General features: G+C 60.9%; 75 protein-coding genes. 40 read left to right on the top strand and 35 right to left on the bottom strand.

Features of this window, described 5'->3' with window-relative positions:
* The 5 genes from AOA60_RS13795 to AOA60_RS33910 all read left to right on the top strand — a co-directional run.
* Positions 1-869 (top strand): RHS repeat domain-containing protein (locus tag AOA60_RS13795; protein WP_143522431.1); only part of this gene is annotated, 869 nt, incomplete at its 5' end.
* Positions 866-1228, top strand: a complete 363-nt coding sequence (locus AOA60_RS13790; RefSeq protein WP_099584896.1) for a hypothetical protein — start codon at positions 866-868, stop codon at positions 1226-1228. The genes AOA60_RS13795 and AOA60_RS13790, both read left to right, overlap by 4 nt.
* A gap of 42 nt (positions 1229-1270) precedes the next feature.
* Positions 1271-1555, top strand: coding sequence for a hypothetical protein (locus AOA60_RS13785; protein ID WP_099584895.1), 285 nt, complete (start codon positions 1271-1273; stop codon positions 1553-1555).
* 688 nt (positions 1556-2243) lie between these two features.
* Positions 2244-2630, top strand: a complete 387-nt coding sequence (locus AOA60_RS13775; RefSeq protein WP_099584894.1) for a hypothetical protein — start codon at positions 2244-2246, stop codon at positions 2628-2630.
* A gap of 528 nt (positions 2631-3158) precedes the next feature.
* Positions 3159-3338, top strand: a complete 180-nt coding sequence (locus tag AOA60_RS33910; RefSeq protein ID WP_256592831.1) for a hypothetical protein — start codon at positions 3159-3161, stop codon at positions 3336-3338.
* A gap of 194 nt (positions 3339-3532) precedes the next feature.
* On the opposite strand, the gene hemB is transcribed toward AOA60_RS33910, so the two are convergent.
* The 3 genes from hemB to AOA60_RS13755 all read right to left on the bottom strand — a co-directional run bounded on the left by hemB (position 3533) and on the right by AOA60_RS13755 (position 6168).
* Positions 3533-4507 carry a porphobilinogen synthase gene (gene hemB / locus AOA60_RS13765; RefSeq protein WP_099584893.1) on the bottom strand — a complete coding sequence of 325 codons (975 nt, stop codon included), beginning with the start codon at positions 4505-4507 and terminating at the stop codon, positions 3533-3535.
* A gap of 116 nt (positions 4508-4623) precedes the next feature.
* Complete coding sequence (locus tag AOA60_RS13760) at positions 4624-5466, bottom strand: PhzF family phenazine biosynthesis protein (RefSeq protein WP_099584892.1); 843 nt, start codon at positions 5464-5466, stop codon at positions 4624-4626.
* Positions 5467-5469: 3 nt separating this feature from the next.
* Positions 5470-6168 carry a glutathione S-transferase N-terminal domain-containing protein gene (locus AOA60_RS13755; RefSeq protein ID WP_099584891.1) on the bottom strand — a complete coding sequence of 233 codons (699 nt, stop codon included), beginning with the start codon at positions 6166-6168 and terminating at the stop codon, positions 5470-5472.
* A 255-nt stretch (positions 6169-6423) separates the two neighbouring features.
* Here AOA60_RS13755 and AOA60_RS13750 point away from each other — a divergent pair, with 255 nt between their 5' ends.
* Both AOA60_RS13750 and AOA60_RS13745 read left to right on the top strand, forming a co-directional pair.
* Positions 6424-7125, top strand: coding sequence for a histidine phosphatase family protein (locus AOA60_RS13750; RefSeq protein WP_099584890.1), 702 nt, complete (start codon positions 6424-6426; stop codon positions 7123-7125).
* A gap of 44 nt (positions 7126-7169) precedes the next feature.
* The gene (locus AOA60_RS13745) at positions 7170-8225 is read left to right on the top strand and encodes a permease (RefSeq protein WP_099584889.1); all 1056 of its coding nucleotides are present in this window, start codon (positions 7170-7172) and stop codon (positions 8223-8225) included.
* Here the strand turns inward: AOA60_RS13745 and mnmH are convergent.
* The 4 genes from mnmH to AOA60_RS13725 form a co-directional block, all read right to left on the bottom strand.
* Positions 8215-9315, bottom strand: coding sequence for a tRNA 2-selenouridine(34) synthase MnmH (gene mnmH, locus AOA60_RS13740; protein WP_099584888.1), 1101 nt, complete (start codon positions 9313-9315; stop codon positions 8215-8217). The two genes, AOA60_RS13745 and mnmH, sit on opposite strands and share 11 nt — an antisense overlap.
* Positions 9315-10349, bottom strand: a complete 1035-nt coding sequence (gene selD / locus AOA60_RS13735; protein WP_099584887.1) for a selenide, water dikinase SelD — start codon at positions 10347-10349, stop codon at positions 9315-9317. The genes mnmH and selD overlap by 1 nt, the downstream gene beginning before the upstream one ends.
* A 94-nt stretch (positions 10350-10443) precedes the next feature.
* Positions 10444-11193, bottom strand: a complete 750-nt coding sequence (locus AOA60_RS13730; RefSeq protein ID WP_032886672.1) for a TerC family protein — start codon at positions 11191-11193, stop codon at positions 10444-10446.
* A 28-nt stretch (positions 11194-11221) separates the two neighbouring features.
* Positions 11222-11473, bottom strand: a complete 252-nt coding sequence (locus AOA60_RS13725) for a hypothetical protein (RefSeq protein WP_099584886.1) — start codon at positions 11471-11473, stop codon at positions 11222-11224.
* 134 nt (positions 11474-11607) lie between these two features.
* On the opposite strand from AOA60_RS13725, the gene nhaR reads away from it, so the two are divergent.
* Positions 11608-12510 carry a transcriptional activator NhaR gene (nhaR, locus tag AOA60_RS13720; protein ID WP_099584885.1) on the top strand — a complete coding sequence of 301 codons (903 nt, stop codon included), beginning with the start codon at positions 11608-11610 and terminating at the stop codon, positions 12508-12510.
* A 4-nt stretch (positions 12511-12514) separates the two neighbouring features.
* On the opposite strand, the gene AOA60_RS13715 is transcribed toward nhaR, so the two are convergent.
* On the bottom strand, positions 12515-13672 hold the full coding sequence (locus tag AOA60_RS13715; RefSeq protein WP_099584884.1) for an MFS transporter: 1158 nt from the start codon (positions 13670-13672) through the stop codon (positions 12515-12517).
* Between the two features lie 249 nt (positions 13673-13921).
* Here AOA60_RS13715 and sstT point away from each other — a divergent pair, with 249 nt between their 5' ends.
* On the top strand, positions 13922-15142 hold the full coding sequence (sstT, locus tag AOA60_RS13710; RefSeq protein ID WP_099584883.1) for a serine/threonine transporter SstT: 1221 nt from the start codon (positions 13922-13924) through the stop codon (positions 15140-15142).
* Between the two features lie 69 nt (positions 15143-15211).
* Here sstT and AOA60_RS13705 read toward each other — a convergent pair whose 3' ends face one another.
* Positions 15212-15721 carry a DUF1993 family protein gene (locus tag AOA60_RS13705; protein ID WP_032886679.1) on the bottom strand — a complete coding sequence of 170 codons (510 nt, stop codon included), beginning with the start codon at positions 15719-15721 and terminating at the stop codon, positions 15212-15214.
* Positions 15722-15838: 117 nt separating this feature from the next.
* Here AOA60_RS13705 and AOA60_RS13700 point away from each other — a divergent pair, with 117 nt between their 5' ends.
* On the top strand, positions 15839-16486 hold the full coding sequence (locus tag AOA60_RS13700; RefSeq protein ID WP_099584882.1) for a YceH family protein: 648 nt from the start codon (positions 15839-15841) through the stop codon (positions 16484-16486).
* 119 nt (positions 16487-16605) lie between these two features.
* Here the strand turns inward: AOA60_RS13700 and AOA60_RS13695 are convergent, their stop codons facing one another.
* Complete coding sequence (locus AOA60_RS13695; protein WP_099584881.1) at positions 16606-17424, bottom strand: shikimate 5-dehydrogenase; 819 nt, start codon at positions 17422-17424, stop codon at positions 16606-16608.
* Positions 17425-17580: 156 nt separating this feature from the next.
* Here AOA60_RS13695 and AOA60_RS13690 point away from each other — a divergent pair, with 156 nt between their 5' ends.
* The 3 genes from AOA60_RS13690 to AOA60_RS13680 all read left to right on the top strand — a co-directional run bounded on the left by AOA60_RS13690 (position 17581) and on the right by AOA60_RS13680 (position 18648).
* Entirely contained in the window at positions 17581-17934 is a 354-nt protein-coding gene (locus AOA60_RS13690; protein ID WP_099584880.1) for a hypothetical protein, read from the top strand.
* Between the two features lie 245 nt (positions 17935-18179).
* Positions 18180-18374 (top strand): hypothetical protein, encoded by a 195-nt coding sequence (locus AOA60_RS13685; protein ID WP_032886687.1) that lies wholly within the window; start codon positions 18180-18182, stop codon positions 18372-18374.
* Between the two features lie 91 nt (positions 18375-18465).
* Complete coding sequence (locus tag AOA60_RS13680; RefSeq protein WP_099584879.1) at positions 18466-18648, top strand: hypothetical protein; 183 nt, start codon at positions 18466-18468, stop codon at positions 18646-18648.
* 3 nt (positions 18649-18651) lie between these two features.
* Here AOA60_RS13680 and AOA60_RS13675 read toward each other — a convergent pair whose 3' ends face one another.
* Positions 18652-19719, bottom strand: coding sequence for an AI-2E family transporter (locus AOA60_RS13675; RefSeq protein ID WP_099584878.1), 1068 nt, complete (start codon positions 19717-19719; stop codon positions 18652-18654).
* A gap of 160 nt (positions 19720-19879) precedes the next feature.
* On the opposite strand from AOA60_RS13675, the gene yegQ reads away from it, so the two are divergent.
* Positions 19880-21193 carry a tRNA 5-hydroxyuridine modification protein YegQ gene (gene yegQ / locus AOA60_RS13670; RefSeq protein WP_099584877.1) on the top strand — a complete coding sequence of 438 codons (1314 nt, stop codon included), beginning with the start codon at positions 19880-19882 and terminating at the stop codon, positions 21191-21193.
* On the opposite strand, the gene AOA60_RS13665 is transcribed toward yegQ, so the two are convergent.
* Both AOA60_RS13665 and AOA60_RS13660 read right to left on the bottom strand, forming a co-directional pair.
* Positions 21190-22869, bottom strand: a complete 1680-nt coding sequence (locus AOA60_RS13665) for a methyl-accepting chemotaxis protein (protein ID WP_099584876.1) — start codon at positions 22867-22869, stop codon at positions 21190-21192. The two genes, yegQ and AOA60_RS13665, sit on opposite strands and share 4 nt — an antisense overlap.
* 61 nt (positions 22870-22930) lie before the next feature.
* Positions 22931-24250: a Na+/H+ antiporter family protein gene (locus AOA60_RS13660; RefSeq protein ID WP_162633411.1), complete on the bottom strand. Its 1320-nt coding sequence runs from the start codon at positions 24248-24250 to the stop codon at positions 22931-22933.
* Between the two features lie 346 nt (positions 24251-24596).
* Between AOA60_RS13660 and AOA60_RS13655 the strand changes: the two genes are divergently transcribed.
* Positions 24597-26744, top strand: coding sequence for a methyl-accepting chemotaxis protein (locus AOA60_RS13655; RefSeq protein ID WP_099584874.1), 2148 nt, complete (start codon positions 24597-24599; stop codon positions 26742-26744).
* Between the two features lie 26 nt (positions 26745-26770).
* Here AOA60_RS13655 and AOA60_RS13650 read toward each other — a convergent pair whose 3' ends face one another.
* From AOA60_RS13650 to AOA60_RS13635, 4 genes are read right to left on the bottom strand one after another with little or no spacing between them, the layout of a single operon-like run.
* Positions 26771-28090, bottom strand: a complete 1320-nt coding sequence (locus AOA60_RS13650; RefSeq protein ID WP_099584873.1) for a sensor histidine kinase — start codon at positions 28088-28090, stop codon at positions 26771-26773.
* Positions 28087-28755: a response regulator transcription factor gene (locus tag AOA60_RS13645; RefSeq protein ID WP_099584872.1), complete on the bottom strand. Its 669-nt coding sequence runs from the start codon at positions 28753-28755 to the stop codon at positions 28087-28089. Before AOA60_RS13645 ends, AOA60_RS13650 begins: the two co-directional genes overlap by 4 nt.
* Positions 28755-29066: a PepSY domain-containing protein gene (locus tag AOA60_RS13640; RefSeq protein ID WP_099584871.1), complete on the bottom strand. Its 312-nt coding sequence runs from the start codon at positions 29064-29066 to the stop codon at positions 28755-28757. Before AOA60_RS13640 ends, AOA60_RS13645 begins: the two co-directional genes overlap by 1 nt.
* Positions 29066-29368: a PepSY domain-containing protein gene (locus tag AOA60_RS13635; RefSeq protein WP_099584870.1), complete on the bottom strand. Its 303-nt coding sequence runs from the start codon at positions 29366-29368 to the stop codon at positions 29066-29068. The genes AOA60_RS13640 and AOA60_RS13635 overlap by 1 nt, the downstream gene beginning before the upstream one ends.
* Before the next feature lie 158 nt (positions 29369-29526).
* On the opposite strand from AOA60_RS13635, the gene AOA60_RS13630 reads away from it, so the two are divergent.
* From AOA60_RS13630 to codA, 4 genes are all read left to right on the top strand, one after another.
* Positions 29527-30606, top strand: a complete 1080-nt coding sequence (locus tag AOA60_RS13630; protein ID WP_099584869.1) for a hypothetical protein — start codon at positions 29527-29529, stop codon at positions 30604-30606.
* 76 nt (positions 30607-30682) lie between these two features.
* Entirely contained in the window at positions 30683-31039 is a 357-nt protein-coding gene (queD, locus tag AOA60_RS13625) for a 6-carboxytetrahydropterin synthase QueD (protein ID WP_017736453.1), read from the top strand.
* A gap of 256 nt (positions 31040-31295) precedes the next feature.
* On the top strand, positions 31296-32588 hold the full coding sequence (gene codB, locus AOA60_RS13620) for a cytosine permease (RefSeq protein WP_099584868.1): 1293 nt from the start codon (positions 31296-31298) through the stop codon (positions 32586-32588).
* 84 nt (positions 32589-32672) lie between these two features.
* Positions 32673-33908, top strand: a complete 1236-nt coding sequence (gene codA, locus AOA60_RS13615; RefSeq protein WP_099584867.1) for a cytosine deaminase — start codon at positions 32673-32675, stop codon at positions 33906-33908.
* A 9-nt stretch (positions 33909-33917) separates the two neighbouring features.
* On the opposite strand, the gene AOA60_RS13610 is transcribed toward codA, so the two are convergent.
* The 5 genes from AOA60_RS13610 to AOA60_RS13590 form a co-directional block, all read right to left on the bottom strand.
* Positions 33918-36068 carry a lipase family protein gene (locus tag AOA60_RS13610; protein WP_099584866.1) on the bottom strand — a complete coding sequence of 717 codons (2151 nt, stop codon included), beginning with the start codon at positions 36066-36068 and terminating at the stop codon, positions 33918-33920.
* 12 nt (positions 36069-36080) lie between these two features.
* Positions 36081-36863, bottom strand: a complete 783-nt coding sequence (locus AOA60_RS13605; protein WP_178075356.1) for a hypothetical protein — start codon at positions 36861-36863, stop codon at positions 36081-36083.
* Positions 36856-37692, bottom strand: coding sequence for a DUF4123 domain-containing protein (locus tag AOA60_RS13600; protein WP_099584865.1), 837 nt, complete (start codon positions 37690-37692; stop codon positions 36856-36858). The genes AOA60_RS13605 and AOA60_RS13600 overlap by 8 nt, the downstream gene beginning before the upstream one ends.
* On the bottom strand, positions 37692-39710 hold the full coding sequence (locus tag AOA60_RS13595) for a type VI secretion system tip protein VgrG (protein WP_099584864.1): 2019 nt from the start codon (positions 39708-39710) through the stop codon (positions 37692-37694). The genes AOA60_RS13600 and AOA60_RS13595 overlap by 1 nt, the downstream gene beginning before the upstream one ends.
* Positions 39711-40011: 301 nt before the next feature.
* Positions 40012-40998 (bottom strand): diaminopimelate epimerase, encoded by a 987-nt coding sequence (locus AOA60_RS13590; RefSeq protein WP_099584863.1) that lies wholly within the window; start codon positions 40996-40998, stop codon positions 40012-40014.
* A 174-nt stretch (positions 40999-41172) separates the two neighbouring features.
* Here AOA60_RS13590 and AOA60_RS13585 point away from each other — a divergent pair, with 174 nt between their 5' ends.
* The gene (locus tag AOA60_RS13585) at positions 41173-42324 is read left to right on the top strand and encodes an MFS transporter (protein WP_099584862.1); all 1152 of its coding nucleotides are present in this window, start codon (positions 41173-41175) and stop codon (positions 42322-42324) included.
* A gap of 56 nt (positions 42325-42380) precedes the next feature.
* On the opposite strand, the gene AOA60_RS13580 is transcribed toward AOA60_RS13585, so the two are convergent.
* From AOA60_RS13580 to AOA60_RS13555, 6 genes are all read right to left on the bottom strand, one after another.
* Positions 42381-43292, bottom strand: a complete 912-nt coding sequence (locus AOA60_RS13580) for a hypothetical protein (protein ID WP_256592830.1) — start codon at positions 43290-43292, stop codon at positions 42381-42383.
* 155 nt (positions 43293-43447) lie between these two features.
* A complete protein-coding gene (locus AOA60_RS13575; protein WP_099584861.1) occupies positions 43448-43675 on the bottom strand; it encodes a hypothetical protein in 228 nt (75 codons plus the stop codon).
* A 172-nt stretch (positions 43676-43847) separates the two neighbouring features.
* A complete protein-coding gene (locus AOA60_RS13570; protein ID WP_256592829.1) occupies positions 43848-44306 on the bottom strand; it encodes a hypothetical protein in 459 nt (152 codons plus the stop codon).
* Positions 44307-45003: 697 nt separating this feature from the next.
* Positions 45004-47409 carry a TonB-dependent receptor gene (locus tag AOA60_RS13565; protein WP_099584860.1) on the bottom strand — a complete coding sequence of 802 codons (2406 nt, stop codon included), beginning with the start codon at positions 47407-47409 and terminating at the stop codon, positions 45004-45006.
* Between the two features lie 97 nt (positions 47410-47506).
* The gene (locus tag AOA60_RS13560) at positions 47507-48451 is read right to left on the bottom strand and encodes a FecR family protein (RefSeq protein WP_099584859.1); all 945 of its coding nucleotides are present in this window, start codon (positions 48449-48451) and stop codon (positions 47507-47509) included.
* Between the two features lie 29 nt (positions 48452-48480).
* Positions 48481-48981, bottom strand: coding sequence for a sigma-70 family RNA polymerase sigma factor (locus AOA60_RS13555; RefSeq protein ID WP_099584858.1), 501 nt, complete (start codon positions 48979-48981; stop codon positions 48481-48483).
* A gap of 155 nt (positions 48982-49136) precedes the next feature.
* On the opposite strand from AOA60_RS13555, the gene AOA60_RS13550 reads away from it, so the two are divergent.
* The 3 genes from AOA60_RS13550 (at position 49137) to AOA60_RS13540 (ending at position 52885) form a co-directional block, all read left to right on the top strand.
* Complete coding sequence (locus tag AOA60_RS13550; RefSeq protein ID WP_099584857.1) at positions 49137-49937, top strand: glucose 1-dehydrogenase; 801 nt, start codon at positions 49137-49139, stop codon at positions 49935-49937.
* Entirely contained in the window at positions 49930-51771 is a 1842-nt protein-coding gene (locus tag AOA60_RS13545; protein WP_099584856.1) for a glycoside hydrolase family 15 protein, read from the top strand. Before AOA60_RS13550 ends, AOA60_RS13545 begins: the two co-directional genes overlap by 8 nt.
* Positions 51772-51958: 187 nt before the next feature.
* Complete coding sequence (locus AOA60_RS13540; protein ID WP_099584855.1) at positions 51959-52885, top strand: alpha/beta fold hydrolase; 927 nt, start codon at positions 51959-51961, stop codon at positions 52883-52885.
* On the opposite strand, the gene AOA60_RS13535 is transcribed toward AOA60_RS13540, so the two are convergent.
* A complete protein-coding gene (locus tag AOA60_RS13535; RefSeq protein ID WP_099584854.1) occupies positions 52855-53823 on the bottom strand; it encodes a GlxA family transcriptional regulator in 969 nt (322 codons plus the stop codon). The two genes, AOA60_RS13540 and AOA60_RS13535, sit on opposite strands and share 31 nt — an antisense overlap.
* A gap of 89 nt (positions 53824-53912) precedes the next feature.
* Here AOA60_RS13535 and AOA60_RS13530 point away from each other — a divergent pair, with 89 nt between their 5' ends.
* A complete protein-coding gene (locus AOA60_RS13530; protein WP_099584853.1) occupies positions 53913-54593 on the top strand; it encodes a DJ-1/PfpI family protein in 681 nt (226 codons plus the stop codon).
* A gap of 33 nt (positions 54594-54626) precedes the next feature.
* On the opposite strand, the gene AOA60_RS13525 is transcribed toward AOA60_RS13530, so the two are convergent.
* Positions 54627-55256, bottom strand: a complete 630-nt coding sequence (locus AOA60_RS13525; protein ID WP_099584852.1) for a LysE family translocator — start codon at positions 55254-55256, stop codon at positions 54627-54629.
* A 158-nt stretch (positions 55257-55414) separates the two neighbouring features.
* Here AOA60_RS13525 and AOA60_RS13520 point away from each other — a divergent pair, with 158 nt between their 5' ends.
* From AOA60_RS13520 to AOA60_RS13450, 15 genes are all read left to right on the top strand, one after another.
* Positions 55415-55930 carry a sigma-70 family RNA polymerase sigma factor gene (locus AOA60_RS13520; protein WP_099584851.1) on the top strand — a complete coding sequence of 172 codons (516 nt, stop codon included), beginning with the start codon at positions 55415-55417 and terminating at the stop codon, positions 55928-55930.
* Positions 55917-56867 carry a FecR domain-containing protein gene (locus AOA60_RS13515; protein ID WP_099584850.1) on the top strand — a complete coding sequence of 317 codons (951 nt, stop codon included), beginning with the start codon at positions 55917-55919 and terminating at the stop codon, positions 56865-56867. The genes AOA60_RS13520 and AOA60_RS13515 overlap by 14 nt, the downstream gene beginning before the upstream one ends.
* A 105-nt stretch (positions 56868-56972) precedes the next feature.
* Positions 56973-59459 (top strand): TonB-dependent siderophore receptor, encoded by a 2487-nt coding sequence (locus tag AOA60_RS13510; protein WP_099584849.1) that lies wholly within the window; start codon positions 56973-56975, stop codon positions 59457-59459.
* 434 nt (positions 59460-59893) lie between these two features.
* Positions 59894-61333: an undecaprenyl-phosphate glucose phosphotransferase gene (locus AOA60_RS13505; protein ID WP_099584848.1), complete on the top strand. Its 1440-nt coding sequence runs from the start codon at positions 59894-59896 to the stop codon at positions 61331-61333.
* Positions 61333-62793 (top strand): mannose-1-phosphate guanylyltransferase/mannose-6-phosphate isomerase, encoded by a 1461-nt coding sequence (locus tag AOA60_RS13500; RefSeq protein ID WP_099584847.1) that lies wholly within the window; start codon positions 61333-61335, stop codon positions 62791-62793. The genes AOA60_RS13505 and AOA60_RS13500 overlap by 1 nt, the downstream gene beginning before the upstream one ends.
* Position 62794: 1 nt before the next feature.
* Complete coding sequence (locus AOA60_RS13495) at positions 62795-63706, top strand: glycosyltransferase family 2 protein (protein ID WP_099584846.1); 912 nt, start codon at positions 62795-62797, stop codon at positions 63704-63706.
* Between the two features lie 29 nt (positions 63707-63735).
* Complete coding sequence (locus AOA60_RS13490) at positions 63736-64512, top strand: polysaccharide biosynthesis/export family protein (RefSeq protein ID WP_099584845.1); 777 nt, start codon at positions 63736-63738, stop codon at positions 64510-64512.
* A 14-nt stretch (positions 64513-64526) separates the two neighbouring features.
* Positions 64527-66518: an exopolysaccharide transport family protein gene (locus AOA60_RS13485; protein WP_099584844.1), complete on the top strand. Its 1992-nt coding sequence runs from the start codon at positions 64527-64529 to the stop codon at positions 66516-66518.
* On the top strand, positions 66518-67708 hold the full coding sequence (locus AOA60_RS13480) for a glycosyltransferase (protein WP_099584843.1): 1191 nt from the start codon (positions 66518-66520) through the stop codon (positions 67706-67708). Before AOA60_RS13485 ends, AOA60_RS13480 begins: the two co-directional genes overlap by 1 nt.
* Positions 67698-69026, top strand: coding sequence for a cellulase family glycosylhydrolase (locus AOA60_RS13475; RefSeq protein WP_099584842.1), 1329 nt, complete (start codon positions 67698-67700; stop codon positions 69024-69026). Before AOA60_RS13480 ends, AOA60_RS13475 begins: the two co-directional genes overlap by 11 nt.
* 8 nt (positions 69027-69034) lie before the next feature.
* Positions 69035-70252, top strand: coding sequence for a glycosyltransferase family 4 protein (locus tag AOA60_RS13470; RefSeq protein WP_099584841.1), 1218 nt, complete (start codon positions 69035-69037; stop codon positions 70250-70252).
* A complete protein-coding gene (locus tag AOA60_RS13465) occupies positions 70243-71346 on the top strand; it encodes a glycosyltransferase family 1 protein (protein WP_099584840.1) in 1104 nt (367 codons plus the stop codon). The genes AOA60_RS13470 and AOA60_RS13465 overlap by 10 nt, the downstream gene beginning before the upstream one ends.
* Complete coding sequence (locus tag AOA60_RS13460; protein WP_099584839.1) at positions 71343-72779, top strand: O-antigen ligase; 1437 nt, start codon at positions 71343-71345, stop codon at positions 72777-72779. Before AOA60_RS13465 ends, AOA60_RS13460 begins: the two co-directional genes overlap by 4 nt.
* Positions 72779-74188: a lipid II flippase MurJ gene (locus tag AOA60_RS13455; protein ID WP_099584838.1), complete on the top strand. Its 1410-nt coding sequence runs from the start codon at positions 72779-72781 to the stop codon at positions 74186-74188. Before AOA60_RS13460 ends, AOA60_RS13455 begins: the two co-directional genes overlap by 1 nt.
* A gap of 22 nt (positions 74189-74210) precedes the next feature.
* Positions 74211-75254 (top strand): acyltransferase family protein, encoded by a 1044-nt coding sequence (locus tag AOA60_RS13450; RefSeq protein ID WP_099584837.1) that lies wholly within the window; start codon positions 74211-74213, stop codon positions 75252-75254.
* Between the two features lie 40 nt (positions 75255-75294).
* Here AOA60_RS13450 and AOA60_RS13445 read toward each other — a convergent pair whose 3' ends face one another.
* From AOA60_RS13445 to AOA60_RS13430, 4 genes are all read right to left on the bottom strand, one after another.
* Positions 75295-75870 carry a DUF4174 domain-containing protein gene (locus AOA60_RS13445; RefSeq protein ID WP_099584836.1) on the bottom strand — a complete coding sequence of 192 codons (576 nt, stop codon included), beginning with the start codon at positions 75868-75870 and terminating at the stop codon, positions 75295-75297.
* A 164-nt stretch (positions 75871-76034) separates the two neighbouring features.
* On the bottom strand, positions 76035-76667 hold the full coding sequence (locus tag AOA60_RS13440; RefSeq protein WP_099584835.1) for a glutathione S-transferase N-terminal domain-containing protein: 633 nt from the start codon (positions 76665-76667) through the stop codon (positions 76035-76037).
* A 42-nt stretch (positions 76668-76709) separates the two neighbouring features.
* Complete coding sequence (locus AOA60_RS13435; protein ID WP_099584834.1) at positions 76710-79067, bottom strand: DNA polymerase II; 2358 nt, start codon at positions 79065-79067, stop codon at positions 76710-76712.
* 115 nt (positions 79068-79182) lie between these two features.
* Entirely contained in the window at positions 79183-79650 is a 468-nt protein-coding gene (locus AOA60_RS13430) for an SRPBCC family protein (RefSeq protein ID WP_099584833.1), read from the bottom strand.
* Positions 79651-79749: 99 nt separating this feature from the next.
* Between AOA60_RS13430 and AOA60_RS13425 the strand changes: the two genes are divergently transcribed.
* Positions 79750-80151 (top strand): GFA family protein, encoded by a 402-nt coding sequence (locus AOA60_RS13425; protein WP_099584832.1) that lies wholly within the window; start codon positions 79750-79752, stop codon positions 80149-80151.
* A 1-nt stretch (position 80152) separates the two neighbouring features.
* On the opposite strand, the gene mrdA is transcribed toward AOA60_RS13425, so the two are convergent.
* Positions 80153-82045 carry a penicillin-binding protein 2 gene (gene mrdA, locus AOA60_RS13420; RefSeq protein ID WP_099584831.1) on the bottom strand — a complete coding sequence of 631 codons (1893 nt, stop codon included), beginning with the start codon at positions 82043-82045 and terminating at the stop codon, positions 80153-80155.
* Positions 82046-82343: the final 298 nt, after the last annotated feature.

Raw genomic sequence — 82343 nt, 5'->3', positions numbered from 1 at the left:
CCTACCACTACCAACTCGACCACCTCGGCACACCACAGGAACTCACCGACCCAGACGGCGAAATCGTCTGGTCCGCGAATTACCGCGCCTACGGTCAGATCAGTCGCCTCGACAAAGATAAAATCGACAACCCGCTGCGCTTTCAGGGTCAGTACTTCGACCCGGAAAGCGGGCTGCACTACAACCGTCATCGCTACTACAATCCGGATGTTGGTCGTTACCTGACGCCGGACCCGGTGAAGCTGGCGGGGGGGATTAACAGCTACCAGTACGTGCCGAATCCGACCGGGTGGGTGGATCCGCTGGGGTTGAGCTCGTGTCCAGGTGGGGATGGATGCAAATCAGGAACAACCGCGCCCACCAAAACGCAAAGCGTTGATCACGGAGAACCGGCTTCACCGCAACTGACACGTGCGGAGCGACAGGAAAGGATTGATGAGCTTGCAGAGTCAAATATTCACCGACATCTATCAGAGTTGGAAAAATCAATTCCGGACGCACACTTCTTGGAAAAGCACGGAGCTCAAACGTCATTAGAATCTCAACTTGAACGAGTAGAAACAGCTAAGAACCCTACCACCGGTGAAATCGAAACCTACGATAGAGGAAGAAGAGCGGGACAACCTAGGCCACCAAGTGCGGCCACACACTTTCTTAGTCATAGAGATCAATTCAATGCAATTGAGCGCGCAGCTTTAATATTTAAACTTAATGGCAGAGCGCAAACCGCTACACCGATGGACATGGGAAAAATCATCGGCGAGGGTTACAAAAGGGATGGGCTAGAATATGGACGACAGTCAAAAGCAGTCGTTCATCTAAACAGAGACGGAAAACCAATCACTGCGTACACGGAGTTTGAACAATGAGAAAAAAACCAAGCCTATCGATATTGCGAGGCCTGTTATTTACTTACTGCGTAGAAAACACTAAAAACTTAGAGACAGAGGAAATAATTGCCTCAAAAAATATTAATAATGAAAACGAGCTCTCCGAGCTTTTTCATACTCTAACCAAACCGGAGTTTCTTTCATATCGAGAAGATGAACAGAATTGGTTTATAGAATCAATTGAACACTACCTATCAACTGACGAAAATTTTGAATCTGTTTTTTACCTTTTCGACACTTATTTTGAAGATGAAATCGTTGACAAAAGACGCTTTATGAAAGTGCTTTTAGATTGCCTTAAGCTCTATAGACTTGGGTTGAGCGACGCTAACACCTAAGACCTTAAGTCTTACTCAGCCTTTATTGAAAATGGAAGAATCATGCAGCTCAGCACAAAGTTCAAAAACTATAAAATGCAATTGGCCACATTAAACGAGGCTACAACTAGAACCTCCCGTAATTTACCCGAATTCACAGGAGAGGATTACTACGGCAATCCCATCGTCATAATGGAACTGCAAGACTGCGGTTTGGGATACATCCCAAGCCCGGAGGAGCGGATCAACCTCATATTCGATGAGAACATGGACGCAGCGATCGCAAAATTTGATCTTGAGACTAAAAAACTCTATACGGTTTTTCCTGTGAGCAACGTCCAATGCTAAAGCACCCTTTCTTGAATGAACCTTATGAACCTAAGCTCCGATATTTTCTTGGTCCGTTCGATATATATGACCGTGAGGAAACGCTGGGTAAAGAGTTCGCAGACTACGACATCAACAATGATGCAGACCGAGAGCAATTGATTAAAAAATATATAATTGATAAAGCGCTGACTTGAATTATCGACACCGCAAATCTTTATTCAATATTTTTGGCGCCGCGTTTAATGATAAGAACTATGACTTTTCACAAATACTGAGCCAAGCTCCCGGCTATTACTGCACTCTGCCTTGGGGGTGGAGTGATATGAATACCCCGAGAAGTTTTTTCGAAGAAATTTATAGGCTGACCAATCAATGGTGGAAAGACGACCTCCAAAAAGCCAGCCTCGAAGACCCATCAACCTGGTAACAACACCATTCCTCCTGATACACCACACTCCCTGTGGTGAGCAGGCTTGCCCTGCGCGGGCTGGGAAGCGGCCCCCGCTCAGGCGGATACGGCGTATCAGTTAGATTGGCGGTGTCAGGTTTGGGGCTGCTTCGCAACCCAACGCAGGACAAGCCTGCTCACCACAAAGGCCCACTTCGACGGACGTATAGACTCCACAGATATTTTAGGTGCCTCACCCGCCACCGAAGACGGCACCTTAATTGGCTACACAATATTGGTTCCCAATAGGTAACACCCATGACATCACGTGAAATAACCATGCTTAACAACGGTATACGTGACAGCGCAGTAGTCGAATACGAAGCGGGAAAGCCAACACTTAGTCTGCTTTTGAATAATGGCGAACGAAAAACCTATACAGCACTAGACCTGTTCGAAAGCTTTGGCTTATTGAGAGCCGACTTGAAAGATATTAGATTTTTGTGCAAAGGATCAAAAATCAATGTTCACACATCTGGAATGTCCTCACATATGTCGAATGGCCTTATTGCCTACGAACTGACTATGGGCAACCCAGACGGCGAGTTCGTACATATTTTTGCTTACGAGGAACGCGACCTCACCAACGACATTCAGCAACAACGTGATTTCTGTAGATGCTGGTCCGAATCAATTCAAGATTAATAACCTCAGCTCAACCTGCGCTGGGCTCCGAAGCAGCTCCCTCAAGCGGATGCGGTGTATCAGGTAAATCGGCGACGTCAAGTTTGAGGCGACTCAAGGGAAGAACACTTACATGTTCTAAAAAGCATAGCAGGACATGATGCAAACTTAGAAACTGGGAAGACGACGCCTTTTTCAAATAAAAAAATTCGCTACCCACCATAAAATAAACCCCAAGAATGTTTTAGGTGTGACACCTTAAAACGTGACGGAAACTATGCAGGGTATTCAGCGCCCAATCCAAGCAGGAAATAAAATGTACGATCAAATAATAAAGGTAGTCATAGGCGAGCGGAAGACCGACGTTACGGTAAAGTACGACCCCGGCAAACGTGTAATGACGTTTTCCGAGGCTGATGACTTTAAAAAATCTATCATGGAAAAGATATCTACGCTTGCCTCGCAAACGTCAGATCGGACTTCCCTCATATCGTGTTTCTCTGTAAGGGTGCAAAGATAAATGTTATGCCATCAAGGATGGCATCTCAAATGAGTGCCGGGCTAGCCGCCTATGAAATGACAATGGGTAAGCAAGCATTTCATGAAGATATCGTTCATATATTTGACTATGAAGAAAACAATCTTACGAGCGATCTACAAGAGCAAATTGACTTTTTTAAGATGTGGTTGGCGTCCCTGGGTGTACAAGACTATGAAAAATTCAATTGAGTCTTTTCCTCCTGGCTACCCAGGCCCCCTGTGGCGAGCGAGCTTGCTCGCGCTGGGCAGCGAAGCGGCCCCTCTAAGAGCGATGCGGTGTATCAGCCAGATCGACGTCGCCCGGTTTGGGGCTGCTACGCAGCCCAGCGCGAGCAAGCTCGCTCACCACAAAAGCTCGCTCGCCACGGTGTTAAGCGCTGCCCTCAGATCCCCGCCAACGCCAAATCCATCGCAAAATACGTAAATATCAAATCCGCCCCCGCCCGCTTGATCGACCCCAACGTCTCGCGCACCACTCGATCCTCATCAATCGCCCCCGCCTGGGCGCCAAACTTGATCATCGCGTATTCACCGCTCACCTGGTACGCCGCCACCGGCAGGCGTGAAGCTTCGCGGATGTCGCGGATGATGTCGAGGTAGGCACCGGCCGGTTTGACCATGAGTGCATCCGCGCCTTCCTGTTCGTCGAGCAGCGATTCACGCACGGCTTCGCGGCGGTTCATGGGGTTCATCTGGTAGCTTTTGCGGTCGCCTTTGAGGGCGCTGCCGCCGGCCTCGCGGAAGGGGCCGTAGAGGGCCGAGGCGAATTTGGTGGAGTAGGCCATGATCGGGATATGGGTGAAACCGGCGTCATCCAGGGCGCGGCGGATGGCTTGGACCTGGCCATCCATGGCGGCCGAGGGGGCGATCACGTCGGCGCCGGCGCGGGCAGCGGCCACGGCTTGTTTGCCGAGGTTGACCAGGGTCGCGTCGTTGTCGACGTGGGCGCCGTGCATCACGCCGCAGTGGCCGTGGTCGGTGTATTCGCAGAAGCAAGTGTCGGACATCACGATCATTTCCGGCACGGCGTCCTTGATGATCGAGGACATGCGCGAGACCAGGCCGCGTTCTTTCCAGGTGTCGCTACCGTTGGCATCCAAGTGATGAGACACACCGAAGGTCATCACCGACTTGATACCGGCACGGGCATAACGCTCGATCTCGGCGGCGAGCTTCTTCTCGGGGATGCGCTGCACACCCGGCATGCTGGTGATCGGCACGAAGTCGTCGATTTCTTCTTCGATGAAGATCGGCAGCACCAGATCGTTGAGGGTGAACTCGGTTTCCTGGAACAAACCACGCAGCTCCGGAGAGCGGCGCAGGCGGCGTGGGCGGGCTTGGGGGAACTGGCTGGTCATGGTTTTCCTGACATAAAGACTCAAACTTTGGGGCGAAAGCTTATGCCCACAGGCCCCGGCAGCACAAATACCAAGGGGCCAACAGTGTATTGCGGCGCTCGCAATAATGTATTGATCTAGAGCTGTAGACGCCCGTCGATGCACACCGCAACGGCGCCGCCGATCCAGATTTCCTCGCCCTGGCGCTCGACGCTGATACGCCCCGCGCGCCCCATGGCCGTGCCTTGGCTGACCACATAGCGCTCAGGCGCCAGGCCCTCACTCAACAGCCATTGGGCGACGCCGGCATTGAGGCTGCCCGTGGCCGGATCTTCCGGCGCGCCGTCGCCTGCGACAAAACCACGCACTTCAAACTGCGTATCCACATCGTCCTGCGCAGGGTCACAGGGTGCAATCACGCCCACGGCCAGCCCCATAAGCTGTGAATAATCAGGCTGTAACGCCAGGACCTGATCACGGTCCGCCAACATCACCACAAGCCACCCTGCGCCATTGTCGACCCATTGACTGCGTACGATACGGTCCGGCTCCAGGCCCAGTCCCAGGCGCACACGCTCCAACACATCGTCCTCCACCGCGCCGGAACGCAACAACGGCGGTGCTATAAACGCCAGTTCATCGCCTTGACGACGGATACGCACCAGGCCGATTTCGCACTCCTGGACGATCTCCTCGCCTTTAGGCACCCCGCCCGCTGCCAGCCACGCATGGCAACTGCCCAGTGTCGGGTGCCCGGCGAATGGCAGCTCCTGCAAGGTGGTGAAAATTCTCACCCGGTAGTCAGCCCGAGGGTCGCGCGGCGTCAGTAAAAACGTGGTTTCACTGAGATTGGTCCACTTGGCGAAGTCCGCCATTTGCTGGTCGCTAAGGCTGTCGGCACCCAGGACCACCGCCAGCGGGTTGCCCTTGAGGGACACGCGGCTAAAGACATCCAGTTGTTTGAAATCGAAAGTCGGCATGCTTCAGCTCGGACTATTCAGTCCACGGATCACTGCCGGCCGGGCCACAAAGCTGTCCAGCACGCGCAGTACGTTAGGGAAATCGGCAATGCCGACGATATCGCCCGACTCATAAAAGCCAATCAGGTTGCGAATCCACGGGAAGGTAGCAATGTCGGCGATGCTGTAGTCATCACCCATGATCCAGGTGCGACCGAGCAGGCGTTTTTCCAGCACTTCGAGCAAGCGACGGGATTCGGCAGCGTAGCGGTCGCGAGGGCGCTTGTCTTCGTAGGCCTTGCCGGCGAATTTGTTGAAAAAACCCAACTGGCCAAACATCGGGCCGATGCCGCCCATCTGGAACATCAGCCATTGAATCGTTTCATAACGTGTCGCCGGATCTTCGGAGAGCAACTGGCTGGTTTTTTCCGCCAGGTAGATCAGGATCGCGCCGGACTCAAACAGCGCCAGAGGCTGGCCGGCTGGGCCCTCGGGGTCGATGATCGCGGGGATTTTGTTGTTCGGATTGAGGGACAGGAACTCAGGGGACAACTGGTCCTGGGTCTCGAAACTGACCTTGTGTGCCTCATACGGCAGGCCCAGCTCTTCAAGCATGATCGAGACTTTTACCCCGTTGGGTGTAGGCAACGAGTACAGTTGCAGGCGCTCGGGGTGCTGGGCAGGCCATTTGCTATTAATCGGGAACGCGGCGAGTGGGTTCATCGGTAAGTCCCTGGCTAGGCAGAAAGTCCCCATGATAGCCATCTACCCGGTGTCCTGCATGGGTCATCAATGCGCAACATCGGCGGGCTATTATCCCGCGTGGGCGAACCAATACGCCCGCGTGCACTCTTAAGTGCGCTAAAACGGTGAATGGAGGCACCTCGCTATACCGACAGGGAACACCGCAGGACGCCCCGGCGTCATTGGGGCCAGGCTTGTCCGCCTTAACGTGACGCACGAAGACTCGAACCTATAATGACGATCAAGCCTCTGCGCCTTGTGCAACGACTCAAACACTATTCATACATCATGCTGCCGCTGCTGCTGGTCAGCGGTGCCATGGTTGCTGCCCTCGACGCCCGTGAAAGCCGCGCCCAGCCTGTGGACGGTGTGCAAACCCTGGTGTTCCTGCGCCACGGCGAAAAACCCGCCGGCGGCCTCGGCCAGCTCAATTGCCAGGGCTTGAACCGCGCAATGAACCTGGCGACCCTGCTGCCGGAAAAGTTCGGCAAGGCCAACTTTGTATTTGCCGCCAACCCGACACGCAATGTCGAGGAAGGTGAGCTGGACAATTCCTACAGCTACATTCGCCCACTGATGACCATCAGCCCCAGCGCTATCAAATTGGGCCTGCCGGTAAACATTAAATTCTCCGCGAATGACACCAGCGACCTCGCCGATGAGCTGGTCGAGGACAAATACCACAACGCCACCATCTACACCGCCTGGTCCCACGGCTACCTGCCGGAGCTGATCAACAAGGTGGCGAGTGAAGCGTCCGGCGAAAAACACACGATTACCGACGACTGGTCCGGCAGTGACTACGACACGCTCTATGTGCTGACGCTGACCTGGCACAACGGCAAGGCCTCGCTGCTGAGCCGCAACTACAAGCAGGGCTTGAACGACGGCGATGAAACCTGCCCGGAACCGACACAGGTGAGTGCTGACAGCTGACAGCGTATGATGCGTCGCTATTGACTCATCGGCGGATCATCAGCATGTCCAACCTCTCCTCCACCCAGCCCGTCCGGGGCTGGTCGTTCTGGTGGAAACCAGCGCTATTCCTCTTGGTGGCCTGCGTAGGCCTCTATTACGTTAAGTGGTCGCCCTACTACTTCAAGGCGTTTGTGGCGGCCGACAATCACAGCATCGGCGCCTCGATTCTCAACGATCAACAAAGCTCGCCACTGGCGGCAGCACTGGCCTATGCCCAGGTGTATTTCCTGGCGATCTGGAAAGCCGCGGTGCTGGCGGTGATCCTTGGCTCCCTGCTGCAAGTGCTGATCCCCCGTGACTGGTTGCTACGCCTGTTCGGCCGCGCCGGCCTGGGCTCGACTGTGCGCGGCGGGCTGTTCGCCTTGCCAGGCATGATGTGCAGTTGCTGCGCCGCGCCGGTGGCGGCGGGCATGCGCCGCCAGCAGGTGTCGGTGGGCGCGGCGCTGGCCTTCTGGATCGCCAACCCGGTGCTGAATCCGGCCACCCTGGTGTTTATGGGCTTTGTGCTGGGCTGGGGTTTTACCGCGTTGCGGCTGGTGGCGGGCATTGTGTTGGTGGTGGGTGTGTCGCTGGTGGCGCAGCGTATTGCCCGGCCGGATCAGGTGCCGGAAGCGGCATTGGAGGCTGTAGCCGAAGTCAGCAGCACGGAGTCGCAACCATTCCTGAGCCGTTGGCTGCGCACGTTGTGGCAGTTGTTCTGGAACACGATCCCCATCTACATCCTGGCGGTGCTGGTCCTGGGCGCGGCGCGGGTATGGCTGTTCCCCCATGTCGACGGCGCCATGGCCAATAGCCTGGTGTGGTTGGTACCGCTGGCGATTGTCGGCACGCTGTTTGTAATTCCTACAGCGGCTGAAATCCCCATCGTACAAACCATGATGGCGCTAGGCATGGGCACCGGCCCGGCCGTGGCCTTGCTGATGACCCTGCCGAGCGTGAGCCTGCCGTCGCTGTTGATGCTGCGCAAGGATTTCGATGCGCGGGTGCTGGTGACGGTAGCCGGGTTGACCATGCTGGTGGGCGTGGTGTGTGGGTTGATCGGGGCGTTTATCCTCTGAGGGCTCGCTCGCGCAGATAGGCCGTGACGGCGCCCTGCTCTCCCGCGAACTCGATCCGTGCGCCTTTGCTTTCACGCTGGAAGGCGTACATCGGGTCGTAATATTCGCGCAACAGCCCTTCTATCCAAGCGCGATGCAGGTCCACGGCGCCGCTGCACGCCTGCTCCGCCAGGGCGTCCTGCATGATCGCGTGCAAGCGCTGGAAGCGCTCACCCCCCAGCCGCTTGTGTATATTCGCCAGACTTTGGGTAAGACGTTCGGCGAACAATGCGTAGCCTTCTTCGCCAAACACCGTATCAAACTCAACACACAGGTCGACTACATAGTCGCGCAGGATGCGTTCGACACGCCCTTCGACGCTGTCTTCCAGCCACACCATCGAGTAGCCCTGCATGCCTTTGTGCAGTGGCAGCGGCAGCGCGCAGCTGCCGATCATGCGGCTTTCGTCCTCGACCACAAACTGCTCAATGCCGCCCGCGCGCTTTTTCAGCAGGTCCACCGCCAGACGGTTCTCGAAGTCGATGTTAGTCGGCTGCGTGGTGGCGCGCTTGCCGAAGCTGGAGCCACGATGGTTGGCGTGGCCTTCAAGGTCCAGGGCATTGGGCAACTGGCCGAGCACTTCGGTCTTGCCGGTGCCGGTCATGCCGCCGAGCAACACGAAATCACACTGAACGGTGGCCTGTTCAATAGTGTTCACGAGGAACGTTCGCATGGCCTTGTAGCCACCGCCGACCCGTGGGTACTCGATGCCGGCGTCGGTTTTCAACCATTGCTGCACAATCTGCGAACGCAACCCGCCGCGAAAACAGTACAGGTAACCGTCGGGATGGGCTTGGGCGAATTGTGCCCACTGTGCAATGCGCTCGGCCTTGATGGCGCCGGACACCAACTCATGCCCCAACACAATCGCCGCCTGCTGCCCTTGCTGCTTGTAGCAGGTGCCGATGCGCTGGCGCTCGTCATCGTTCATCAACGGCAGGTTGACCACGCCGGGGAACGCGCCCTTGATGAATTCCACCGGCGCGCGGGTATCCATCATCGGCCGGTCGCTGAGGAAAATGTCGCGGTAATCGGTGATGTCAGTTGCCATCAAAACACCTCTACCGCGTTGGTCTGTCGCTCAACCAGAACGCCGATCGGCGCCAGGCTCAGGCCCAGTTCCGCCGCCACGGCGTGGAACTCGGCGTCACCTTCAGGTGTGACGGCGATCAGCAGCCCGCCGCTGGTCTGCGGGTCGCACAGCACGCGCTTGTGCAGCTCTTGCACGCGCCCGAGCTTGCTGGCGTAGCTATCGAAGTTGCGTAATGTGCCACCGGGCACACAACCCTGATCCAGGTAGTACTCGACCCCAGGCAGCCGTGGGACTTTTTCATATTCGATGCGTGCGGTCAGGCCGCTGCCGTCAGCCATTTCCACCAGATGACCCAACAGGCCGAATCCGGTGACATCGGTCATGGCCGTTACCCCGACCAGCTTGCCGAAGCGGCTGCCGGGCTTGTTGAGGGTGCACATCCAGTCGCGGGCCAGGCCGATGTCGGCCTCGCGCAGCTTGCCCTTCTTTTCGGCAGTGGTGAGGATGCCGATGCCCAGCGGCTTGGTCAGGTACAACTGGCAGCCGGCGGTAGCCGTGTCGTTGCGCTTCATATGGCGCTTTTGCACGATGCCGGTCACGGCCAGGCCGAAGATCGGCTCCGGCGCGTCGATGGAGTGGCCGCCTGCCAGGGGGATACCGGCGGCGTCGCACACCGAGCGGCCACCACGGATCACTTCCCGGGCAATCTCGGGCGCCAGCACGTTCACCGGCCAGCCGAGAATGGCGATGGCCATCAACGGGTCGCCGCCCATGGCGTAGATGTCGCTGATGGCATTGGTGGCGGCGATGCGGCCGAAATCGAAGGGGTCATCGACAATCGGCATGAAAAAGTCAGTGGTGGAGACCACGCCGCGCTCGTCGTCGATGGCGTACACCGCCGCATCATCCCGCGAGGCATTGCCAACCCACAGGTTGGGGTCGAGGTTCTGGGCGCCGCTGCCGGCGAGAATCACTTCCAACACTTGGGGCGATATCTTGCAACCACACCCCGCGCCATGGCTGTATTGGGTAAGACGAATCGGCTCGTTCATGTAGGACCTCACGCTATCAAGTGTCGGGATTCTAACAGACAGCAAAAAGCCGGCTGGGCTCTTGTGAGCACAGCCGGCTTTCAGGTTTCGGCGGTTACTGGCGGGCAGCGAGCAAACGCTTGTGGCGGTTACGTCGTGCGATGTTCAAGCACTCGATGGCCGCCGAGAAGGCCATGGCCGCGTACACGTAGCCTTTAGGCACATGGGCGCCGAAGCCTTCGGCGATCAGCGTCATGCCGATCATAATCAGGAAGCCCAGGGCCAGCATCACCACGGTCGGGTTGTCGTTGATGAACTTGGCCAGCGGTTCAGCCGCCACCAGCATCACGATCACCGATGTCACCACGGCAATGATCATGATCGGCAAGTGCTCGGTCATGCCCACGGCGGTAATGATGCTGTCGATGGAGAACACCAGGTCGAGCAACAGGATCTGCCCGATCGCTGCGGCGAAGCCGATGGCCACGGTGTTGCCAACCGATGCTTTCTCTTCCGGCTCCGGGTCCATGCTGTGATGGATCTCGGTGGTGGCCTTCCACACCAGGAACAAGCCGCCGGCGATCAGGATCATGTCCTTCCACGAAAACGCCTGGCCGAGCACTTCGAACACCGGCGCCGTCAACTGCACGATGAACGCGATGGTGCTCAACAGGCCCAGGCGCAATATCAGCGCCATGCTGATACCGATGCGCCGTGCCTTGGCCCGGTGCTGCTCAGGTAGTTTGTTGGTGAGGATGGAGATAAAGATCAGGTTATCGATGCCCAGCACGATTTCCATGACGATCAAGGTGGCCAGTGCAACCCAGGCGGTGGGGCTGGCGGCCAGTTGTAAAAGGTAATCCATAGGTCAGTCCTGAGGTTGTGCTGGGAAATTAAGCTTCTTTACTGTTCGAGTCAGACTCTTTTTCTTCCTGATCGTCCTTTTTCTGCGGGCTGATCAGGCCTTGTGTCGCTTCACTCAATGCCTGCTCGGCGGCCTTGTGGGTGTCATCGATGGCTTGCTTGGCCGACTCGGTGGCTTTGCCCAACACCTGCTGCGCGCTTTTCTCGACCTGATCGCAACCGCTGATCATTACCAATGAAAGCGCAAGCAGCGATGCCGCGCCCAGGGAATTGAGTTTCATGATGTATTCCTCGTTAGAACCATTGGGTCCAAATAGTGGCCCCGCGATAGCGAGGCATTCTATGCAGGCGAACACTTCAGGAAAATTCGTATTTTTCTCGCGTATACTTCGGTTTTTACGAAGTGACGGCCGCGATGCTCAATTACCGACAATTGCACTACTTCTGGGTTGTGGCCAAGACCGGCAGCATTGTGCGCGCCTGCGAGCAACTCAACCTTACCCCCCAGACCATCAGCGGGCAGATCAGCCTGCTGGAGCAAACCTTCGGTATCGCGCTGTTCCAACGGGTCGGCCGCCAGCTGGAGCTGACCGAAGCCGGGCGCCAGGCCCTGCCCTATGCCGAGCAAATGTTCCAGACCGGTAATGAATTGGAAGCGATGCTGCGCGCACAACCCAATGAACAGCAGATTGTGTTCCGGGTCGGGGTGGCGGATGTGGTGCCCAAGTCCATCGTTTATCGCCTGATCGCGCCGACCATGGAGCTGAGCGAGCCGCTGCGCATCACCTGCCGCGAAGACAAACTCGAACGCCTATTGGCCGACCTGGCGATCCAGCGCCTGGACCTGGTGATTTCCGACAGCCCCATGCCGTCGCACCTGGACATTAAGGGCTACAGCCAGAAACTGGGGGAATGTGGCATCAGCTTCTTTGCTACTCAGGCCTTGGCTGACCAACATCGCGGCGATTTCCCACAGTGCCTGCATGGCGCGCCGCTGTTGATTCCGGGCGCGGAGACGGTGGTGCGCAGCCGCCTGCAACGCTGGTTTGCCGAGCAGCAGATCCAGCCGAAGATCATCGGCGAGTTCGACGACAGCGCCCTGATGCAGGCATTTGGCCAATCCGGCAGCGGGATTTTTATCGCCCCCAGCGTGATCGCCGAAGAAGTCGTGCGCCAATACGGCGTGGCGCTGATTGGCCAGACTGACGCGGTCACCGAGTCGTTCTACGCGATCTCGGTGGAACGCAAGGTCAAGCACCCCGGCATCGTGGCGATTACCGAAGGGGCAAGGCGCGAGTTGTTTACCGCCCTGCCTTGACGGCTCAGGCCCTGGAGGCGACCGGTTGTTTGGCGGTCATCAGCCACAGCGCCAGCAGGATTGACACCAGAATAAACCCGGACGCTGCAAACCCCAGGCTGCCCAGGCCCAAGGTGTCGATCACCTGCCCACCGACCAACGCGCCCAAGCCAATCCCCAGGTTGGCCCCGGCAATGTTCAGCGACGCGGCAAACGCTGGCGCATGGGGCGCGGCCTTCATCAGCCGCACATGGCTGACCAGGAACATCGCTGCCTGGGTCACGCCCCACACCGCCATCGCCGCAGCCAGGCCGACGGTGGAATGAATCGCCGGGACCAATGCCACCATGCCGGCGATCATAAAGCCGCAGAACACCATCGACGCGATCAACGGGTGGCGATCCACCGCACGGCCGCCCAACGAGTTGCCGATCAATCCGACCGCGCCAAAGCCCATCAGGCACCAGCCCACCAACGTGCCATCAAACCCAGCCAGGCGTTCAAGGATGTCGGCCAAATAGGTGTAGGCCGTGAACATACCGCTGAACACCAGGATCGACAGCAGGATATGGCCCTGCATCAAGGGGTTGCGCAGGATCTTGAACTGCGAGCGCAGTGTCACCTCATCGTTCTTCGGCTTCGTCACCGGCAGGTAGATAAACAGCAGCAAAGCCTTGGCCAACGCCACCACCGCCAGGATAGCGAACGCGGTGCGCCAGCCGAACATATCGGAAATCAGCGTGCCCACCGGGATGCCGAACACGGTGGCGCAGACAATGCCGAAGCCGATTTTTTCGATGGCACGCCCGGCATATTCCGGGCCGACGATGTCGACCGCCGTTTCACTGGCCAAAGCCCAGAATACCGGCAGGCCGAGGGCCGGGATCAGCCGCGCCACGGCCATTACCCAGATATTCGGCGCCAACGCGGCCACGGTATTGGCCACCGCGAACATGATCAGGATGCTGATAAATAGGCGCTTGCGTGGGAAACGAGCGCAATACGCCGTCAGAAACGGCCCAAACGCTGCCACGGTGAACGCGAACAGCGTCACCAGCAGCCCCGCCTGGGACACGCTGACGTTCAGGTCCCGGGCAATCGACGGCAACAGCCCGACGATGATGAATTCTGTGGTCAGCACGGTAAAGCCGGCGGCCGACAGCAGCAGGATGGGAAACAGCATGAAAACTCCAGAAACAACGACATCAACGACATCAACGACAGCCCGAAGGGCCCGCTGACGGAATAGGAAAAGTGAGAGGGATGAATCTTAACAGAGTGTGTCCGGGTTTGACCAAGACCCTACGGCGCGGGTGACGGAATGCCGCATCGAGCGGGACGTGTCCTACAGCATGGTAGACTTGGCGCCTGTTCCTACAGCGCTTTCGCCTGCAATGCTGCGTCCTACTAAAAAAACTAGAGACAACTGTTTATGACTGCTGCCCCCTCCCTGTTGCAACGACTTATGCGCGTCAGCCTGGTTACCCAAATCGTTATCGGCCTGATCGCCGGTATCCTGCTGGCCCTGCTGATGCCCGAGGCCGCCCAGGCCACCGGATTTATTGGCAAGGTGTTCGTCACCGCGCTCAAGGCCGTGGCGCCGATCCTGGTGTTCGTGTTGGTAATGTCGTCGATCGCCAACCATAAACACGGCCAGGAAACGCACATCAAGCCGATCCTGTTCCTCTACCTGCTCGGCACCTTTGCCGCCGCAGTGGTGGCGGTGGTTGCAAGCATGTGGTTTCCGTCGCCCCTGGTGCTCGCCACCCACGAGGTGACCGTTACCGCCCCCGGCGGCATCGCCGAAGTGCTGCAAAGCCTGCTGCTCAGCGTGGTGGACAACCCGGTCAGCGCTCTGATGAACGCCAACTTCATTGGCATCCTGGCCTGGGCCATCGGCATGGGCATCGCCATTCGCCATGCGGGCGAAACCACCCGTACCGTGCTGGATGATTTGTCCAACGGCGTGACCCTGATCGTGCGCGTGGTGATCCGCTTCGCCCCGCTGGGCATTTTCGGTCTGGTCGCCTCGACCCTGGCCACTTCCGGTTTCGGCGCCCTGCTCGGCTATGCACATCTGCTGATGGTGTTGATCGGCTGCATGTTGTTCGTGGCCCTGGTGGTCAACCCGGCCATCGTGTTCTGGAAACTGCGCCGCAACCCGTACCCCCTGGTGCTGATGTGCCTGCGCGAGAGCGGCATCACCGCGTTCTTCACCCGCAGTTCGGCGGCGAACATCCCGGTCAACCTGGCGTTGAGCAAGCGCCTGGGCCTGCATGAAGACACCTACTCGGTGTCGATCCCGCTGGGCGCCACCATCAACATGGCCGGTGCTGCGATTACCATCACCGTGCTGACCCTGGCGGCGGTGCATACCTTGGGCATCAACGTCGACCTGCCAACCGCCGTGCTGCTCAGCGTGGTCGCGGCCGTGTGTGCCTGTGGCGCTTCGGGTGTGGCCGGTGGCTCGCTGTTGCTGATTCCGCTGGCGTGCAGCCTGTTTGGCATCCCGAGTGAAATCGCCATGCAGGTGGTGGCTGTCGGCTTCATCATCGGCGTGCTGCAGGATTCGGCGGAAACCGCGCTCAACTCGTCCACCGACGTGCTGTTCACCGCCGCCGCATGCCTGGGCAAGGAAGAACAGCCGGCTTAAACGCCGCGCACAAAAAAGCCCGGTGTGGTTCCTGAGTGAACCACACCGGGCTTTTTTATGGCTGGAGGCTTAGAAAGCGCCCATGTAGTCACGCTTGCCCACTTCCACACCGTTGTGGCGCAGCAAGGCGTAAGCAGTGGTGACGTGGAAGAAGAATTGCGGCAGGCCGTAGGTCAACAGGTAGGACTGGCCGCTGAAGCGCTTCTCTTTCGGGGTGCCCGGGCGGGTGATGATCTCGATACCTTCCTTGCCGTCGACTTGCTCAGGCTTGATGGTGTCGACAAACGCCAGGACCTTGGCGATCAGCGCTTGCAGGTCGGCGAAGGTCACTTCGCTGTCTTCGTATTTAGGCACTTCGATCTCGGCCAGGCGCGCAGAAACACCCTTGGCGAAGTCGACGGCGATTTGCACCTGGCGCACCAGCGCGAACATGTCCGGGAACAGACGCGCTTGCAGCAGGGCGTTAGGTTCGATGTTCTTGGCGGTGGCGTGGGCTTCAGCCTTGTTCAGCACATCGCTCAAGGCGTTGAGCATTTGCTTGAAGACTGGGATGGAGGCGGCGTACAGGGAAATAGTCATGACAGTCTCATCGGTAATGGCAGGGTTGGAACCAGCGGCGATTATAGCCATGCCTGCGGCTTGTCTTTTATTTTTTCAGGATTAGGCTAGTGGCCTTCACTGCATAGGGAAAGCGCGATGACCGCCGAGCACGACACCGACACCCCTGAGCCGCGCCTGAACAGCACGGAAATCCGCATTCTGGGCTGCCTGATCGAAAAACAGGCGACCAACCCGGAAACCTACCCCCTGACCCTCAACGCCCTGGTGCTGGCCTGCAACCAGAAAACCAGCCGTGAGCCGGTGACAAACCTCAGCCAGGGCCAGGTCGGGCAAAGCCTTCGCGCTCTGGAAGGCCAAGGCTTTGCCCGACTGGTGATGGGCAGCCGCGCCGACCGCTGGGAACATCGCGTAGACAAGGCGCTGGAGCTTGTGCCGGCCCAGGTGATCCTGATCGGCCTGCTGTTTCTACGTGGACCGCAGACCGTCAATGAGCTGCTGACCCGTAGCGGGCGCATGCATGACTTCGAAGATGCCGAGCAAGTGGTGCACCAGCTGGAACGCCTGATTGCTCGCGGATTGGCGCTGCTGGTGCCGCGTCAGGCGGGGCAGCGTGAAGATCGCTATACCCATGCGCTGGGGGATCCGGCGGACATCGAGGTGATCATCGCGGCGCGGGGGAATCCGGTGGAGCGTGGGGCTGGCGTGTCTGCGGAGCGCATAGAAGAGTTGGAAGCGCGGATTGCAGCGCTTGAAGAGCGCCTGGCACACCTGGAACAGGCGTAACGCAGCAAACAATGTGGGAGGGGGCTTGCCCCCGATGGCGGTGGTTCAGTTGGAACAGCTTTGACTGAGAGACTGCTATCGGGGGCAAGCCCCCTCCCACATTTGATCACCAGCAATCTTCAGCTTCTGGCGAAGGCCACGGCTTTTTCGAATTGATCCTGGGTTGGCCGCACCCCGGTATAAAGCACAAACTGCTCCAGCGCCTGGATTGCAATCACTTCCAGCCCGGTAATCACCCGCTTGCCTTGAGCCCGCCCACGCACGATCAACGGCGTTTCGGCGGGGATCGCCACCACATCGAACACAGTCTCGGCGTTATCAACCGCATCCGCTTCAAACGCCAGCGCATCGGCCTCGGCGCCGCCGGTCATGCCGATCGGTGTCACGTTGACCAGCATCTGCGGCCGCATGTCGCCCAGTTCTGCACGCCACTCATACCCCAGGCTCTGCGCCAGCGCCCTGCCCGCGGCTTCATTGCGCGCCACGATCACGCCCTTGGCATACCCCCCGTCACGCAAGGCGCTGCCCACGGCCTTGGCCATGCCGCCGCTGCCACGCAAGGCGAAGGTGGAATCTTTCGGCACAGCGTGCTTTTTCAGCAGTTGCTCAACGGCGATGTAATCGGTGTTGTAGGCCTTCAGGCGCCCACCGGTATTGACGATGGTGTTGAGGGAGGCGATGGCTTTAACCGAATCGTCGAGTTCGTCCACTAATTCAATGGCGGCCTCTTTGAACGGCATCGAAACCCCGCAACCGCGAATGCCCAACGCCCGGATACCGCCGATCGCGCCGGGCAAATCCTGGCTGCTGAACGCCTTATAGTAGAAATTCAGACCCAACTGCTCGTACAGGTGGTTATGAAACCGCAGGCCAAAATTCCCGGGGCGGGCCGACAGTGACATGCACAGCTGGGTGTCCTTGTTGGGGTGCATCTGCATGGATAACTCCTTTGAGTAAGCAAATCGGTACAGACCTTACACAACCTTTACCTAGCGGCCGTGCTGTTTTTCAGAAATATGTTGTCTTAAAAGTATCCCCGCGACGTTACTTGAGTCTATTGATTGCAGACCACAAGCGCAGGGACCAACCGAGGAATGACCATGATTCGTAAAATCCCCAAGATCGCCTTGCTGGTAGGTGCACTCGCTATGGCCGGCCAAGCCTCCGCCCACGGTGGTGGATGGGGTGGCCCGGCCGTCTTGGGTGCACTGGTCGGCGCCGCCGTAGTGGGCTCCGTGGTTGCCAGCCAACCCCGTGAGGTCTATGTGCAGCAGCCGGTCTACGTGCAACCGCAGCCGGTATATGCCGCGCCACCGCCGGTCTACTACGCACCGCCCCCGCCGGTGTATGTGCAGCAAGAGGTGTATTACCGCCCGGCACCGGTCTATTACGGCCCACCCCGTGGTTATTACGGCCCTCCCCACGGCTACTACCGTCGCGGTTGGTAAGCCCTTATCGTGATGTCGGAAACAGGCCTCGCCCTACAAGCGGGGCCTTTTTTTGTGTACGACGTCCGGATTTATCGTGCCAAGGTCGCTCTGAGGACAATGGCCAAGCGGCCATCCCACACTATTAAGGTCGAAAGTCTACTTGCCCGACCGGGGCTTACGCTGTCATGTTTGTGTCACCACACACTCCCACTATCGATCCAGTCCACCCAATAACAACCCAATAACAACAAGGACGACAGACCATGCCCACACAAAACCCGCACCGCACCGCTGGCCTCTGTACGTCCAGCAAGGTCTACAGCGCCCTCACGGAGCTCAAGCACCTGGAAGGCCACCGCACTGCAAAGTTCCTGGCGTTGTTGGCGGAAAACCTGGTGCGCAAAGGCCTGCTCAATGAGCAGGAAGTGGTGAGCATGCTCGATCAGGTAGTCGACTGACGCCTTTTGTTGATGTCGACTATTGACCCAGGTGATTTTTCCTAAATCGCCAGGCCCCGTAAGGTGACCCCCATAGCGATTGGAGGTCCTTATGCCCACTGTTCAAATCATGTCCGTCATCGGCAGCGCCGTCCCCGCCCCCCTTCGGGAGCTGGGCTTGCTCGCCTGCTGGTACCTGGTACGCGATGGCGAAACCATCAGCGGCCCGCTCACATCCCTGTCCGCCGCCGAAAAACAACGGCAACACGCCTCGAATTTCCGGCTCCACGCCTGAGGCTTATGGCAACGGCATCTTGACCCGCGGCTTGCTCTCCACAAACAGCGCCCAACTGGACATGAACAGCGCCGCCACCAGCGGCCCGATCACAAAGCCGTTGAGGCCAAACACCGACAGGCCGCCCAGGGTCGAGATCAGGATCAGGTAGTCCGGCATCTTGGTGTCCTTGCCCACCAGGATAGGGCGCAGTACGTTGTCCACCAGCCCGATCACAAACACGCCAAACAAGGCCAGCACCACGCCCTGCCAGATCGAACCGCTGAGCAGGAAGTAAGCGGCCACCGGCCCCCACACAATCCCCGCGCCCACCGCCGGCAGCAACGACAGGAACGCCATCAACACCGCCCAGAGCAACGCGCTGGGAATGTCCAGGAACCAGAAAATCAAACCACCCAATGCCCCTTGAGTCACGGCCACCAGCACGTTGCCCTTGACCGTGGCGCGCACCACCCGATTGAACTTGAGCTGCAACCGGCGCTTCTGCGGCTCGGCCAGCGGCACCGCCGTGCGCACTTTACGCACCAGTTCCGGGCCGTCGCGCAGCAGGAAAAACAGCAAATAGAGCATGATGAAAAAGCTCACCAGGAAATCAAACGTGCCCTGGCCGAAGCTGAACGCCTGGGTGGCGAAGAACTGGCTGCCCTGCATCGCGCTCTTGACGATTTTCTCGCGCAGGCCTTCAAGGTTGCCCATGCCAAAGCGGTCCAGCAAATGCTGGAAATACGGCGGCAGGAAGTTCTTGAACTGCTCGATATAACCGGCCACGTCAAGCTTGCCGCTTTCAACGTTTTTGTAGAGCGTTGCGCCCTCTTGCACCAGCAAGGCGCTGGTGATGATCACCGGCAGGATCGCGATCACCAGGCACACCAGCAAGGTGGCCAGTGACGTCAGGTTGCGGTTCCAGCCAAACCGCTGCTGCAGGCGGCGCTGCATGGGCGCAAAGATGATGCCGAGGATGACCGCCCAGAACACCGCCCCGTAGAACGGCAGCAATATCCAGATAAAGGCGACGGTCACCAGGACCAGCAGCAACAACAGGGTTTTGAATTGCAGGTTGGTTTGATTCATGTTCGGTCCATGTCAAAAAAGCAGGGCGCGCGTTTACGTCCCGGTGCTTAGTCCGCCGCAACTCCTGGGAGTGCCATCTTTGTTGCGCTAAGCGTAGACCCAGATCAATAAAGCCCTGCACCGCTTCAACTACCCTCGCGCTTTTTTGCGACCCAAGCCCATGCCTCCTGTCATCGCCCCCGAACTGCTCGCCCCCGCCGGCACCCTGAAAAACATGCGCTATGCCTTTGCCTACGGCGCCGATGCGGTCTACGCCGGCCAGCCGCGCTACAGCCTTCGCGTGCGCAACAATGAATTCGACCACGCCCACCTGGCCCTCGGCATTGACGAGGCTCATGCTCAGGGCAAGCGCTTCTACGTGGTGGTCAACATCGCGCCGCACAACGCCAAGCTCAAGACCTTCCTCAAAGACCTGGCCCCGGTCATTGCCATGGGCCCCGACGCGCTGATCATGTCCGATCCCGGCCTGATCATGCTGGTGCGCCGGCATTTCCCGATGATGCCGATTCACTTGTCGGTGCAGGCCAACACGGTGAACTGGGCCAGCGTGGAGTTCTGGCAGCAGCAAGGGATTTGCCGGGTGATCCTGTCGCGGGAGCTGTCACTGGAAGAGATCGAAGAAATCCGCCGGCAGGTGCCGGCCATGGAGCTGGAGGTGTTTGTGCACGGCGCTTTGTGCATGGCCTATTCCGGCCGCTGCCTGCTGTCGGGCTACATGAACAAACGCGACGCCAACCAAGGCAGCTGTACCAACGCGTGCCGCTGGAAATACCAGGCTACACCGGCGGTGGAGAACGCCACGGGGGATATCGTCCAGGAATATCAGCCAACCCTCGGGATCGGCGCGCCGACAGATCAGGTGTTCCTGTTGCAGGAAGCCAACCGTCCCGATGAGCAGATGCCCGCCTTCGAGGACGAGCACGGCACCTACATCATGAATGCCAAGGACCTACGCGCCGTGCAGCACGTGGACCGCCTGACCCACATGGGCGTGCATTCGCTGAAGATCGAAGGGCGCACCAAGTCCCACTTCTATTGTGCACGCACCACCCAGGTGTATCGCCAGGCCATCGATGATGCAGTGGCCGGCCGGGCATTTGATCGCGACTTGATGACCCATCTGGAGTCCCTCGCCCAACGCGGCTACACCGAGGGGTTTCTCCGTCGGCACGTGCACGACGAATACCAGAACTACCAGAACGGCAGCTCCGTGTCCGAGCGCCAGCAGTTTGTGGGCGAGTTGACTGGCGAGCGCCGGGGCGAGTTGGCCGAGGTCAAAGTAAAGAACCGCTTTGCCGTGGGCAACCACCTGGAGCTGATGACCCCCGCCGGCAACTTCCACTTTGACCTGACCACGTTGCACAACGCCAAGGGTGAGGCCATCAATGTGGCGCCGGGGGATGGGCACACCGTGTATGTACCGATCCCGACCGAGATGGACCTGCGCTTCGGCCTGTTGATGCGCGACGTTTAGATCCGGAACTGCCCGACCAACTGCCCCAGGCGCTGGCCCAAGTCCGCCAGGCTGCGAGAAGTCTGAGCGCCCAACTGGGTTTCATCGGCGACGCTGTCCACCGCCACCGCAATCTGGTGCACGCTGCGGTTGATCTCTTCGGCCACGGCGGTCTGCTCTTCGGCGGCGCTGGCAATCTGAGAGTTCATTGAGTTAATGGTGCCGATCAACTGGGCCATGGTGTCCAGGGACGCGCCGGCCTGGTTGGCCTGGGCCGAGGTGCCGTCACCGGCATCGCTGGAGCGGCGCATCGCGTCTACGGCGGCGACCGTGCCTTTTTGCAGGCGGTCGATCATGCCCTGGATTTCCTGGGTGCTGGTCTGGGTGCGGCTGGCCAAGGCGCGCACTTCGTCGGCGACCACCGCGAAACCACGACCGGCCTCCCCGGCCCGTGCGGCTTCAATCGCCGCGTTCAGGGCCAGCAGGTTGGTCTGCTCGGCAATCGAACGGATCACGCTCAATACGCTGACAATCGACGCCACATCCTGCTGCAAGCTGTCGAGGGACACGCCGCTGCTGCGGATGTCGCTCACCAGTGCATGGATCTGCGCGATGCTGCCGTCCACCACGCGCTTGGCGGCCTGGCCTTCAGCATCGGTCTGTTGCGCCGCCACGGAGGCGCCTTGGGCACTGCGCGCCACTTCCTGTGCAGCCGAGGACATCTGGTTGATCGCGGTGGCCACCTGATCGGTCTCGTGGCGCTGGCGTTCCATGGCCTGCTCCGAGCGCTGGGCCTGGTCGGACACCTGGCTTACCAGCCCGGTCAGTTGCGCGGTCATTTCCGTGATCTGGCGCACCAGCCCGTGGATCTTGTCGACAAACCGGTTGAACGCACCGGCCAGGTCGCCCAACTCATCCTGGCTGGTGATGGCCAGGCGGCGGGTCAAGTCGCCTTCACCGGCAGCGATGTCATCGAGGTTGGCTTTCATCAAGTGCAGGGGACGCAGGATGGTATTGGCCAGCAGCATGCCCACGGCGGCGATCACCAGCAGCACCACCACCGCCACGCCGAGGATACTCAGCAACACACCTTCCATGCGTTTTTCGACCTTGGCCTCGACCACCGCCACCTGGGCTTCGATGCCGTCGAGGTTCACGGATGTACCGATGACCATGTCCCACTTGGGCAGGTATTCGGTGTAGCCGAGCTTGGGCACCAGTTCGGTCTGGCCGGGCTGGGTGGAGCTGTATTGCAGGTAGTGGCTGCCGTCCTTGCCGACCTTGACCAGGTCGCGGTTGACGTAGACGCCGTTGGGGTCGCGGTTGTCCTTGAAGCTCTTGCCCACGCCATCAGGGCTGTTGCCCTTGAACAGGCGGATGGTTTCTGAGTCGTAGCCGAAGAAGTAGCCGTCCTTGCCGTAGCTGGTGTTGGACAGCAGTCTGACCACCTCGGCCCGCGCCGCCGTGTCACCGGGGGCGGCTGCGTCGTAGAGCGGCTTGATGGTGCTCATGGCCACTTCCACATAACTTTGCAGGGTGGCCTTGGCGTTGTTGAGCAGACGCTGGCGGGTTTCATCCACCTCGTTGCGCGCCTGCCCCTGGAGGATCCACACAGTGGTCAGGCTGATCACCACGGCAAACAGCAACACCGGCACAACGGCGAGGGACAGGACTTTGGCCTTCAGGCTCAGACGCATGGCTTTTCTCTCTTATTAGGCGACTTGAGAGGTTATCGGCCAGCGGCGGTGAATCTGTAGATCAGAGTGTCATCGCCGCCAGCCAGCCAAATGCGAGCAATGGCAGGTTGTAGTGCAGGAAAGTCGGCACCACCGTGTCCCAGATATGGTGATGCTGGCCGTCGATGTTCAGGCCGGAGGTCGGGCCGAGGGTGGAGTCCGACGCCGGTGAGCCGGCATCGCCCAGCGCACCCGCCGTACCGACGATGCACACGATGGCCATCGGGCTGAAGCCCAGTTGCACACACAGCGGCACAAAAATCGCGGCAAGAATCGGCACCGTGGAAAACGACGAGCCGATGCCCATGGTCACCAGCAGGCCCACCAGCAACATCAACAATGCACCGACGCCACGGCTATGGCCGATAAACGCCGCCGAGGTTTCGACCAGCGAGCGCACGTCGCCGGTGGCCTTGAGCACTTCGGCAAAACCTGAGGCGGCGATCATGATGAAGCCGATCATGGCCATCATCTTCATGCCTTCGGTAAACAGGTCGTCGGTGTCGCGCCAGCGCACGATGCCCGACACCGAAAAGATCAGGAACCCGGCCAGGGCACCGATGATCATCGAGTCCAGCCACAGCTGAATGATGAACGCCGAGGCAATCGCCACACCAGCCACCAGCAGGGTCAGCGGGTTGTACTGCACCGCGACTTGCTCGACGCGCTCGATTTTTTCCAGGTCATACACGCGCTTCTTGCGGTAGCTGATAAACACCGCCACCAGCAGGCCAACCACCATGCCCAGGGCGGGCAGGCTCATGGCGTGGGTCACGTTGACCTGGCTGATGTCCACACCGCTCTTGGCCACATTGGCCAGCAGGATCTGATTGAGGAAGATATTGCCGAAGCCCACCGGCAGGAACATGTAGGGGGTGATCAGGCCGAAGGTCATCACGCAGGCAATCAGGCGTCGGTCCAGTTGCAGCTTGGTCAGCACGTACAACAGCGGCGGCACCAGCAGAGGAATGAACGCAATGTGGATCGGCAAGATGTTCTGCGAGGCAATCGCCACCATCCACAGCAAGCCGATCAACAGCCATTTGACGTGGCTGCCGCCGCTGGCGTCCTGGCGGTCCACCAGTAACAGCGCCTTGTCCGCCAACGCATGGGCCAGGCCGGACTTGGCAATCGCCACTGCGAAAGCGCCGAGCAATGCGTAGGACAACGCCACGGTCGCACCGCCGCCCAAACCGCCGTTGAAGGCTTTGAGCGTGGCTTCGATGCCCAGGCCACCGGTCAAACCGCCCACCAGGGCGCCGACGATAATGGCGATGACCACATGCACGCGGGACAGGCTGAGCACCAGCATGGTGCCGACCGCGGCGATGACTGCGTTAATCATGGTTACCTCAAGCAAAAACATAAAAAACAGGCATACCCTCGCTCAGGTGGCCATTGGCTGGCGACCCGCGTGCAGGCTTCAAGGAGGTCTTATTAGAGGGCGCGCACTTTGCAGGACGTGGGGCTGCATGTCAAAAAACCGTGGCGAGGGAGCTTGCTGTGGCGAGGGAGCTTGCTCCCGTTCGACAGCGCAGCTGGAGCCGGCTTTTACCCCCCCCCTCTAAGGCCCCGCACAAGCAAGCTTGCTCACCAAAAAAGCAAATTTAAATTGATCGTTTGAATAAAGAACCCCCCAAAGCAGCCGACAACCTGGCTCTATGTGCTTTCAGGTTAAGGATGTCCCGATGTCGCTCAGGCAGCTCTCCATTCAATGGAAAATCACCCTGCTCGCGGGCCTCTGCCTGCTGGGGATCGTGACCCTGCTGGTGGGTTTGTCGCTGTATCGCATGGCGCAGAGTTCGGAGCAGGTCCAGGCCTCCAGCATGCAGATGCTCAATACCTCCGCCCAGGCGCGCATCGAGGCTCAAGGCGAAGCCCAGGCGCTGGGTATCCGTCGTCAGTTCATGGATGCCTACCAGTACGGCCATGGCTTTTCCCGTCAGGTGCTGTTCCTGCGCGAGCAGGCCGAAAAGCGCTTCCTCGACGCCTTCGACCCCCGCGAAGACCTGACCCGCCAGGTCAAGGCCGCCTTGCAGGCCAACCCGGACCTGCTGGGGTTGTCCCTGGTGTTCGAAGCCAATGCGCTGGACGGCAAGGACGAGTTGTTCGCCGATCAGGCAGAGTTGGGCAGCAACGACAAAGGCCGCTTCGCCCTGTACTGGTCGCAGCCGACGCCGGGCACGCTCACCTCAATGGCCCTGCCGGAAAGCGATATGGCCGACACAAGCATCGGCCCCAGCGGTGAACCGGCCAACGCCTGGTTCACTTGCCCGCGCACGACGCTCAAGCCCTGCGTGATCGAACCCTACTTTTATATGATCAACGGCCAGAACGTACTGATGACCAGCATCGTGTTCCCGCTGACCGTCAATGGCAAAGTCATCGCATCGCTGTCGGTGGACATCAACCTCAACAGCCTGCAGGCCGTGAGCCAACAGGCCAGCCAGAAACTGTACGACGGCCAGACTCAGGTGAGCATCCTCAGCGCTACCGGCTTGCTGGCCGGCTACAGCGCGGACGCCACCCAGTTGAGCAAACGCCTGGATCAGGTCGACACCGTCAGCGGCGCGCAAGTGCTCAGTGCACTGGCCAGCGGCCCACAGATCCGCAGCCTGCGCACCGACCATCAGCTCAAAGTGCTGGCGCCTTTCGCGCCGATTCCTGACGGCAAGCTGTGGGGCGTGTTGCTGGATGTACCGGAAAAAGTCCTGGTCGGCCCCGCCGAAGCGCTGAAGGCCCAACTGGATGCCGACAATGCACGTGGCACGCTGCTGGAGTTGGGGCTGGGCCTGCTGGCGGCGGTGATCGGTCTGATTCTGGTGTGGCTGATGGCCCGCAGCGTGACGCGGCCGATCCTCGGCGTGGCGCACATGCTCGAAGACATCGCCAGCGGCGAAGGCGACCTGACCCGGCGCCTGGCCTACGACAAGAAAGATGAACTGGGGCAGCTCGCGGGCTGGTTCAACCGTTTCCTCGACAAGCTGCAACCGATCATTGCCGAGGTGAAGCGCTCGGTGCAGGACGCCCGTGGCACTGCCGACCAATCCGCCGCGATTGCGACCCAGACCAGCGCCGGCATGGAGCAGCAATACCGCCAGGTCGACCAGGTGGCCACTGCCTCCCACGAGATGAGCGCCACCGCCCAGGACGTCGCCCGCAGCGCCGCCCAGGCCGCGCAAGCCGCACGCGATGCCGATCAGGCCACCCGCGACGGTTTGACCGTGATCGACCAGACCACCACCAACATCGGCCACCTGGCGGCGGATATGAGCACCGCCATGGCCCAGGTCGAGGGCCTGGCCGCCAATAGCGAGAAAATCGGTTCGGTGCTGGAAGTGATTCGCGGCATTGCCGAGCAGACCAACCTGTTGGCGCTCAACGCGGCCATCGAAGCCGCCCGCGCCGGTGAGGCCGGTCGTGGCTTTGCGGTGGTGGCGGATGAGGTGCGCAACCTTGCGCGGCGCACCCAGGAATCGGTGGAAGAAACCCGCCTGGTGATCGAGCAACTGCAAAGCGGCACCGAGGATGTGGTCGGCTCCATGGGCAACAGCTATCGCCAGGCCCAGGGCAGCGTCGAACAGGTCGGCCAGGCCGTCACCGCCCTGCGCCAGATCGGCGATGCAGTCACGGTCATCAGCGACATGAACCTGCAGATCGCCAGCGCCGCGGAAGAGCAAAGCGCAGTGGCCGAGGAGATCAACAGCAACGTGGCGACCATTCGCGATGTGACCGAGTCGCTGTCGGAACAGGCCAATGAGTCGGCGCGGGTGAGCCAGGCATTGAATAGCCTGGCAAATCAGCAGCAGGGATTGATGGATCAGTTTCGGGTCTGATCTGAATCAGCCGTAGATACGGGCGGTCAGATCTGGCGGTGTGGTAATTCGATCAGCACCTTGAGACCGCCCAGTTCGCTTTCCTGCAATTGCAGTACCCCGCCCCACACCTCGACGATATCCCGCACGATCCCCAGCCCCAAACCATGGCCGTCGATCTGCTCATCCAGGCGCGTGCCACGGCTGAATACCTGGTCGCGCTGGGTTTCGGGGATGCCGGGGCCGTCGTCTTCAACCGCCAGCAGGTAGCTGCGGGCGGTTTCACTGATCGTCAGCCGCACATCGGCATCCGCCCATTTGCAGGCGTTATCCAGCAGGTTGCCGAGCAGTTCCAGCAGGTCTTCCCGGTCCCAGGGCAATTGCAGGCCGGGGGCGGCGTGGTAGCTGAGGTCCAGATGCTCGCCATGGACCATGTTCAGGGTGGCCAGCAAACCGGGCAGTTCTTTTTCACAGTCGAACAAGGCACCCGGCAGGGTTTCGCCGGCCAGGCGTGCGCGGTTGAGCTCACGATTAAGGCGTTGTTGCACCTGTTCCAACTGGTTGCGCAGCAGTTTGCTCAGCTCGGGATGATCCTTGAGCGCCTCGCTCGACGCCGCGCTCAGCAACACGGCCAGTGGTGTTTTAAGGGCATGCCCGAGGTTGCCGAGGGCATTGCGTGAGCGCTTGAGGCTGTCTTCGGTGTGGGCCAGCAAGTGGTTGATCTGCGCTACCAGCGGCTCCAGTTCCAGCGGCACCTGGGTGTCGAGTTGCGAGCGCTGGCCCTGTTGCAACTGGGCGATTTGATTGCGCGCAGTTTCCAGCGGGCGCAAGGCACGGCGCACAGTGACCCGTTGCAGGACCAACACCAGCAGCAACGCCGCCAACCCCAGCACCAGGCCGATCTGACGCATCAACCGGAAGCTTTCCCGCACTGGCGTGTAGTCCTGGGCCACGCTGATTGAGATCGACTGGCCAAAGCGTTTGTAGTCCGAACGCAACACCAGCAATTGCTGGCCTTCCGGGCCCAGTTGCAGGTTGCCCTTGATCCCGGCTTCGGGCAGTTGGGGCAACTCCTGGTCCCACAGCGAACGGGAGCGCCAATGAGTGTCGGCGAAATCAATCCGGAAATAATGCCCGGAAAACGGCCGCTGATAGGCCGGCGACAGGCGCTGCTCATCCAACTGCACGCCGTTGGGCCCGCGCACCAGGGCCACCAACAGGTTTTCAGCGTCGTTGCGCAACCCTGCTTCCAGATAGCGCTGCAAGCCAGCTTCGAATAACCACAGGCTGGTTTGTGCCAGCACCAGGCCGACAATCACCATCACACTGATCAGGCCCAGGCTGAGGCGGCGCTGAATCGACTTCATGCAGGGCTGGCGCCAAAGCGGTAACCCTGGCCACGCCGGGTTTCGATCACGGCGCGGCCCAGTTTGCGGCGCAGGTGGTTGACGTGGACTTCCAGCACATTGGAGTCGCGCTCGGTCTCGCCGTCATACAAGTGCTCGGCCAGGTGGCTTTTGGACAGGATCTGTTCGGGGTGCAGCATGAAGTAGCGCAACAGGCGGAACTCGGCGGCGGTCAGTTGGATCTCGTCACCGTCGCGCAGTACGCATTGACGGCCTTCGTCCAAGTGCAGGCCGGCGGCTTGCAAGGTGGGCTGGTTGGCCTGGCCGTGGGAACGGCGCAACAGCGCTTGGATGCGCAGGTGCAGCTCTTCAGGGTGAAAAGGTTTGCTCAGGTAGTCGTCGGCACCGGCCTTGAGCCCTTCGATCCGCTCGGCCCACGAGTCGCGGGCGGTAAGGACCAGCACCGGAGTGGCCAATGCGGCCGCACGCCATTGCGCCAACACCTCAAGGCCGGGCAGACCGGGCAGGCCGAGGTCGAGGATGATCAGATCATAGGGTTCGCTGCGCCCCTGATACGCGGCGTCGCGCCCATCGGCCAGCCAGTCGACGGCATAGCCCTGGCGCTGCAGGCCGGCCAGCAGTTCATCGGCCAGGGGTACGTTGTCTTCCACCAGAAGCAGGCGCATCAGTCTTCCTCGTCTTTGATCAGTACACCGTTGGTGGCGTCGAGTTTAATCTCACGCACCACACCTTCGGTGGTCACCAGCTCCACTTCATAGGCATATTGGCCGTGTTTTTTCTCAAGCTCCGCCTCCAGCAAACGGGAGCCGGGATACCGTGCCATGGCCTGCTGCAACAGTTGCTCCAGCGGCAGGATCACGCCCTGCTGGCGCAGCGCGAGGGCTTCATCCTGGTTGAGGTCTCGGGCCTGCAAGCCCGAGCAGAACACCACCAACACCAACGCCACGCGACTGCCGGTGCGTAAATTTACCTTCATTACGTATCCTGATGATTCTTGAGAACCTGCCCGGTGAGCGCGTCCAATTCAACGTCCCATTCAATACCGTTGCGATCTTCCAGTTCGACCTCGTAGACATACTTGCCGTACGCTTCGTCCAGATCGGTGTCCAGCAGCGTCGAACCGGGGTGCAGGGCCAGCGCAGTGGCTTCCAGTTGGTCAAAGGCGACAATTGTAACAGTGGCCGGCACGGTCAGTGGCTTGTCGGGGTCCACGGCTCCGGCCTGGGTCGCCGTGGAGGCGATGATAGCGGCGGCGACCAGAGCAGTGAGGCGTTTCATGATAAGTCTCCGTTACACGATGTTATTCCTACGCCGGCCACGGTATCTGCTGCAACTTAACTGAAACTGAATTGCCACCATGGCAATTGCGCGGACAGCGGTTTTCCCACAGCTTGCGAGATTTCCTATACTGCCCCCTCGCTTCAACAGAGACCGGTATGACAGCCATCCACATCAAGTTTCCCGCGCTGACCCTCAAGGCCGGCAAACGCGCCCTCACCCGCATCCGCGAACAAGGCCTTGAGCCTGTCGATGTCGGCATCCTTCCCGGTGCGGCCGGCGGTCCCAAGGCGTTGGGCATCCAGGGCCTGGACCTGGCGCTGTTCGGCGACTGGCTGCCTCGGGCACCACGGGAACGGGCGCTGATCGGTGCGTCCATCGGCTCCTGGCGCTTTGCCAGCGCTTGCCTGCCCGACCCGGTGCAAGGCCTGCTGGACCTCGGCCGCCTGTACAACGAACAACGCTTTGCCAAAGGCGTGACCATGGCCGAGGTCACCCAGAGCTGCCAGCGCATGCTCGACGACCTGCTGGCCGGCCGCGATGCGCGGGTGCTGGACAACCCCGACTATCGGCTGAACATCATGGTAGTCAAAAGCCACGGCCTGCTCGCCGATGACCATCGCGGACGCCTGGGCCTCGGCCTGTCGTCGGTGATTGCCGATAACCTGCGTGGCCGCGCACGGTTGTCGCGGCACTTCGAGCGATTGATCATCCATGACCCGCGCCAGTTGCCACCGGTGCATCCGCTGAAGGATTTTCCGTCGAGGTTTCTTGAGCTGGATGCAGGCAACCTGCGCCAGGCGTTGCTTGCCTCGGGTTCGATCCCCATGGTGATGCAAGGCGTGCGCGACCTGCCCGGCGCAGGCGCCGGCACCTACCGCGACGGTGGCCTGCTGGACTACCACCTCGACTTGCCCTACCACGGCGAGGACATCGTGCTGTACCCGCACTTCACCGATCGGGTGATCCCCGGCTGGTTCGACAAAGGCCTGCCATGGCGGCGCAGCAATCAACAGGGTTTGCAGGACGTGTTGCTGCTGGCGCCATCCAGGGACTACCTGGCCCGCCTGCCCCACGGCAAACTGCCGGACCGCAGCGACTTCAAGCGCTTTTTGGGCGACGACAAAAGCCGCAATAAATACTGGCAAACCGCGATGAGCGAAAGCCAGCGGCTGGGGGATGAGTTTCTGCAACTGGCGGATAACGGTGGCTTGGGCGAGCGCTTGCAGGCGCTTTGACCCAGCGGTATGCGCGGCGCGTGATCAAGCTGTTAAACTCGCCGCCTGCCAGATACCTGACCGAGCTGAAAATACTGTGGAAATCTTCAAAGAGTTTACCTTCGAGTCCGCCCACCGCCTGCCGCACGTGCCGGATGGCCACAAATGCGGGCGCCTGCATGGGCATTCGTTCAAGGTGGCGATCCACCTGAGCGGCGACCTGGATCCCCATACCGGCTGGATTCGCGACTTCTCGGAGATCAAGGCGATTTTCAAGCCGCTCTACGAACGCCTCGACCACAACTACCTCAATGACATCCCAGGCCTGGAAAACCCAACCAGCGAAGTGCTGGCCAAGTGGATCTGGACTGAACTGAAACCGCTTTTGCCGGAACTCAGCGCGATCCGCATCCATGAGACCTGCACCAGCGGCTGCATCTATCGCGGCGAGTAAGCCGGCGTTGTGAAAAAACCACCCTTGGCGGTGGTTTTTTTGTGGCTGCGCACCAACCGTGGTGGCGAATCCACTGATCCAATTTGTATCACCCCCGCACCGCTTTCGTGCCCGACCGGGCAACTCGAACACGTCCTTCTGCGTTGGCTCCCTGTTTGGCTATAAAGATTGTGCACCGTACCGAACGCCGGTCACTGCGACTGATTTGGCACGCGCGGTGCAACAGGCCTCGTCACTCATTCAGGGAGCAAGGCACATGACGCAGCGAGAACCGGGCAACGATTACCCCTTAAGCGAAGTCCCCATGCATGCGCGCAAGGGCCTGGCATCGACCGCCATGGTGCTGCTGGGCTTTACGTTTTTTACCGCAACCATGTTTGCCGGCGGCAAGTTGGGGGTGGCGTTCAGTTTCACTGAGATGCTCGGGGTAGTGGCGTTGGGTAACCTGCTGCTGGGTATTTACGCCGCAGCCCTGGGCTACATCGCTTTCAAGAGTGGTCTGAACTCGGTGCTGATGGGGCGCTTCTGCTTTGGCGAAGTGGGTAGCAAGCTCAGTGACTTGATCCTCGGCTTCACCCAAATCGGCTGGTACGCCTGGGGAACAGCCACGGCGGCCGTGGTGCTGGGTAAATATTTCGAGCTGAGCCAGGGCAGCGTGCTGGCCTTGATGGTGCTGTTCGGGCTGGTGTTTTGCGCCACGGCCTACGTGGGCTATCGCGGGCTGGAGATTTTGTCCTACATCGCAGTGCCGGCCATGGGCTTGTTGCTGTTTTTGTCGATGTGGGTCGCCACGATGAAAGTCGGCGGGCTGGATGGGTTGCTGGCGGTAGTGCCGAGCGCTGAACTGGACTTGTCCACGGCTATTACCCTGGTGTTCGGCACCTTTGTCAGCGGCGCAACCCAGGCCACCAACTGGACGCGGTTTTCCCGCTCGGCCAGGGTGGCGGTGCTGGCCAGCCTGATCGGTTTCTTTATCGGCAATGGCCTGATGGTGCTGATAGGAGCCTATGGCGCCATCGTCTATCAGCAACCTGATGTGGTGGAAGTCTTGTTGCTGCAAGGCTTTGCCATGGCGGCGATGGCGATGCTGCTGCTCAATATCTGGAGCACCCAGGACAACACTATCTATAACTTCGCCGTGGCCGGCTGCAATCTCTTGCGCACCAAACGCCGCAAAACCGTCACCCTGGCCGGCGCGGTGATCGGCACTCTGCTGGCGCTGCTCGGCATGTACGACATGCTGGTGCCGTACCTGATCCTGCTGGGCACGGTGATCCCGCCGATTGGTGGCGTCATCATGGCGGACTTCTTCTACCGCTATCGCGGCCACTACCCTCGCTTGTCCGACGCACGCCTGCCGGCGTTCAACTGGCCGGGGCTGGTGGCGTATGCAGTGGGTACCGTGCTGGCATTCAACTCGCCATGGGTCGCGCCGTTGGTGGGGATCGCTGCGGCATCGCTCACCTACATCGCACTGAGCGCCGTACTGCGCGTGCGGGTGCCCCTGGCTGACGCTGACCCTGGAACCCGAATTTCACGAGAATGGTAACCTGATGGCCGTCTGAACATCGGCATCGCCCTGATGATCTGGCGACTGTCTGCCTGATTGTTTTTAGCCAAGAGGAACTTGCCCATGCACATCATCAACGCCCGCCTGCGCGACCGTGAAGGCCTGCATGATCTGCACCTGGAAAACGGCCGGATCGCCAGCATCACCCCACAAGCGACGCCGCCCGTACTGACGGCCGGTGACCTGGATGCCGCTGCCAACCTGGTGATCCCCCCCTTCGTCGAACCCCATATCCACCTTGACGCCACCCTTACCGCCGGCGAACCCCGCTGGAACATGAGCGGCACGCTGTTCGAAGGCATCGAGTGCTGGGGCGAACGCAAGGCCACCATCACCGAGCAAGACACCAGGACCCGCGCCAAGAAAACCATCCAGGCCCTCGCCGCCCACGGCATCCAGCACGTACGCACCCATGTCGACGTCACCGACCCGGACCTCACGGCGCTCAAGGCCATGCTGCAAGTGCGCGAAGAAAGCATGCACCTGATCGACCTGCAAATCGTCGCCTTTCCCCAGGAGGGCATCGAGTCCTACCGTAACGGCCGCGAGCTGATGGAAGAAGCCATCCGCCTAGGCGCAGACGTGATCGGCGGCATTCCCCACTTTGAATACACCCGCGACCAAGGCGTGAGTTCGGTGAAGTTCCTGATGGACCTGGCCGAACGCACGGGTTGCCTGGTCGATGTGCATTGCGACGAAACCGACGACCCCCATTCGCGCTTTCTCGAAGTGCTGGCCGAAGAAGCCCGCAGCCGCGACATGGGTGCCCGCGTCACCGCCAGCCACACCACGGCCATGGGTTCCTACGACAATGCTTACTGCGCCAAGCTCTTTCGCCTGCTGGGGCACTCCGGTATCAGCTTCGTCTCATGCCCGACCGAAAGTATCCACCTGCAAGGCCGCTTCGACAGCTTCCCGAAACGCCGGGGCGTCACGCGGGTCAACGAACTGCTCGAAGCCGGCATGAACGTGTGCTTCGGCCAGGACTCCATCGTCGACCCCTGGTACCCGCTGGGCAACGGCAATATCCTGCGGGTGCTGGAAGCCGGTTTGCACATCTGCCACATGCTCGGCTACCGCAACCTGCAAAGCGCCCTCGATTTGGTGACCGACAACAGCGCCAAGGCCATGGCCCTGGGTGATCGCTACGGACTGGAGCCTGGACGCCCGGCCAACCTGTTGATCCTTTCAGCGGACAGCGACTACGAAGTGATTCGCAGCCAGGGCCTGCCGCTGTACTCGATTCGTAACGGCAAGGTATTGATGAAGCGTCAGCCGGCACAGGTAGAGTTTGTGTAAGCGAGCGGGTCACTGGATTGAGTCGATATCCAGCGGTTGCGCCCTCCCCAACTCGCTCTGCGTGGCGGGAGGGATACTGGCGATCTGAGTCCGCGTCTGATTTTCACGATGGCGGAACCAGCGCTTGAGGCAAGGTTGCAACGTGACGGAATGGGCATGGCTCCCGTAGATATCGCGGGCCTCAAGACGCCGCCAGCGCAGGGTTTGCAGGCGTTCGCGACTGCTGTTCAGGCGGTCGATCTCGGCGTTCAAGGGCTCGTGATATGCATAGGTCCGGTCGTTGGCTGGGCGATGTCGAGTCAATTCACGCCGCTTGTCTTGCAGTTGTTTGCGCATGGTCGCCAGGGCATGGTCGAGCAGGTCGAATTCGCGCTGGGTCACCAGAGGGCCGTTGCTGTCCACCGCTTGTTGCCAGCGCCGCAACGTCGCCCAGGCGGCAGGTATGTAGCTGGCGGTCATGAAGTGCTGCTTGTATTGCACCAACTGTCTGATCAAACCTTCGCGGTCGGGCATATCACCCTGCACTTGCAACGCTCGATTGCGGCCTGCCTCTTCGATGGACTCACAGCCGGGTTTCCAGAGTACCGACGAGTGCGTGCCATCGGGGAGCATGATCGGCATGAAGTGTTGCTGCTCGCCATGATGCTGGTAAGGGTTGCCGCCAATGCGTACCAGACCTGCGGCGAACAAAAGGCCACCCGCCGTGGGCGCGCTGAATAGCGTAACGGCACCGGGAATCCAGAGTTTCGCGGTGGTGTTCATCCAGGGTGCCGGGACGCTGGGGACGGGGTCGTTGTGGTTGACGATGCGGTGGTGGACCAGCGTGGAAGCGCCAGCGGTGAACGCGGAGTCGGCGGCACGGGGCGCGCCGTAGGTATAGAGGAGGATGTTGTAGTTTGCATCGGGAATTCGTCGTAAGCCTTCAGCCAGAAGCAACGCAATCGCGCCGCCCAGGCTGTGGCCACACATCACAATGCGCTGGCCGGTGTGAAACTGATCGAGGTAGCGCAATACGAACTTACGTACTGCTCGGTACGCCTGATAGAAACCATCGTGCGCTTTGCCAACCCCCTCCGCGAAATGCACCTGGTGGGCGTTGGCATCGCGCAATCCATCTGCGGCACTGGCAGTCCCACGCACCGCTATCAGGATGACCTCATCGTGGTGAGTGATGAACGCTTGGGTATCAGTGCCGTCTTTTTCGTCATCGAAGAAATGCGAGCGCGCGGGGTGTTCCTGTTGATCGCCCAGTTCCGGGCGATTCTGGGGGTACAACGCAGGGTCGAACGGCAGGATTTCGAAGCGCCGGGAGTACGGGACTTCCTCATAGAGTGGGTAGAAACGCTGTGTTTGCTCAGGATCAACTCGCCACGCTTCCTGATGCCCAGCGAGCTGTTCGGCAAACAGATTCCCGACACTGGGATCCAGCGGAAAACGCACTTCATCCTGGGGTTTCTCCGGCGGCACCTGACCGAAGCTGCAATAGCTCAGTGATGCAAATAACGCCAACTGGTATAGGTTCAAGGCGCAGAAATCATCCTGCGTTGACAACATCGGGCGCAGGGCTCGAAGCGGGCGGACTTCAAGAACGGTGTGGTTGTTGGGGAATAGTACGACCCCGAACAAGGTCGGCTGGGGAGGACCGAAGCTTAGGTCTGCCATCATTTTCAGGGCGTGGCGTTGGGGGCGATGAGGTGAAGGTGCCACGGGCGGAAGATGAGCAATGTGACGAACGAAGTCACTCACTTCAACCTGGTAAAACTGATCGCCATTCTGACGGGAGTGACTAAGCCCGGTTCGCTTGCCAGTGGGATCTGAAAATTGCGTTTGCTCAGCTCTGACTTGGAGTTCGGTGATAGGTAATGGATATTTTTCTCGCGCCTGCAATGTCGAATAAAAGGTGCCCTTCGTCTCGAATTCAGCATCGAAAACCAGCACGACAGGACCACGGCAGTGCCCGTCTACACGGGCGAAACCGTCACCGTTCAGATGTCCTTTGTACGGCTGCCCCGCACTGTCAAAAACTTCATATTTAAGCCCTCCATAGGCTTTCCCTTCGCCTGATTCATCTACCAGGCAAAAACTCAACATGCCATCACGCAACGCACAGGCAGGCATTTTTTCATTAAAAAAGGGTTGCTTCCATTGTTCCATCGTCATGTCTGGATATCCTTATTCAGTACAAGTCGGGTATATGTCGCATATGCGCCCATCGGGCATTTTGAAAGGTTTGAAATCCGTAGTGTTACCCATGCAGAACGCGTACTGGTCCTCCAGACTCGCCCCTCGGCAACGTTTCCAGCCTTTAGGAAAACGAACCCAGTTGTCACCCATGTAAGGTCTTTCTTCGTTAGTCAGGCCCAGCTTTATCAATATACTTTTCCGTCTCAATTCATCTCGCGAAAAACCTCCGCCAGCGTGGGTTGTGCGCGATTGCCCACTAGCGCCCAACGAATTACAGCTCAGAACCTTCCTCAATGCATGTATCGGCCCCACGGTCCGAAACAACCACTGACATTGCCACAACAACTCCTGAATCCCAGACTCAGGCATCCTCGGTATTTCTCCCGCTAAGCTATCGCGAATGGAAATTCCCGCAATATCCCCCCCAACATCCCCATCCCGTGTCCCCCATTTCGCATAAAAATCAAACTCCACGCCACGCAACACCAGCGGGCACCCGCCCACTGTTTCATTCAGCGGCAATTGATAACTCACCCGACTGGCCGCTGCTTTGTAGTCTGTAAAAAAGACCTTGCGCTCCGGCCGCTTGCCTCGGCGCCTTGGCAACGTGCAGGCCTCACCCGTCGCGGGCCCGTAATTGGCAGCTGTTTTAAGTTCAAATTGCGGCGGCAAATCCACCTGCAGCGTAAAGCTATCGACCGGCTTTGCCGCGCACCCCCACAGCCCCGCCATTCCCAGCGCAAGCGACACCCCCAAGATGCGTCTAGTCATCTGCTTTCTCCATCCGGTGCCACTGCTGCAACACCCGTTGGAAATGATCTTCGGGGGGTTCTCCAGCGGTTGGCTGCCAACGAATACCACTGTCGCGAGTGGCCTCTTCCAACCGTCGCACCACCAGAAACTCAAGTTGTTCAGGCCTGCGCCATTGCCAAGCGCGAGCTTGTTCCAGCACCTGGGTCAACCAGACTCTGGGGTCTTGGAATTCGACCAGCGCCGCCAGGCTTTCACTGTGCTCAGCCAGCAGATAACGCAAGATATTGGCGTGCAAAATGGCGTGGGCATTTGGGTTGGGTATGCTCAGCCAAGGCGCTGGATCAGGCACCGAATAGTCACCGGGTAACGGGTTGTTCCCACAGTGCCAGCGGCCTTCATGCCAGTAGCACACACTGATCAGCGGGCCAAGGAATGCTGGCCACTGCTCACTGCTCAGGTGGTTCAGCGCCCGCGCCAGCGTACGATTGTCGTGAAAGCGGTACAGCGCCTGGTTACCTTGCGGCCCGACCAGCAGCCGGTCGCGCCAATGTTGCGTCACGCCCGTCAGGTCCACGGCTGGCAAACTGCCCAACCAGCCCCAATTCGTCTCGGGGTTTTGAAGAAGATCCAGCAGCGCAGGCTCGCCGACCTGATCCAGCAACAGGATCAAGGGGCCCGCCGTGGCGATTTCCGCCAGCGGGGTTTGTGCGTAGAGACTGCAATACTCGAGTAACCCCCGCGCTGCCAACATCGGCTGGCGGGCTGCGTTCTCGCCTTCAAGTATCAAGCACAACCTGCGCCCTGCCTGCAGTTGTTGGCTCATCCATTGGCTTGGAAGAGTGTCCATCAGGCCGCCCTCTCACTGACATTGCACAGCCCTTCTCGGCAGCACTCGCACACCGCACAGAAGTCCGCGCCCAGTTCCCTGGCCAAGTGCATGATGGCGCCCTGGACAACGGAGACTTTCGGACGCTCGACAACCGATGCAGACTTCGCCGAACGAATGGCGGACGGAGTGCCACCCAAGGTGATGGGCCGGCTGGCGAAAATGCCGCCCGCCTGGATAACCAGGTGCTCTCCTCCGGCTTTGAAGCTCAGTTGCGCACCTGCGTCGATCACCAGGCTGACACCGGCCTTGAGATGCACCTGTTGCCCGGCTTCAATCACCAGGGTTTGCCCGACATACGTCTGGCTATCGCCCTGCACATCCAAGTGATCGCTGGCTTTAAGTACCACCTTGCGATCACCCGTAACGTGACGATGCTCTTCGCTTTCCAGGTGAACCGTGCTTAACCCCCGAATGATTTCCCGCCGCTCACCCGCGACTTCCAAGTGAGCGTCATGCCCCACCTGCTGCTCAAGATCCCGTTGAGCGCGGACGTAAATAAGTTCCTCGCCACGACGGTCTTCAACGTGCAACTCGTTGGAACCGCCGCCGCCCAGGGTACTGCGGCTGCGCAAGACACTGCGGGTCTTGTGTTGCGGCAAGGGATAGGTCGGCATGTGCAACGCATTGGGCAGGCAACCGTGGACCAACGGCTGGTCCGGGTCACCTTCCAGAAACGTCACCAGTACTTCCATGCCCACCCGTGGGAGCATCGTGGTGCCAAACCCGTCACCGGCCCAAGCCGACGCCACCCGTACCCAACCACTGCTTTTGTCGTCGGTCTTGTCCAGCCGGTCCCAGTGAAACCGCACTTTCACCCGGCCGTACGCATCGCAATGCACCTCCTCACCGGCAGGCCCGGTCACCGTTGCGGTCTGGGTGCCGTTGATGGTCGGCTTGGGGTGTTTGAGGGGCGGTCGATGCGTCGCCCTCCACGGTGTCGCCGTGAAGCGGTTGCGATACCCCTGGAAGGTGCCGTCCTCACCTACTGCCTCCTCCAGCACCTGCGGCTGATAGCCCTCATGACGGACCGAGGTAATCAACCACAAATCGTTGCAAAGCGGATCTGGATGGTCACGCAACTCAAGAAAGTGCCCACTGCACAGCGCCGGTTGGTCGCTTTTGCCCGACGCACGATAACGGTCGCGCTGATGGCGTTCCAAGCCTCTGCGAGCCAGGCGCAAACCCCGTTCATGGCCACTGAACCCGGCGGGATAGCGGTAGTCTTCAAGGGATTGTTCTGCTGTGGAACCCGCAGCGGCCTGCAGGCGCAGGGACGGATGCTCGAAATCATGATCACGCCGCACCGTTTGCCCACTGCGGGTACGAAGCCGCACATCGAAACGCTGGATAACCCGAGTGTCAGCCTTCGGTCCGCCAGCTGGGGAATAACGCTGCGCGGGCAAGCGGCGAAACGCAGTCTGGTCATCGCCAAACACCAGCACATGCGCGTCTGCGCTGTGACGGAAGTGGTAATGAATGCCCTCCTCTTCGCACAGCCGCTGGACGAACTGCAGATCGGTTTCCGCGTATTGCACACAGAACGTGCGCGGCGGGTACACCACCGGGCCCAGCTCAAAGACATGGCTGTCGGCCAAAATGCCGTGTTGTTCAAGGACTGTGGCGATGATCTGGGGAACGCTGCGCTGCTGGAAAATCCGCTGGTCGCGCCGGTGGGCAAGGTAGGCAAGACGCGGTGCCAGCGTCAGGTGGTAGCAGGTGAGTCTTCGACCCGGATCCCGCCGGCCGATCGCGTAAACCTGCCCGTGCAGGCCTTCGCTGGCTTCACCGAAATCCAGGTAGGCGGGTTGATGAAGCAACGACTCCAGGTCAAGGTCGGGGTCTTCGCTGACGCCCTTTATCTGGATGAAATACGGTTGGTCGAGAAACTCCTGGCCTTTGAATTCAAGTACCTGGAAGTCTGTATTCATACAGGGAAATATCAACTTGAAACGTGAAGAAACAAACGCGTCAACCATCCTTTGTTACCCGCCAATGTTATTGCCAATCTGAATTTTTATCCGGCTGAACACTGAATAAATGCCGATAAAAAGCGCCTGAACACCGCAAAGCTTAGCGATCCCAGGAAAAAAATCGGCCCTGTTAAAGTAAAAAAGAAGTTTCGTACGGCAAAGCTAGAAGTGTCTTTTAGGAAACAAAGAATCGAGGCCCTAGACCACTTAATTAAAAAAGAAATCCCCTACAACAACTTGCAGTTAAATAACTAATAGATAGCGAAACGGCTGACAACCACTCAGGGCTTCAGCCGTTCAAACAGGTTTATGCCTGAGGCGATGCAGTCCCAAAAAGGCTGACGCTCAGTAGCGTTTCAGCCTGCGTCTGCAAACGCACTGGCGCAGTGCCACCCGGCATCACCACCGCCACTTCACCACCTTCGACCCAACCCGCTCGCCACGCCGCACATGCCACAGCACTGGCGCTGGTGCCGGAGGACGCCGTGGGGCCCTCTCCCCGTTCGAACACCCGGGCAATAATCCGATTGCCGGACTGCCGGGCCGCCCACTGCAAATTGACCCCCGCCAAACAGGGCCGACCACTGCCTGCCGGGGGCGCAAAGGCTATTGCCTGCAGTTGTTCGAACAGCGCGGGCTGCTGCATCAGCAGGTTGTCCGGCAAGGCCGACACGTGCTCGACCAACGTCACGCAATGGGGATTGCCCACGCGCACAAACTGGCTGTGGGTCCACTGCGAGTCAATCGCCGCCAACGCTGTTACGTGGCTCAGTTCAGTACCGCCGAGCAACGCCTGCTCGACGCCGTGCGCGCCCACCGCCGACGGCCCGAAACCGGGCAAACCCAATGCCAGCCAGAAGCCCTGGCGGTGCTCATGGACGGCTGGCTCGACCCGCGTTGCTACCGGCGACCCCGCATCAGGTTTGTCATGATGCACGCGCAATTCACAGGCCTGGGTCATCAGGCCCTGGTCCGTGAGTGCCTGGGCAAAAATCGTCAGCCCGTTGCCACTGCGTTCGGCCAACGAGCCGTCGGTGTTGACGATCAACAGGTCAAACGGCGGCTCGGCCTGGAAAGGGCCAACCAGCAAGCCATCACATCGGTGGGCTTTCGCATTGGCTGGACGCGGCGTCGAACCCCAGTCGCACTCCGACGTTATCGCCAGGGACGCCCAATGCTCGCGAGCACACGCGGCCTGCGCGGCGCTATCGGGCAGCTCGATACCCCGGCCGCGTAAAAACGCAGGGCTGACTACGCCATAAATATTGCCCCGTGCATCATAGAACCGGGTCATGGCGCCGCCTGCCTTAAAATCTTCATCGTTTAGTCCGTTCGATTGCCTACACACTGGAACAGCAGCGTATTACACAACAAAGCGTTTGTGGGAACCCGGCTCGATCCCCAAGGCCTGATGTGCAAGGATGTCGCGCCGGACATCGTTCGTTGAACGCAAAACCAAGGATTCTTCATGACTGCCATCCCCACCTCAGCGCCCGTGGTTCCCGGGCGACTGGAACAAATGTCGACCCGTATCGCTTTTTTCATTGCCGGCTTCGGTATTGCAGCCTGGGCGCCGCTGGTGCCCTATGCCAAAGCGCGTGCGGCGTTGAGTGATGGCACGCTGGGTCTGCTGTTGTTATGCCTGGGGGTGGGGTCGATCATCGCGATGCCGGCTGCGGGTGCGTTGGCATCACGCTACGGTTGCCGACGTGTACTGAGCGCCGGCACGGTCATGATCTGCCTGGCCTTGCCGATACTTGCCACGGTCAGCTCGATTCCGTTGCTGATCGCCGGGTTGTTTCTGTTTGGCGCGGGACTGGGCACGGTGGACTCCACGGTGAACCTGCAAGCCGTCATTGTTGAGCGCGCGAGTGGCAAAACCATGATGTCGGGCTTTCATGGTCTGTTCAGCCTGGGCGGCATCGTTGGGGCTGCGGGGGTTGCCGGGTTACTGGGGTTGGGCCTGTCGCCTCTGCAAGCAACGCTGGTAGTGATCGTCATCATGGCGGTGGCGCTGCTCAAGGCCGCGCCGCACTTGCTGCCCTACGGCAGTGAAAGTTCGGGCCCGGCGTTTGCGATTCCCCACGGCGTGGTGCTGTTTATCGGCTGCCTGTGCTTTATCGTTTTTCTGGCCGAGGGGGCGGTACTCGACTGGAGCGCGGTGTTCCTCAGCGCCGAGCGCGGGTTGGATGAAGCCTACGCCGGCCTGGGTTACGCCGCCTTTGCTTTGACCATGACCGCGGGACGCCTGACTGGCGATGCCATCGTACGGCGCCTGGGCGCTACGCGGGTGATTGTGGCGGGGGGTTCCCTGGCAGCCGCCGGGGTCTTTCTCGCCACATTGTCGCCCGCCTGGGAGATGGCTTTGCTGGGTTACGCGCTGGTGGGGGCCGGCTGTTCAAATATCGTCCCGGTGCTCTACACCGCCGTCGGCAAGCAGACCCTCATGCCGGAGCATATCGCTGTACCCGCCATTACCACGCTGGGGTATGCCGGTATTCTGGCCGGGCCCGCCATGATCGGCTTCATTGCTCACGGCAGCAGCCTGGCAAGCGCCTTCCTGTTGATCGGTGGATTGCTGGTGGCCGTGGCAATCAGCGGAAAAATACTGCGGGTATAAATGAAATAGAGCATGAGCTTCTTGAGTCGCTCAAGAAGCTCCCTCAGGAAGCGCGTTCAGAGGCCTTTTTCTTTTTTCTCGTTTTCCATCCAGCGGTCAACGCTGTAGTTCTTGATCCAGCCGTCATGGTTATGGCTGCCAAAAATATTGGTGCCGTTCGCCTTGTTACTGTCCAACGAGTCGAGCAAGCCTCGCTCAACCAAATTCTTGGTGATATACACCTGGTTCTCGCTGTATTTTTTCTTCGGGAACCCGGTCGCCGGATCCCGCACGGTCTGACCATTTTTATCCGTTTCGTCAGGGTCCTTGCTCATCTCGATAATCGTGTCTTTTTTTACATAGCGGTGCTTCTCAAAAAAGAAACTGTAGTCTTCCGACATATCGCGTATGTCATCAAACATGGCTCTGAATGCCTGGACCAGCTGCAGATCGGTTTTCGCATGGTACGGATCTGCGCTCTGGGTGTTGGGGTTGGTATTGCCAACCAATGAACCAGAGGCCTTGGACAGACTTTCAGCGGTGAGGTGTCGATCCTTTCCAAGCACCGCCTGGTTCAAACGCGGGCGGTTGACTGTCTCCCGAAACAGCATGATGACGCGCTCGGGGACCGCGCTGGTGCTCGGGTCCTCGCTCGCGATCTTGTGCATCGATTGCTGGGTCAGGTGCCCGTCTTCCTTGAATGCATCCAGTACTGGCAACTTCAGATTGTTACTCAAGTCGGTCGCCAGCAGGTGGTCGTCCGAACTGACGTAAGGATTCCCGACTTTCGACATGCCACCGTACATGTTCTGACCGTCAAAATGCCGGGCGGCACCGTTGGCGAATCGATCGGAATAAGGCTGTGCAACGGGGAGTGGCTTGCCCAGCGCACGCGAATCTACCGAAAATCGAGCATGCCCCCCGCCTCCCGGTAGCGCATCAGCGGCTTTCGGTACTGTACGTAATAAATCATTAACCCTGCTAATCATGGTTCTTCTCCACTAAATGTTGACTCCATCGCCTAAGCACTGACACAGGCTGAGTGGCGTTCATGCATCAGTGGTTCCTCCGAAAGGCCGAGCAAAATTCGACTAACTGTAACCATCTGCCCGCCCAGGGACCGACTCGCATCACCCCGGCATACTTAACGCTTGGGCAGCTTGAGCTTGCTCCAGATACTCGGGAAGAGTGAGCACGGCGAACTGGACGCCTGTTCTTCTGCCACCGTTCGAGCGCCCTTGTCGAAATCCTCGGCGGTAGGTGCCTTGAAGCTGCTCTTGGGCGACGACGTGAGATTGACCTGCGGGGGTGGCATGACCAGCGTCGCAGCGTTGTACTGGGCGTGGCGGGGTTCAAATGATGGCGAATTCATGGTCAAGACCTTATCCGGTAGATAAAGGCACCCGCCGATAGCCAGTGGCGGAGGTCGTTTTCTAAGCCGTGGCGTTGCGTAGATGATGTGTTCATGATTGAACGTGCGGCTCATGCATGCGCATTTTACTGCCGGGTGCCCCGTGCTGCGCGGCACGAGGCAGTCGGGGGGTCTAACCCAGCAGGCTCAGCAGCTTCAACAGTTCGGATCGCGTAGCCTTTCCGTCACGCAACGGTCCAAAAATATTGTCCATCAATCCACCCAGGTTCGAGCGCGCCATGACCTCCTTGGACAATTGGATGAGATGATCCCTATGCCGATCACCGGTCAAAGGTTGCGACGCGAGTTTTTCGAACGTACTCAGCTCTATTGAACGGTTCCAGAACCCCCCCTTCAACGCATTAAAATGCCTGAGCACGTCCAAGACGATGTCTTTGTCGGTGGCGAGTTTCAAGGGGTTGTCGGAACGCAGATAGCTCTTGATGTCATTCCTGGACAAGCGGTTATCCAATTCACCTGTCCGACCGTTTCGATCCAAGGCCTGCATCAGTTCCGGACGGCGCAACATCTCTCTTGCCAGGCGAATATTGCTGTCAATGTGCGGATTACCGGTCAATGGGCGAGCCGCCATATTGTGTACGCTTTGGGTCGTGACCTCTCGCGACGGCCATGGCCCCCGAAAGGCATCATAATTTTTCAATAACTGCTCGGCCAGTTGCTCTCCAGTTCGCTTGGAATAATGAGGATCCGGCAGCGAGGGATTCGGACGCGGTGGCGGGCCTGGATTTGGTCGCACGCCCTCAGGCAGCGGACGCGCCGGTGGGCCCGGATTTGGCCGCACCCCCTCCGGAAGCGGACGTAACGGTGGGCCCGGGCGCAAGTGGCCGTGACACGGTGCCGGGTGCCTCGGTGCACTATCAAACATCAGCCCGGATTGGCGGCCTTGAGTGTTGAAGGTCACGCCTACCGTCTGCTGGCGATTTGCAGGCGGATGAGGTTGCGCAGGACCGGACGGGGCACCTGCGTGTGTGTCGTGATTGGGGGACTGTGTAGCAGGTTGGTTGAGTACTGATACCGACATTGAGCTCTCCAGTTCGGTTTTTTCAGGCGCCTCACCTCGCGGACCCAGCCCTCGACGTCAACTAACCGTCAAAAAAACCAGCGCAAGCAGGCTCTTTCTGTGTGGCAGAACAGGGGAAGTCGGTTCCTGAAAGTGCTGAAGTTTTCCAATACCTCGTAGGAAGAGCCCATACAGGCGCGTGCCGTGCAACCTGTGCATGGCCGCCCCTGGTCGGGAGGGGCGGCGACATCTGGATGTCAGCGCAGAATCAAAACCCGACGCTCGCCTGCACAAAGAACGTACGCGGCTCGCCCAGGTACAGCCCGGCGTTGTTGTCGCTGGAGCGCGTGTAGTGCTGCTGGTCAAACAGGTTTTTCACGCCCACGCCCAGTTTCAGGTTCGACAGGTGCTCGCCGAAGTCATACCCGCTGCGCACGTTGACTGAAACATAACCGGGGATATCACCGTATTGGCCGTCTGCCGTGCCTTGGGTGACGTAGGTGCTGGTGGTGCCCGGTGCGCGCTGGCCGGACTGGGCGTAAACGTCCAGGTTATGGGTCCAGCGGTTGACGTCGTAGCGCAGGCCCAACGTGGCCACTTCCCGTGAATACAACGGCAGGTCACGGCCCTTGAAGGGTACGTCACCTTCGGAGGTGGCCTTGGTGTAGGTAAAACCGGCATTGGCGGTCAGGCCGTCCAGGCGTGGGTCCAGGTTCGACAGGTCATAGTGAGCCGACGCTTCGATGCCGGTGTGCTTGGTGGCGCCCAAGTTGGTCCAGCCCACGGCATTGCTGACGTATTGCAGTTCATCCGAGAAGTCGATGTAGAAGTACGTCAGTTCGCCGCCCCACACGCTGTCGTTGTAGCGAGTACCGACCTCGTAAGTCTTGGCCTTTTCCGGGTTCAGGCCGTTGGCGGTCTGGTCGCCGGTTCCGCCCTGGCCCAGTTGGAAGTACTGCAGGCTGCCGAAAGACGTTTCGTAGTTGGCGAACAGCTTCCAGGCATCGGAGAGGTGGTACATCACGCTCAGGGCCGGCAGGGGCTCGTTGTTGTGGACCTCGCGGCGTTTTTCCGAGGTGCGGGTGCCGTTCAGTGCAACCACTGGGCGGTCGTGCCACTCGGTGCGGATATCTTCGAAGCGAATTCCAGGCGTCACCGTCCACTTGCCGATATCGATTTTGTTATCAATATAGAACGCGTTGGCTTCGGTACCGCCTGTGCGGTCTTGATACACGTGGCCGTCACTCTGCCCTCCCGGTGTCGGCACGTTGTTGATCAGGTTCAGGCTGGTGGCCTGCTCATGCATGCCTTCTTTGAGGTAGCGATAACCGACGCTGACTTCCTGGGTGCTGGGGCCCACATCGAACACATGGGACACCCGCGGCTCGATGCCGAACGTGTAGTAGGTGCGCGGGTAGGAACCCAGGGTCGCGAGGTCGCGGTTGGCGATGTTGCTGCCACGGAAACTGTCGGAGTAGTAGGTCAGCACTTCGGCCTGGGTACGGTCGTCGATCTGCCGGATGTACTTGAAGGACACATCCTTGCGCCGCCCGCTGAAATTGTCCCAGTCGCGCACCGACTGGTACGGGTTGGCGTCGAACTGCTTCTGGGTGAGGCCGCCGGGCATGTCGGCGCTGGCGTCGTAGTAGTGGAAGTTCAGCGAGAAGTCGTCTTGATCGGTGGGTGCCCAGTGGGTCTTGAGGATTACGTCGTCGATGTCGTTGGAGTTGTTGCTGTTGCGATAACCGTTGCCATTGACCCCGGAGTACAGCAGCGCAACGCCGATGCCGTTGTCGGCCGTGCCGCCGATGAAGGCGTTCTCGATGTGCTTCCAACCACCATGGGCGGAGGTTTGCAGGGTGGTGCCGACCTCGCCGGAAAATGTCTGCGGGATCGCACGGGTCACGAAGTTGATCACGCCGCCGACGTTCTGCGGCCCATAACGCACGGAGCCGGCGCCACGCACCACGTCGATGCTGTCCAGGTTACCGGCGGAAATCGGCGCCATCGACAGCTGTGGCTGGCCGTACGGCGCGAACGCCGCCGGCACGCCATCGATCAGCACCGTGGAGCGTGGCGACAGGCGTGACGTCAGGCCGCGCACGCCGACGTTGAGGGAAATATCGCTGCCGCCGGTGCCGTTGGATTCCTGCACCTGCACGCCAGGCACGCGACGCAGCACGTCACCGACGTTCATCGCGCCCTGCTCCACCATGGCTTCACGGCGAATCACCGTGCGCGCGCCAGGATGGTTTTGCACCACTTCGGCGTTGGCATCGCCGAGCCAGTCGCCGACCACTCGGATGTCGGTGGCGCCCAGTTCCACGGGAGAACCGGCCTCACCCGTGCCGACGCTCAGCGGGCGCAGGGTCACGGAACCGGCGTCGATCTGATAGTCCAGGCCACTGCCTTGCAGCAGTTGGCGCAGGGCTTGTTCGGGAGAGAGGTTGCCGTCGACAGCAGGTGACTGTTTGCCCGCGACCATGTCGGGGCTGAAAAACACCTGCAAGGACGTTTGCTGGCCCAACTGGCTCAGCGCCGCGCCCAGGGGCTGGGCCTGGATATGGATAGCGTCGGCCGCATAGGCTGCAGGCAGTGCGGCGCTGACGGCAAGTGCCAGGGCCAATGGCGCCCAACGGGAGATTTTATTGTTGTTAACGGCGAGTATTTTCACGTCTGACCCAGTCCTGTGATCGCAAGAGTATGCGGCTGTTAATGCAAACCAGTTGCAGCTGCAGGAGAAGACGATGGGCGCGGAGAAAACCTGAACCTCAGCGTGAAATAATTTCCTGGCTGCCATCCGGCAGGGTTCGCAGGGTTACCGGCAGGATGTGCGGCAATGCTTTGAGCAAGGCATCGGTGTCGTTGGCCTTGAACACGCTGGTCAGCCGCAGGTTACCGACGGCAGGCGAGCTGACGCGTAGCGGTTGCTCGCGGTAGCGCGACACTTCCCGCGCCACTTCCCCCAGCGTCGCGTTGTTGAACACCAGTTTGCCGCTGCGCCAGGCCGTCAGCTCATCGGTATTCACGGCGTAGGACGCCGCCACCAGCCCTTTGCGGTCCACATGCGTCCCCAGGCCCGCCGTCAGTGTCACCATCTCATCCGGTGAACGCCCTTGGACCTTCACGGTGCCGACCTCAACCATCACCCGGGTCTGGTCGTCATCGCGGCGCACATCAAAGCGCGTGCCGGTGACCGTCACCTGCCCTGCCCCGGCCGCGACCACAAAGGGGCGGCTGGTGTCGTGCTCGACGCTGAACATGGCTTCGCCCTGTTTAAGCTCCACACCGCGCCGGCTTTTTTCGTAGTGCACCGCCACCACGCTGCGGCTGTTCAACTCCATCACCGAACCGTCCGGCAGTGCCACCTGGCGATGCTCACCCAGGCGCGTGCTGAACTCGGCACTGTAGGGCTTCGGATGATCAAGGCCACTGAACAGGCCCAGCCCCAGGGCAATCGCGACCACACTGGCCGCGACGGCATAACGCAGCACGGCCCGCCGCTTGGGAGGCGCCTCGCATAACGCCTGCAAACGGGCCTTGGGCAGCAGGTCGGTGGCACTCCACAGGCCTTGCAGCACATCGAATTCATACTGGTGTTCGGGGCTTTCAGCGCGCCAGGCGTCGAAACGCTGGCGCTCGGTGGCGTCCAGCTCGGCGTCTTGCAGGCGTACAAACCATTGCGCGGCTTCATCGCGGGCACGGCTATCCATCATGGAAGGTCCTGTTTCAGAGCGAGCTTGAGTCATGGGGCCAGCGCGTCCAGGCGGTCACGCAGATGCCGCAGGGTGCGGATCATATACTTTTCCACCATGTTCTTGGACAATCCCAGGCGTTCGGCGATTTCCTGCTGGGTGAGGCCCTCGATTTTCTGCCAGATAAAAATCTTGCGGCAGTTGAGCGGTAACTCGGCCAAGGCCCGCTCGATGGATTGCGCCAATTGGATCGCGTGCATGGCATGCTCCGGGTCGCCACTGTGGGGTGAGCGCTGATCAAAGTCTTCCAGGGCGATGGCGTCGCGGCGGTCCTCGCGGCGGTAGGCGTCCACCGCGATGTTGCGCGCCGTTTGATGCAAATAGGCGCGCGGTTGCGTGATGTCGGTGGAGGTGGACTCAAGCACCCGCACAAAGGTGTCGTGGGCCAGGTCTTCGGCCTGCTGACGGTTTCTCAGGCGGCGCGTCCAGGTTCCGATCAACTCTTCGTAGTGCTCGAAAAAGCCTGTTCTGCGGGGCGGCTGAGGGATCATCGCGGAAGCACTGGGGAGGCGGGGCGTGAATAGTAATGCTTCCTATTAAGTCGAGCAATTGCTACCTGTCGCCCGCCGGCTGCCCCGTGGATGAACTTACCTTGTGCGCCATCAGTCAGCTAACTGAACTCATCAATTAACAGGCTGGGTGGGCAATGCACATCTCGTTGGAGCAACAAGTGGCACTGGTGACGGGCGCCAGTTCCGGAATCGGCGCTGGCGCGGCCAAGGCCCTCGCGCAGGCCGGGGCTGCGGTGGTGCTGAACTACAACCGCCAGGCCGCCCCGGCGCAAGCACTGGCGGCGCAGATCAACGCCGACGGCGGCCGGGCGATTGCCCTTGGCGCCGACGTGTCCAAAGAGGCCGATGTAGAACGGCTGTTCGCCCAGACCCTCGATGCGTTCGGCCACTTGGATATCCTGGTGGCCAACTCCGGCATGCAGAAGGACGCCGCCGTGGTCGACATGACCCTCGACGACTGGAACAGCGTGATCGGCGTCAATCTCACCGGCCAGTTCCTCTGTGCCCGCGCCGCGCTGCGTATCTTCAACCGCCAGGGCATCCGTGAAGGTGTGTCGCGGGCGGCGGGCAAAATCATCCACATGAGTTCGGTGCACCAACTGATCCCCTGGGCCGGGCATGTGAATTACGCCGCGTCCAAAGGCGGCGTGGAGATGCTGATGCGCAGCCTCGCCCAGGAAGTCAGCGAGCAGCGCATCCGCATCAACGGCATCGCGCCAGGGGCGATTCGCACGGCGATCAACCGCGCCGCCACCGAAGGCGTGGCGGAAAAAGAGCTGCTCAAGTTAATTCCATATGGCCGCATCGGCGATGTGGAAGACGTGGCCAACGCCGTGGTCTGGCTGGCCAGCGACGCCTCCGACTATGTGGTCGGCAGCACCTTGTTCATTGATGGCGGCATGAGCCTGTATCCGGAGTTTCGTGGCAATGGTTGATTTGAAGAAGGTTGATTTTAAAAACGAAGCCCAGAGCGCCATCGATGCCCACGGCATCATCGGCGACATGCGCAGCGCCGCGCTGGTGAACGATAAAGGCAGCATCGACTTTTTCTGCTGGCCGGAATTCGACAGCCCGTCGATCTTTTGCGCGCTGCTCGACACCCCCGACGCCGGCATCTTCCAACTCACGCCTGACCTGCCCAACGCCCGCCGCGAACAGATCTACCTGCCGGACACCAATGTGCTGCAAACCCGCTGGCTCAGCGATGAAGCCGTGGTGGAAATCACCGACCTGCTCAGCATCAGCGAAGAAGTCGATGACCTGCCCCTGCTGATCCGCCGGATACGCGTGGTCAGCGGCCAGGCCAACATTCACCTGCGCTGCGCCGTGCGCCACGACTATGCACGCACGCCAACCACCGCGTCCCTCGATAACGGCACTGTGTGCTTCAACGCCGATGGCCAGCCCGGTATGCGTCTGTCGAGCAGCCATCCATTGCAACTCGAAGACAACGCGGCCGTGGCGAGCTTTACCCTGACTCAGGAAGAAGGCGCCGAATTTGTCCTCGGCGGCCAGGACGATGAACGTGTCGACAGTCGCTGTACCGACCTGGCGCTCGCTCACACCTTGAAGTTCTGGCGTGGCTGGATCGCCCAATCGAACTACCGCGGGCGCTGGCGCGAAATGGTCAACCGCTCGGCGTTGGCGCTCAAACTTCTGACCTCGCGCAAACACGGCGCAATCATTGCTGCCGCCACCTTCGGGCTGCCGGAATCACCCGGCGGCGAGCGCAACTGGGACTACCGCTACACCTGGATCCGCGATGCGTCGTTTACCGTCTACGCCTTTATGCGCCTGGGCTTTGTCGACGAGGCCAATGCCTACATGCGTTGGCTCAAGGGCCGGGTCAGCGACTGCTGCGGCCAACCGACCAAAATCAACATCCTGTATGGCATCGACGGTCGCCAGGAGTTGCCTGAAACCCACTTGGATCACCTGAGTGGCCACGGTGGCGCCAGGCCGGTGCGCATCGGCAATGAGGCGGTCGACCAGATCCAGCTGGATATTTATGGGGAGTTGATGGACGCGGTGTACCTCGTCAACAAGTACGGCGAAGCCATCTCCCACGAGGGCTGGAAACACACGGTAGAAGTCGTCGATCAGGTCTGCGAAATCTGGGACCAGAAAGACGTGGGCATCTGGGAAATGCGCGGCGAGCAACACCACTTCCTGCATTCGCGACTGATGTGCTGGGTGGCCCTGGACCGCGCAATCCGCCTGGCTTCCAAACGCTCGTTGCCGGCGCCGTTTGCGCGCTGGGACAAGACGCGCCAGGCGATCTACGCCGACATCTGGAGCAACTTCTGGAACGACGAACGCGGGCATTTTGTGCAGCACATCGGCAGCACGGCGCTGGACGGTTCGATGCTGCTGATGCCACTGGTGCGCTTCGTCGCGGCCACCGACCCGCGTTGGTTGAGCACCCTGGACGCGATCCAGAAAAGCCTGGTGCGTGACGGCATGGTCTACCGCTACCGCAACGACGACAGCCAGATCGACGGCCTGCAAGGTACCGAAGGCGCATTTACCGCGTGCTCGTTCTGGTACGTCGAATGCCTGGCCCGCGCCGGCCAGGTGGAGAAAGCCCACCTGGAATTCGAACAACTGTTGCGCTACGCCAACCCACTGGGGCTGTACGCCGAAGAGTTCGACAGCCATGCACGGCATCTGGGCAACACGCCACAAGCGTTGAGCCATTTGGCGCTGATCAGCGCGGCGACGTTCCTGGACCGCAAGTTGAGTGGGGAGAAAACGGTGTGGCAACCTTGAGAGCTGGTCGGTAAGGCGCCGATGCATCGCACTCCAAATGCGTGGCGCATTGACCGACACACACTCAAGGGCTGACACACGATTCTGTGGTGAGCGGGCTTGCCCCGCTCACCACAGAAGCCCGCTCACCACAGGGGGCTTGCTTCCCTTCAAATGTACTAACGCTGGCCAACCACGGAGCCCAACCATGACCCTGACCGCCCGATTGCACCACGTGCAAACCTCCGTGCTCGACATCCACTACGAGGCCCACGGTCCTGCCGATGGCGAGCCGGTGATCCTGCTGCATGGTTTCCCTTACGACCCGCGTGCTTATGACGCGATTGCGCCGGTGCTCGCCGAGCGCGGCTGCCGGGTGTTGGTGCCGTATCTGCGCGGTTATGGGCCAACGCGATTTATCAACGCGCAGGCCATGCGTTCCGGGCAACAGGCGGCGTTGGCCAAGGATCTGCTGGATTTCATGGATACTCTATGCATCGCGCAGGCCACGCTGGCGGGTTATGACTGGGGCGGGCGCGCCGCGTGTATCGTTGCCGCGCTGTGGCCGCAGCGGGTACGCGGGCTGGTGACCGGGGACGGCTACAACATCCAGGACATTGCCAAGTCGCCCACGCCTCGGGCGCCGGTGACGGAGCATCGGTTGTGGTACCAGTATTACTTTCATACCCAGCGCGGTGTGGACGGGTTGACCGCCAACCGCCGCGAACTCTGCGAACTGCTGTGGTCGCTATGGTCACCGTCCTGGGCCGAGGGGCCGGCTCTGTATGGGCAGACCGCACCGTCCTTCGATAACCCGGACTTTGTCGAGGTGGTGATTCACTCCTACCGCCACCGTTTCATGTACGCGCCCGGCGATCCGGCGCTGGAAGCCATCGAGCAGGCGCTGGCGCTGCAACCGGCGATCTCGGTGCCGAGCATCTCGTTGTGCGGTGCCGATGACGGCGTAGGCCCGCCGCCGGAAGAGGACGACGACCTGGAGCACTTCAGCGGTTTTTACCGACGCCAGGTGTTGCCCGGCGTGGGCCACAATATTCCCCAGGAAGCACCGCAAGCCACCCTTGATGCCGTGCTGGAATTGCTCGCCTACGACACCGCTGAAAAGCGCTCGCGATAGGCTTGGGGCGTGACCGACAAGGCCCGCAAAAAGCTGCGGCGCAGGGTTTCTTCACAACCAAACCCGCACTGCACGGCGATGCGTTTGATTGACGCGTTGCTGTCCGCCAATTGCCGGCGGGCGGTTTCGACGCGGATCAGTTCGACGGCGCGCGCGGGGGTCTGCCCGGTTTCGGCGCGGTAGTGGCGCACGAAGCTGCGCTCGCTCATGCCGGCCTGGGCGGCCAGGGTCGCAATGTTCAACTCCAGGGTGAGGTTTTCGGCCATCCAGGCGTGCAATTCGGCGAAGCGGCTGTCGCCCTTTTGCAGCGACAGGGTCACGCTGAATTGCGATTGGCCGCCGGGCCGCTTGAGAAACACCACCAGGTGCCGCGCCACTTCCAGCGCGACTGCGCCGCCGAGGTCTTCTTCCACCAAGGCCAGGCACAGGTCGATGCCGGCGGTCACACCGGCCGACGTCCACACCGCGCCCTGCTGGATGAAGATCGGGTTGGACTCCACCGTCAGCGAAGGAAACCTGCGCGCCAGCTCTTCGCAGCGCGTCCAGTGGGTCGCCACGCGGCAGCCGTCGAGCATGCCGCTGGCGGCGAGCAAAAAGGCGCCCGTGCACACCGAGGTCATGCGCCGGGTGTGCCGGGCCTTTTCCCGCACCCAGTCCACCAGTGCGAGGTCTTCAGAAGCGCCGTACACACCCCAGCCGCCGGCGATCACCAAGGTGTCGCACGGCGCATCGACGGCGGGCAACGGCTCGGCCACCAGGGCCAGGCCCGCAGAGGTCATCACCGGTTCACGCTGGGCGGCGATCACCGAGACGGCGTAAGGCAACGGCAGGCCGCGCTGGCGGGCCAAGTCATTGGCGGAGGCGAACACCTGCAACGGCCCGGTCACGTCGAGCACCTGGGCGTTATCGAAAGCGAGGACGTGGACAATTCTGGGCATGATTGGCGTGATTCGTGGGGTCAATGGCGTATTCGCCAAAGCCTAGGCCTCTAGAGTGAAGCCGTCCACCCCTTATCGGAGCATTCTTGATGACCTTGCAGATCGGCTTTGTGTTGTTTCCCGGCATCCAGCAACTGGACCTGACCGGCCCTTATGACGTGCTGGGCTCGCTGCCGGATGTGAAGTTGCACCTGGTGTGGAAAGACCTGGCGCCGGTCACGTCCAGCACCGGGTTGGTGTTCACACCGACCACCGCCTATGCCGACTGCCCCAACCTGGATGTGCTCTGCGTGCCCGGCGGTTCCGGCGTCGGCGCGCTGATGGAAGACCCGGCCACCCTGGACTTCCTCAAGGCCCAGGCCCAGACCGCGCGCTACGTGACCTCGGTGTGTACCGGCTCGCTGGTACTCGGCGCGGCGGGCCTGCTGCGCGGCCGCAAGGCCACCACCCACTGGGCCTACCACGACATGCTCGCGCCGCTCGGCGCCATCCCGGTGCAGGAGCGCGTGGTGCGTGACGGCAACCTGTTTACCGGGGGCGGGATCACGGCGGGGATCGACTTCGCGCTGGTCCTGGCGGCTGAGTTGTACAGCGAAGCGGCGGCGCAACTGGTGCAGTTGCAGATCGAATATGCACCGGCCCCGCCGTTCGAGTCGGGCAGCCCCCAGACGGCGCCCGCCCATGTGCTGGAAGAGGCGAAGAAGCGCACGGTGGAATCGCGCCGGGTGCGCGGCGAGATCACCGCACGGGCGGCGGCGCGGTTGGGCTGACGCTGTAGCGGGCAAGGCTTGCCCTGATGCCAGTCAGTTGGGGCGCGACATCACCGCCAGGCGCACGGCGAGCAGCATCAGTACCGTCGCCAGACCCCACTTCTGCAGCCAGGGGCTGTGTGTGCGCCTGGCAAAGAACCGGCTGAGCCCGCCACCAAAACACCCCAGCAGTGCGTGAAACACACCGGCGATCACGGTCAGCACGCCGCCAAGCACCAGCAATTGCAGGGCGATAGGCCCGGCCTCGGGCCTTACGAACTGCGGCAGGAACACCAGAAAAAACAGCAATGCCTTGGGGTTGAGCAAGCTATTGAGCATCGCCTGCCAACCTACTCGGCCCAAGGGCACACGGTTGATGTGGGCCATGCCCAGACCAGGGCTTTTCTGCAAGGTCTTGAACACCAGCCACAACAGGTAGATCACCCCTGCATACCGGATCACATCAAAGGATGGCGGCCAACTGGCGACCAGCGCCGTCACCCCGCTGGCGGTCAATACCGTCAGCAGCAGGTCCGCCACAATGATGCCCAGCGCCGACGCTATTCCACCGCGCCAGCCGTGGGTCACGCCGTGGCTGACAACAAAGGCCATGTTCGGTCCCGGAGACAGCAGCAACAGCACCACTGCACCGGAAAATATCGCCAGGGTCGTCACGTCGATCATGCTCAGCCCTCCGTCGGGAAAGCACGCAGCCTAATCGGCCGGCCTTGGGCAAACAAAAAATTGTGCTGGATACAATGCCCCCCGGTGATTGCTCATTGCCACGGCCAACGTCTAGAATGCGAAACATTATCAATTAAGACTGCTGCGCCAGGATGCCCATGTCGAGCGATCACCCACTGGACCATGCCGCTATCGGCCAGCTGTACCATGCCCATCATTCCTGGCTGCGTAGCTGGTTGAGCCGGCGCACCGGTTGCCGCGAGCATGCCGCCGACCTGGCCCAGGAAACCTTCGTGCGCCTGCTAAATGCGCGCAAGCAGCAGACGGTGCAGCAGCCCCGCGCGTACCTGAGCAGCATCGCGCGCAGCCTGATGATCGACCAGTACCGCCGCCGTGAACTGGAGCGCGCCTACCTGGAAAGCCTCGCGCATTTCCCGCAGGTGCAAGTGCCGTCGGAGGAAACCCGGCGGTTGATCCTCGACAGCCTGGAACGTATCGACCGCCTGCTCGACCAACTCAAGCCACGTGTGCGCGAGGCGTTCCTGCTGGCCCAACTCGACGGCCTGACCTGCGCACAGATCGCCCTGCGCCTGAACGTATCCAAGGCCACCGTGGAACGCGACCTGGCCAAGGCACTGCACGCCTGTTATCGGTTGCGATATGCCGAACGATGACCCGCGCCTGGTCGACCAAGCCATCCAGTGGATGATCACACTGCGCTTCAACACCGCCGACGATGCCAGCACCGCCGCATTTGACCGTTGGCTGCACACCAGCGCCGAACACCAGCAGGTGTGGCAGCGGGTGGCGACCATGAATGACGATTTCAGCCAGTTGCCGGCCCAGGTTGGGCGCCATGCCCTGCGCGGTGCGCGCCAACGCATCAGCCGCCGTGACGGCTTGAAACTGCTCGGGCTGGTGGCCGGCACGGCTGGTTTGACCTGGCTTGGCCGCGACTACACGCCGCTGCCCGCCATGCTGGCCGATTACCGCACCGTCACCGGGGAACGGCGCTGGGTGGCGCTGAACGATGGCAGCCACATCCAGCTCAACAGCGCCAGTGCCTTCGATACGGCGTTTGATCAGGAGCGGCGCCTGGTGCACTTGCGCCAGGGTGAAATCCTGGTCAATACCGGCGGCGACAGCCGCCCCTTCTGGGTGCAGACCCGCGACGGTTACCTGCGCGCCCTCGGCACCCGTTTCCTGGTGCGTGAAGACGCCCAAGGCACGTTGCTCGCCGTGCAACAGGGCACGGTGGCGCTGTTTGCAGGCCGCCATGACGCCAGCGCCCGGCAGTTGATCCAGCCGGGCGAACAGGTGCTGTTCGACCGCCATGGCATTCGCCCTCCCCGCGCCAATGGCCTGGACCCTTGGGCCTGGAGCGACGGCGTGATCTGCGCCCACAACATGCGCCTGGATGACTTCCTTGCCGAGCTGGGACGTTATCGCAACGGCCTGCTACGTTGCAGCGAAGCGGTCGCCGGGATGCGCGTGTCGGGCACCTATCAGTTGGACGATACCGATCAAGTGCTCAGCCTGGTGGCGCATTCGCTCAAGGTCGACGTCACCTACCGCAGCCGTTATTGGGTGACCGTCTCGCCCCGCGTATAACCCGTCAAAAATAAATGAGGTGAATTCGCATTGCCGCTCGACCTGTAAGGAAAGGCCGATCAACAGGCCGGTTCTGTTCACTTCCTTCAGGAGCATCCCGCGGTCATGCAAGCGATCCCCTTCCAACGTTCCCCCCTCAAGCGCACGGTGCAGGCCGCTTTGCTCGGCGCCTGCCTGAGCAGCGCCGCCGTACCGCTGGCCGTGAGGGCTGAAACCCCAGCTGGCGATACCCAGACCCGCGACTGGCAGATCGCCGCCGGCTCCCTGGCCAACGCGCTGGACCAGTTCGCCCGTCAGGCCGGTGTCAGCCTGTCGTACGACGCCACCAGTGTCGCCGGCAAGACCAGCCCAGGCCTCAGCGGCCGCTTCGACCCGCAACAGGCTCTTGGCCAGTTGCTGCTAGGCCAAGGCCTGGACGCCCAGCGCCAGGGCAACAACACGTGGTTGCTCCTGCCGCAAGTAGCCCAAACCGGTGCCCTGAACCTGGGCGCCACAATGGTCACCGGCGAACGCTTGGGTGCCCTTACCGATGGCACCGGTTCCTACACCACCGGCGCCGTGACCATCGGCAAAGGTGAACATAGCCTGCGGGAAACACCGCAGTCGGTCAGTGTGCTGACCCGCCAACTGATGGATGACCAGAACCTCACCACCATTGACGACGTGATGGAACGCACGCCGGGGATCACCACGTACGAGTCGCCCATGGGCGGCAAGTACTTCTATTCCCGTGGTTTCAAGATGCTCGGCCAGTACCAGTACGACGGCGTGCCACTGGACATGGGCAAGGACTACGTACAAGCCGACAGTTTCAGCGCCAACATGGCGATCTACGACCGGGTGGAAGTGCTCAAGGGCGCAGCCGGAATGCTCAAGGGCGCCGGCACCGCCAGCGGCGCGGTGAACTTCGTGCGCAAACGACCACAGGCCAAGCCCACCACCAGCCTGTCGTTGTCCGCCGGCACCTGGGACAACTACCGCGCCGACGTCGACACCGGTGGCCCGTTGAATGACAGCGGCACCGTGCGCGGCCGCGCAGCGATCAGCCAGCAGACTCGCGGTTCCTACATGGACATTCAGAAGCGCCAGGACCAGGCGTTCTATGGCGCATTGGACATCGACCTCAACCCCGACACCACCCTGGGCGTCGGCGCCAGCTACGAAGACGTCGACGCCAGCCCGTGCTGGGGCGGCCTGCCGCGCTACGCCGATGGCAAAAGCGCCAACCTCAGCCGCTCCACGTGTCTGGGCCAGTCCTGGAACGACTGGCAAAGCCGGCGCACCACGTTCTTCGCCGACCTGACGCATCAATTCAACGATGACTGGAAACTCAAGGTCTCGGCGGTGCACAGCCGCAACCTGCAAGACACCAAGTACGCCGCCAGCGAAGGCACCATCGCCTACGACAACCCGACGCCCACTGCCAACTCTTACGCGGCGCTGATGGACTACAACCATAAGGACTTCGGCCTCGACGCCTACGTCGACGGCAAGTTCGAAGCCTTTGGCCTGGAGCATGAGCTGATCCTCGGTGCCAACGGCAGCCGTGGTACTCAGGACGACGTGTACGCGATCCAGAACCTGCCCAGGCGCCAGAGCATCTACCAACCCGATCACCACTTCCCGGAACCGGCCAACAGCAGCTTCTGGCCGAACATGTACCGGGGTGGCACGGTCAAGGAGACCGCCACTCAATATGGCACCTATGCCACCTTGCGCCTGCGCTTGGCCGAGCCGCTGATGCTGATCGTCGGCAGCCGCGTCAGTTGGTACGAGAACCGTCGCCAATCCTACAACCTGGCCTGGGGCGAATGGGCCACGCAGGATGCACGCACCCGCGAAACCGGCGAAGTCACGCCGTTTGCCGCGCTGATCTACGACCTCAACGAGCACCTCTCGGTGTACGCCAGCTATGCGGATATTTTCCAGCCGCAAAGCTCTTACGCCACCGTCGACGGCGCGGCCCTCCAGCCGAAGGTCGGCGACAACTACGAGTTGGGCATCAAGGGCGAATGGTTCGACGGGCGCCTCAACAGCTCCCTGGCATTGTTCCGCGCGATTGAGAAAAACGGCGCCGAGTCCGACTACACCACCCAATGCGCGACCTCCGCCGACGGCTTTTGCTACACCGATAAAGGCAAGGTGCGCGCCCAGGGCGTGGAGGCCGAAATCAGCGGTGAAGTGCTTGAACGCCTGCAACTGTTCGGCGGCTATACCTACACCCAGACCCAATCCCTGAGCACCATCGACGTCGCGAAGCAGGGTGGCACGTCCAACACCTACGTGCCCCGTCACATGCTGCGCGTGTGGGGCGACTACCAGCTCGACGGCGCGCTATCGAAATGGAGCGTCGGCACAGGGGTCAATGCCCAGAGCAGCAACTATCGCGTGCAGACCATCAAGCTCGAACAACCCGGTTACGCCACTTGGAACGCACGCCTGGCGTACCGCGTGGATGACACCTGGACAGTGGCGCTCAACGGCAACAACCTGTTTGATAAAACCTACTACAACACCGTGGGCACCGCCTCCTGGGGCAACTTTTATGGCGAACCGCGTAATTTTACAGTGAGTTTGAAAGGCAACTTCTAACCCCTCGAAAACCCCGCTGGCAGGGCACTTAGTGCGCCCTGCCTCCCCTCTTTGTCCCCCTTTCCTACCGCGTTTATAAAAAGGTTTTACCGTTAAGCAGGAAAAATCTCACATTTGTTCCTACACTCAAAAACACACCCCCCTTCACCGAGTGACTGGACAAGGAATGTCAATAAAATGCCGAAAAAGAGACTGATAAACCTGTCTAGCATGCCACCTCCGCACCATCGTCAATCCGTTGACTAGCATTGAAAAGGAAACACTCCTTTAGTCACGACACCCGCGAAAACCATTCAAATGAATATATATTTTTTGAATGAAAAGTTGCGTATTACCCAGCGTAGCCGTAGTTCGACGTGCCTCTTAAGCAGCCTGCTGCTTTATTGAATACAGCAACCGAACAGCTGCGTCTGGAGTGCAATGAGGGATGTTTTATGCGAGAAAAGTCGTCCGTCGACAGCCTGTTTTTAACGCGTGCCGGTTTTGTTGAGTTCTTTGTTGTTTTCGTCAAATTCATACATGGTCTGAGCGCCATTCTGCCCCCGTTGGTGCTGGTGGTTTTCATCGACCCGATGGATCCGGAGCTACGTAGTCATTTCCTCGGCCTGCTGGTATTTTTCGCGGTCCTGACGATCATTCTGTTCCAGGCTCTGGGCATCTATTCCGAAGAATTGTTCAGTAACCGGCTGCGCCTGAAAACCAAGGTCAAGGCGTGGTCCGCGGCGTTTTGCATCCTGCTGTTCATGTACCAGATCCTGCAGTTTTTCCCGCAGTTGACCCCGCGCAACCTGGCCGCGTGGTACGTCGCCAGCCTGTGTCTGTTCTGCCTGGAACGCCTGCTGATGCTGCGCCTCTACCGCAACCTGATGCGCAAGGGCAAATACCTGCAACGCACAGTGATCCTGGGTTTTACCGACACCGCCGTGCACGTCGCCGACCACCTGCAACGCAATGGCGATATCCGTTCCGGACTGGTCGGTTTTATCGACGATCGCACCGAACGCATCCCCAAGGAATTGAGCAAGCTGCCCTTGTTGGGCAACACCCGCGACCTGGAAAAACTGATCCGCGCCGAACAGGTCAACCAAGTGATGATCTGCCTGCCGTGGGCCGCCGAGCAGCGCATCCACGGGTTGGTCAACCGCCTGCGGCAGATGTCGGTGAACGTGATGCTGGTGCCCGACATGGCGGCCCTGCGCTACGGCCACAGCAAAATCACCGACGTCGGCGGCATCCTGATGTTCAACACCTCGCAACTGCCGCTGCGTGGCTGGTCGCCGGTGATCAAGCGCCTGGAGGATTGCTTTCTCGCCAGCCTGGCGCTGGTGTGTCTGTCGCCGGTGATGGTGGCCACGGCGATTGCGATCAAGCTCGACTCCAAGGGGCCGGTGCTGTTCCGCCAGAACCGCTACGGTTACAACGACAACGAAATCCGCGTGTTCAAGTTCCGCTCGATGTACACCGACCAGAGCGATTTCACCGCCGAACGCCAGACTACCCGCCAGGACCCACGTATCACCCGCGTGGGCCGCATCATCCGCAAGACCAGCATCGACGAGCTGCCGCAGCTGTTCAACGTGCTGCTGGGCAACATGTCGATGGTCGGCCCGCGCCCCCATGCCACCGCGACCAAGGCCGCCGGTGTTCCGTTTGAAGTGGCAGTGAGTGAGTACAGCTCGCGCCACCGCGTGAAGCCCGGCATCACCGGTTGGGCGCAGATCAATGGCTACCGAGGTGAGACCGACACCCTGTTCAAAATCCAGAAACGTGTCGAGTACGACCTGGAGTACATCTCCAAGTGGTCGGTGTGGTTTGACCTGTACATCGTTTTCATGACGGTCCCGGCCGTCCTTTCCACCAAGGAAGTCTATTGATGAATACCCTCAACGGATTGATTCCCTGCATCGTTTCCGGTGGTTCGGGCACCCGGCTGTGGCCGGTGTCGCGGCAGAACATGCCCAAACCCTTCATGCGCATGCGTGACGGCCAGAGCCTGCTGCAAAAAACCTTCCAGCGCGCCGCCAAACTGCCTGGGGTGGAAAGCGTACTGACAGTCACCAACCGCGACCTGCTGTTTCGCACCCTCGATGACTACCGGTCGGTCAACAACGCCCGCCTGCCTCTGGACTTGCTGCTGGAACCGTTCGGCCGCAATACGGCGGCGGCCATCGCGGTGGCGGCGCTGCATGTGCAGGAACACTTCGGCGGCGATGCGCAATTGCTGGTGATGCCTGCCGACCATTTGATTCTCAATGAAGTCGCGTTCGCCGACGCCGTGACCCAGGCCCGGGACCTCGCCGAAGCCGGCTACCTGGTGACCTTCGGCATCCAGCCCGACCATCCGGAAACCGGTTTTGGCTACATCGAACAAGGTGAAAAACTGCGCCACGGCAACCGGGTCAAACGCTTCGTCGAGAAACCCGACCTGGCGACCGCCCAAGGCTACCTCGACGGCGGCAAGCACTTGTGGAATGCCGGCATGTTCTGCTTCAAGGCCAGCACCCTGGTGGACGAACTGGCCGCCCATGCCCCGGCCGTGCTGGAAGCCGCACGCGCCGCGCTGGAACACAGCCAGAGCCTGCAAAACAGCACCTCGCGCCAGCGTGAACTGGACGCCGACGCCTTCGGCAGCGCGCCGGACATTTCCATCGATGTAGCACTGATGGAAAAGTCCGACCAAGTGGCCGTGGTGCCCTGTGACATTGGCTGGAGCGATATCGGCTCGTGGGAAGCCCTGCGCCAGCTCACCCCCAGCGACGCCCATGGCAACCAGGTCAATGGCGAAGCGATTTTGCATGACGTGCACAACTGCTACATCGACTCACCCAAGCGCGTATTGGGCGCCGTGGGCGTGCGCGACCTGATCATCGTCGACACCCCCGACGCGCTGCTGATCGCCGATGCCCAACGCAGCCAGGATGTGCGCTACATCGTCGCCGAGCTCAAGCGCCAGAACCATCCGGCGTACAGCCTGCACCGCACCGTCACCCGGCCGTGGGGCACCTACACCGTGCTGGAGGAAAGCAGCCGCTTCAAGATCAAGCGCATCGTGGTCAAGCCCCAGGCATCGCTGTCATTGCAGATGCACCACCACCGCAGCGAGCACTGGGTGGTGGTCAGCGGCGCGGCGCAGATCACCAACGGCGAACGGGAATTCCTGATCAACGCCAACGAGTCCACCTACATCCCGGCCGGGCACAAACACCGGCTGACCAACCCCGGCATCATCGACCTGGTGATGATCGAGGTGCAGAGCGGCGAGTACCTGGGCGAAGACGACATCGTGCGCTTCGACGACATCTACGGCCGTGCGCCCGCCGACGTGAAAAAATGATATGCGCACGTCCCTGATCATCCCGACCCGTAACGCCTCCAGCCACCTGGCACGCCTGCTGCCGGCGCTGAAAATGCAAACCCTGCAGCCGGACGAGATGCTGGTGGTGGACAGCGCCTCCAGCGATGACACCGTGGCGCGTTTTCGCGAGTTCGGCGCTCGGGTCGAAGTGATCGACGCCCGTGACTTCAACCACGGCGGCACCCGCCGCTGGGCCAGCGAGCAGGTGGGTGGCGATGCGTTGATCGTGATGACCCAGGACGCCATTCCCGCCACGCCCGAGACCTTCGCCAACCTGCTCGCCGAGTTGCAGCAGGACCCGCTCAACGGCGTCGCCTACGGACGCCAACTGCCCCACCCCGACGCGGGGGTGCTGGGCGCGCAATCGCGGCACTTCAACTACCCCGAGCACAGCCGCAGTAAAAGCCTGGCCGATGCGCCCACGCTGGGGATCAAGACCTGCTTCAGCTCCGACTCGTTTTCCGTGTACCGGCGCAGTGCGTTGCACGCGGTGGGAGGTTTCCCCGTCGACGTGATCGGCAGCGAAGACGCCTACGTCGCTGCGCGCATGCTGCTCGACGGCTACAAGGTGCGCTACGCCGCCACGGCGCTGGTGCATCACTCACACGATTACAAACTCATGGACGAATTTCATCGCTACTTCGATATCGGCGTGTTCTATGGCCGCGAGCCGTGGATCAAACAGGCCTTTGGCGACGCGGGTGGCGAAGGCAAACGCTATGTACTGGCCGAACTCGCGGCCTTGCGCAAAGCCGGCGCCTTGCACCGCGTGCCGGAGGTGCTGGTACGCAGTGCGTTCAAGTTGCTCGGTTATCGCCTGGGCCATCTTGAGCGTCGCCTGCCTCTCGCCCTCAAGCGGCGCATCAGCATGTTTCCCGGTTATTGGAGGTGAGCATCATGACCCACAGGAAGTCCCCCTTGATGAAACGAACCCTGCTCGTCGTGGCCATGATGGCTCTGGCCGCCTGCAATACGCCGGCGCGCATCGTGCCGCCTGACAGCAAGACCGTCGAGGAAGGCAAGCGCGCCCTCGAACAACTGGCCCAACTGCCGCCGGCGGTGGAACGCATCCGTATCGGCGACCAGTTGCGCATCGTGCGCGATGCCGGCGAGATGCCAACGCTGTCGGCGTTCAACGTCAGCACGATCTACGAGTTGACGCTGTACACCGTGCAGACCGACGGCAAGATCAACTACCCGTTCCTGGGGCCGATCCAGGTTGCCGGGCGCCAGCCCTCGGAGCTGGCGACAGAGCTGACCGGCAAGCTTGCGCAGACGTACCGCGAGCCGCGTGTGACGGTGAACATCAACCAGGCGCCCGGCAACACGGTGATTGTCGGCGGCGCGGTGAATAACCCGACGGCGGTGCAGATCGCCACGGCCAACACCTTGGAACAGGCGATTGTCGGTGCCGGCGGGGTGAGCCCGGCGGGCAACGCCAGCATGGTTGCGCTGCTGCGCGAAGACGCCCAAGGCGCCTATCGCGCCTATTTCCTGGACTTCAGCCAACTGCTCAGGACCGGCCCCAACGGGCGCAAACCGGTGCACCTGCAACGCGGTGATGTGGTGTTCGTGCCCAAATCCAACGTGGGCGAGCGCATTCAGGGAGTCGATACCTACATGAACCAACTGATCCCGTTCACCAAGTCCATTGGGGTTGGCTACAACTACACGCGCACCAGCGGCGGCAACAACTAAAGGAGCGACATCCCATGATCGAGATCCGTTCTTTTCGTGATCTGCTACGCCTGTTCTTCATCTTCCGGCACGAGTTCAAGCTGGCCGCCATTGCCGCGTTGGTGATCATACTGCTGGGGGCTTTCCTGCTGCCGGCCAAGTACGAATCCACCGCTCGACTGCTGGTGAAACCGGGGCGCGATTCGACCCTGCCCATTGAGATCAGTAACCGCCAGGCACTGGTAATGCCCAGCACCCAGCGCGACCCGATTGTCGATGAAGAGCGGCTGCTGACCGGGCGCCCTATCGTGAGGGCCGTGGCCGAGCACTACCTGGAAGCGATTGCCAATCAGCCGCCGCCCGAGGGCTTTTTGAAGCGCACCAAGTACTACGTCAAAAGTGCGGTCGACGGCGTCTTCGACGGCCTGCGCGTGGTCCTGGAAACGGTGGGCATCGTCGAAAAAACCACGCCGGTCGAACGCCTGGCAGCCAGCCTGGAGAAGAACTTCGACGTGAGCCACGCCGCGGGTTCCACGGTGATGGACATCAGCTTCACCTGGGGTGACCCACAAATCGCCCAGGCGGTGGTCAAGGACTGGGTCGAGACCTACATCAACGAACGCACCCAGGCACTGGGGCGCAAGAGCCTGTATGTCTTCTATGAAGGCCAGGTGTCCACCAGCGCCACCGAGATCAAGAGCCTCAAGGAGCAGATTCTCAAGCACCTCAATGAGATCGGCGCAGCCAGCATCACTGATCGCCTGGAGGACTTGTCCGAGCGCATCAATGTGTTGCGCGGCGAGACGTTCAATACTTCGCGCCTGATCGCGTCTTCCGACAGCGCCATCGGGAGCACCCGCACCCAGCTCAAGACGCAGCCCAAAGAAGTGACCACGGTGCGCCAGATCGCACTCAATCCGCAGCAGCAAGACTTGCGTCGCCTGCTCAACCAGAAGCTGCTGGAAAAGGCCGACATGCTGCGCACCTACACGGATAACGCGCCGCCGGTAAAAGCTCTGGATGCGTCGATCCGCGCGATGCAGGCCCACGTCGCCAGCGAAAGCAACACTGTGCAGAGCTCGGAAAACCGTGCGCCCAACACCCTGGAAATCCACTTGCAGCGGGTGCTGCTGGATGAAACGAGCAACAACCTGGCACTGCGCACCCAACTGCTCCAGCAGCAAAAGCAACTGAGCAACCTGGAAGCCCAACGCAAGCAAGCCCTGGAGATTGAACCGGAGTTGACCCGCCTGGGCCGCGAGCTGAGCACCGCCGAACGCAACTACGCGCTGTACGTGGACAACCTGGAAAAGTCGCGCATCGACCGTGAACTGGATAACAGCCAGATCAGCAACATCGCAGTGATCGAAGAGGCCACCCTGAACCCCGGTCGCATCTTCCCGAAAACCCTGATGATGCTGCTGTTGGCGATTCCGTTTGCCATCGTCGTGGGCCTGTTGGTGATCTACCTGTGCTACCTGCTCGACCAGCGCATCCACGACGGCGGTTTGGTGGAACGCAAGTTCGGCCTGCCGCTGTGGACCACCCTGCCGGAGCTGGACACCAGCACCGCCCAAGGCACCAACGCGTTCAACGCGAGCATCTACCGCCTGTACGGCTTGCTGCAGTTGGAGCGGATTGCCGAGCAAGGCATGACGCTGGGGCTGACCTCGGCGCGCCATGGCGAAGGGGTGACATTTGTGGTGGAACACCTGCGTAGGTTGCTTGAGGAAAACGGCATCACCGTGCGTGTCGGCGGGGCTGAACCCGCCCAGCCGGGCGAAGTGGTGTTGCTGGACGCGTCCGCACTGCTGGATAACCGCGATGCGTTTATCAACCTGCGCCGCGCCGACCTGATCGCCCTGGTGGTGGAAGCGAATACCAGCACAGTGCCCGTGGTCGAGCACGCGCTGTCGATCCTCAATACGGCGTTCGGCAAGGTGGACGGCATCATCATCAACCGGCGTAAGTTCGAAGTGCCGGCCAAGGTGCTCAAGACCATCGCCAAGTACCAGAGGGTGTTCTGATGCGCATCGCCCTGCTCGCCCCATTGCCGCCGGAAAAAAACGGGATCGCCGACTACGCGAACCATTTCCGCACGGCTTTGGAACACCTGGGTGTGACGGTGCTGACGCCGTTGACTGGTGTGGCGGGCAACAGCGAGGCGATCAAGCAGGCCATCGCTGCGTTCGACTGGCAGAGCGTGGACCTGGTCCACGCCGAGTTGGGCGGCGGGCGCCTGGGGGAGTTTCTGGCCCTGCGTGAACTGCGCAAGGCCCACCCGGCCTTGCCCTTGACCGCCACCGTGCATGACCCGGAACGGATCGTGTGGCGGCGCGAGCAGTTGCCGTTTCCGTTGAACCTGCTGGAACGCTTGCCCAGCCCGCTGCCCCAGGCGGCGGTGGTGCTGGCCGACCCGCTGACCCTGCGTGAAGAGCGCCAGGTCGCAAAAGGCCTGACACGGCTGATCACCCTCACCCGCCTGGGCGCCGAATGCCTGAGCCAGCGCATGCAATTGCCGGCGGGCAAAGTGGCGGTGATCAACCACGCCAACCTGGCCATCCCCCCCGTGCCGCTGCCGCCGCTGGACACGTTGCACCTGCTGTACTTCGGTTTTATCTACCGGGGCAAAGGCATCGAGGACCTGTTGCAGGCCCTGGCTGCTGTGTTCAAACAAGCCCCCGAACGGCGTGACCGTGTGCGCCTGACCCTGGCCGGTGGTACTGCTGCCGAAATGGCGTTCGGCGCAGGCGGCAATTACCTGGAACAGTTGAACAGCCAGATCGCCGACCTCGGCCTGACGGATGCCATCGACTGGCGACTTAACCTGCCGGCCGACGAGATCGCCCAGACTATCCAGGCGCACCATGTGATGATGCTGCCGTACCGTGAATCGAAAAAACTCGGCCTGCTCGGGCGCCAACGCGGCACCAGCGGCGCGTTGTCCTGGGCAGCGGCGTGCGGTCGTGGTGCGATTACCTCGGATGCCCGTGCGTTTGCCGAAGAAGTCGCCAGCGGCAACGGCGCCATCTACCCCGAAGGCGACGTGGCCGCACTCAGCGAGCAACTGCTGCGCCTGGCGCGCACACCGCTGCTGGCCCGGGACTGGGCCGAGCGCGCCGGCGAAATCGGCCGCGAGCGCTCGTGGCCGTTGACCGCGCAGAAATTCAAGACACTGTTTGAGCAGGCCATCGAGGGCACCCGCCATGGCACGTAAACACACCTACTTTGCCACCTTGGCCGTGGTCGCCGCCCTGGGCCTGACCGCGTTTTTGTGGGGGCGCCAGGCGGACGCCGAAAACCATGTGCTCAAGGGCAACAAAGAGGTGGTGTGGAAGGATTTTCTGGGGGTGAACGCGCAGTTCCTGTGGTTCAGCCCCGAGCGTTACCAGAAGCAGATCGATCGTCTCAAGGCGCTGGGCTTGGAGTGGGTGCGCCTGGACCTGCATTGGGATCAGTTGGAACCCGTCGAAGGCCAGTACCAAGTGGCAACCCTGGATCAACTGGTGGGCAAGCTGCAGGACAATCAACTCAAGTCGGTGTTCTACCTGGTCGGTTCGGCACCGTTCGCCACGACCGCACCGGTGGGTGCGCCGTATCAGGACCAGTACCCGCCGAAAGACCCGAACGTATTCGCCAACCGCATGGCATTGCTGGCTCAGCGCTACCCCAGCGTCGACGCCTGGCAAGTGTGGAATGAACCGAACCTGCTGGGCTTCTGGCGCCCGGTGGCCGATCCGGCCGGCTACGCCACGCTGCTGACCAGCACCGCCGCCGCGCTACGGGCCGTGAGCCCGAGCAAACCGGTGGTCGCTGCCGGTATGGCGTTCTTCAGCGAAATGCCCAACGGCCAGACCATGCTCGACGCCCTCGGCGCACTCGGTGTGGCCAGCCTGAACACTGTTATCTCCTACCATCCCTACACCCAATTGCCCGAAGGCAACGACCCGGCCAACCTGGACTTTATCGCCAAGACCAGCGCGCTCAACCAGGCGCTGCGCAACGCCGGCGTGCAGACCCTGTGGAGCACCGAGTGGGGCTGGTCGACCTACACTGGTCCCAAGGACGCCCAGGACATCATCACCCCACAGGCCCAGGCCGATTACGTGGTGCGTCGCCTGGCACTAATGAGCGCGCTGGATTACGACAAGATCTTCCTGTTCACCTTGAGCGATCTGGATCAGCGCGCCAGCGTGCGTGATCAGTCCTACGGTTTGCTGGACATCGACGCCAACCCCAAGCCGGTCTACAGCGCGCTGAAAAACTTCCTCGACGTCAGCGGGCCAAAGCTCACCCCCGGCGACCCGCCCAGCGCCGACCAGTTGCCCGACGGCCTGTTCAGCATCGGCTGGACCCGCACCGACGGGCGCAAGTTGTGGTTTTTCTGGTCGGCCGAGGGCGGCAACGCCCACTTGCCCGGCTTGGCCAGCGCCACCCTGTATGACCCGCTGCGTGGCACGCAAACCCCGGTGAGCGGCACCCACGGGCTGACCGTCACGGTCAAGCCGAACCTGCAAATTCTGTTATGGGAGTGAGGCCTGCCATGCGCATTCTATGGATCCTGCCCTACTCGCCCTCGCCCGCCACCAGCGGCGGCAAGACGCGCCAGTTCCATCTGCTGCGCAGCCTGGCGGCGCGTGGGCACCGGATCACCTTGTTGCTGCATGACAAGCACCCCGTGTCGCTCACCGACCGCCAGGTGCTGGAAGCATTTGTCGAACAGTTGATCATCCTGCCGCGCCGCCCGTTGCGCAGCTTCACGACCCTGGTGGCCGGGCTGTTGGCGCCCTACCCGCTGCTGGCCAGCGTGAATGGCTTGTCGGGCGAGTTGCAGGACACCTTCAATTGGTTGCTGGGTGAGCCGTGGGACGTGGTGCAGATCGAGCACAGCTACAGCTTCCAGCCTTACGAAGATGCCCTGGCGCGTAGATCCCAGCCGTTTGTGCTGACCGAACATAATGTTGAGTCTGCCCTCGGCGCGGCCACTTACGACCGTTTGCCGCGCTGGGCGCTGCCCTTCATTCGCTACGATCAATGGCGCTATGCGCGCTGGGAACGCCGAGTGATGCGCCAGGCCGCGCAGGTGGTGGCCGTCACCGACAGCGACGCGAAGACCCTGGAAAAAATAGCCGGCAAACCGGTGCCCGTGGTGGTCAATGGCGTGGACTGCGATCACTTCGCCGGCGCCCATCCCGACCCGTCGACCCGCCGTGTGCTGTTCCTTGGCAACTATGAATACGCGCCGAACGTGGACGCCATCGAGTGGGCCCTGGATGAAATCCTGCCCAAGGTCTGGGTGCGCTGCCCGGACGCGCGCATGAGCGTGTGCGGTTTTGGCATGCCGGACAGTTGGCGCGAGCGCTGGAAAGACCCGCGCATCGAATGGCAAGGCTTTGTGCCCAACCTGCTGAATCTGCAATCGAGCTGCTCGGTGTTTCTGGCGCCGTTGCGCCACGGCGGCGGTTCGAAACTCAAGGTGCTCGAAGCCCTGGCCGCCGGCCTGCCGCTGGCAAGCACCGAGCAAGGCGTCTCCGGGCTGGACCTGGTGGAAGGCCTGGACTACCTCGGCGGACAAAGCGCCACCGAGCTGGCCGATGCGGTGGTGCGCCTGCTGCAGTTTCCCGGCGCCGCCACCCCCATGGGGGAATCGGGCCGCGCCTATGTGCGTCGCGCCCATGACTGGAGCGTCGCCGCCAGCCAGCTGGAGCAGGTCTACGCCACCCTCGTGCCGCAAAACCAAAAGGAGCCGGCATGCGTGTAGGCCTGGATTACCGCACCGTCGGCACCTCGCCGCAATCGGGCATCAGCCGCCAGGTGTATGCGCTGGAAAGTGCGCTGCACACCCTGCCGGGCACCGAGGTCGAGCGCTTTACCGTGGCGCCTTTGGGCGATGAAACCCGGTTGTGGGCCCATTGTCCGCCCTGGGGCTGCGCCAAGACGGCCATGCATCAGCCGCAGAATCGCCTGCGTTTCGAGGCGGGTTTCCTGCCGCGGGCCTTGCGCGAACAGCATATCGATCTGTACATCAGCACTTTCAATATGGGCCTGCCGCTGCCACCCAAACCGCCGGGGTTGCGCACCGTCGTGCTGTTGCATGATCTGTTTCAGATCACCCTGGACAACTACCACGCCAACCGGATGAAGGCGTTGATCTACAAGACCAGCGATCGCCTGTCGATTGCCTACGCGGTACACAGCGCCGACCGCGTATGGACGCCGTCGCAGTACAGCGCCGATGAAACCGCGCGGCTGTTTCCCAAGGCGGCGGGCAAGATTCGCGTACTGCCCAACCAGGTCGACGGGTTCTCTGCGCTGGCCGCCGACCTCAGCGCACGCCAGTTGCCAGCGCGTTACTGGTTGCTGGTGGGCACCCGCGAGTTGCGCAAGAACGTGCCGTTCCTGGTGGACGCCTGGCAGCAGGCACGCAGCCAATCATCCGCCGTGCCGGAGCTGGTCCTGGTAGGCAGCCTCGATCATTTGCCCGAAGCCCAACGCGCGCTGCCGGGCATTCGCGCCTTGAGCGGTGTGTCGGATGCAGAGTTGCACGCGCTGTACCGCCAGGCCTCGCGCCTGTGGCAACCCTCCTATGCCGAAGGGTTTGGCCTGCCGGTGATCGAAGCGCTGAGCGTCGGCACCCCCGTCGCGGTGGCCAGCGGTACGTCACTGGATGAAATCACCCCGCCCTCGGCCCCGCGCTTTTCGCCCACCGATGGCCCGGCGCTGGTGCACTTGATGGTCGGCCTGGGTGAGCAGGCCGACGAAGAATCCCCCGAGCAACGGCGCCAATGGGCGCAGCGCTTCAACCACCAAGCCTACCGTCGGCGCCTGGCCGAACTGATCGAGGAACTGACGTGAGAGACAATCTGGCAAGCCTCGTCGCGATCCTCTTCGGCCTGCTGTTTGGCGCCCTGGCCCTGCTGCTGTCGCCGGCCAAGGCGTTTGTCGCCGTGGCCGGCCTGGCGGCGGCGGTGACCATCCTGCGCTTTCCGTTCTGGGGCCTGTTGCTGTTTGCCGCCGTGGCGACGTTCATGCCGTACTCGACGGTCAACCTGGGCATTCGTACCACGGTGAGCGAGGCGATTCTGGCCCTGACCTGGGGCGCGATCCTGTGGCACAGCTTCCTCTCGCGCCTGCCCCAGGCGCCCAGCCTGGTCCGACGTCCCACCGATCAGATGCTGCTGTGGTTGATGCTGTTCAGCGTGTTCCCCTTCATCGTCGGGCAGGTCATCACCCAGGCCGACAGCAGCAGTGGCCTGGCCAACTGGCTGCGCTGGTTGCTGAACCTGTCGGGGGTGTTCCTCGCCGCTAAATTGCTGGTGGACCAGAAGCGCCGCGAGTCCCTGGTGATCGCCCTGTTGCTCGGCACCCTGGCGATGCTGGTGCTGTCCATCGCAGTGTTCGTAAGTACGCGCTCAGGGGCCGGGATCGCGCCCATCCTGGGGCTGTTCAACTACGCCAACTTCGACACGCTCAAATTTGGTCTGGAGGCCATGTCTTCGCGCATGGGCTCGCCGTGGACCCACCCGAATGCCATCGGCGGGATCATGGCGTTGCTGCTGCCACTGGCCTTCTGTTTCGGCATGACCGAGCAAGGCTGGAAACGCGCACTGGGCCTGGGCGTGGCCTGCTTGGGAGCGGCCGCGCTGCTGTTGGCCAGTAGCCGTGGCGCGATGGTCAGCCTGGCGCTGGTGCTGATGTGGATGGCCACCCGGCGCGTGCCGTACACCGGTCGCCTGTTGATGATCGGCGCGGCGCTGACGGTGGCGCTGGTGATGGCTTATCCGCCGTTGCAGGATCGTCTGGCGACGATTTTTTCCTCGGACAACGCCAGTACCGAAGTGCGTTTTGACGAGTACCGCATGTTCCCTCAAGCCGTGGCGGCGTACCCGTTGGGCATCGGTTTCAAGGTCGACCCGCCGGTGCCGGGCACTCACCTGCTGGGCATCTCCAACCTGTGGCTGAACTACATCTACAAGATCGGCCTCGTCGGCATGCTGCTGTTTGTGGCGGTGACCGTGCGCTGGTGGCGTGAAGCCCGCCCGGAGAAAGGCGCGATCCGCCTGACCAAGGACAACGCACTGTGGCTGGGCACCACGGCGGGGATTCTGGCGGCGCTGGTGAGCGGCTTGTTTGACCACTACTTCAGTTTTGCAGTGGTGATGGTGGCGCTGTTCTGGCTGATGGTGGGCATCAACGTACTGGAAGCGCGGCGACTGTTTCCGGCGCGCCTGCCGCAGGTCAAAACGGTGGTCTATCGCAAACCGCTGCTCAACGGCGCACAGCCCTGATGCTCGGCTCCGCCGCATGGCTGACCCTGGCGACGTTGTTGGGCCTGTGCCTGGGGTTTGCACGTGAATGGTTGCTGGTGGCGGCCTGGGGCGCGGGAGAGCGCAGCGATGCGTTCCTGATTGCGCTGTTTTTGCCCGAGGCGCTGCGCATGTCATTGGCCGGCGGCGTGCTCAGTGCGGCGGCGTTGCCGTTGTACCTGGCGCGCAAGGACGGCGAACGGCTGGACTGGCTGGCGGTGTTGTTTCCGGCCTTGATGCTGATCGCCCTGGTCACCAGCCTGCTGCTGACGTTGTCGGCGCCGTGGCTGGTGCAAGTGCTCGGACCGGGGCTGGCCGACACTGCGACGGCGATGGCCAGCAGCAACCTGCAGGTCGTCGCCTGGTGCGTACCGGGCTTGATGCTGCATGCGTTGTTCAGCATTCCGTTGCAGGCCAGCGAACGTTTTGTGCTGGCCGGGCTGGGCTCGTTGTTGTTCAACCTGCCACCCGTGACGTACCTCGCCCTCGCGGGCACCGCGACCCAACCTCACTCACTGGCCCTGGCGTGCCTCGCCGGGAGCCTGCTGATGCCACTGGCGTTGCTGCCGTCGATGTGGCGCCAGGGCTGGCGGCCGTGGCGCTGGCAACTGACCTACGCGCCGCTGCGCGAGCTGGGCGAACGTATCGGTCCCTTGTTGATCAGCAACGGGGCCAGCCAGGGCCTGGCGCTGATCGAAAGACTCGTGGCCTCGCTGCTCGGCGAGGGCGCGGTGACGTGGGTCAACCTGGCCCGCAAGCTGATGAACCTGCCGCTGATTGCTCTGATGAGCCTCAACCAGGTGCTGCTGGGCATGATGAGCCGGCGCCAGGGCGATGCGCGCCTGGCCCTGCTCAAGCGCGGCCTGGAAACCGCCAGCGTGCTGACCCTGCCCGCCGGCGTCGGGCTGGTCGCTGCGGCACCGAGCCTGGTGGCGCTGCTGTTGCCCCAACAATCGGCAGACTCGCCGTTGCCGCTGCTGCTGGCGTGGTTTGCCGTGCCGTTGGTGTTCGGCGCCTGGAACGCCTTGCTTGCGCGTTACGCCTACGCCGCCGGCGATACGCGCCAGCCGCTGCGTTGCGAATTGCTCGGCAGCCTGGTCAACGTGCTGCTGCTCGGCGTGTTGCCGTTTGTGTTCGGCCTGGCCGGGATTCCACTGGCTGCGCTGGCGGGCGTGATGTGCACCGGGCTGCTGCTGATGCAGCGCCAGGCACTGCTCGGCGCCCTGCCCTGGGCACGGCACTGGCTGCTCAATGCGCTGGCGCTGGGCGTGGCGGCACTGGTGTTGTTTCGTCTTGAAGGCGTGTGGCTGCAACTGGGGCTGAGCACACTGGCCGGCGCGGCGGTGTTGCTCGGGATGGGGCTGTGGCTCAAGCCATGGCGCAAGGCATGAAGGATCGACTGGGGAGACACCCATGAAACATCGCTGGATCCAGATGGATATCGCCAAAGGCATCGGCATCCTGGTGATCGTGTATGCCCACAGCTGGTTTGTTGCGACGTCCCGGGAGCTGATGTATCCGATCCTCGCGTCGTTCGTGCTGCCGTTGTTCTTCTTTCTGTCCGGGGTGTTTTTCAAGCCAGAGCAGCCGTTTGTGGAAATGGCCGTGCGCAAGGCCGACGGCCTGCTCAAGCCTTTTTTCTTCACCATGCTGTTGTATGTGATCGTGCGCGATGTGTTGCGCGGCCAGCCGTTGCTGCCGGACATCGGCGGCGTGCTGTACGCCTCGGTGGACACCATCCCGTGGCAGGCGCTGTGGTTTTTGCCGCACTTCTGGGTCGCGATTCTGTTCAGTTGGCTGCTGTTGCGCCTGATCCAACGCCTGCCGCTCGCACTGAGTTGCCTGGTGATGCTGGTGCCGCTGCTGATTGGCATCTGGACGCTGCCGTGGTTCTGGCAATTGCCGGTAACCATCGGCGGCCACGCGTGGGTGTTGCCAGGGTTGCCGTTCAGCCTGGATATCACCCTGATCAGCAGCGCGTGTTTCGTCTACGGCTACTTGCTGCGCGACTGGCTGCGCACGCATGAGGGCTCCTTGCTGACCTTGCTGGTTTCCATCGGGTTGTTCGCTGCGGTGTTCCTCTATAGAGGCGATACCATGGACCTGGCGCAACGACGCTACGACCATTGGCTGTGGACCAGCCTGCTGGCGGTGATCGGCGTGTACCTCTGCTGGGCGTTGGCGCGGATGCTGATGGTATCGGCACTGATCACCCGGGCTATGACCTATATCGGCCAGTCGACCCTGATCCTGTTGATCTTTCATGGCGAGATCCAACACAAGACCTTCGACCTGATGGAGCGTCTCGGGCTGCATGCATTTATCGCGGCCTGCATCGGTTTTGTCGTGGCGGTGGTGGTGCCGTTGTTGATCGGGGAAGTGATCAAGCGGGTAGCGTTCTTGCGGTTTTTCTACTTTCCGTTTCCGGTACGCAAAGCGCCTGGACAGCGCCGCTGAGCCTATGTGGGAGCGAGCAGCGCCCACATAGGCCTGTGTTTCAATCGTCCAGTTGTTGCGGGGCGGGCTTGCTGCCCGGTTTGGCCGGTTTGGCGCTCTTGGCTGGCGCAGGTGGGGCCGGCTCGGGTTCTGCGGCGGCAGCGGCTTCTTTCTCCGCCATGGGCATCTGGTCGATGGTGCTGAAGAACTCCTTCAGGTCGAGGGTATCCGGTGGCACGGTTTTCTCGACTTTTTTCTCGCCGTCCTTGCCAATCAGGATCACCTTGGTGCCACTGCCCGCGCCCAGTTTGAGCGCACGGATCAGTGCGTTGGTTTCGGGCGGCGTGAGCTTTTTGTTGTCCTTGGGGTCTTTGGCGAACTTCTCGCCTTCGGCGCCGATACTGCCGAACTTCACGGTGTAGAACACCATGGCGCGCTCTTCAAAGGACTGCTTGGTGGCAGGTTCGTCCAGTTGTTTCTTGAGGGTCGCCAGCGTGGAGTTGCCTGAATCAAGCTCCACCACCACAAGCGGCCGGGCCTTGCCCAGGTCCTGCTTGAGGGGGTTGATATCATCAGCAGCCAACAGCGGCCCCGTAAAAGCCATCAAGGTAGCCAGGGTCAGCGACCGGATGAGCATGCGCACCTCCTTTGAATTCCATGCAGGGTTCTTGAGTTTCATGTCTGCGACAGTCAAATTCAAGGATGATTCCTACACGGCTTTAAGAAAGCGTAGGTCAGGGAGCCCGCTACGCAAGGGTTTGGCGCGAACATGCATGATTGTTTCCGTTGATTGCGGACACATTACGAGACCTTCCAGTCCGGCCAATGCCGTGCAAACACGGGGGCCACGACAGGGTCGGCATCCACCTGCGCCAGCGTCTGGGCAAAACCGGGGGCCAAGCGGCTCAATGCCTCACGCGCGTCGTCCCAGCGCGACACGGCTGCGGCCATGATTGCCAGTGCATTCGGCTGACCATTCGGGGCAAACAGCTGGTGTTCGAACTGATCGGCGAACACCACCCAGGCCTGATGCAGGTAGCGACGAGTCCCGGTTACCAGCTGCGCTTGGGCCGCTTCATTGGCATTGCCCAGCCAGCGTTGCGGGTAGTCGATAATACCAATCGCCGAATAGCAATTGGCGGCGATGTACACCAGGCCCCTGATGACTTGCGCACGGTCGCCGCCCAGCAGCTGTGAGCCGGGAAACTCAAGGCCCAGGTGGATCAGGATCGCCGCACTTTCGGTCAGCACCTGGCCATCGGGCGTGACCAACGTAGGGATCTGCTTGAGCGGGTTGATGCGCGCCAGGGCATCGCTGCCCGCGCTCTCCTGCCACGAACTGGCGTCCACCCGGTGCCACGGCACCGCGCAACGTTGCAAGGCAATCTCGATCATGCAGGAGCCGGATTCGTCAGTGCCGTAGAGTGTGTACATGGGCGTTTTCTCCTATCGCTGGGGATACACCGTGGTTAAAGGTCAGAACAGCCCCATTTGTCCGCCGACCAAGGTGCTGAAATCGTCATTCACAAACGGCAGAATCGCGTCCGCCACCGGCTGCAACTGCCGGGTGACGTAGTGATCGTAGTCGATGGGGGCTTGGCGCACTTCCAGCGGCTCAGGGCCGTTGACACTGATCACATAGCTGATCCAACCGCCACGCTGGTACTGGCGCGGGCGCCCGAGGCGGTCGTTGTAGTCATCGGCCAGGCGCGCGGCGCGCACGTGGGGCGGCACATTGCGTTCGTAATCATCCAAACGGCGGCGCAGGCGCTTGCGGTAGATCAGCAGTTCGTCGAATTCGCCGCTCAGGGTACGGCGCACGTAATCGCGGATGTAGTCTTGATGGGGCAGGCGGTGGAAGATGCGCTGGTAGAGTTCCTGCTGGAATTGCCGGGCCAGGGGCGACCAGTCGCTGCGCACGGTCTCCAGGCCTTTGTAGACCATGTCTTCGCGGCCATCGGCGCGGGTGACCAAGCCGGCGTAGCGTTTTTTGCTGCCCTCCTCCGCACCGCGAATGGTCGGCATGAGAAAGCGCGTGAAGTGGGTTTCGTATTGCAGTTCCAGGGCACTTTGCAGGCCGAATGCACTGTGCAGATGCTCGCGCCACCACGCATTGACGTGCTGCACCAATGCCTGGCCGATCCGGCTGGCATCCTCCTGGGAATGGGCCTTGCCGAGCCAGACGAAGGTGGAGTCGGTGTCGCCGTAGATCACCTCATAGCCTTGAGCCTCAACCAGCTCGCGGGTCTGGCGCATGATCTGGTGGCCGCGCATCGTGATCGACGAGGCCAGCCGGGTATCGAAAAAGCGGCAACCGCTGGAACCGAGCACGCCGTAGAACGCGTTCATGATGATTTTCAGGGCTTGGGACAGCGGCGCATTGTGTTCACGCTTGGCCACTTCGCGGCCCTCGGAGACACGGGCGACGATGGACGGCAGGCAATGACGCGTGCGGGAAAAACGCGCACCGCGAAAGCCTTCTACCGAGTCGCTGTCTTCCGGGTATTTGAGGCCTTCGATCAGGCCCACGGGGTCGATCAGAAAGCTGCGGATGATCGACGGGTAGAGGCTTTTGTAATCGAGTACCAGCACCGATTCGTAGAGGCCGGGACGCGAGTCCATGACAAAGCCGCCGGGGCTGGCCTGGGGCGGTTTGTCCCCCAGGTTGGGTGCGACGAAACCCTGGCGGTGCATCAGCGGCATGTACAGGTGGGTGAATGCGGCGACCGATCCGCCATTGCGGTCGGCCGGCAGCCCGGTGACGCTGGCCCGTTCGAGCAGGAACTTGAGCAGTTCGGTCTTCTCGAAAATCCGCGTGACCAGTTCGCAGTCCTTGAGGTTGTAGCGCGCCAGGGCAGGCTTGTCCTCGGCGAACATGCGGTTGATTTCGTCCATGCGCTGGTAGGGCGTGGAGATGTCCTTGCCTTCGCCCAGCAGGGTTTGCGCGACGTTTTCCAGGCTGAAGGATTCGAAGCTCCACGTGGCTGAGCGCAGGGCTTCGATCCCGTCGATGATCAGGCGCCCCGCCGCTGCGGCGAAGTAATGATTGCGGCTGCCGTGTTCGCGCCAGGCCATGGGTTCGTCGCCACGCCCGAGCATGAGCGGCACCTTGAGGCGTTGGGCATGCTCGTGGAGCACGCGCAGGTCGAACTGCACCACGTTCCAGCCGATGATCGCGTCAGGATCAAAGGTGGCGAGCCATTGGTTGAGGCGTTCGAGCAGTTGGGCGCGGGTGTCGCAGTAGTCGAGCTTGAAGTCGACTGAATCGGTTTTGTTCGGCGGGCCGAGCATGTAGACCTGGCGCTCACCGCAGCCTTCGAGGGCGATGGAATACAGGTCGCCCTGGGCGGTGGTCTCGATGTCCAGGGACACCAGTTTGAGCGGGGGGCGGTAATCGGGCGCGGGTTTCATCTGCGCGTCGCACAGCGCGCCCGTGGCGTCGGGCGTGCCGCCGAACCAGACGGGGGCGGTGATGAAGCGCTCCATCATATAGCGCTCAGACGGGCGTACATCGGCTTCGTAGACATCGACGCCGGCCGCGCGCAGGCGTTTTTCCACATCCATCAGTTGGCGGTGCTGGCGGGTATACAGGCCCAGCACCGGACGGTGGTGGAAATCGCACAACTGCAGCGGGCGCAGTTCGATATCGCGCTCGCCCTTGAGCAGCCAATCAAGTGGCTTGCGGTGGGCTTCAGGGATAAACATCACCGAGGTCTGCACGGGTAGGCGGATAAACCTTGGCCCATGGTCGGTGGCCAGCCAGAAACTCACCTCCGTGCCCGCCGGGGTATCGCGCCAATGCCGGGTCAGGACAAAACCCTGCTGTAAATCCACCGTACCGCACCTCAGGAATCGCTTTCAGGCGTTGATTCTACGCGGCATCGTGGCAAACGCCCCCATGAAAGCTGAAAGCGGCAAGCGCGGGCATCAGCAATGATGCCCGTTTGGTTCACGCCCGACGGGCTTTGTTCAGAAAGTTTTCGATATTACCCATTTGCTCGTCCCAGCCACGAGAGTTCATCTTGAAGGCCTTCTGGCGGCGGGCTTGGGGCACGTCGTCGAAGCCGGATTCGACCACCCGCAGCAGGATGCCCGGCGCGCGATCTTCAATGGTGAACTCCACCAGGGTGGGCGTTTCCTTGTCATAATCGACGCCCTTCTCCACCGCAAACGGATGCCACCAGAAGGAAAACAACGTCTGTGGCAGGATGCGTTCGATTTTGGCTTTCCAGACAACGTGCTCGTAACCTGAGTAGGTAATCTGGGCCTCGATGGTTTCTCCGGCCACAAAGACTTTGTCCTTAAGGGCGACGCCAAACCAATGACCGAATTGCTCGGCATTGGTCAGCGCTTCCCAGACCTGTTTGCGTGAAGCGTTGAGCAGGACCTTTCGCTCGATGCGATCTAATACGTGCATAAGTCACCTCCTCCATTGACAGTAGGCGACATCAAACAATGCGCAACCTGAGGTTGTAAGCAATGATGATGACCCCCTCCTTGAACCCGGCAATACGTTATGACTGAACCATTGAATGGAAGTTGCTTCTGCAAAGGTGTGCGCTATCAGGTGGACACATTGGATATGCCCATCAGCCACTGCCACTGTATAAGTTGCCGCAAAATACACGCGGCGGCGTTTGTCGCGACGGCCGGGGTGATGCGCGAGCATTTTCGCTGGACGCAGGGAGAGGAACTGCTCGTGGCCTTCCAATCGTCACCGGGTAAATTCAGACATTTCTGCAAGTGCTGCGGCTCACACCTGATGGCGGAACGCAGGCAGCAACCTCATGTCATTGTGCGAGTGGCGACGCTGGATGATGATCCGGGCGTCAGTCCTACCTCGCACATCTGGACGAGTCATGAAGTGCCCTGGCTTGCCTATGAGGACGTGGAGCACTGGGACGAGTGGAAGATATGACCTAGACGCGCGGATCGCCCGGTGCCTTGGCCGGCGTTGCATATTGCGGCTTCAGGTGACCTTCCTGGTCCAGCAACCAAGCATCCATGATCTGCCGCACCACCGGCCCCGCGACGCGACCACCCGCCTCGCCGTTTTCGATCATCACCGAAATTACGATTTTCGGATGTTCCGCAGGAGCAAAGCCGACAAACAAGGCGTTATCACGGTGGCGTTCCAGGGTTTTCTCGCGGTTGTAGCGTTCGCCCTGCTTGATCGCGACTACCTGGGCGGTGCCACTCTTGCCGGCGATGCGGTATTGCGCGCCTTGCGCAGCAGCCCGGGCGATACCGCGCGGATCGTGCATCACCAGTTGCATGCCGTGGTTGACCTGCTCCCAGTCACGCGGGTCTTTGAGCACAACGTTCGGCATGGGGTTTTCGTCAACGGGCGGTACGCCATTGATCGTCTTGGCCAGGTGCGGTCGGTTCCATACACCTTTGTTGGCGATCAGCGCAGTGGCCTGAGCCAGTTGCAGCGGCGTGACCTGCATGTAGCCCTGGCCGATGCCGAGGATCACGGTTTCGCCCGGAAACCAAGGCTGGCGGCGGGTTGCACGTTTCCAGGCCTGGGATGGCATCAGGCCGGCTGACTCTTCGAACATATCCAGGGAGACCTTCTGACCAAGGCCGAATTCCGCCAGATAGTCGTGCAGGCGGTCGATACCCAGCTTGTGGGCCAAATCGTAAAAGTAGGTGTCGTTGGAGCGCATGATGGCTGCGTCCATGTCCACCCAACCGTCGCCACTGTGGTTCCAGTTACGGTATTTATGGTCGAAGTCGGGAAGTTGGTAGTAACCGGGGTCGAACACCCGGGTTTGAGCGGTGACTACGCCGCTGTCCAGACCGGCGATGGCCACTTCTGGCTTGATGGTCGAGCCCGGTGCATACAGGCCTCTAAGGACGCGATTGAACAGCGGTCGGTCGATGGAGTCGTGCAGTGCAGCGTATTCCTTGAAGCTGATGCCGGTGACGAACAGGTTCGGGTCGAAACTCGGTTTGCTGACCATGGCCAGTACTTCGCCTGTCTGCGGGTCAAGGGCAACCACCGAACCACGGCGATCGCCAAGCGCCTCCTCTGCCGCTTCCTGGAGTTTAACGTCAAGGCTCAGGACGATACTTTTTCCAGGGATCGGATCGGTGTGCTTGAGCACTCGCAGCACACGGCCCTGGGCGTTGGTCTCGACTTCTTCATAGCCGACATGACCGTGCAACTCGGACTCGTAGAATCGCTCAATACCGGTCTTGCCGATGGATTGCGTGCCGCGGTACTCCACCGAGTCGAGGGCCTTGGATTCTTTCTCGTTGATGCGTCCCACATAGCCAATGGAGTGAGCGAAGTGCGCGCCTAGCGGATAGTGACGGACGAACTGCGGCTCTACGTCGACACCTGGCAGGCGAAACTCATTCACTGCCAGCAATGCGATCTGTTCTTCGGTCAACTCGTAAAACAATGTCACCGGGACAAAAGGATGACGTGCCTGCTTCAGGGCTTTGTCGAACAGTCCGCGGTCCTCGGCAGGCAGGTGCAGAAGGTTGACGATATCGTCCAATTCGCCCTTGAGGTCGGCGGTGCGCTCCCGGGTGATGGTCAGGTTGTAACTGGGGCGGTTGTCGGCGAGTACCACGCCGTTGCGGTCGTAGATTAGCCCACGCGTCGGCGTGATGGGCAGCACATGAACACGGTTGTTTTCAGAGATGGTGGAGTGATAGTCGAACTGCACGACCTGCAGGAAATACATACGCCCCACCAGGGCGCATGTAATGCCAATCACCAACAGCGCACAAGCGAGCAGGCGTTTATTGACCAGACGGTGCTCTTTTTCGTGATCTTTAATCGTTATAGGTTCAGGCATTGCTACCGCATCTCGTTGAAGAAGGTCGACGCCGCATCCTGCGATGAAAGATCAATCCTTGGGAAAATGTGCTGCACCATACCAAAAATGCAGAAACACTTTGCATTGAATTCCTCAACGGTACTTGGAGGAGGGTTTGCAGATTGATGGCTAGGGGGTCGTCCTGCCGCCCCGGCGGATATACGAGAAGCGCCTCGGAGACAATCGCGGCGCTTTCCGAGCGCCCAAAACAAAACCCCATCTGCTTTCGCAAATGGGGTTTCGGAATTTAATCTTGACGATGACCTACTCTCACATG

The sequence above is a fragment of the Pseudomonas sp. 2822-17 genome (genome assembly GCF_002742485.1).
GTDB classification, from domain to species: domain Bacteria; phylum Pseudomonadota; class Gammaproteobacteria; order Pseudomonadales; family Pseudomonadaceae; genus Aquipseudomonas; species Aquipseudomonas cyclaminis.
This window is presented reverse-complemented; position numbering and strand designations above follow the sequence as displayed.

Bases quoted from the DNA above. Each gene is read 5' to 3' on its own strand.
- AOA60_RS13540 (WP_099584855.1), top strand. From the start codon at position 51,959: ATGACCCTGACCGCCCGATTGCACCACGTGCAAACCTCCGTGCTCGAC.
- AOA60_RS13635 (WP_099584870.1), bottom strand. From the start codon at position 29,368: ATGAAACGCCTCACTGCTCTGGTCGCCGCCGCTATCATCGCCTCCACG.
- mrdA (WP_099584831.1), bottom strand. From the start codon at position 82,045: ATGCCTGAACCTATAACGATTAAAGATCACGAAAAAGAGCACCGTCTG.
- AOA60_RS13575 (WP_099584861.1), bottom strand. From the start codon at position 43,675: ATGAATTCGCCATCATTTGAACCCCGCCACGCCCAGTACAACGCTGCG.
- hemB (WP_099584893.1), bottom strand. From the start codon at position 4,507: ATGACCAGCCAGTTCCCCCAAGCCCGCCCACGCCGCCTGCGCCGCTCT.
- AOA60_RS13600 (WP_099584865.1), bottom strand. From the start codon at position 37,692: ATGGACACTCTTCCAAGCCAATGGATGAGCCAACAACTGCAGGCAGGG.
- AOA60_RS13515 (WP_099584850.1), top strand. From the start codon at position 55,917: ATGCCGAACGATGACCCGCGCCTGGTCGACCAAGCCATCCAGTGGATG.
- AOA60_RS13590 (WP_099584863.1), bottom strand. From the start codon at position 40,998: ATGACCCGGTTCTATGATGCACGGGGCAATATTTATGGCGTAGTCAGC.
- AOA60_RS13690 (WP_099584880.1), top strand. From the start codon at position 17,581: ATGACCATGATTCGTAAAATCCCCAAGATCGCCTTGCTGGTAGGTGCA.
- AOA60_RS13685 (WP_032886687.1), top strand. From the start codon at position 18,180: ATGCCCACACAAAACCCGCACCGCACCGCTGGCCTCTGTACGTCCAGC.
- AOA60_RS13445 (WP_099584836.1), bottom strand. From the start codon at position 75,870: ATGCTCATCCGGTCGCTGACCCTGGCTACCTTGATGGCTTTTACGGGG.
- selD (WP_099584887.1), bottom strand. From the start codon at position 10,349: ATGAACGAGCCGATTCGTCTTACCCAATACAGCCATGGCGCGGGGTGT.
- AOA60_RS13580 (WP_256592830.1), bottom strand. From the start codon at position 43,292: ATGATTAGCAGGGTTAATGATTTATTACGTACAGTACCGAAAGCCGCT.
- AOA60_RS13650 (WP_099584873.1), bottom strand. From the start codon at position 28,090: ATGAAGTCGATTCAGCGCCGCCTCAGCCTGGGCCTGATCAGTGTGATG.
- AOA60_RS13775 (WP_099584894.1), top strand. From the start codon at position 2,244: ATGACATCACGTGAAATAACCATGCTTAACAACGGTATACGTGACAGC.
- nhaR (WP_099584885.1), top strand. From the start codon at position 11,608: ATGCTCAATTACCGACAATTGCACTACTTCTGGGTTGTGGCCAAGACC.
- AOA60_RS13470 (WP_099584841.1), top strand. From the start codon at position 69,035: ATGCGCATTCTATGGATCCTGCCCTACTCGCCCTCGCCCGCCACCAGC.
- AOA60_RS13640 (WP_099584871.1), bottom strand. From the start codon at position 29,066: ATGAAGGTAAATTTACGCACCGGCAGTCGCGTGGCGTTGGTGTTGGTG.
- AOA60_RS13715 (WP_099584884.1), bottom strand. From the start codon at position 13,672: ATGCTGTTTCCCATCCTGCTGCTGTCGGCCGCCGGCTTTACCGTGCTG.
- AOA60_RS13610 (WP_099584866.1), bottom strand. From the start codon at position 36,068: ATGACGATGGAACAATGGAAGCAACCCTTTTTTAATGAAAAAATGCCT.
- AOA60_RS13745 (WP_099584889.1), top strand. From the start codon at position 7,170: ATGTCCAACCTCTCCTCCACCCAGCCCGTCCGGGGCTGGTCGTTCTGG.
- AOA60_RS13455 (WP_099584838.1), top strand. From the start codon at position 72,779: ATGCTCGGCTCCGCCGCATGGCTGACCCTGGCGACGTTGTTGGGCCTG.
- AOA60_RS13485 (WP_099584844.1), top strand. From the start codon at position 64,527: ATGATCGAGATCCGTTCTTTTCGTGATCTGCTACGCCTGTTCTTCATC.
- AOA60_RS13545 (WP_099584856.1), top strand. From the start codon at position 49,930: ATGGTTGATTTGAAGAAGGTTGATTTTAAAAACGAAGCCCAGAGCGCC.
- AOA60_RS13790 (WP_099584896.1), top strand. From the start codon at position 866: ATGAGAAAAAAACCAAGCCTATCGATATTGCGAGGCCTGTTATTTACT.
- AOA60_RS13695 (WP_099584881.1), bottom strand. From the start codon at position 17,424: ATGCAGATGCACCCCAACAAGGACACCCAGCTGTGCATGTCACTGTCG.
- AOA60_RS13525 (WP_099584852.1), bottom strand. From the start codon at position 55,256: ATGATCGACGTGACGACCCTGGCGATATTTTCCGGTGCAGTGGTGCTG.
- codA (WP_099584867.1), top strand. From the start codon at position 32,673: ATGCACATCATCAACGCCCGCCTGCGCGACCGTGAAGGCCTGCATGAT.
- AOA60_RS13585 (WP_099584862.1), top strand. From the start codon at position 41,173: ATGACTGCCATCCCCACCTCAGCGCCCGTGGTTCCCGGGCGACTGGAA.
- AOA60_RS13490 (WP_099584845.1), top strand. From the start codon at position 63,736: ATGAAACGAACCCTGCTCGTCGTGGCCATGATGGCTCTGGCCGCCTGC.
- AOA60_RS13530 (WP_099584853.1), top strand. From the start codon at position 53,913: ATGACCTTGCAGATCGGCTTTGTGTTGTTTCCCGGCATCCAGCAACTG.
- AOA60_RS33910 (WP_256592831.1), top strand. From the start codon at position 3,159: ATGAGTGCCGGGCTAGCCGCCTATGAAATGACAATGGGTAAGCAAGCA.
- AOA60_RS13725 (WP_099584886.1), bottom strand. From the start codon at position 11,473: ATGAAACTCAATTCCCTGGGCGCGGCATCGCTGCTTGCGCTTTCATTG.
- AOA60_RS13425 (WP_099584832.1), top strand. From the start codon at position 79,750: ATGACTGAACCATTGAATGGAAGTTGCTTCTGCAAAGGTGTGCGCTAT.
- AOA60_RS13750 (WP_099584890.1), top strand. From the start codon at position 6,424: ATGACGATCAAGCCTCTGCGCCTTGTGCAACGACTCAAACACTATTCA.
- AOA60_RS13520 (WP_099584851.1), top strand. From the start codon at position 55,415: ATGTCGAGCGATCACCCACTGGACCATGCCGCTATCGGCCAGCTGTAC.
- AOA60_RS13665 (WP_099584876.1), bottom strand. From the start codon at position 22,869: ATGCGTCTGAGCCTGAAGGCCAAAGTCCTGTCCCTCGCCGTTGTGCCG.
- AOA60_RS13675 (WP_099584878.1), bottom strand. From the start codon at position 19,719: ATGAATCAAACCAACCTGCAATTCAAAACCCTGTTGTTGCTGCTGGTC.
- AOA60_RS13630 (WP_099584869.1), top strand. From the start codon at position 29,527: ATGACAGCCATCCACATCAAGTTTCCCGCGCTGACCCTCAAGGCCGGC.
- AOA60_RS13430 (WP_099584833.1), bottom strand. From the start codon at position 79,650: ATGCACGTATTAGATCGCATCGAGCGAAAGGTCCTGCTCAACGCTTCA.
- AOA60_RS13700 (WP_099584882.1), top strand. From the start codon at position 15,839: ATGACCGCCGAGCACGACACCGACACCCCTGAGCCGCGCCTGAACAGC.
- AOA60_RS13570 (WP_256592829.1), bottom strand. From the start codon at position 44,306: ATGGCGGCTCGCCCATTGACCGGTAATCCGCACATTGACAGCAATATT.
- codB (WP_099584868.1), top strand. From the start codon at position 31,296: ATGACGCAGCGAGAACCGGGCAACGATTACCCCTTAAGCGAAGTCCCC.
- AOA60_RS13605 (WP_178075356.1), bottom strand. From the start codon at position 36,863: ATGACTAGACGCATCTTGGGGGTGTCGCTTGCGCTGGGAATGGCGGGG.
- AOA60_RS13760 (WP_099584892.1), bottom strand. From the start codon at position 5,466: ATGCCGACTTTCGATTTCAAACAACTGGATGTCTTTAGCCGCGTGTCC.
- AOA60_RS13645 (WP_099584872.1), bottom strand. From the start codon at position 28,755: ATGCGCCTGCTTCTGGTGGAAGACAACGTACCCCTGGCCGATGAACTG.
- AOA60_RS13705 (WP_032886679.1), bottom strand. From the start codon at position 15,721: ATGACTATTTCCCTGTACGCCGCCTCCATCCCAGTCTTCAAGCAAATG.
- AOA60_RS13475 (WP_099584842.1), top strand. From the start codon at position 67,698: ATGGCACGTAAACACACCTACTTTGCCACCTTGGCCGTGGTCGCCGCC.
- AOA60_RS13510 (WP_099584849.1), top strand. From the start codon at position 56,973: ATGCAAGCGATCCCCTTCCAACGTTCCCCCCTCAAGCGCACGGTGCAG.
- AOA60_RS13550 (WP_099584857.1), top strand. From the start codon at position 49,137: ATGCACATCTCGTTGGAGCAACAAGTGGCACTGGTGACGGGCGCCAGT.
- AOA60_RS13495 (WP_099584846.1), top strand. From the start codon at position 62,795: ATGCGCACGTCCCTGATCATCCCGACCCGTAACGCCTCCAGCCACCTG.
- yegQ (WP_099584877.1), top strand. From the start codon at position 19,880: ATGCCTCCTGTCATCGCCCCCGAACTGCTCGCCCCCGCCGGCACCCTG.
- sstT (WP_099584883.1), top strand. From the start codon at position 13,922: ATGACTGCTGCCCCCTCCCTGTTGCAACGACTTATGCGCGTCAGCCTG.
- AOA60_RS13730 (WP_032886672.1), bottom strand. From the start codon at position 11,193: ATGGATTACCTTTTACAACTGGCCGCCAGCCCCACCGCCTGGGTTGCA.
- AOA60_RS13655 (WP_099584874.1), top strand. From the start codon at position 24,597: ATGTCGCTCAGGCAGCTCTCCATTCAATGGAAAATCACCCTGCTCGCG.
- AOA60_RS13755 (WP_099584891.1), bottom strand. From the start codon at position 6,168: ATGAACCCACTCGCCGCGTTCCCGATTAATAGCAAATGGCCTGCCCAG.
- AOA60_RS13450 (WP_099584837.1), top strand. From the start codon at position 74,211: ATGAAACATCGCTGGATCCAGATGGATATCGCCAAAGGCATCGGCATC.
- AOA60_RS13500 (WP_099584847.1), top strand. From the start codon at position 61,333: ATGAATACCCTCAACGGATTGATTCCCTGCATCGTTTCCGGTGGTTCG.
- AOA60_RS13560 (WP_099584859.1), bottom strand. From the start codon at position 48,451: ATGATGGATAGCCGTGCCCGCGATGAAGCCGCGCAATGGTTTGTACGC.
- AOA60_RS13535 (WP_099584854.1), bottom strand. From the start codon at position 53,823: ATGCCCAGAATTGTCCACGTCCTCGCTTTCGATAACGCCCAGGTGCTC.
- AOA60_RS13785 (WP_099584895.1), top strand. From the start codon at position 1,271: ATGCAGCTCAGCACAAAGTTCAAAAACTATAAAATGCAATTGGCCACA.
- AOA60_RS13440 (WP_099584835.1), bottom strand. From the start codon at position 76,667: ATGTACACACTCTACGGCACTGACGAATCCGGCTCCTGCATGATCGAG.
- AOA60_RS13465 (WP_099584840.1), top strand. From the start codon at position 70,243: ATGCGTGTAGGCCTGGATTACCGCACCGTCGGCACCTCGCCGCAATCG.
- mnmH (WP_099584888.1), bottom strand. From the start codon at position 9,315: ATGGCAACTGACATCACCGATTACCGCGACATTTTCCTCAGCGACCGG.
- AOA60_RS13480 (WP_099584843.1), top strand. From the start codon at position 66,518: ATGCGCATCGCCCTGCTCGCCCCATTGCCGCCGGAAAAAAACGGGATC.
- AOA60_RS13555 (WP_099584858.1), bottom strand. From the start codon at position 48,981: ATGATCCCTCAGCCGCCCCGCAGAACAGGCTTTTTCGAGCACTACGAA.
- AOA60_RS13680 (WP_099584879.1), top strand. From the start codon at position 18,466: ATGCCCACTGTTCAAATCATGTCCGTCATCGGCAGCGCCGTCCCCGCC.
- AOA60_RS13595 (WP_099584864.1), bottom strand. From the start codon at position 39,710: ATGGTTGACGCGTTTGTTTCTTCACGTTTCAAGTTGATATTTCCCTGT.
- AOA60_RS13505 (WP_099584848.1), top strand. From the start codon at position 59,894: ATGCGAGAAAAGTCGTCCGTCGACAGCCTGTTTTTAACGCGTGCCGGT.